Raw genomic sequence first — 115343 nt, 5'->3', positions numbered from 1 at the left:
ATATAGTTAAAAATACTCTTATGGGTAAGCTCTATGAGGACGGAAAAATAAAAACTATTAGTTTAGAAGATTATAAAAGAAAAGTTATACTCTTTTTAAGAAGTCTAAAAAGTGATATAATTGTAGAAAGAATTATCGGTAGAGCCCCGGAGGAAAATTCCTTGTTCTGCAATTGGAATACCTCATGGTGGAAAATCCGTGATGATATTGTAAAAGAAATGAAAGAAAAAAATTTAACCCAAGGGGATATGAGGAGGATTTAATTATATGATTAAGTATATTTTAGGAGCAAAAGGCTCAGGAAAAACAAGATGGCTGATAGAAAATGCAAATGAAGATATGAAAAAGGACGATTCAAACATAGCTTTTGTAGAAGTTGATGATGACCATATTTTTAGCCTTGATTACAATGTAAGACTTATAAACGCAACAGATTACAGACTTAATAATGTTGAATCCTTTTACGGTTTTATTTGTGGACTTCTAGCAATGGACTATGACCTTCACAAAATTTATATTGACGGAATATATAAAGTTCTTCACTTAAATATCGAAGATTTGGAATATATGCTTTCTAAATTATCAAAGATTCCAGATATAGAACAAAAGGAAATTTATATAAATGTTGATTATACAATGGAAGATATGTCAGAAGTTCTAGCAAAAAATGCTTACGAAGTTAAGGCGATGTAGGTGTAAAAGGTGAATCAAAAATTTATAACAAGAGTTTTAGTAGCTATAATTGTGTTATCCATGCTGATACCAATAGCATTTTCTTTTAGATAGGATTTATTGTGAGGTTATCAGAAAGAAATGGAGTATTTGAAGATTTTTTTGAGCATAGATCTTACTTGATTATGCAGTACTCGCAAGGTGATTTAAACAAAAAAGAATTTATAAAAAGAAATTTTGATTACCTTGTGCTAAGAAATATGACGCCCTATATAAAAGTGGATTCATATGAAAAGGGAATGTATAATTACCAGTATTTCAATGTTATGGCAAAATATTATAAAGCTTTGTCAAGAGATGTCTATAATACAAAAAAACACCAAAAATACTATAATTATTATTTAAACTTGGCAAATAAATTTTATCATGAAAAAGACAAATCGGTTCTATCTATTTTAAAAATAGAAGAATTTAAAGACATGGATGCATATTACATTAAGTGTCAATCAAAAGCCTTACAAAATCTGCTTTATGAAATAGTCTTAAACAATAAAAAAGAAGCAATTTTTCATTCAAAAGCTAAGTGGCTATTAAATGTTTTAATTGAAGAAAAAATTTTCAATAATGTAACAAAAAAGTCTATAATAGACCATTATATCAATGAAAAATATTATTAATCTCGCATTTATTGCGAGATTTTTTTTTCTAAATTTACGCTAACATTTGATTAAATTAATATAAAAATTTTGTACTTTTTTCAAAATAACTATTAAGTAATAGCTAAGTTTATTAAGTTTACAGAAAAAAATAAATCTATAGTCTATCCTTTATATTTTGAATTATTATAAAATTCTCTTATTCTCTATGAATAGGGGAATTTTTCATGTTATAATATTTTTGGTGATTTAATGAGCATTTTATATAAAAATATTAATTATTTAGATTTAGAAAATGAAAAAATTATTGAAGGTGCCGATATTTTTATTGAGGGAAATTTAATAAAAAAAATCGGAAATAACCTCCAAATAAAGGCAAGCGAGGTCATTGACGGAAACTTTTTACTTATGACTCCTGGTTTTGTAAATGGTCATACTCATCTTGGTATGTCATATTTTAGAAATTATGCTGATGATTTAAAACTTATGGATTGGCTGGAAAATGAAATTTGGCCTATTGAAAATAAGCTTACTGCTGATGATATTTATTGGTCATCTCTTTTATCTATTTGTGAAAATATAAAATCAGGTGTTACAAATTTTTGTGATATGTATTATGAAATGGATAGGGTTTGTGATGCAACAATAATATCAGGCATAAGAGGAACTCTGACAAGAGGTCTAACAGATAATGATGGAAAAGGAAAAGAAAAGCTAAAATCAGTTAGAGAATTGTATAATAATTATCACAATAAGGCTAATGGAAGGATTAAGGTTGTACCTGCACCTCATGCAATTTATACTTGCAGCGAAAATTTTTTAAGAGAAATTTCTGATTTGTCTAAAGATCTTGATGGAATAATAAATATACATCTTTCTGAAACAAAAGGTGAAGTGGAAAATTCTTTAAAAGAACATGGCATGACACCAATTTCCTATGTAAATTCTTTGGGACTTTTGGATAATCATGTGATTGCCGCTCATTGTGTTCATATTACAGATGAGGAAATTTCATTGATTAAGGATAAAAAATTTTATCCCATTTACAACCCAACATCAAATTTGAAGCTTGCTAGTGGTTTTACACCTGTTGAAAAGCTACTTAAAAATAATATTATTATGGGTATTGGAACTGATGGTGATTCTTCTAATAACAGTCAAAATTTACTACAAGATATGCACATTGGGGCTATTGTAAATAAGGCTCGTGAAATGGATGAACAAGCCGTTAAAGCTATTGAAATTTTAAAAATGGCTACAATTAATGGACAAAGGGCATTGGGAATTTCAAAAGCTGGTTTAATCAAAGAAGATTATTTAGCTGATTTGACAATTTTTAATTTAAAATCATCTAATTTTACTCCCAAAAATAATTTGATTAATGCTCTTGTTTATTCTGCAACTGCTGAGGATGTTAGGGATGTACTTTGTGATGGCAAGTTTGTTATGAGAAATAGAGAGCTTGTAAATCTTGATGAAGAAAGGATTAAATTCGAAGTTAATAGACACTTTGAAGAATTGGTTAAAAGATGAGAAAAATAAATAAAAAAGGAATTTTTAGCTTTATAGGTTCTTTTATCATTATATTTGTACTGATAATTTTATTGACAAGAGTTTTTTCTTTAGTTTTTTCCTCTGCTTTTAAGCTTTTTACAAATGAAAAGATATTATTAGAAAATAAAATGATTATTTTATTGTTATCAACTCTTGGTGAGCTTTTGGCAGGCTTAATTTTTCTTAAATTTATTTGGAAAAAATCATTAGCCTATGTTTGGATAAAAAAAGAAAAATCTTTTGCTTATTTTTCCAAAGGATTTTTATTGGGCTTTATTCAGATAAGTATTTTCCTAATAATTAACTTAGCCCTAGCTAATGTATCTTTTAAATCTGTAAATAAAGATATATTAAATATTTATTTTATTTTGTATTTAATTGGATTTATTATCCAATCAACAAGTGAAGAATTTTTAGTTAGAGGACTTTTAATGAAATATCTATCAGAAAAGTTTTCTACAAAAATTGCCTTGTTTGTCCCTGCAATCTTATTTGGTCTTCTTCATTTGGCAAACCCTGGCGTAACACTTGTTTCCACTACAAACACTATGCTTGTTGGTATTTTATATGGAATAATGCTATTAAAAACTGAAAATTTGCTTTTCACCTGTGGGGCTCACAGTGCATGGAATTTTACAATGGGTATAGTTTATGGACTGCCTGTTTCGGGCCTCGGGGATATGAAGCATCTTTTTACTTTTAATTTTATAAATAAAAAGGCTCTTGGAGGAATTTATGGACCTGAAGGGACTTTTCTTGTTTGTATTATTTTGTTTGTAAGTATTTTATATTTTTATTTTTATAAGAAAAGAGGAATAGAAAATGGATAAAAAAATTGTATATAGTGGTATTCAGCCATCTGGTCAACTTACTATAGGTAATTATATTGGAGCTTTGAGAAATTTTATGGGTCTGCAAGATGATTATTTATGTCTTTATTGCATAGCCGATCTTCATGCCATAACTGTCGCCCAAGTGCCAAAGGATTTGAGAAAAAATACCTTAGATTTAATTGCTTTATATCTAGCTTGTGGACTTGACCCTGAAAAATCAATAATATATATTCAATCTCATGTTCCGGCTCATACTGAACTTGCATGGGTTTTAAATACAATGACAGGTCTTGGTCAACTTCAAAGGATGACTCAATTTAAGTCAAAATCTCAAAAAGTAAAAGAAGTTCAAGCTGGTCTTTTAAATTATCCTGTTCTTATGGCTGCTGATATTTTATTATATCAAACTTCCTATGTACCAGTAGGTGAAGACCAAAGACAACATCTTGAAATTACAAGAGATATTGCACAAAGATTTAATCACAGATATTCTGAAACTTTTACAGTTCCTGAAATACTTCCTGCAAAAGTTGGAGGTAGAATAATGTCTTTGCAAGATCCAACTTCAAAAATGTCAAAGTCTGATGCAAATAAAGATGGTTTTATACTACTAATAGAAGATGAAAATCAAACAAGAAAGAAAATTAAAAAAGCTGTAACAGATTCTCTCGGCACTTTCAGATATTGTGATGAACAAAAGGGGCTTAAAAATTTAATAGATATTTACGCATCTTTTTCTAACTTAAAAGCTGATGAAATTGTGGAAAAGTATAAAGATCAAGGTTATGGGGTATTTAAAGATGAATTAGCTGAACTTGTTGTGGATTCTTTAAGACCTATCAGACAGAGATTTAAAGATATAAGAGAAGATAAGTCATATCTTGAAAAAGTCTACAGAGAAGGAGCTGAAAAAGCCTCATATCTTGCAAATAAAACTTTGAGAAAAGTTTACAAAAAAGTTGGTTTTATAGAAAGATAAAATTTTATAATTTAGGTTAATTTTTATAAAAATATCATCTGTATTTTTATTTTTGGTGGTATTTTCAAAAAATCCAACTAGGGTAAGTGTAACTTTTTCTATGGGAATAAAAGGGATTTTTTTCTTATAGTGTATGAAAAGTTTTTTTAAATCATTATTTATTTAATTAATGTTTGACAAAAACATATATTATAATATAATATTTTTAAGTTTTTAATTTAATAAGACTATAAAAAAGAGGGTTGGAATTTTTCTTTTTTAGAGAGACATGGATGGTGAAAATTGTCAAAGAAATTTTTTAATTGTAGCTTTTTTGTCTTGATAGGTGAAATTAAGTAGTCTATCACGCATTTAGCGTTATAAATTTTGAGAGTTTATTTATATAATAAATAAAAATTAAGGTGGTACCGCGTCTTTCGTCCTTAGGGCGAAGGACTTTTTTTATTGAAAGGAGAATTATGAAAGAATTAAGTAAAGTTTACAATCCTAAGGATTTTGAAGAAAATATTTATGATTATTGGATGAAAAATGATTACTTTGTGGCTGAAGTTGATAAGGATAAAAAACCTTATTCTATTGTTATGCCACCGCCAAATGTAACAGGAAATCTTCATATGGGGCATGCTTTAAATGGAACAATTCAAGATATATTGATTCGTGCAAAAAGAATGCAAGGTTATAGTGCCCTTTGGCTTCCAGGAACAGACCACGCATCAATTTCTACTGAGGCTAAAGTTGTTGCAAAAATTAGATCAGAAGGCAAGGAAAAAGAGGATTTAGGCAGAGAAAAATTTTTAGATGAAGCTTGGGCTTGGACTCATGAATATGGCGGAAACATAAAAAAACAATTCAGAAAATTGGGTGCATCTTGCGATTGGACTCGTGAAAGATTTACTCTTGATGAAACTTTGTCTAGGGCTGTAGGTCAAGTTTTTGTTGAACTATATAATAAAGGTTTAATATATCGTGGTTCAAGAATTATTAATTGGTGTCCGTCATGCAAGACTTCTATTTCTGATGCTGAAGTTGACCATATTGAACATGATGGAGAAATTTGGTATTTCACTTATCCTTTTGAAGATGGAAAAGGCGGAATAGAAATTGCCACTACAAGACCAGAAACAATTCCTGGGGACTTGGCAATAGCTGTAAATCCCAATGATGATAGATATAAGGATTTGATTGGTAAAAAAGTAAAAATTCCAGTAATGGATGACAGGTTGATTCCAATAATAGCAGATGAATATGTTGATATGGAATTTGGTTCAGGGGCTGTAAAAATTACTCCATCCCATGACCCCAACGATTTTGAAGTTGGTAAAAGACATGAACTTGGTCAGTTAAAAATTATGACAGATGATGGTCATTTAAATGAAAATGCTGGAAAATATAGCGGCATGGAAAGATTTGCTGCTAGGGAAAAAATAATTGAAGATTTTAAAGAAAAGGGATTTTATATAGGCAAGAAAAAGCACCACAATGCAGTTGGTCATTGCTCAAGATGTAATAGTGTTATTGAACCATTAATTTCTAAGCAATGGTTTGTAAAAATGGAACCACTAGCAAAACCTGCTCTTGAAGCTTATAGAAATGGTGAATTGAATATTGTTCCTCAAAGATTTGGAAAAATTTATGAAAATTGGCTTTTAAATATTCGTGATTGGAATATTTCAAGACAACTTTGGTGGGGACACAGACTTCCTGTGTGGTATGATCAAGATGGAAATTATATAGTTTCCTTAGAAGATCCAAACGGAAAAGAAGAGTATAATAAAAAAACTTTCACTCAAGATGAAGATACACTTGATACATGGTTTTCATCTGCTTTGTGGCCATTTTCAACCCTAGGCTGGCCCCAAAAAACTGAAGATTTAGATTATTTCTTCCCAACAGATGTTTTGGTAACTGGCTACGATATTATTTTCTTCTGGGTTATAAGAATGGTATTTTCTTCTCTTGAACAAATGGGACAACTACCCTTTAAAGATGTACTTTTAAATGGTCTTGTTAGAGATGAATTGGGAAGAAAAATGTCAAAATCTTTAGGTAACGGCATAGACCCACTTGATATTATTGACGAATATGGTGCAGATGCACTTAGATTTACTTTAGTTACAGGAAATACTCCAGGAAATGACATGAGATTTTATATAAAGCGTGTTGAATCATCAAGAAATTTTGCCAACAAGCTTTGGAATGCTACAAGATTTATAATGATGAATTTATCTGATGATATTTCTGATTCTAATTTTCTTATAGATGAACTTCAAGATCAAGATAAGTGGATAATTTCTAAATTAGAAAAGACCATAAAATCAATAACTGAAAAAATTGACAAGTATGAAATTGGACTTGCTGCTGCAGATATTTATGACTTTATTTGGTCAGATTTCTGCGACTGGTATATAGAAATGGTTAAGCCTGTTTTATATTCTGAAGGTCAAAAGACAAATACACAAAAAGTTTTATTATTTGTTTTGGAAAATATTTTAAAACTTCTTCATCCTTTCATGCCTTTTATAACAGAAGAAATTTGGCAAACCCTGCCTCAAAGAAAATCTGCTTTGATTGTTGCTGATTGGCCAAAATATAAGGAAGAATTTAATTTCCAAGCTGAAGAAGATGCGATTGAATATATTGAAAATGCAATCAAAAATATCAGAAACACAAGGTCTAATATGAATATTGAAAATTCAAGAAAGGCTAACACTATAATTTTCACTAAGGATGAAAAGATAAGAGATATTTTCCAAAGAAATCAAGGTCAACTTATAAACCTTGCCTATGCAAAATCTATTACTGTTACAAACGATGAAAGTTTAAAAAATAAGGATCAGGTTACTATAGTACTTGACAAGGCAGAAATTTTACTACCTTTAAAAGATTTGATAGATTTTGATAAGGAGCTTCAAAGACTAGAAAAAGAATTAAAGGATGCTCAATCTGAAATGAAAAGGGCACAAGGAAAGTTAAATAATAAGGGCTTTGTTGAAAAAGCACCTCAAAAATTAGTTGATGAAGAAAAAGCTAAGATTGAAAAATATTCACAAATAATTAAGAAAATTGAGGAAAATATAGGACAGATTAAAAATAGATGATATATAAAAAGCTCATTGATAACATAGAAAATAGGGTAGGTAAATTTAAGTCTAAGGGAAACATCAGAATGATAAAAATTCTTGAGCATTTTGATAATCCTTGTGATTCTATGAAATTTATTCATATTGCAGGAACAAACGGCAAGGGTTCCACATCCTATTTTTTATATGAAATTTTAAAATCTAAGTTCAAGGTGGGGTTATATACCTCACCTGGGCTTACTTCATATAGGGATAGAATTGTTGTAGGAGATTTACGAATTTCTCAGAGTGAATTTCTAAGCATTGGTGAAGAAATCTTAGAAAAAGAAAAGTTAATACTTGACCGATATGGAGAACTTAATAAGTTTGAATTTTTGACAACAATTGCTTTTATTTACTTCAAAAGAAAAAATTGCCAACTTGTAGTTTTAGAGGTTGGAATGGGTGGACGTTGTGATTCCACAAATATTATTAAAGCTGAAAATAAATTAATATCTATAATTACATCAATCTCTTATGACCATATGCAATACTTAGGAAATACTATTGAAGAAATCTCTTCAGAAAAGGCTGGAATAATTTGCCAAAATGCTATAGTTGTAACATCAAATAAGGACAAACAAATCCTAAAAGTCTTGCAAGATGAATGTAAGAAAAAAAATGCAAGTATATATTATTCAAAAGACTTATGTGTAAAAATTTTAAAATCTGATTTGCAAGGGTCAAAATTTATTTTAAATTTAGAAAAAAAAGACTACGAAATTTCTCTAGATCAAATTGGACTATATCAGATAGAAAATGCCATCCTATGCCTTTATAGTCTTTTTATTTTAATAAAAAAAGCTCTTATTGATTTTGATTTTACCAAGGCAACAAAATTAATAAAAGATGCTAAATGGAAGGGCAGAATGGACCTTGTAAGTAAAAATCCAAGAATTTTATTAGATGGAGCTCATAATATTGGTGGCATAAAAAAACTTAGAGATAATCTTAAATTATTTTATTTTGATAAATTATATCTCGTTTCCAGCATTTTAAAGGATAAAGACCATAAAAAAATGCTAGAAGAAATAGGAGAACTTGCAGACCTTTTAATTTTAGTTGATTTAGAAAATAAGTCAAATGAAGATATAGAGATTTTAGAAAAAGAAGCACAAGCTAGTGTAAAAAAAGTAATGTCTAAGTCATCTCTTAAAGAAGCTCTAAATTATATAGGTCCCATGGCAAGACCTGATGATTTAATATTAGTAAGTGGAAGCCTTCAGCTTATAAAAGAGTTTTATATTTTAAAAGAAATGGACGAGCTTAGTTATGATTGAAAAAGAAGAAATTATAAATTACTTAAAAAAAATAGAGAAGAAATTTTCCGCAAATGATTATAACGGTAAAGATTCTAGGGAATTTGAAATTATAGAAGGAAAAGTTCCAATTATGCTATCTGCACCTCATAGTGTAAATCATTTTAGAAATGGGAAAATCAAATATTGTGATTTATTTACAGGTTCAATTTGTCTATATTTGCAAAAAGTTACGGGATGTCATTTAATATATGCACTTAACCAGTCATCATCTGATGCAAATTTTGACAGTGAGGAAAATTCATCATATAAGAGAGCCTTAAAGAAATATATAAAAGAAAATAACATAAAAATTTTATTTGATATTCATGGATGCGATAAGGAAAAAGAATGTGCTGTAGAAATAGGAACAACAGATGATAAAGATTCATCTTTAAATGATTATAAATTTATTAAGGACTTGGTTATTTATACAGTAGAGGATTTTTTTTACAATCACGAAAAAAATAAAGTTTTTGTTAATCAAGTTTTTAAAGCCTCAAATATAAATACTTTAACAAATTATATTCATAGAGAATGCAATATAAGCACCATGCAACTGGAAATAAATAATTTGTTGAGAAATTTATATGATAAAAATAATGAGGACAATGTATTTAATTTAATTGTTTCTTTGGAATATATTATTGGCACATTGGCAAAAGTAGATTGGAATGCAAAAAGTCATAAAGTTTTAAAACTCAACAGGGCAAGAATACATAAGCCACAGGACATAGCTGGACTTGATTATAAGGAATTATTTAAGGAGGAAAATCCTGAGAATTTAAATAAAATTATACCTACATATAATTATGGTATTTCAACATATAAGGGACAAATTGAATTAGTTCATATATATGACAGTAAAGAAATAAATAGTCCCAACAATAATGAAAAAAATTCTAAAAATATTTATCTGACAAATAGGTTTATAGAATTGCTATCTTATAACGGAGTTTTGCAGAAAAATTTTTCAGACTGGAAACAAAGAATTATAGGTATGCCTATTGTTGTTCACTTATATAAAAAGTATGATTTACCTATTGGTGTACCAAAGATTGATAAGATAGCAAATATTTCTTTTTCCCAAGCCTTGTATGATAAATTTCTTGCTTATTCATCGACTTATGATTTTTATGTCTATAATAAATATGTTGGTCTTAAGATGTTAATTGATTATAACAAAGCCAACTATGGAGATAAGGGTAGAATAAGTAGGGAAGGAGTAGCCTTAGAAAGAATAATGATTCCAAGGTATTATAAATTATTGTTAGCTTGTATCAATTATCCTTTTGAATACTTAAGAAAAGAAGAATATCAATTGATGCTTGCCCAGTTAGATGATGAGGTAAAAGATTTATGCTTGAAATATTATAAAAAAATCCCTGGCGACAATTATTATATTGTAAATAACAACTCTTCATTGTCTGATGAGCAGATTTCTAAAATTAGTCAAAGTCAGGAAAATATAGTTAATAATAAGATAGAACTTCTTGTTTTACCCAAGAAAATACAAACAGAAGAAATAAAATTGTCTGTATTGGAAAGTATAAAAAATAAATTTTATAGTTTTTATGTAGGCTATAGTTTTGTTTTTTTAAGGTGTAGCTGGGCAGCAGAAACTGATGATAATTATGGTATAGTCAGAGTATCTTCAAATATTATGATGATTTTAGGGACAGAGGATAATGATAAAATAGATATTTCTTATAATGAAAAAACAATTACTGCAAGAATATTAACTGATGACAATTGTCTTGACTATATTATAGAAATGCCAGCAACAATCAGAAAAAAACTTGACATGAATGGGATAGGATGTATTGTAAAAGTTAAGAGAAATATGGAATATAATTTTAAAAGGCACTCCATTAGCCAAGGGATAACTTTTTTAGGAACAGTAATAACAGTAGCAGAGCTAAATTGCTCTTTATTTATTAAGTTTTTGCTAATTATATTGATATTTCCTTTAATTTTGTGGTGGATTTTTAATGAGGAAAGAATTAAGGTAAAATGATAAAAAAACTAAGAGGATATTTAATTGCTCGATATGATAATATGTGTAATTCCTACACCTGTAAAAGATTAGAACAAGAAGCAAAAAGCCTAAATATTGAAATGAATACAATTGGAGTTTGTGACACAATAATATGTGAAAATAAAATATTACACAAAGCTCATCAATTGAATAAAGTTGATTTTTTAATAAATAGACATAAACATGGACATATAAAAGATAGGTTAAATTCATTAGCAAAAAAATCTTACAATAACCTATCTTCTTTTAATACTTATCTGGATAAATTTTCCCAGTTGGAAAATATTTCTTCACTACATTTCTTAAAACCCAAATATTTTTTGGCAAGTGCAGATAAATCTTTTGAAGAAGTATCTAAAATTTTATCAGATCCTTTTGTGATTAAAGGTTTAGATGGTTCTGAAGGCGACCAAGTTTATCTTATAAAAAGTGAGGAAGATTTAAAAAAAATAAGGACTTTTTATGGCATAGACAAAGAGTTTTTATTTGAAGAATTTATAGAGTCATCTTTTGGTAGAGATATAAGGATGTATGCAATAAAAGGTAAGATTAAGGCTGCAATGTTAAGAAAATCAAACATGGATTTTAGGGCAAACTTTGCCCTAGGTGCTAAGCTAAGCCCCTATGATATAAGCCCTAAAATGGAAAAAATTTCTGAAGATATTTACAAAATTACAGGGCTTGATTTTGTTGGGATTGATTTGTTGTTTGGTAGAGATAATTTTTATTTTTGTGAAGTCAATGTCATGGCTGGTATAAAAGGCATAGAAAAGGCGACAGGAACAAATATTGCAAGGGAAATTTTACTGTCAATAAAGGAAGATTTTAATGAATAGGAAAGAAGCTGAAGATTATATTTTTGCATCATATATGAGATCAGAAAAATTTCAATCCTATAATGACAAGGATAAAAACAAAAGACACCCTGAGCTTACAAAAGAAATTTTAGAAAATTTATCAACTGGTATAAATATTGGGATTACTGGTTCAAAGGGCAAGGGCAGTCTTGCCAATATGCTTAGCCAAATACTTATGGCTAAATTTCGGGTGGGTCTTTTTACAAGCCCTCACATTTTAAAAATTAATGAGAGATTTAAAGTTGATGGCAAAGAGATTTCAGATGAAGATTTTATAAGAATTGTTGAGGACCTAAAAATAGATTTTGATAAAATTGAAAAAAATTTGCCAAAATCTATACCCATAAGCCCTATAGGAATTGAGGCAGCTATTGGTCTAAAATACTTTAAAGAAAAAGACACCCAAATAAATATTATGGAATTTGGTAAGGGCGCTAAGTATGATGATGTCAACAATGTTATTAATAAATACTGTCTTATCAATACAATTTTTTTGGAACACACAAGAGAATTAGGGTCAAGCCTTGAAGAGATTGCAAACGATAAATGTAATATTATAAAAAAGGGACAAATTTTTGCCTACAGTGCAAGTCAAGATAGGCAAGTTCTTAAAATTTTAAAAAATAAGGCAAAAAAAGAAGGCGTAAAAATTAAAGTTTATGGAGAAGATTTTTATGGAGAAAATATTTCCTACAGCTTTGATGGAATGACCTTTGATGGAGTATTTAAGGATAGAAGAATTAAAAATATAAAAATACCTTTGATAGGTCTGCATCAGGTTAAAAACGCTGTGCTTGCACTGGCTTGTGCCATAGATATTTATGAAGGTTTACCAATAGAAGATATTAAGAAAAATCTTTTAGATTTAAAATATCCGGCAAGGTTTGAAATTATTAGTAAAAATCCCTTGATAATTTTAGATGCTTGTATAAATAAAAAAAGTCTTGAACCCATAAAAGAATCTTTGAAAGCTTTGAAAATTGAAGATATCACAAGTATTGTAGGTATTCCTGACGATAAGGATTATTTTGGAGTTGTAAGTGGCGTAAAAGATATATCAAAAAATATTATTCTAACAAAAACATCAAACTCTCATTATGTCTTTACAGATGAGCAAAGGCAAAAACTTTTAGCTAATAAAATTTTTGTTGAAACAAGTCCAGATATTAAAGAAGCACTTAACATGGCAAGAAAATATAAAAGTCCTATTATTATTTTAGGAACAACTTCACTTATAAGTGAAAGTAAAGAATTTTTTAAAACTACAGGATTATCCTAGCACTTGTAGTATCTTTTGACTTTTTTATGACTAAGCTTGTTACTTAAGTTTTTGGATGAGCTTGGAACTTTTTCTTTAGCTAAAAATTTTAAGAAAAATTTGTCAGATTAAATGCTTTAGTAAGTATAAGATAAATAATATTTTTCAAATTTTTATTTTCTTATATAATAATATTAATAATAAAAAAAGAGGTAGAAAATGATTATAAAAAACGCTAGGGTCATTGATCCTTGGCAAAATATTGATAAAATTGCAGATATTCAAATAAAAGATGGTAAGATAAATAAAATTGCAAGTGATTTAACAGATGATAAAGAAATAATTGATGCAAAAAATTTGATTGCTTGTCCTGGACTTGTAGATGTCCATGTGCATTTTAGAGATCCCGGCTTTACTTATAAGGAAGATTTATATTCAGGAACACAGGCTGCAATAGCTGGAGGATATACTTCAGTAGTTTGTATGGCAAACACAAATCCTGTCATGGATTCTCCCGAAAAAGTGAAAGAATTTTACAAGAGGGCAAAGGAATTGCCAATAAATGTTTATACGGTTTCTGCCCTAACAGAAAATTTTGAAGATAATAAACTTGTAGATATGGAGAAACTTTTACAGGAAGGAGCAGTAGGTTTTACTGATGATGGAATTCCCAACAGAAATTCAAAATTAATTTTGCAAGCTATGAAAGAAGCTAAAAGGCTTAATACTTTAATTTCTTTTCACGAGGAGGACCCAAATTTAATTGAAAATAACGGCATAAATCACGGGGAAGTATCTGAAAAATTTAATATTTATGGCTCTCCTTCTCTTTCTGAATCATCATTTATAGCAAGGGATGTTGAATATGCAATAAATACAGGAGCAAAAATTGATATTCAACATATTTCAACAAAAAGAGGTGTGGATCTTATTCGTTATGGAAAATCAAGAGGTGCAAATGTATTTGCAGAAGTTACTCCACATCATTTCACCCTGACAGATAAAGCCCTTTTAAAATATAAACAAATGGCAAAGATGAATCCCCCTCTAAGAACTGAAGAAGATAGACAAGCTATATTAGAAGGAATAAAAGATGGAACTTTAGAACTAATTGCAACAGACCATGCCCCGCATTCACAAGAGGAAAAAAATAGAGAACTAACAAAAGCTCCCTCAGGAATAATTGGACTTGAAACAGCCTTAGGTTTAGGAGTAAGAGAACTGGTTGAAAAAAATATTATAAGTATAAATAAACTTATAGAACTTATGTCAACAAATCCATGCAAAAAATATAATTTACCTGGTGGAACATTAAAAGAAGGTTCACGAGCAGATATTTTAATATTTGATCCCAAAAGAGAGTATAGTATTGAAACTTTCAAGTCAAAATCCTCAAATACACCCTTTAAGGGAGAAAAATTGATAGGAAAAGTAATATATACCATCTCAAAAGGACATATAATTTATATGAATAAAAATTGACAAAAAAGTTACAAAATGGCTAATTTATCGAAAAAACTTGTATAATTGTAGATTATGGTTTATAATTTTTTTATTGTTATAAGGAGGTTCTATGAAACTATACAGATTTATCACAAGAACTTTTATGAACTATACAGCATCAATAAAAAGATTTCCTCTTGCTATGTTGTGCTCACTCTTAGCAGCCTATAATTTAGCAAGATCATTAAATTTTAGAGATGTAGATCTTGCAAATATCAACAACAATAGATTGGGAGCATTTTTTATAGGTGGAATATTTTTATACTCAGTAATATCCCTATATTTGGAATCTGCTAAGTCAAATGTTAAAAATGCAGAGGATAATAAACAGATAAAATTTATTACAGTCTTAGTTTATATATTGTCAATCCCAATAATGTATGGATTTTATGATATTATATATATAACCAAACAGGGATTTTTCCCCTATGAAAATAAATATATATATTTTGGAATGATAGCTCTATTTGTAGTTTTAGCGTCCTATATTGCTAAAATTTTCTACCATAAAGATTATGTATCTTATGTTGCAAATATTTTTGAGGCTTTTATCATTTCCAACATATATTCAATAGTTTCCTATATAGGTATAAGTGCAATAATTTTTGCAATAAATTCCCTATTTTCTGCAAACTTTCCATCAAATATTTATCTAAAAATATTTTATTTTATTTTCATTCCCTATAATGTCGGCATATTTTTATCAGAATTTCCTAAAGCAAGCGAATCATTTATAGACTACGATTATTCAAAATCTATTAAAGTTTTATTAGTTTATGTAATTTTGCCCTTAGTGTTAGCATACACAGCAATATTATTTTTATATTTCTTAAAAATAATAATAAATTGGCAATTACCAGATGGAATAATCGTTAATCTTGTATTATGGTTTGCGGTAGTAACGGTATTTTTCCAATTTTTCTTACAAAAAATTAATAAAAAATTTGTAAATACATTTAAAAAATATTATCCCTTTGCTATCATACCCTTGCTTTGTATGATGTTTTTGTCAATAGGCTTAAGAATAAACCAATATGGACTTACAGAAAATAGATATTTTATAGTGGCAACTGGTGTTTGGGTACTGATAAGTGAAATTTACTATATTATTTATAAGAAAAATTCAAATATTACAATTCCATTTATCCTTTCCATAATAATTTTAATTTCAAGCTTAGGACCAATATCCTGCTATAAAATGTCTGAAAAATCTCAAATTGCAAGATTAACAAAAATATTAGAAAAAAATAATATGTTAAAGAGTAATAGCATAGTTAAAAATAAAGATATATCAGAAGATGATAAAGCTCAAATAACAAGTATATTGCTTTATTTAACAAATAATCATATAAAACCTGATATTCCTTATTTAGATGAAGATTTTGAATTTTCAGACCAAAAAATGTTAAACACCTTTGGCTTTAAAAGTCAAGATGAAACAAATTATGAGGACTATTATTATAACTATGACAATCCCTCATCAATAGATGTGAGTGGCTACTCTAAATTAATTAGAAATGTAGTATACAATAAAGATACAAAAGTTGATAATTTTACTTTTGCCTACAATCCATCAACAATAGAAATTTATTTGACAAGAAAAGATAAAAAAGATTTGTTGAGAGAAATTGATTTAAAAAGCCTTAGAGATAAATTAAAAACCCTAAAGACTGCTAATGGTGTAATAAATCCAGAAGATTTAGCTATAAGCGGTGAAAATGGTGGCGTAAAATATAAGATTATTTTCACAAGCATCAGTTTTTACGGTGAAGACAGCAAATTTGATAGTTATGTAAGTTTTGATTTACTAACAAGTGGGAGTGATGAATAAATGTATTATTTGACATTTGAAAATGATGTATTTATAGATACTGATCTAGACCTTAAGTATTTAAAAAAGCTATTGAAAAAATACCTTGAAAAAACTGACTTCTTCCAAGTAATTGCCTTAGGAGAAGATAAGCTCATAAAAAAATTATTAAGAGATTATGCAGCCTATGATGAAGACGGTGAATATGAAGAAATATTTCAAGGTCCAACAGATGATGACTTTAAAAAAGTTATACTGGATAATTTTTTAAATGAAAAAAATATACCAAACTTCTATAAACTAAGCCTTTATCAAGGGGATAAGTTGAAATTTGAAGTATTAAATTACGGAGAAGAAGTTTCAATATACGGTTTTGACCAAAAACAAGTTGAAGAAGCCTATAAGAAATTAGAAGAAGACTATGGTATTAAAAATATTAACATAGTAGTAGAAAAATAAAACTTAACACAAGTAGTTTTTAGACTATCCCTTGGGGTAGTCTTTTTTAAATAAAAAATTTTCTTTTTGTTAATTTTTTGTTTGTGATATGAAAAAAAGATTTAAAAATTTTATAGTCACCAATATCTGATATAAGAAAAATACCCTTTTTATTCTTTGTTGTAAAAAGGGTATTTTCATAAATTTATTTATTATTAATATAAATTCTTATCGCCATAATCTTTTTTATAATATACCAGTATTTCTTTTGCTTTTTCATAATCTTTTTCTGATACATAAATTGTTTGTTCAAAAGTTGAAAATCCTGATATTAGTCGCAAAAAATCTCCATCATCATCAGTAAGGTAGGGGATTTGTTTTTCATCAAGCATGGAGCATATTTCTTTAAATATCATTTGATCTGTGACAGAAATTAGTTCTTTGTATTTAACATCATCCATAAAAATCTCCTTAAAATTTGTTAAATAACTAAGAAAAAAGACTCCAAAAGGAGCCTTCTTCTATTACATATTCTTTGAATAGTATTCCACTATTAATTGGTCTTCAATTTCTATTGGAATATCTTCTCTATTTGGTAGACTTACTAATTTACCTTTGAAATCTTCATTCTTAGAAAGATAAGGATAAGATACAGGGAAATTTGTATTGAAATTTTCCTTGAAAAGTTCTACCTTCTTGCCCTTACGAGAAAGGGAAATTTCATCAGAAACGTCACATCTGTATGATGGTATATCAACTTTTTTACCATTAACAAGTATATGTCCGTGAAGAACCATTTGTCTTGCTTGTCTTATTGAAGAAGCAAAGCCTAATCTATAACATAAGTTATCTAGTCTTCTTTCTAGGAAAGAAACAAGGTTAGGACCTGTTTGTCCTTTTGCTTTTTGAGCTTCAATAAAAAGATTTTTGAATTGTTTTTCTAAAAGTCCATAGTAAGCTCTAAGTCTTTGTTTTTCCAATAATTGTTTACCGTATTCAGTTAACTTCTTATCACTTCTGGCACTACCTCTTTGAGCTCTTTTCATAGCTTTTGGGTGGCCACATACATTTAGTCCCAATCTTCTAGATAATTTGAATCTGGGTCCCATCATTTTTGCCATTAAATTCAACTCCTATTATATTTTGCCGCGATAATTAAGAGCCATTAGTATTATATTATTAGTTGGAAAAAAAGTAAAGGGTTAATATTGATAAATCTTTGCATTTTCTGCAATTTCTTGAGATTAAATTACTTTTTTTCTTTTCATAATTTCTAAAAATTATTGTATAATAAATATGCATAAAAAATCAAGTATTATCTAACAATAGTTTTACAAAAATATTTGTAATAGTTATAATAGGTAGAGAAATAATTTAATAGAAAAGGTGATTATATGAGTGGACACTCAAAATGGAATAATATAAAAAATAAAAAAGGTAAGGAAGACGCTAGAAAAGGTAAAGTTTTTACAAAACTTGCCAGACTTATTACTGTTGCAACTAGACAAGGTGGAGCAAATCCAGATTTTAATCCTCAATTAAAAGTTGCAATTGATAAGGCTAAGGCTGAAAATTTACCAAATGATAATATAGAAAGAGCCATAAAAAAAGGTGCAGGTGAAGATGATTCTTCAAACTTTGAAACTATAACTTATGAAGGTTACGGTCCAAGCGGTATTGCTGTTATGGTTAAATGTTTGACTGACAACAGAAACAGAACAGCTCCTGATATTCGTCACATTTTTGATAAAAATGGCGGAAATTTGGGAACTCCCGGATGTGTATCCTTTATGTTCCAAGAAAAAGGAATTATTGGTATTTTAAAATCTGATGATATGGATCTTGATGAATTTATTTTATCTGCCCTTGATTATGGTGCTGAAGATGTTGTTGATAGAGGAGATGCGGTAGAAATTGTAACAGTCCCTGAAAGTTATCACGATGTCAGAAAAAAACTTGAAGAAGATGGATATGAATTTGTAGAAAGTGATATTACTTTTGTGGCTCAAAATTATTCTAAATTATCTGATGAAGATGATATAAAGAAGATGGATAAATTAATAGATGCCCTTGAAGACAACGATGATGTTCAAGATGTCTACACTAATTGGGATCAAGAAGATTAGAAAATGACAAAGAAACTTTTGGCTCTTATGGGAAGTGAGAGGAGACATAGGAGTACAGAAAATTTTCTCGATATCTTTATTGAAGAAAAATTTAAAGATTTTGATGTAAAAAAAATTATTTTAAAAGATTTAAGTTTTTCTAATTGCATTTCTTGTTACGGCTGTGCCAAAGTTCCCAGATGCGTTGTAAAAGATGATATGACTGATATTTATCCTTTGATTGATAATAGTGATGTTGTGATTTTTGCATCACCAATTTATTTTAATTCTGTATCAGCCCTTTCTAAATCTTTTATTGACAGGATGCAACTTTATTGGTCAAGGAAATTTTTGCGTAAGGAAGTTTTACCTAAAAATAAGTTGGGATTTGGTCTTTTTGTCGGGGGTGCTCCTTTAACTGATCAACAGTTTTTGGGTGCAGAATTAGTTTTAAAACATTTTTTTATGGCAATAGGTACAAAAAAATATACTTATCTTGAGCTAAGCGATACAGATAAGAGGGAAGTCCAAAAGACCGAAGAAATTTTAACTTATATAAATAAGCATTTTGAAGAAAATTCGCTTTATGAATCTATAAGCTAAATAAATTAAAAGGGGCATATAAATATAGAAAAGACAATAGAACAATTAGGGGGATTTTATGAAACTAAATAAATATATAGACCACACGCTCTTAAAGGCAGATGCTACACAAGAATCTATTAAAGAATTGTGCAGGCAAGCAAAAGAATATGATTTTATGTCTGTGTGCATAAACTCATCAAATATTGAACTTGCAAAAGAAGAACTTAAAGGAACAGATGTAAAAATTTGCACAGTTATAGGATTTCCACTAGGGGCAACTACTACAGAATCAAAGGTTTTTGAAACTACTGATGCCATAGAAAAAGGTGCTGATGAAGTGGATATGGTTCTTAATATTGGAGCTTTAAAATCTAAGAATTTCGATATAGTTTTAAGAGATATAAGTGAAGTTGCCAAGGTTGCTCACAACAAGGGAAAAATTTTGAAAGTTATACTTGAAACTTGTTTGCTCGAAAAAGATGAAATTATAAAGGCTTGCCAACTTTCAAAAGAAGCCGGTGCAGATTTTGTTAAAACTTCAACTGGATTTTCTACTGGAGGGGCAAAGGAAGAAGATGTTGCCTTGATGAGAAAAACTGTAGGAGATCTAATGGGAGTTAAGGCAAGCGGTGGAATAAGAACTTTAGAAAAAGCAAGGCTTATGATTGAAAACGGAGCAACAAGGCTTGGAGTTTCTGCTGGAGTTCAAATTATGGAGGAATTAGAAAGTGAAAATTAATCCAGTCGCCTTTAAGCTTTTTGGATTAGAGGTGAGATGGTATGGCATTTTAATTGCCATTGGTGCCTTTCTTGCCATAAATGTAGCAGAAAAAATGGGCAAAAGATATAATTACAAAGATGGACTTTATAACTTATTTTCATCAGATTTAGGAATTTTTGTAATTTTATTAGGAGTAATCGGTGCAAGATTATATTATGTAATTTTTCAGTGGGATTATTACAGGGAAAATCCTGGAGAGATTTTAGCTATAAGAAATGGTGGTTTGGCAATTTATGGTGGTATCCTTGCAGGTCTTCTTGCAACCTATATTTTTTCTAGAGTAAAAAAGATTAAATTTATAACCATTTTAGATTGCTTGGCACCAGCAGTTCCCTTGGCACAAGCTATAGGCAGATGGGGAAATTTTATCAATGGTGAAGCTCATGGTGGACCAACAGACTTACCCTGGGCAATAATGGTTGATGGTATTAAGGTTCATCCAACTTTTTTATACGAATCTTTGCTAGATTTTTTTATCTTCATAGTATTATATTTTTTTGTCAGTAAAAGGCAAAAATTTGAAGGTCAACTTTTTACCCTATATTTGATAATTTATGGTTGTGGAAGATTTTTTATTGAAGCAATGAGGACAGATTCATTATATTTTGGTCCTTTTAGAGTTTCTCAACTTCTAAGCCTTATACTTGTAGTTATTGGTTTGATAATATATTTTTATAATATTTTGAGCTTAAAAAATAAGTCAGTCTGATTAGAATGGCTGGTCTTTATAAAAATAAATTGATTTTTTAATGTATATGTGCTAAAATTTTATTCATTAACGGGATGTAGCGCAGCCCGGTAGCGCACATGTATGGGGTGCATGGGGTCGAAGGTTCAAATCCTTTCATCCCGACCAAAGGACTGGTTTTGACCGGTCCATTTTTTTATGTTAATCTTTATTTAGGGGGTAGCTATGAATAAGATCAATTACAATTTAGAAATGGAAAAAATAATAAATAAAATTGATTTACAAAATAAGCCGACTCTACTTTTGCATTCTTGTTGCGGACCATGTTCTTCAGCCGTAATTGAAAGGCTTTATCCTTATTTTAAGCTTCAAGTCTTATATTATAATCCAAATATTGACACCTATGAGGAATATATGAAAAGAGCTAAGGAGCAAATGAGATTTATAAAAGAATTTGGCATAGCTGACCAAGTAAAAGTTCAAGTCCTTGAATATGATAAGGATGCTTTTTTAAAAGCAGTTCAAGGCTATGAGCATAGTGGTGAAGGCTCTAGCAGATGCCTCAAATGTTTTAATTTAAGACTTTCTAAAACTGCACAGCTTGCCAAAGAAGGAGATTTTGATTATTTTACCACAACTCTTAGCATATCTCCGTGGAAAGATTCTCAAGTTTTAAATAAGTTAGGAAATTATTTGGGAAATATTTATGGAGTTACTTATCTTTATTCAGATTTTAAAAAGAAAAATGGTTTTAAACGCTCCGTTGAGCTTTCCAATAAATTTAATATGTATAGGCAATGCTATTGTGGCTGCCAATTTAGTCAAGAGGAAACTTTAAACTGTGAAGAGAAAATTAATTAGCATATTTTTAATATTTTTATTAGTATTTACTTCATGCCAAAATTCAACGAATTTAAGTAAAGAAAATAAAACTAAAAAAACTCAACAAGAAAATATAAAAGAAGATAAAAAGACATATGTAGAAATTCTAGCTATGGGTGATATGATTTTTCACAGACCCTTGGTTAATGATGCAAGAGTTGGTGATTCTTACGATTTTTCAAAATATTTTAAAAATATTGAAGATGACATAAAAAGTGCCGATATTTCCTTAGCAAATTTCGAAGGAACTATAAATAAAAATAAGGCTCTGAGTGGCTTTCCTCGCTTTAATTTTCCTATTCAAACAGTTACAGGTCTAAAAAGTGTAGGTTTTGATGTCTTAACTACTGCAAATAATCACTGCCTTGACACTGGAGTTGATGGGATTTTTCAAACTATTAATGCAATTAATGATGGGGAAATGATTAATGTAGGTACATATTTGGATGAAAATCATCCACCAAAAATAATAGAAAAAAATAATATAAAAATTGGTTTTTTAGCCTATACTGATCTATTAAATGGAATGGACTCTCTTGTTAGGGGTAAGGAATATTTGATAGATACCTTTGCGACAAATGATGTAAAAAAAGATATAGAAGCTTTAAAAAATCAGGTAGATTTTATTATTGTTATCCCTCATTGGGGTAACGAATATCAATACAGTCCTTCTTTAAGACAAGAGGAGCTTAAAGATTTACTTTTTTCATCAGGGGCAGATGCAATTTTAGGATCCCATCCTCATGTTGTTCAAAAATTCCAAGATTTCAGTATTGATGGAAAGAGAAAATTTTTAGCTTATTCAATGGGAAACGCCCTTTCAAATCAAAGGCAAAGATATTTGGGGAAAAAAGGTGTCGAGTCAGGTCTTATGATAAAGCTTAAATTAGAAAAAAATCTGACCCAAAACACCACAAGGCTAATTTCAAGTCAAGTTATTCCAACTTATGTAATGGATATAAATGTTGATGGCAAAAGGACTTGCCAAATTTTTAAATACGCAGATATTCTTCCAGGTGGAAAGTTTTCTGATAAGATTAATGGCAAAGAAATTGATAGTATTAATGAAAAGTATAATTTTGTAAAAAATATTTTAGAGGATAAGAGATAATAATGCAAAGAGATAAAGTTCCCGGAACAAATTATATAATAGTTCAAGACGAAAATAATTTTAAATATACAAGTGATTCCCTTATTCTCTCTTCCTTTGTCAAGATGGGACAAAGAGCATTAGATTTAGGATGTGGTAATGGTATTATATCCTTAAGAATAGTCGATAGATTTAAAGAGCTTTATGCTATTGATTACAATAATGAGTCTTTGGAACTTTTTAAAATTGCATTAAAAGAAAATTATTTGGAGGAAAAAATAAGACTTATACAGGATGATATTTTAAATTTAGGGAATTATTTTCCTAATAATTACTTTGATCAAATCTTATTTAACCCTCCTTATTTTAACTGTTTTGAACCTAAAAGTAATATGGAAAAAGCAAGGCATTCAACGGATATAAGAAATTTTATAGAGATAGTTTCAAAACTTTTAAAGGCAAGGGGAGATTTTACAATAATATTTCCTTCTAACAGGATAAGTGAACTTATTTATTATTTAAACCTTTACAAGTTAAAGGTTAAAGATATGATTGCAGTAAAACCTAATTTAGAAAAGCCGGCACTTCATTTTATTTTGAGATGCCGAAAAGATGCCAAGTTTGGCAATTTTTATAGGGAATTTATAGTTCACGAATCTGACAATTACAGCGAACAAATGCTTAAGGTTTATAATAACGAGGTGCTTTTATGATATATTTTTGCCCAACACCCATTGGCAATTTAGGAGATATCACTCTAAGAACTCTTGAGGTTTTAAGAAGTGTCGATATAATTTATGCTGAAGATACAAGAGTTACTATTAAACTTCTGAATCACTATGACATAAATAAAAAACTAAAGACCTACCATAAATTTAATGAAGCAAAAGCAAGTCTTGAAATTATAGAATCCTTAGAAAATGGACTTGATATTGGACTTGTGACAGATGCAGGAATGCCGGGAATTTCTGATCCAGGGTATGTCTTAATAAAAAAATTAATTGAAAAAAATTTGGACTTTAGAGTTTTACCTGGACCTAATGCAGCCCTGAGCGCTCTTGTTATTTCAGGACTTGCTAACGATAACTTTTATTTTTACGGTTTCACAAATCCTAAGTCCTCATCTAGAAAAAAAGAATTTGAGAATTTGAAAAATATAAGGGCTACCTTGATTTTTTATGAATCTCCCCACAGAATTATTGAGTTTTTGAAGGATATGAGAGAAATTTTAGGTAACAGAGAAATTTCTATTTCCAGGGAGCTTACAAAAATTTATGAAGAAACTCTTCGTGGTAAGGTTGAAGATATACTAAATTCAAATTTAACTTTAAAGGGTGAGTTTGTCATTGTCGTTGAGGGCAATACCCAAAAAGAAGAAATGCCTGATATTAAAGAACTATTAATTGAAAGAATTAATAATGGGCAAAAGAAGTCCCAAGCAGTAAAAGAGATAGCACAAGAGTATAATATATCAAAAAATGTGGTTTACAAGGAGAGTTTGAATATAGATGCTTGATTTTAACCAGTTTGAAGAAAAAATAAAAACAATAAATTCAAATCTTAGACATAAATACAAGAAATATTTTTCCATATCCAATGAAGAATTTCTTAAATCTTTAGAAGAAAATGTTGGAGAAATTGAAAATTTTGAAAAATTAAGTCAAAAAGAGCTGGAAAAAATTGATGATTTAGTGGGAGTTGACGGTTCTGTAAATAGGTGTGGAGGAGCCTATCCTCACTATATAGAAATGTTTCAAGGTCTAGCCAAATCTACAAAATATGAAGAGGTTTATGTTTCAGATATATATACTCCAACCCTAAACGATAGCTTTGAAATTGAAGAAAAAAGAGAAAAACTTCTTGCAACAATAGAAATTGAGTCTGCTCTTGAATACATAAAAAAAAGAAAACCACAAGTGCTTATGATGGATGGGGGATTTATCAGATATAAAATTAATTGCCCCGAGCATTTTAAAGACTTAAGAGAAATTTGCCAAAAACAAAATATAATTCTTTTTGGAGTAATAAAAGATATAAAAACTGGAATTTTAGCAAGAGCTTTGAGCCTTGATAGGTCTATTTATGATAGAGAACTTCTATTTAACAGGTTCAAAATTGGTCAGGCACTCCTAATTAAGAACGAAGTCAATAAAAAATATATAGAAAAGGGATTGGGCGAAGGATTTTCTTCTGCATTTATAAGAACTTCAAACTTTCCAGGAGTTGTTGGCATTGATATCTTAGATGTTCAGGAAAATTATTTAAGATTTGTTTCAAGACTTGTTTACAGTCTAACTCCAATAAATAGCAGGGGGATTCCATTGTGGCTTGATATTGTGGATAAAGACGTTAGAATAACTGATGAATTAATAAAGGCTAGTTTAGAATCTTATCTAGATAGAGATTTGTATGAAAGATTTTTTGTTTCAGAAAGAGATAAAAGGACACTTTAGGGGGATTTATGAAAGTATTAGGAATTACAACTACTCAAGAAGTATATATAGGTTCAAAGGAAAAAAATTTTAGAAATAATGAATTTTTAGTAGTGCAAGATCCAGTCCAAGGCTCTCTAATAGGAGAAATTGTTGAGGCAAAAACCTATAACAGATTTATTCCTCTTGACATGGGAGGAGATTTTGTCGATGCTGGAGTTTTATCTTCTCTTAAGTCAATGGGTTATGACATCAACAATGAAACAGTTTATGTAGGAAAGCTAAGATTTTTTGAAGAAGTTTTATACGCACCTATAACAGGCTCTGATGTAAGAATCCCAACTTTTGAAGAAATAAAAAATATACTTTTAAACATTCATACTAAAGATGCAATGGTTCTCGGAGTAATAAAAAATACTGATGACTTAACAAAAGATATGGATGAGGAATATAGGGATTTATTATTCACCTATGATAAGGATGAATTTGTAAAGCAAAAAGATATTCCATATTTATTTAATTATAGAGCCATGCACCAATATCCTCATATAGGAATTTTTGGTGGTTCAGGTTCTGGTAAATCTTTCGGACTAAGGGTAATTTTAGAGGAAATTATGGAAAAAAAGATTCCTACTATAGTTTTGGATCCTCACTTTGAAATGGATTTTTCTACAAACTCTGAAATTTCTACAAAAGATTTTAATGATAAATTTAAATGTCTGCAAATTGGCCTTGATGTAGGTATAAAATTTCAAGATTTAAATAAGGGTGATTTAAAAAATCTTTTAAATTCTGTTTCACCCCTTACAGACTCAATGAATAATGTAATTGATGTAATATTAAATAAAGGAGCAAGCTATTATTCCTTTAAAGATAAGCTGGAAATGCTAATAGAAGCTGAAGAGCTTGGAGGATTAAATAAAATTAATGGCAAAATAGGAGCCGCAACAGATCTAACAGAGATTCAAAGGCTTGAAATGCTTAGAGATAATTATGAAAAATATGGAAATTTAACAAATCCAGCCTCAACAAGAGGAGTTTTATGGAGATTAAATTCTCTCTATGGTCAAGGTATTTTTTCCTACAATATAGATATAATTTTTGAACTTATAAAAAATGGTAAGTTAGTTGTCCTACAAGGTTCAACAAAAATTATAAATGTATTTTCAACATATCTTTTAGCAAAATTATATTATATGAGAAAGGAATATAGGGATGAAATTTATAGGGAAAATACTGATGCAAAATTTTTCCCACCCTTTGTCATAGTAACAGACGAAGCTCATAACTTTGCTCCAAAAGGTTATGAAAGTGCGTCGAAATCTATATTAAGAGAAATTTCTCAAGAGGGTAGAAAATATGGGGTATTTTTAATCTTAGCCACTCAAAGACCGACCCTTCTTGATGAAACAATAACAGCTCAATTAAATACAAAAATGATTTTTAGAACTGTAAGGGCATCTGATATAGATACAATAAAAGAAGAAACTGACTTAAGAATTGAAGAATCAAAAAGATTACCTTATCTTCAAACGGGAGATGTTTTTATATCATCATCCGAAAGAGGACGCTCATCTTTTGTTCGTGTAAGGGCAGCTTACACAAAAAGTCCTCACACTTTAAATCCCTTTGATGAATTGAGCCAAAATAAAGTGGACAATTTGAATGAATTTTATAAAGTCATTGAAGACAAACTTCCTTTTTCTACAGTTTCAATTTTAAATATATTAGAAGAAGTAAATAAAGAGTCAGATACAACTTATTCTTATGATGATTTTTTAAATAATCTCAAAGACTTGTGTCAAAATAATATAATAACTAAAACAGATAATTTTATGAGTGAAAGATATGAAAAAATTGAGGAGGAATAATGTATTCTCGTGTTAAAACTTGTACTCTTTTTGGATTAAATGGTTATGAAGTTGATGTAGAAACAGACCTTTCAAGGTCATTACCAAAGGTAAGCCTTGTAGGTCTTCCAGATACTGCCATAAAAGAATCTATAGAAAGAGTTAAATCAGCCATAAATAATTCAGCTTATGATTTTCCCAATAAAAAAATTACCATAAATCTTGCACCAGCAAACCTTAGAAAAGATGGATCACAAATTGATTTAGCCATAGCTGTGGGAATTTTATTATCAGATGGACTTATAGAAAAATCACCTGATGATTTTGTTTTTTTGGGAGAACTAGCCCTTGATGGAAAAATATATCCAATATCAGGAGCCTTGCCCATGATAATATCCATGAGAGAAAAAGGCTTTAGAAAATTCATTGTGCCTTATGATAACAGAAGAGAAGCAGCCCTTGTAAGAGATGTTGAAATTTATCCAGTAAAAAATTTAAAAGATGTAGTTGAATTTTTAAGGGGAAATATAAGCCTTGAAAGAGCAGTCGGACAAATTTCAAATACCAAGGTAGAATATGACAATGATTTTTCAGATATAAAAGGGCAAGAAAATTTAAAAAGATTACTGACAATTGCTGCAGCATCAAAGGCAAACTGTCTATTCATCGGCTCACCAGGAAGTGGAAAAACCATGGCAGCAAAAAGATTTCCAACAATATTGCCACAGCTTGATTTTGAAGAAGCAATAGAAGTAACAAAAATATATTCAGTAGCTGGACTATTAAAAGAAAATGCTCTAATTTCCACACCACCCTTTAGAAGTCCACATCATACTGCATCAGCAGTAGCCTTAATAGGTGGAGGTACATATCCAAGACCTGGAGAAATTTCTTTAGCCCACAAGGGAGTATTATTTTTAGATGAATTACCGGAATTTTCAAAAAATGTCTTGGAAGTTTTAAGGCAACCCATGGAAGCAAAAATAATAAATATTGCAAGAGCCAATGGAACTGTAACATTTCCTTCAGATTTTCAATTAATAGTAGCTATGAACCCATGTCCCTGTGGTTATAGTCATTCTAAAAAGCATGAGTGTACTTGTAGTGCATATCAAATTCAAAGATACTTATCAAAAATTTCCCATCCTCTTTTAGATAGGATTGATATTCACATGGAGGTGTCAGAAGTTGATTATAAGGAAATATCTACAGAAAAAATTCCACTTTCTTCTGAACAGATGAGAGATCAAGTCCAAAATGCGAGAGATATACAAAAAGAAAGGTTCAAGGATAAGGCTTACAGTTTTAATTCACAAATTCCTGATAAAGATTTAAAAAAATATTGCAAGCTTGATGAGCAGTCCAAAAAATTAATGGAAATTGCCTTTAATAAATATAATATGTCTGCAAGAACTTATAATAAAATTTTAAAAATATCAAGAACCATAGCTGATATGGATAATTCAGCTCAAATAAAGGAAGACCATCTTTTAGAAAGTATCCAATATAGATCTATTGATTCAAAATTTTGGGGTAACTGATGGATAGAAATGCGATAATATTTTTAAGCTCCATAGGTCTTTCTTCATCAAATATAATTAAAATTTTAGATTTTTCAATTGAGAAGAATTTAGTTTTGAATGAATTTCTTAATTTAGAAGAAAACCAGTATAAGCCTCTTTTGAAAAAAGTAACTTTTGATAAAATTAAGAAATTTTATTGTAAATATGAGGAAATACTAGAAAATACATTAAATAAATCTCAGAAATTGCAGGTAAAAATATCAACAATTTTAGATGGAAATTATCCATCTTCTTTGAGAAGAATTGAAGACCCACCAGCTATTCTCTATATAAGGGGTAAAGATATAAAATTAGAAAATAATATAGCAATAGTGGGGGCGAGAAAGCACACTTCCTATGGGATTTATGCAGTAAATAAATTTGTAGACGAATTGTCCTCTTATAATTTTACCATTGTTTCAGGCATGGCATATGGAATAGATGCCCTATCCCACAAAAGAGCCTTAGAAAAAAATATGAAGGCAATAGCAGTCTTAGGTAATGGCATCGACATAATTTATCCAAAGGCAAACACAAATTTATATATGAATTTATTAGATAAGGCTACAATAGTTTCAGAATATCCCTTCGGAATGAAAGCAACGAAATTTACATTTCCACAGAGAAATAGAATAATATCAGGATTAAGTGAGGGTGTAATAGTAGTGGAAGCTAAAGAAAAAAGTGGCTCACTAATAACAGCAAGACTTGCCGCAGAACAAGGAAAAGAAGTTTTTGCCATACCAGGAAATATTAATTCAATTTATTCAAAGGGTACAAATCTTCTGATTAGAGATGGAGCAACACCTCTTTTACAAATCGAGGACATTTTACCATTTTATCCATCAATTATAAAAAAAGAAGAGGAAAAACATATAATAAAGAATTTATCAGAAGATGAAAATTTGATTTTAAATTTAATGGAAGATGGAAGTATTACCATAGAAGAAATTTGCAATAAATCAAATTTTGATGTAATTTATATAAATAGTTTGTTAACAAAATTAGAATTAAAATCAGCGATAGAAAAAATTTCTTTGACAGAATATAGAATTATTTAAAGGAGTTGAAATTTTGGCAAAAAACTTAGTTATTGTGGAATCTCCTACTAAGGCAAAGACAATCAAAAAAATGCTTGGCTCTAATTATAAGGTCATGGCATCCGTTGGTCATGTAAGAGATTTGCCAAAAAGTAAGATTGGTATTGATATAGATAAAGACTTTGAGCCCCAATATATAAATATTAGGGGTAAGGGAGAAATAATTAAAGAATTAAAAAGTGAAGCAAAAAAAGCAACAAATGTCCTTTTGGCAACTGACCCTGATAGGGAAGGAGAAGCTATCTCTTGGCATTTGGCGCATATTTTAGGAATGGATGAAGATGATGAAAATAGGGTAACTTTCAATGAAATTACAAAAGATACAGTAAAATCATCTATAAAAAAACCAAGAAAAATTGATATGGATCTTGTTGATGCTCAGCAAGCTAGACGAGAACTTGACAGGCTTGCCGGCTATAAAATTTCACCTTTACTTTGGAAGAAAGTTAAAGCTGGACTTTCAGCAGGTCGTGTTCAGTCAGCAGTTTTAAAAATTATCTGCGATAGGGAAGAAGAGATAAATAATTTCATAAGCGAAGAATATTGGACCTTAGATGCAGATTTAAGATTCAATAGAAAAAAAGTCTTGGCAAATTATCAAGGAACTTATAAAAATAATAAACTTGAAAAGGCTGACTTAAAAACTGAAGCTCATGTTGATAAGATTATAAAAAATATAGACAAAGAAAATTTCACAGTTAAAGATGTAAAAGAAGGCAAGAGATCAAGAAATCCAGCAGGCCCCTTTACAACATCAACCATGCAACAAGAAGCATCAAGAAAGATAAATTTTACAATTAGAAAAACTATGCAAGTTGCCCAATCACTTTATGAAGGTGTAAAACTGCCGGAAGAGGGTCTTGTAGGTTTGATAACTTATATGAGAACCGACTCCACAAGAATTTCTGACCAAGCCGTAAATATGACCCTAGATTTTATAGAAGAAAATTATGGCAAGGATTATGTTGGTAGGGCTAGAAAAGCTAAGAAAAAATCTGAAAATGTGCAAGATGCCCACGAATGTATAAGACCAACAGATGTGAGAAAGACTCCATATTTAATCAAGGATTCTCTAAATAAAGACCAGTTTAAATTATATGAACTTATTTGGAAGAGATTTGTAGCATCACTTATGAAACAAGCTAGCTTTGCAACAAACAACATAGAAATAATTTCAAATAATGAATCCTTCAAATTGACAGGTTCAATATTAAAATTCGACGGATTTTTAAAAGTCTATGCCTATGACAATAAAAAAGATGAAGTTATTCCACAGATGAAAGTAGGAGATAAGTTAAAGTTAAAAGAACTTAAAAAAGACCAACACTTTACCCAAGCTCCTCCAAGATATAACGAAGCATCATTAATAAAAACTTTAGAGGACTTAGGAATCGGCAGACCTTCAACATATTCACCGACAATTTCAACCCTTCAAACAAGATACTATGTTGTAAATGAAGATAAAAAATTAATTCCTACAGAACTTGGTCTGACAGTAAATAAAATTTTGTGCGAAAATTTCGAAGGTCTAGTTAATAAGGAATTTACAGCAAAAATGGAAGCAGACTTAGATAAGGTTGCAAATGGAAATCTTAAGTGGAAAGAATTAGTTAGAGTTTTTTATGATAAATTAAAAATAGCTTTAGATAAGGCATATGAAAATATAGAAAAAGTTCAAATTTCTGATCCCGTAACAGATGTAATATGTGAAAAATGTGGCAGACATATGGTGGTAAAGATGGGCAGATTTGGAAAATTTTTAGCTTGTCCAGGTTTTCCTGAATGTAGAAATGCAAAACCCTATGTAGAAAAAATTGGCGTCAAATGTCCTAAATGTAAGGATGGAGATATAGCCATAAAAATGTCTAAAAAGGGAAGAAAATTTTTCGGATGCACAAATTATCCAAAGTGTGATTTTGTGTCATGGAATAAACCAGTTGATGAATTTTGCCCCAAGTGTGGAAATATTTTAGTGGAAGTAGCAAATAGAAAAGGCAAAACTATAAGATGTTCAAATGCCACTTGCTCCTATGTTAAAAAGGAGTCCAAAGATGAATAAAGTTAGCCAAGCTTTATTAGAAATTTTAAATGAGAAATACTGCCGTAAAAATTTTATAGTACCAATCTATGAGGACAAAAAGAAAATTATTCTATATTCTGCAAATGATGACGAACTTCTAAATTACAATATAAAAGAGCTTACAGAAAAGGATATAGAATTTATAAAAAAGTCTAAAGATATAATTATTAAGGAAATAGAAAGCTTATTTGAAAAAAAGCTAGATGATAAAATTCTAGATCAGATAAAAAACTTATATAGTGAAGATATAGGTATTGATGACTTAGAAGATGAGTCTAAAGATTCACCAGTGGCTAAAGTTTTAAATTATATTTTAAATTTTTCAATAGAAAAAGATGCTTCTGATATTCATATAGAAAATCTTGAAGACTCAGTACTTGTCAGAGTTAGAATAGATGGAAGTCTGCATGAGCTTTCTAAATTTCCAAAAAATCTTTATCCATATTTAATAACTAGAATAAAAGTTATGGCAAAACTTGATATTGCAGAAAAAAGACTGCCACAAGATGGCAGATTTTCATTTAATTTTAGGGGCAGAAATATTGATATAAGAGTTGCAACAAGTCCCACAGCCTACGGCGAAAAAATTGTTTTTAGAATTCTTGATGTGGGAAGGGTGGATTACAGCCCAGAGGGGATAGGACTTAGTGGAGAAAATTTAAAAAATATTTTGAAAGTCATAAGTCAGCCACAAGGTCTAGTTCTTATAAGTGGTCCAACATCTTCAGGAAAAACTTCAACCTTATATACAATTTTAAAATATATTCAAAATTCACAAATAAATATAATGACTATAGAAGACCCCATTGAATATAAAATTGCTGGAATAAATCAGATAGAAGTAAATGAAAATACAGGGCTAAGCTTTGAGAGAGGTTTAAAATCAATTCTTAGAATGGATCCCGATAAAATTATGATAGGGGAGATAAGAAATAAAGAAACAGCCCATATTGCAATTTCTGCGTCAATTTCAGGTCATACAGTTTTTTCAACAATACATACAGAAAATTCACCAGCAGTTGTAGGTAGACTAATTGATATGGGTATAGAACCCTATCTAGTTTCAGCAGGTTTAATAGGAGTTATATCCCAAAGACTAATAAGAAAACTCTGCCCCCATTGTAAGGAAAAAGAAATATCTAATAATCCTTTTTTTAAAGACAAGGAAATTTATAAAAAAAGGGGCTGTCCCAAGTGTAATGGAGGCTACAAGGGTAGAATTGCAGTGTTTGAAATAATGATAGTAGATGAAACTTTAAAAGAAATGATAAGCGAGAAAAAATCCATAGGAAAAATAAAAAATTATGCAATAAGCCAAGGAATGAAAACTTTAGCTTCAGAAATTTTATCACTGGTAGAAAATGGTCAAACATCTATGGAAGAATATTATAGAAATATAAATACAATAGGTGAGATATGAATTTTACCTATAAAGTCCTTCATGGAAAAGAAATAAAAAAAGGTAAGATAAGTGCAAAAAATTACCAAGAAGCCTTAACAAACTTAAAAAGTCAAGGATATAGACCCATAAGCCTTGAAGAGGATATAGAAAAAAATAAAGGCATAAGCCTAAATATAAAATTTAAAAACAGAGATTATTATTTTTTATTTACTCAACTAGCTCTAATCTTAAAATCGGGTATAGTCTTAGAAGAAGCTTTAAAGATTGTAGCCGATAATTTTAATGAGAAAAAAAGAAATATTCTCTTAAAAATTTCACAAGACTTGCATAGTGGTATATCTTTAAGTCAGGCTATGGCTCAATCCAAAAAATTTACAGATTTTATAGTAAGTCTAGTGGATGTCGGAGAGAACTCATCAAACTTAGAACAAGTCTTTAGAAAATTGGCATCCTTCTACAAAAGAGAGGAAAAATTGAGAAAAAATATTTATTCCACTCTGACATATCCAATAATATTAATTATAGTTTCAGCCCTAGTTGTGAATTTTTTGATGTTAAATGTAATTCCAACATTTGCAGATATTTATGACCAAGCAGGAGAGAGTTTGCCCTTGATGACAAGACTCCTAATAGGATTTTCAAAAATATTGAGGGAAAATTTTATTATAATAAGTTTTATATTTTTAGCTATCTCTTTTTTCTTTATAATATATCTAAAGAAAAATCCCAAGATAAAAGATAAAATATTATTAAAATCAGCCTACTATAAAAGAATTTATACACTGAGATTTTCTTTTACAATTTATACAATCTTATCAGCAGGCCTCACAATAGATGAAGCAACACAAACCCTTTGTAAAATGGAGGCAAATATACTTATAAAAAAAGAATTAGGAAAAGTATCTGTAAATTTAAAAAAAGGTAGAGCCTACTGGCAAAGTCTTAGAGATATGAATATATTTCCCAAAATATTTATATCTATGGTAAGAGTCGGAGAGGAAACTTCAAGTTTTAAGGAAATATTTAAAAATTTTATCGACTATTACGAAGAAGAAACAGAAAATTATAACAAGAGATTTTTAGAACTTCTAGGTCCAATACTCATAATAATTTTATCAATAATAATAGGTTTTATAGTTTTATCAATTGCCCTACCAATATTTAATATGGTAAATGCAATTTAGATATCTGTATTTACATATAATAAAATATATGATTTAGTTTTATTATATGTAAAGAAAATCACAAGTATAAAAGACTGTTTGTAAAATCTTATATCTAGCCTGACAATTAAAAATAAATAAAAGACAGCATAAAAAAACCTGTAAGAGAATATCTTACAGGTTTAATATTGGTGCCCAAAGCCGGAATCGAACCAGCGACACGAGGATTTTCAGTCCTCTGCTCTACCGACTGAGCTATCTGGGCAAAACAGTTGTCAATATTAAATTGGCAACTTATAATGGTGGGCCTTCGGGGACTTGAACCCAGGACCTACCGGTTATGAGCCGGGCGCTCTAACCAACTGAGCTAAAGGCCCTCACCATTGGCGGAGAAAGAGGGATTTGAACCCTCGCGCCCCTATCGGGACCTACTCCCTTAGCAGGGGAGCCTCTTCAGCCTCTTGAGTATTTCTCCAAGAAAGTATATTCAAGTTGGCTACCTTTAATATTTTACAAGACCAATCTTAATATGTCAACAAATTTTTACAAAAAATTTATATAATTTTGTAAATGTTTCTTAAAGTATTATACTAAATTAAAAAATTTTTTTCAATAATTAAATTTACAAAATCTATACTTAATTAGTCCTTAAAGTCTTGACATTTATTTATACTTAGTGTTAATATCTATATATAAATTAATACATTAGTTTTTCGGGGCGAGGTGCAATTCCTCACCGGCGGTAAAGTCCGCGAGCTTTTTGGCTGAATTGGTGAAATTCCAATACCGACAGTATAGTCTGGATGAGAGAAAAATTATGCGTTTTGCGTGCGAATTTTTAAGCCCCTTGTGGGCTTATTTTTTTTTATATAAGGAGAAATTATGTTAGAATTTGTGGATTATAGGTCTTATATGTCCTTGGCTATGGAGCTTGCCGAAAAGGGCAAGGGCTTTACACTTACTAATCCTATGGTAGGGTGTGTAATTGTTAATGATGATAGAATTATCGGACGAGGCTACCATAAAAAGTTTGGTGATCTTCACGCCGAAACTATGGCAATAGAAGATTCCAAAAAAAATGGCGAGTCCCTTGAAGGTTCTACTTTATATGTAAATTTAGAACCATGTTGCCACTATGGCAAACAGCCACCTTGCACCAAGGCAATTATTGAAAATAAAATTAAAAAAGTTGTAATCGCTAATGTTGACCCCAATAAAAAAGTTTCAGGCAAGGGCATAAAAACTTTAGAAGATGCTGGAATAGAAGTTGTTGAAGGGATTATGGAAGAGGAAGGCTTAAAATTAAATGAAGAATTTTTCCACTTCATTAAAACCCAAAGACCTTTTGTTACTATGAAATCTGCCATGACTCTTGACGGCAAAATTGCATCAGTTACAGGTGATAGCAAATGGATTTCATCTCAGATTTCAAGAGATTATGTTCACAAGCTTAGGGCAGAAAATAATGCAATAATGGTAGGTATTGGAACTGTTCTTAAAGATGATCCTTCCCTTAATGTGAGAATTTATGGCAACTACAAAAACCCCACAAAAATTCTTGTGGATTCAAAACTTAGAATTCCTCTTGATGCTAAACTTTTATCATCATCTGATGCTCCAACAATAATTGCTTGTACAGAAGGCTATGACACAGAAAAGTATAATAAGTTAAAAGAAATGGCAAATGTTCATATTCTTGTTTGCAAGAAAAAAGATGAACGTGTAGATTTGTTAGATTTATTTTCTAAGTTAAAAGATTTTGACATATGCTCTGTTCTCTTAGAGGGAGGAGGAAATCTAAACTATTCTATGTTAAGGGAAAATTTAGTTGATAGAATAATATTTTTTATAGGTCCAAAAATTATTGGCGGAAGTGGTCTTAGTCCCGTTGCAGGAGAGGGCATTACTCTCATGAAGGATGCAATAAAAATAAAAGATTTTCAAGTCGAAAAGATGGGACAGGATATTTTAATTAATGCCTATGTAGATAAGGAGGAATAATATTTTTACAGGAATTATAGAAGAAGTTGGAAAAGTTAATTCAATTTCAAAGGAAAAAAATCTTTATAAAATAAATGTATCAGCTTCACTTGTCCTTAAGGGTACAAAATTAGGAGATTCCATAGCAACAAATGGAGTTTGCCTAACTGTTACTGATCTTTCTAATGATTATTTTGTAGCTGATATCATGAAAGAATCCTTAAATAAAACAACTTTTAAAGATATAAAAAAAGGAGATGCTGTAAATCTTGAAAGGGCATTATCCTTAGACAAAAGGCTTGACGGTCATATAGTTCAAGGCCACGTTGATAGCCTTGGAAAAATTATTGAAATAAAAAATATTGATAATTTTGTAGAATATAAAATCAGCATAAACGAGGATTCTTTGAAAGAAGTTGTCTATAAAGGATCAATTGCAATTGACGGCATAAGCCTAACAGTTTCTCAAGTTACTGATACTTATTTTAAAGTTTCAATAATACCCACAACCATTAATAACACAAATTTAAAATCAAAAAAAGTGGGCGACTTGGTAAATGTTGAAACTGATATTATTGGCAAATATATTTTTAAATATTTAAATAAAAGTGAAGATAAAGAAAAGATAGATATGAATTTTCTAAAAGAAAATGGATTTTATTAGGAGGTTAAAATGCAAATAAATTCTATTGAAGAAGTTACTGAAGCCCTAAAAAAAGGGGAAATAGTAATAGTTACTGATAATCCCAACAGGGAAAATGAAGGAGATATGATTTGTGCAGCCGAGTTTGCCAGCGGTGAAAATATAAATACCATGGCAAGTCTTGCCAAGGGTTTAATTTGTATGCCTATGTCAGATGAAATCGCAAGAAGGCTTGACTTAAAACAGATGGTAACAGAAAATACCGACAACCACTCAACAGCCTTCACAGTTTCTATAGACCATGTTGATACAACAACAGGTATTTCAGCTTATGAAAGATCTATAACTGCAAAAAAAGTTATTGATGAAAATTCTAGTGCCGAAGATTTTAGAAGACCAGGCCATATGTTTCCATTAGTAGCAAAAGAAGGTGGAGTATTTGTAAGAGGAGGGCACACTGAAGCCACTGTAGATTTACTTAAAATTGCAGGTTTAAAACAATGTGGTCTTTGCTGCGAAATTATGGCTGATGACGGCCACATGATGAGAGGTAAAGAAATTTTTGACCTTGCCCAAAAACTTGGCATGAAAATTACTACAGTTGACGAGCTGATTCATTACAGAAAAAGACATGAAAAAATAGTTAAAGATGTGGCAGTTGCAAAGCTACCCACAGAATTTGGAAACTTTACTGCTCATGCCTTTGTAAATACCATAAATGGTGAACACCATATAGCCCTTGTAAAAGGAGAAATTGGAGATGGAAAAAATCTTCTCACAAGAGTTCACTCAGAATGCTTGACAGGGGATGCTTTTCATTCTGCACGTTGCGACTGTGGCAGACAACTGCAAACTGCTATGATGCAAATTGAAAAAGAAGGACGTGGCATACTTTTATATATGCGTCAAGAAGGACGTGGCATAGGTCTTGTCAATAAGATTAAAGCATATGCCCTTCAAGATAAAGGTATGGATACAGTTGAAGCAAATCTAGCCCTGGGTTTTCCTGAAGATGCAAGAGATTACAGTGTAGGAGCGCAAATATTAAGAGAATTGGGAGCCAAGGAACTAAGGTTATTGACAAATAATCCAGACAAAATTTATAAGTTACAAGAATTTGGAATGGAAATAAAAAATAGAGTTCCCATAGAAATTAAGTCAACAGAATATGATGAGTTTTATTTGGAAACCAAAGCAAAGAAGATGCATCACCTATTAGAAGAATTTACAAAATAATTATATAAAATATTTGGAGGTAAAAATGAAAACATATAGTGCAAATTTATATTCACAAGGAAAAAAGTACGCAATAATTGTAGGAAGATTTAATGAATTTATCGGATCAAAACTCTTATCAGGAGCAATTGATGCCTTAAAAAGACATGGTGTTAAGGAAGAAGAAATTGAAATTGCATGGGTACCAGGAGCCTTTGAAATTCCACTAGCTGCAAAAAAGTTTGCCCTTTCTAAAAAATATGATGCAGTCATTTGTCTTGGAGCAGTAATAAGAGGAGCAACATCTCACTTTGAATATGTAGCAGGAGAAGTGGCTAAGGGAATAGCTCAAGCAAGTTTAGAAACAGGACTTCCAATAATCTTTGGAGTTCTAACAACAGAAAATCTTGAACAAGCTATCGAAAGAGCAGGAGTAAAATCAGGAAATAAGGGCTTTGATGCTGCAATAACAGCAATTGAAATGGCAAATTTATTTGATGAAATATGCTAGAAAATGTTAAATCTATAATTTTTGATTTTGACGGAACTCTTCACCAAACCACAAAAATTTATACTCCAGCCCTTGCAAAAGCAGTAAAAATTCTTCAAGATAAGGGATATATTGATAAATTTGAAGTTGATGATAATTTTTCAGGAAAATTATTAGGCTATAGTGCTGAAGATGCCTGGAAAATTATTTATCCCAATGCCACAAAAGAAATGGTCGCTCCCTTGATAAGCCTTGTAGGTCAGTCTATGGAAGAAAATATGTTGGCAAAAAAAGGCTCACTATATGAAGGCACAGTAGAAGTTTTAAAAACCTTAAAAGAAAAAGGATACGATCTGTATCTGCTTTCAAATTGCAGCAACAGATATTTAAACCTTGCTTGTGAAATATATGGTATAAAAAAATATTTTAAAAAACTAATTCCTGCCCAAACTTTTGATTATATTGATAAGGGACAAATAATAAAAATCTTAATGGATGATATGGCAAAAGAAATAATAGTAGTGGGAGATAGGTTTCATGATATTGAAGGAGCAAAGGCAAATAATTTGAAGGCAATTTTTGCAAGCTACGGATACGGGAAAAAAGAAGAGTCAGCAAAAGCCGATTACAAGATTAATAATATCATTGAACTGATAAAATAAAATTTATATTTTTATAAGCGTCACTTTTTGACGCTTATTTTTTTATTTGTCTTTAATTTAATTTTATAATTTATATTTTATAAAACTATTGACAAGAAATGAGCATATGCTATAATGAATATAGTAACATATGAACAAGTAATCAAATAATAAAAGGAGAAAAAAATGACTAAAAATATAATGAAAAATTCTTCTCAAAAAAATATATTTTATTTGAAAGGTCTAAATTGCCCAGTATGTGCAAAGAAGATAGAAGATAAAATAAATTCCCAAGCTTACATCAAATCATCAACCTTTAATTTTTCTAATCAAAAATTGGAGATTGAGAGTTTTATAAAAAATAATTTTGATTTAAAAGAGGAAATTCAAAATCTATGTGATTCTATTGAAGACGGGGTAAGGGTAGTGGAAAATATAACAGATGATGATGAAAAGAGAGATATCAAAAAAACAATTTTAATATTTTTACTTGAACTTGTGACTTTATTAGGGGTTCATTTCTTAGTTTCATCACAAATAAAAGTATTTTTGTATCTAGCCTTGTACCTATTTGTAGCAAAAGATGTTTTAAAAGAAGTTTTCACCCTAGACAAGAAAATCTCGTCATTTTTTGATGAAAATTTTTTGGTGGCTATTGCATCTATTGCAGCATTTTTTACAGGTGCCTACACAGAAGCCATTTCGGTAATGCTATTTTATAATTTTGGAGAATTTTTACAAGATATGGCAGTAGAAAGTTCAAGGTCAAATATAAGTGCAGCCTTGCAATTAAAACCAGCCTATGCAAACTTAAAAACTACCCATGGCACAAAAAAAGTAAACCCTGAAGAAGTTAAAATAGGTCAAGTTATAGTCATAAAACCTGGAGAAAAAATCCCCCTAGATGGGATTGTAGTTTCAGGCTCATCACAGTTAGATACATCAAATATAACAGGAGAATCAGTCCCAGTAAATGTTGAAGTCGATGATGAAATTCTTTCAGGAGTTTTAAATATTAACGGTCTATTAGAAATTAAAGTTACCAAAGAATACGCAAAGGGAACTATAGGCAAAATTCTTGATATGGTCGAAAATGCCTCCTCAAAAAAAGCAGGAGTAGAAAAATTTATTACAAGATTTGCCAAGTATTATACACCCATAGTAGTATTTATTGCTCTTTTCTTAGCCTTGCTTTTGCCCATAATAACAGACTATACCATAAAAGAAGCTATCTATCGCTCTTGTATATTTTTGGTAATTTCTTGCCCCTGTGCCTTAGTTATCTCAGTTCCTTTAGGAATTTTTGCTGGAATCGGTTCACTTTCAAGAAAAGCTATATTTGTTAAGGGAGGAAACTTTGTTGAAGCCCTAACAGATGTTAAAACTGTAGTCTTTGACAAGACGGGAACAATCACACAAGCAAAATTTGAAGTTTTTCAAGTTTTAGCCATAGAAGAAAGTAAAGAAGATGTAATAAAATTTGCAGCAATAGGCGAACAATATTCAACCCATCCCATAGCAAGAGCAATAGCAGGAATGGAAGAAAATTTACCCAAACCTGAAAATTTAAAAAATATTGATGGAAAGGGAATCTGCTACACCTACAATGGTAAAGAATTTTTAGTCGGAAATTTAAAACTTCTCAAAGAATTTGAAATCACCCTAGAAGAAAAATTTGATTTGCCCCTAGCAGTTCATGTATATGTCATAAGAGATAAGAAACTTTTGGGCATAATAAGTCTTCGTGATAAAGTAAAAGATGGAGTAGAAAAAGATATAAAAGACTTAAAAAACTTAGGCATAAAACCAGTTATTTTATCAGGAGATAAAAAAGAAATAGTAAGAGATGTTGCAAAAAGTGTCGGTATAGATACTTTCTACGGCGATCTGTTGCCCCTTGATAAGGTTTCAAAATTAGAAAATATTATGGAAAACTCCCAAGGAAAAGTTGCCTTTATAGGTGACGGAACAAATGATGCCCCAGTTTTAACAAGAGCAGATGTTGGAATTTCGATGGGTTCAGGTTCAGATATAGCCATAGAATCATCAGATGTAGTATTACTAAAAGACCAAATATCAAAAGTAGTAGAAACTATAAAAATATCCCTGATGACAAAAAGAATTGTTTACGAAAATATTGGACTAGCCTTGATTTTAAAAATAATTATCTTGATTTTAGGTGCATTAGGTGTTGCAACAATGTTTCTTGCAATCTTTGCAGACGTGGGAGTATCACTACTATGTATATTTAATTCACTAAGGTTAATGAAAGCATAAAAATAAGGAGAAGACCAAAACTTCTCCTTTTTTTGATATTTAATAAGGGACTGTATTTAATCAGGGACTGTCCCTATTGGGACTGTCCCTTATCCTTCCTCAATTATTATTCCTCCATCATCAAACACAAAAATCAGGGACTGTCCCTTTCTTTAAATTTTTTGAATTTCGACAGTCCAGTTATTTTAAATCGGGGGACAGTCCTAGTCGTAAAATTCAACAATCAGCCTTCGCTTCGCTTGGTTTCTTGTTACGGGGGACAGTCCTAAAGGACAGGCCCCCTCTGAAACAGGGACTGTCCATAATTAAAGTTTTTGGGCTAGGGCTTCAAAGAACAGGTCCCCTCAACGAAACACCAAAAATCAGGGACTGTCCCTCTTGGGGCTGTCCCTTATCTTTCCCAATCATTATTCCTCCATCATCAAACACAAAAATTAGGGACTGTCCCTATTGGGACTGTCCCTGTTCCCTTATCAATCATTAATTCTCCATCATCAAAATTCCAAGAATTTTTTTATAAATTATCTGTGGATTTTTCTTAAAATTTTCAGAAATAATATTTGCCATATCTTTATTTGCAACTTCAATTTTCAAATTCATAACACATATATCGCCATCATTAATGGCAAGTTTACAATAATAAGAATCATCTTCCTTAAAAATATTTATCTTTAAAGAATTTTTGTCCCTCAAATATTTAGTAAAATCATCTCTGTAAGCGTTAAGCTTATCCAAGAAATCTTGAGGAATTTCCTTTATAAAGGTATCAAGGGTATTTTTACCAATCTCTGAAAGATAATATTTTTTATTATCATCAAATAAAATAAGACCAAAAGTTTCCATATCACAAAGACATTCTTTAAAGTAAAAATAGTTGAACAGTTCCATATTGAGAACCAAAAAATTCAGTTCACTTTCTTCCAATTCATGATTAAAATTATTTATAATATACAAAATAATAAGCTTATTTTTTGCAATATCTTTGTCTAACACCCATCATCACCTTCCCTTAATTTCAATTATATATAAAATAACTACCCAAGGCAATTAGTTAATGGAAATTATCTATTCATTTGTTATAATATAAGAAATGGAGGATATATGAAAAATAACACGAGAATTCTTTTTACACAACAAGATATAAAAGAAAAAGTCCAAAGCCTTGCCAAAGATATAGCCAAGGATATAGAAGGAGAGGACTTGCTTGCAATTTCCCTTTTAAGAGGCTCATTTATTTTTGCAGCCGACCTTATAAGAGAGATTAGTAACTACACAGACAAAAAAATTGAGATAGACTTTATCACAACTTCATCCTATGGAGATGAAGAAAAATCAGCAGGTATTGTAGATATAATTTCAGATGTCCGTTCCCAAGTTCGTGGCAGAAATATATTAATCATTGATGATATTTTAGATTCGGGATACACAATGAATTATGTCCAAAACCATCTGAGAGAAAAGAATCCACTATCAATAAAAACAGTTACACTTTTAGACAAGCCATCAAGAAGAAAAGTTGATATAAAATCAGATTATGTCGGCTTTGTAATAGATGACTTATTTATAGTTGGATACGGATTAAATTACGGCAAATACTACAGAAACATACCATATATATATTGCTATGAGTGAAAAAATAAGAAAATATAAGAAAAAGTATTTGAATGTACTTTCAGTAAACACCCTAATTTTAATACTAGCCATAGTTTTTCTGACAATAGGTTTCGACATACAGAAAAAATATGACTTTTTTGGTCAGCTTATTACAGAACTATTGATTGTACTCCTACCAGCACTTTTAATTGCAAGGACAGGTTACACAAGATCAATCTTGAGATTAAATAAAATTTCTCTCAAAGATATTTTCTTTACAATAACAATAGTTATACTAGCCTATCCCATTATTTTACTTCTAAATGGACTTTTCATGTCATTATTTTCTAGTGTAATGGAATTTAAAAACAGCACCCATCAGCTTATAACCCTAGACACATCTATGTATAACTACCTTGTATTTTATTGTATAGTTCCAGCCATATGTGAAGAAGTCTTTTTCAGAGCAACAGTAATGAATGCCTATGAGATATTCGGCTCAAAATTTGCAATCCTTATGTCATCACTTGTTTTTGCCCTCTTCCACTTCGACATACAAAACTTTATGGCACCACTTTTGCTAGCCATACTTTTTGCAAATATTTTGAATTTGACAAACTCTATATATGCAGCAATTATTGCCCATTTTACAAATAATGTTATAGCAGTTTTATTTTCAAGATATGTGGGAGATGACTTTTTTAAACTTCTATGGCAGACAAAAATCGCAAGGGAAATCGGCTCACTGCAACTATTTATCATCATTCTTTTAATTCTGATATCAATAATATCATCAATATTACTTAAGTTCTTGTTTAAACATTTCAAAAAAGAAAGTTTGAAAAATAAAGAAGGCCGTTTAGTTTACAGGCAAGTTGAAGGCATAGATTTATTTAATTTTGTACCAATATTAGGTCTTGTAATTTTATATATAATATACTATTACATTGTTTTTTAAGGAGGACTAATGGATAAGATAAAACAAGCGTGCCAATTGATAAAAAATTCATCAAAAGTTATGGCACTAACAGGGGCAGGAATCTCAACCGATTCAGGCATACCCGATTTCAGAGGAAAAAACGGATATTATAAAGATATGGATCCCGTAAGGAGCTTGTCAAAAGATAGGCTATTAAATGAGCCTGAAAAATTTTATAAGGAAGGTTACAAAATTCTTCTCGACCTAAACAGTAAGAAACCAAACAAAGGTCACCTAGCCCTTGCCAAGATGGAAAAAATGGGACTGATAAAGGGAATAATAACACAAAATATAGATAACCTTCACTACAAGGCACAAAGCTCAAATATATATGAAGTTCATGGAGAAACTCGTGGCATCCACTGTATGGACTGTGGCAAAACATATCCCTTTGAATTATTAAAAGAAAAAGTAGACCAGGGTCAAATTCCTCCCAAATGCACCTGCGGAGGAACTTTAAGACCAAATGTTGTAATGTTTGGAGATATGATGCCCAAAGATTTTGAAGATGCAATAGATGAGATGGAAGACACAGATACCCTAATAGTAGTCGGCACATCCCTTACAGTATCACCAGTAAATATGCTCCCAAGATATGCAGACAATTTAATCATAATAAACCAAAGCCCAACACCCTATGATCACCATGCAGATATTGTATTTCATGAAAATTCATCAGAAGTTTTGAGCAAAATCTTAGAAGAACTTGAAAAAAATGATTTATAATGAATTTGCCCAAGTCTACGATAAATTAATGTATGATTTTCCCTACAAAGAAAATTCAGAATTTTTATTTAATATCTTAGGAGATAGGAAGATAAAAGTATTGGAGATGGCAGCAGGAACTGGTAATTTTACAAAAATCTTAGGGGAAAAATACCACCTTCACGCCTTTGACATATCTGAAAATATGTTAAGCATAGCTCAAAATAAGGTAAAAAATGTATTTTTCTTCAAGGCAGATATGGTAAATTTTGAAACCCTAAATAAATATGATGCAATTCTTTGTCTGTGCGACTCATATAATTATCTATTAAAAGAAGAAGACTTACTTTCATCATTTAAATGTGTTTACCAAGCCCTTGAAGATAATGGAATTTTCATATTCGATATGAACACCAAAGAAAAATTTTTAAACATGGATAGGGCATATGTAGATGAGATAGATGACATATTTTACTCATGGGAAAATTACTTCGATGAAAATAAGAGCATAAACCACTACTGTGTCAACTTTTTTGTAGAAGAAAAAGAAGATTTATACAGAAGATTTTATGAAGAACACTTAGAAAGAGCATATCCGAGTCCAAAAGTAAAATCATTACTAGAACAAGTCGGTTTTAAATCAATAGAAATATATAAAGACTATAAAAATTCAAAACAAATAGAAAAAGCAGACAGATTAGTCTATGTAGTAAAGAAAAGAGGTTAAATGGGATACATTTTAAAGGCAATAGATAAAGAAGAAAAAGTTAGATTTGCCCTGGCAATAACAACAGATCTAGTGGAAGAGGCAAGAAAAATTCACAACACCAGCCCCACAGCATCAGCAGCACTAGGACGAAGCCTAACAGCAACAGCAATTATGGCATCGTGGCTAAAAAATCCAAAAGACACCATAACTTTTAATATAAAATCAGATGGTCCAGCAAAAAATATCATAGTAACAGGAAAAAATGACGGATATATCAAAGCCTTCATAGCAAACCCCCAAGAAGATTTACCCCTAAATAAAAAAACAGGAAAACTTGACGTAGGGGGATTAGTGGGAAAGGGTCTATTGACAATAACAATAGATAATGGATTAAAAGAACCTTATCACGGCACAGTTCCCCTGATTTCAGGAGAAATAGGAGAAGACCTTGCCAATTATTTCTTAAAATCAGACCAAGTGCCATCAGCCGTTGGTCTTGGAGTTTTAGTCGATAAAGATATAACAATAAAAGCATCAGCAGGTTTTATAATTCAGATGATGCCAGGAGCAGGAGAGGAAGAGATAAGAAAACTAGAAGAAAACCTAAAAGCATTAAAATCAATCAGCCACCTGGTGGCACAAGGCTATGACGCTTACGATCTCTTAGAAAAAATAAGCCAAGGTTTTGATGTAAAAATATTGGAGAAAAAAGAAATATCCTACAAATGCAATTGCTCCCTAGAAAAGGTAAAAGATGCCCTTATATCAATAGGTCCAAAAGAAATAAAAGAAATAATAGAAGAAGACAAAAAAGCAAGCATAAATTGTTACTTCTGCAACAAAGACTATAAGCTTGACCTAAAAGACCTAGAAGAAATATATGATAAAGCACTACAAATAAATACTAAAGAAAAGTAAAAAACCTTAAAAATTTACAATGTCAAAGCTCATTTGAAGATGAGATTTTAACAGTGTAAATTTTTTATATTGAAAAACTAAAATAAAAAATAAAAAAGCTTATAAAAATTTGACAATAATAAAAAATTATCATATCATTTTAATGGAAAAAGGGTAGGAATGCTGGAATTGGCAGACAGGCATGTCTCAGAAGCATGTGCAATTTTGCGTGGGGGTTCAAGTCCCCTTTCCTGCACCAAAATAATCAAAATTATAAGAAAATATATCCATATAATCACAAGGGGGTCTGTCCTTTGAAGCCCTAGCCCAAAATCTTTGATTTTGTGGCAGGTCTCATGTCAGAAATTCACAAGAAGCCAAGCGAAGCGAAGGCTGATTGTTGAATTTTACGACTAGGACTGTCCCCCGAATTAAATTAAAGTAAAAATAAGGAAAAAGTCAAAAAAAGCAAAAAAAAAAGCTTAGTAAAAACTAAGCAAAAAGATGGAGGCGACAGCCGGATTTGAACCGGCGGTAAGGGTGTTGCAGACCCGTGCCTTACCACTTGGCTATGTCGCCATGACCTTATTTATTATATCATGAAAAATTATAATTTTCAAGTTCTTTACATAAAATTTATAAGAATTAAAAAATATCAAAATAAAAAATCCATATAATTTAAAAAATCCCTAAACTTTAAGAAAACTCCCATACATCATATAAAAAATAAATACAAAGGACCCCAACTTACTTTACTAATAAGTTCAATAGCTAATAAAAAATTGACATTTATAAATTCAATCTGCTATAATTCATATAACAAATACAAAAGCACTTATAAATATTAAAAATATTTCTTAAATGTTTCATACATCAAATTTTTGTAATATAAACGTAACTTTACTTTACAAAATTTAGTGTATAATAGTATTTGTAAAGAGGAAAATGACAATTAAATATTCGCAAGGACGTTTAATTGCACCTCTGTTCGGTTTATCCGAAACAAGACTTTTGTAGAGTCTACAAAAATTTTTTTAAGGAGGTCGCAAGACTATGAACAAAAAAGTAATTTCCTTAGTACTAGCACTAGTTATGGTACTTGGAACATTCACAAGTGTCTTCGCAGCCGAAAAAACAGAAGAACCAGCAAAAAAGGATGCTAAAGTTGAAGAAACTAAAAAAGAAGCTCCAAAAGCTGGCGAAAAAGTCGAAAAGATTGTTGGAAAAGATAACAAAATCCAATACATCGTTGACAAGAAATTTGTTAAAGGTTACGAAGATGGTTCTATGGGATATGACAAAAATATCACTAGAGCTGAAATCACAAGACTTTTAGTATTAGCTAACGGTAATGAAGAATTAGCTAATTCACTACAAGGTGCAATGAAACTTTACACAGATGTTGACACTAAACACTGGGCAAACGGAGTTATCTCTGTTGGTACTACTAGACCATCAGATGCTAACAAGATTGCTATGCTAGCAGGATATCCTGACAAATCTTTCAAACCAGATCAAAACGTAACATATGCAGAACTTGCAAAAATGTTAGTTGTTCTAGTTAAAAAAGATTTAACAGAAGATATGGTTAAAAATGCTAAATGGGCAACAAGTTGGTTACTATGGGCTAAAGAACTTGGAATCTTAGAAGATGTAAAAATCGAAGATTCTAACGCATTCGCAACAAGAGCTGACGCTTTCACAATGGTTTATAATGCATTATTTGCTATGAAAGAATTCAAACAAGTTCCAAATAACGAAGTTAGAGGAATCCTTTCTGATTTAAATAATAACAAATTACAACTAAACCAAGATACTTCTAAAGAATACAAAATTACTGAAAAAACAGTATTTGTAAACAGTCTTGAAAAGAGAAGCAATGTTGTACTTGTTAGATTAATGCAAAACCAAAACTATTATTTAGGTTCTCTAGTAAGAGTTTTAGTTAATGACAAGAACGAAGTAACTCACATTCTTGTACTTGGTGATCCAGAACAATTGGCAGTAAATTCTCTTGAAGGTACAAAAGCACCTAACGATGTTTGGAAGGGTGTTGCTGAAAACACTGCAGAAACTTATAATTATAAAGCTATTGGCACACTAAAGGATAAAGATACAAGGGATTTAAAATCTTATGTAACAATTGCTTTCAATTCTGACAAAACTTCTGCAAAGACTATTAAATTCCACTTCTCAAATAACACTGGTATTGATTTAGCTATTAAAGACAGCACTGAAGTTTATGTAGCTAACCCATACAACAATATTATGAAGAAGGTTTCTGGAATTAACGAAGCTCTTTCTTTAATCGGATTCCAAAATTACAATGGATACAGAATTCCAAACGTATATGCAGGTTATGACAATTCAAGCCTTAACCCAACATACGGAGAACTTAGAGTTGGAACTGAAAAACACACTGCTAAGGTTATAGTATTTAACGTTGTTTCTAAAGAACAAGGTGGAGATCTTTACAGAGTAATAAACACTACTAGATCAAATTACATTACTACAGTTGAAAATACTGATGGTAAGAGATTTGAAAGAGATAATGCTATGAATACATTCGGATTCCCATTCAATTATGATGGAGATCTTTATGATGTAATCGAAGTATTAGGTTGGAGATCAAATCAAGAAGCTACTATCAAGATTGACCACTCAGATGTTGTAAAATATCCAGTAGTTAAAGTTGTATATGCAAACGATGATGAATTAAGAATCGTTGACAGATATAATGACTATACAACTCTTGATATTAGAGATGCAGATATCTTCACTAAACTTAATAAGTTAGAAAATGGTTCTGTAATTCAATTTAGAGTTGAAAATCACAAAACAGATAAAGCTAATAACGTAGCTGAAATAATTTCTATCTTACCAAAAGATACAGCTCTTGAAGGATCTATCAAAGGCGTTCTTCCAATGGTTAACGCAAAACAAAGAGTTGGTAAAATTATTGAAGTTAGACCAGTTGACGGTTTGTATTCAAATGTTGTTATTGACGTTGAAAGAGATCTATTAGATGCTGATGCTATGAGCGGTCCAACATTATTCAGAGTAAATAAAGCTGTTGCTGAAAAATTAGCTACATTTGCTAGAAAAGCAGATATGTTTGCTTTCAAAGTAGATTATGTTTACACTGATAAGGGTGTTCAAACTGCTTATGACTTCAGATATAATGCTACTAATAAGCCAGTTGAAGTAGCTGAAGTTAATTCTGATATGACTCAAGCAGAAAAGAATGCTAGATATCAATTAAACAAATTTAAAGCTGATCCTACTGCAACTACTAAAAAATCAGTTGAAGATGAAATTGATAAAGTTGAAGATTTAGCTAAAAAAGATGCATTAACTCAAGAATTAGATGCTTATAATGCTCTTTATACTGATGCTTCTACAAAATTAGCAACATTAAATGCACTATCAGGTGCTGCTATTACTGAAAAAGCAATTAAGGATGCTGAAGAAGCTGTTGCTAAATTAGCTAATGGTAAATATAAGACAGATTCTCTAAAGGCTATTGCTGATAAGAAAGCAGAAAAAGCTGCTGCAGATAAGAATGCAGAAATTGCAACATTATTAACTCAAATTGGAGCTTTAAAACCTGAAGCTAAAAAAGATGTTAATTCAGGTAATCAAAATGATAATATTCTTAAAGCAGTAAACGATAAGCTTGCTACTTTAACACGTCCAGCTAATGTTACAATCAAAGCATTAACAACTGCTGATATTGGAGCAGTTGCAGGAACAACAGTACCAGTAACTGTTACTGTTGAAACTACAGTTTCTGGAGTAACTTCTCCACAAACTCAAGTAGTAAATGTAACTTTAAAATAATTAGTTCAAGCTAATTTAAAGATAAAACTCAAGGGAAACCTTGAGTTTTTCTTTTTACATATAAGTATTTTGCATATATAAGTTTTTTGGCATTATAGTATCAGGGACTGACCCTTGAAGCCCTAGCCCACATCAAACGAGGACTATTATCAGGGACTGTCCCTTTTGGGACTGTCCCTTTTCTTTGATTTCTTCTTGCAGTCAATTGAGGACTGTCCCATTTCTTTTGATTTTTTTGGACTGTCCCTTTTTTTAACTTTTTTTTCTTTACTTTTCTTTTTCCCTTTTTTCTTTCTCACAAAAACTTTATTTGCTATAATTAGCTTAAGGAGATGCTAACATGAGTCAAGATAATTTTAAAAACACTAAAAACAACCCAAACAAAGGGGACTGTCCCACTGAAAACACCAAAGACAACCCAAACAAAGGGGACTGTCCCTTTGGGACTGTCCCCGAAAAAGTCAATAATTGGATAAAAAATTCATTCAAAAATTGCATAATATATTCATTCATCCTATTCATTCTAAGACATTTTTTATGCTTTTTCGTTCTCCTTTTGCTTCTTATTTATCTTTTCCTTTCTTGCAAAGAAGACACAAGGACTTATTATTTTCTTTCTAACCTTAAGATAATATTACCTGCCCTTATAACAGCAGCAGGAGTTTTTGAAGGCTTTAACATCAACAGAAAAAAGTCCTTTAAAGAAATTGTCACCAAAGAGAGAATAAAGTGGCTACATAGGTTACAAAATAATTTATCAGAATACTTAAAGCTCACAAGAAATGGAAAAATAAATATAGAAGATAAGGATAAAGTTACAGAACTTTATTACAAGATTATTTTTAACATTAACCATGAATATGATAAAGATAATAAAGATGATAAAGATGATAAAGATGATAAAGATGATAAAGATGATAAAGATGATAAAGATGATAAAGATGATAAAGAAGCACTAGATGCAATAGAAAACTACAATGAATATATTTTTTCAAAAGAATTAAATAAAGATATTCTTATAAAAGATGGGATAATTGAAATAGAGTCAATAGAAACTCATGAGGTAAAGAAATATACATATTATGAATATATAAAAAATTACGTAAAATTAAGAAATGAAGTTGAAATAAGTTTCACTAAACTATTTAAAGGTGTTTGGGAAAAAATAAAGAAAGAAGCAGATTAATGTCTTTTTGACTTTTTCTTTTGACTGTACCTTTTTTTCTCTTGGGACTGTCCCTGTCGGGACTGTCCCAATAATTTCTTAATCTCTTAATTTTTTAATCAAAGACTTTCCCTTTTTTTCAATTTTTTTCTTTTTTAATTCATTCACATTCGGGGGACAGTCCTTGAAGCCCTAGCCCAAAATCTTTGATTTTGTGGCAGGTCTCATGTCAGAAATTCACAAGAAACCAAGCGAAGCGAAGGTTGATTGTTGAATTTTACGACTAAGGACAGGCCCCCTCAAATTACACAGTCAATCGGGGACTGTCCCTTTTCTTTTTTCTTTACTTTCCTTTTTTCTTTTCTCCTGCAACAAAAAAAGACTAGCAAAGAAACCCTCGCCAGTCCAAAATTATGTAAAAAAATTAATCCCTTTTAATGGAAAATTCTTCCACCGCTTTTGTGAGATTAATTATGGAGGTTTTAAGCTCCTCCATTCTGCTTTCAAGCCTTACCAAAAGATATGCCGACAAAGCTATTGGAAAACCGATGTTGGCAATATTTTGTAAAAGTTCATCCATCATTTTTTAGTCCTTAAACTAATTCAACTTCTGTACGAGTGACTATAAAAGCCTTATCAAACTTATTTAATTTGGCTTTTTTGCCCCTAACAATTGAATTGCTAACTAAAAAATCTCCAAATTCTTTGGCATCCGCTTTAGTTAAACCATCTTTAGGGTCAGTTATGGTTATAGTCGCCTTGTTTTCTTCTTGATCTTCAAATTCAAGTCTTAAAGATTTACTCATTTAATTCTCCTTTCTTATAGTTCACTTGTGATTTCTTCTTCACTAACTTTAGTTACAGACTTAACCTTTTTGTCGACAATTTTACCAATAAACTCGCCAACCTTTAAGGCATTTTCTGTTGAAACATTTTCTTCTAGTCTGTCAAGGGAAATAGTTTTATAGCTTTCTTTGCCATTCTTTCCCAAACCTGCGTTTAACTTAGTTTTTAATTTTCTTGAAACATTGACCTTTGCCATTGTTTTCACCTCCTGTATTATATATATGAAAAATAAGAAAAAGTTGTTACTCAATTTTTGAAAAAATTTAAGGGAATTAAGACTAAGGTAAGAAAAGGGACAGTCCCTGACTGTTTGTTGAATTTTACGACTCGGACTGTCCCCCGATTAAATAGAAGAAACAAAAAAATTAAGCATCTAGTGGTTTAGACGCTTAATTTTTTACTTATTATATTTATTTAAATAAATCTGAGTGTGAACCAGTTCTAACCAAGGTTAAAACTAAAATATCTTCATATTTTTCATAGATTAGTAATAAATCTGATTCAACATGACATTCTCTTGTTTTTTTATAGTTTCCGTTTAATAGATGGTCTTTGTATTTATCTTCAAGAGTTTCTCCCTTTGCAATTTTCTCAATTATATAAAATAGTTTATTTATATCTTTTCCTTGCTTTTTGAGAAGTTTTAAATCTTTTTTAAATCTATTAGTGTATTTTATTTTATATTTCAAGGGCTTTTCTCAATTCTTCTATACTGTCATAGGATTGAACATTTTTATCTTTTGCAATTTTTCTTGCTTCTTTTATTGCTTTTAAAGTTTCGTCATTTGGGACATTGAGTTTTAAATCAAAGGGGATTCCGTTTTTTCTGATACTTGCTCTTAAAAAAATATTAATTGCAGTTGTCATATTTAAACCGAGGCTTGAGTAAATTTTTTCAGCTTTTTCTTTTATTTCTTTATCTGTTCTTATGTTCAAATTTGTGCTTGTCATAGGCTCATCTCCTTTGTTTTGATTATAGGGTTTTATTCGTGTATTGTCAATATGTTGTCATTATATATTGGGAACAAAAGGGAATTATAAGAAAAGGGTCAGTCCCAATAGGGACAGTCCTTTAAAAAAATAAAATCAAGGAAGAAGGGACAGTCCCAACAGGGACAGTCCCTTATAACTTTTCAAAAAATAAATAAAGGGGGTCTGTCCTTTAGGACTGTCCCCCGAATAATTAAAAAAAAAATTATTAAATTAAGAAAAGTTTTATTATGTTATAATTTAAAAGAGGTGATGTGATGCCAACAAGTGCTATAGAGTATTCTGAAACAGACATTTATCATGTTTTTGCAAGGGCTAATAATCGTGAAAAAATTTTTTTGGATAAAAGCGATAAGGATTATTATATTAATCTTATTAAATTATCTAGGGATGAGTTAAATATTAGGGTGTTTGCTTTTGCTATTATGGATAATCATATACATATTTTATTGAAAGCAAAGAGGGAAGATCTCAGCAAAATTATGAAGTTTATTCAACAATCTTATACATTTTATTTCAATAAAAAATACAAGCATAGTGGCAGAGTATTTGGATCACGATTTAAATCTAAGGGATATAATGATGACATTTATCTTACTGAACTTGTTAAGTATATTCATCTGAATCCCAAAAAAGCTGGTCTTTCTGATTTATATATGAATATGTTTACTTCTCATAGGTTTTATATTAGTGATTGTGATTCTTTTGTTGATGTTAATTATATTTTAAATTTTTTTAGTGCTGATATTTCTAAGGCTAGAATTATGTATTTAGATTATTTGAACTTGCCCTTTAATTGTTCGGCTAAGGATATTTATTGTGATGGTGTAAAACACTAAGGGAATCTGTCCTTTTAAGCCAAGCCCGAAGAGGGGGACAGTCCCAACAGGGACAGTCCCCCGGAATAATTAAAGAAAAAAACAAAATCAAGAGAAGAAAAGGGGACAGTCCCAACAGGGACACTCCCCCGGAATAATTAAAGAAAAAAACAAAATCAGGAGAAGAAAAGGGACAGTCCCAACAGGGACACTCCCCCGAAATAATTAAAGAAAAAACAAAATCAAGAGAAGAAAAAGGGACAGTCCCAGCAGGGACAGTCCCCCGAAATAAAGAAAAACAAAATCAAGAGAAGAAAAGGGACAGTCCCAACAGGGACAGTCCCCCGAAAAAATTGAAGAAAAAAACAAAATCAAGGAAGAAAGGGACAGTCCTAACAGGGACACTCCCCTGGAATAATTAAAGAAAAACAAAATCAAGAGAAGAAAAGGGACAGTTCCAATAGGGACAGTCCCCCGAAATAAAGAAAAACAAAATCAAGAGAAGAAAAAGGGACAGTCCCTTAAAAAAATAAAATCCAAACAAAAAATAAGTCAAGGAAGAAAGGGACAGTCCCTTAAAAAATAAAAAAAATAAGGACTATTGTTTAGTCCCAGTTTTATATGTATTTAAGGTTTTATAGTTTTGCCTTAAATTCCCACCATTTTGCCCAATTATTTTCTGACATGGAGCGTGGGCAGATTTTTCTTGATGCGTCAAAGTGTCTGACTACATTTTTTATGGGGACCTTGTATGTTTTCATAAGTTCTCTTACCAGTGATAGGGTATTTTCTACGGCTTTTTTGTAATTTCCGTCTGAATTTACGCAGATTTCTACTCCTATTGAGTTATTGTTTGTTATTCCATATTTACCTCTTCCATCTCCACAGTGCCATGATGCGTAGGCGTCTTCTATTATTTCTACTATTCTTTTATCGTCTACAAAATAATGGGCTGATGCTTTTCTGTTGCCTCCTGCAAAGTATCTGTAATGGTTTATGGCATCGGCTGATATGTTTGTGTTTGCTGTGTCATGAACCACTATATATTTTATGAGATTTCCTTGTCTGTTTTGGTAGTTATATTTTATTAGTCTTTTATCTATTATCATTTATTTTACTCCTTAGTTTCTTTAATGCTTTTTTCTTGGCTGATACTACTGTCCATTTTGATATTGCCATTTTTAGACCTATTTCTTTTATACTCATATTTTCTAAATAGTATAGGACTATTATTTGTCTTTGCCTTGGTGGCAATTCTTTTATGGCTTTTGTAAGAGCAATGTTTTCTAATTTTCTTTCATATTCTTTTTCGATGTTTATATTATCTTCTATTTTTTCTAATATATCTTCTCCTTCTTTGTCTTTTGAGTCCATGTCGGGTTTTTGTGACAAATATCTGAAGGTATCTAGTAGGAAATATTTCAAATATGACTTGACATATTTGGGGAAGGACCTTTTTTGGTCGAAGTTTTCTAAACAGTTTAGGACTATTAAAACTGAATCTTGATAAAGGTCTTGGTATTCTTTATAGATGGGGCAGTACCTTTTTATTGAATATTCTATTAGGGGATTTAGCATTTCTACTACTTTTAATTTTGCTTTTCCATCTCCGAGTATTGCTAGTTTAACCTGTTCGTTTAATTTTTCGTAGTCCTCTTTTTCTTCTTGTATTTGTTTTTCTTTGTCTTTTTCTTTTGTTTTCCTTTCTAATTTCATATTTAAAAATTTATCGCGATAATTTCCTCCTTTTTATTGAGGCCTCATGTAGAATTATAGAACAAGTGTTTATTTATGTCAACAAAAATTTATTTTATTTAGAATATGAGTTTAATTTTACCCTAAATCATATATATGGAAAAAAATCCTCATTTATGGTATTATTTAAGTAATTTGGGAGGTATTTTTTGGGAAATATTATAAGGTCTATTGAAATTAATAATTCTAATTCTGAGGCTCTTCTTTTTGGCAAATTAGATGAAAATATTAAACTTATTGAGGAGTCTTTTGATGTTAAAGTTCGTGACAGACTTGGCAAGATTGAGATTAGCGGAAGTCAAGAGTGCGTTGAGAATGCTGAACTTTTAATTTATAATTTATTGGAAATTTTAAAAAAACAGGATAGTTTAACTCTTAGTGATGTTCGTTATTCTATTGAGCTTATTAAAAAAAATGAATCCAGATCTATTTCCGAGCTTTTAAATGATACTTTGGTTTATACGTCTATGGGTAAGCCCATCAAGGCTAAAACTTTGGGTCAAAAAAGATACATTGAAACTATTTTTTCTAATGATATTACTTTTGGCATAGGACCTGCCGGTACTGGCAAGACTTATCTTGCTATGGCTTTTGCCGTTCGTGCTTTTAAGGCTAAGGAAATTAATAGGATTATTTTGACAAGACCTGCTGTTGAAGCTGGCGAAAATTTGGGCTTTTTGCCTGGAGATTTACAAAATAAAGTTGATCCTTATTTAAGACCTCTTTATGACGCTCTTTTTGATATTTTGGGTGGCGATACTTACCAATCATATGTGGAAAAGGGTCTGATTGAAGTTGCTCCTCTTGCTTACATGAGAGGTAGGACTTTGGATAATGCTTTTGTTATTCTTGATGAGGCGCAAAACACTACTAACGAGCAGATGAAGATGTTTTTAACAAGACTTGGTTTTGGTTCTAGGGCTATTATTACTGGTGATATTACTCAAATTGACCTTCCTCGTGGCAAATCTTCAGGGCTTAAAACTGTTCTTAAGATTCTTGATGGTGTTAAGGGGATAGGCATCACTTATTTGACCAAGAATGATATTGTTCGTCATCCTCTTGTGGCTCGAATTATTGCAGCTTATGATAAATTTGATAAGGAAAGAAAAAAATAGATGATTGATTTTGAAAATAGACAGGATGTACTTCCTATTTCCGATGAGGATTTAGATATTATTAAGATGTCCGTTGAAGCTAGTCTTGAACTTTGTAATATTGATAAAGAATATTATGTTAGTGTTTCTTTTGTTGATGACAATGAGATTAAAAATCTAAATAAAGATTACAGAAATGTTGACAAGGTTACTGATGTACTTTCTTTTCCTATGGATGAGGAGTATGAGGATAAAATTATTCTTGGTGATATTGTAATTAATATGGCTAGGGTTTTGTCACAGGCAAAAGAGTTTGGTCATTCCAACAGACGTGAGCTTTCATATCTTTGCGTTCACTCAACCCTTCATCTTTTGGGTTATGATCATATTGAAGAGGAAGATAGGATTATCATGAGGGCTAAAGAGAAGGAAATTATGGATAAACTTAAAATCTATAGGTGATATTTTGAAAAATTTTAATTTTATTTCTTCATTTAACTATGCCATCCAAGGTATTGTTTCTGTTCTTAAAACTGAAAAAAATATGAAGTTCCACTATTTGACGGCTCTTTTAGTGGTGATTTTTTCCTTGTTTTTTAATATTTCTTCTATTGAATTTATGATTATTCTTTTTTCTATAATTCTTGTGGTTTTTGCAGAGATGGTCAACACTGCTATTGAAAGGACTGTCGATCTTGTGGTTCAAGACTACAATCCTATAGCAAAATATGTTAAGGATGTTTCTGCTGGTGCAGTTCTTATTACGGCTATTAATGCTATTGTTTGTGCATATCTTATTTTTTATGAAAAGTTTGCTTCTGTTGGCGATTTATTTCTTTTTAAAATAAAAAATTCTGACAATCATTTGGCTTTTGTCTGTTTATTTTTGGTTGTCGCTCTCACCATTGGTGGCAAATTTCTTTTAGCTAAAAAAAATGGCGGCACATATTTTCAAGGTGGGGCAGTGAGCGGTCATTGTGCAATTGCTTTTTGTGCTGCAACTATTATTTCTATGGTAGCTGAAAATTCTCTTGTTACTACTGCTTCTTTCGGTTTGGCTTTTCTTGTTGGTGAGTCTAGGGTTGAAGGAAAGATTCACACAATGGGTCAAGTAATTAGTGGGTCGATTTTGGGAATTTGTGTGGCTATTTTTATTTTTAAGGTGATTGGATAATGGATGATAAAAAATTAATTGAACTTGCTATTAAGGCAAGGGATACTATGACTTATACTCCCTATTCTCATTATAATGTGGGAGCTGCTGTTGAAATGGAAGATGGGAGCGTTTATTGTGGAGGAAATATTGAAAATGCGTCTTTAACTCCTACTAACTGTGCGGAAAGGACTGCTATTTTCAAGGCAGTAAGCGATGGAAAAAGAGAGATTAAAAAAATTGCTGTTGTTGGAGATTCACACTATACTTATCCTTGTGGGGTTTGCAGACAGGTTATAAAAGAATTTTCTAAAAATCCGAGGATTATTGTTGCAAATTCCCTAACAGATTATAGGGTTCACACAATGGATGAGATTTTACCTTTTGCTTTTGGACCAGAGGACTTGGAGGACAAATGAAAGAATTTAAATCAGGTTATGTTTCTATTGTTGGTAGGGCTAATGTAGGCAAGTCTACTATGTTAAATTCCCTTATAGGGCAAAAAATTTCTGCTATTTCCAATAAGGCTCAGACTACAAGGGAAAAGATTTCTTTTATATATACAGATAAGGATTGCCAGATAGTTTTTTTAGATACGCCGGGCATTCAAAAACCTAAAAATAAGCTTGGGAATTTCATGCTTAATGAATCTTTAAGTTCCTTGTCTGAAGCCGATATAATTACTTATATTGTAGATACTTCAAAAAAAATTGGTAAGCTTGATTCAAGTATTATTGATACTCTTAAAAAATTAAAGGATAAAAAAATTATTTTATTAATAAATAAGATTGATTTAATTGCAAAAGAGGAGCTTTTTCCTATAATTGAAGTTTATGATAAAATTGGTATTTTTTCTCATATTATTCCTATTTCTGCCATGAAAAATGATGGTGTGGATGAATACATTGAGGTTATTAAAGAAAATTTAAGTCCAGGACCTATGTTTTATCCAGAAGACTATGTTACAGATAAGAGCGAGAAATTTTTAGCAGAAGAGATTATAAGAGAAAAAGGTTTAAGATTTTTGCAGGAGGAAGTTCCTCACGGTCTTGCCGTTGGTATTGAAAAATTTAAAATGAGATCAGATAAAGAGATTTATGATATAGATGCAGTAATTTATGTGGAAAGAGATTCCCACAAGGCTATTGTAATTGGCAAGGGCGGGTCTATGCTTAAAAAAATAGGCACTTCTGCAAGACGTGAACTTGAAAATATGCTTGATTCTAAGGTTAATTTAAAGCTTTGGGTCAAGGTTTCTAAAAATTGGCGAGATAATGATAATAAGGTAAGGGGTTTTGGCTATAAATAGTGATTTTATTGAAGGTATTGTTATTTATGAAAGAAAACATGGTGAAAGCTCTAAGATTTTAAAAATTTTTACTAAAGAGCTTGGTAATATTTCTATAATGGCTAAGGGCTCATGCAGTCCTAAGTCTTCGATTTTGAGTTTAAGTCAGGTTTTTGTGGAGGGTCTATATTTGTTTAGACCTGGCAGAAATTTTTACTATATAAAAAGTGGTAGGCTTATAAATTCAAACTATGAACTGAGAAATAATTTTACCAATCTTTGCTATGCCTCTCTTATTTTAGAAATTGTAGAGAAATCAACTTTGCAATCTTCTAGCTTAAATAATATTTACCGCCTTTTGTCAAAGATTTTAAGAATTTTATGCTCTAGCAAAGATCCCTTAGCTAAAACCATGGCTTTTATTTTAAAGTTTATGTCTTTTATGGGATACAGACCGATTCTTAGTGTTTTTGAAAATAATTTTTTCTCCCTTGAAAGTGGTGTTGTTACGAAAAATTCCTACACTTCTTACAGTATTTTTAAGGAAGATATTTACTACTTACGCAATTTATTATATACTTCATTAGATAAGGACTTTATCTATGATGAAGGAAGAAAAAAGTATTTATTTTTTATTTTGACTAAATATTTAAAATATAATTTGGAAATTGGTGATTTTAACTCACTTAAATTCTTATAATAGGAGGAATATATGAATTTCCAGGAATTAATTATTAATTTACAAAAATATTGGAGTGACAAGGGTTGTATTATCATGCAGCCTTACGATATTGAAAAGGGAGCAGGTACTATGAATCCTCAAACTTTTCTTCGCGCTTTAGGCCCTGAAGAATGGAAGGTTTGTTATGTTGAGCCTTCAAGAAGACCTGCTGATGGACGTTATGGTGAAAATCCTAACAGATTATATCAACACCATCAAATGCAAGTTATTTTAAAGCCATCTCCTGCAAATGTTCAAGAGCTTTATCTTGATTCGCTTGTTACTATTGGTATTGATCCAAAAAAACATGATATAAGATTTGTGGAAGATAACTGGGAATCTCCAACTCTTGGAGCTTGGGGTCTTGGTTGGGAAGTTTGGCTTGACGGGATGGAAATAACTCAATTTACTTATTTTCAACAAGTGGGAGGAGTTAATCTCGATCTTGAAAGTGCAGAGCTTACTTATGGTCTTGAAAGAATTGCCATGTATTTACAAGATGTGGATTCTGTTTATGATATAAAGTATAACGATAAAATAACTTATGGAGATGTTTTTAAAGTTGCTGAATATGAACATTCCAAATATGCTTTTGAGGTAAGTGATGTCAAACTTCTAAGAAATTTATTTGATGTTTATGAAAAAGAAGCCATGAGAGTTATTGATGAGGGAATTGTGCTTGATGCCTATGACTATACTTTAAAATGCTCACATACTTTTAATTTATTAGATGCAAGAGGAGCAATTTCTGTTTCTGAAAGAACTACTTATATTGGAAGGGTGCGTAATTTAGCAAAACTTGTAGCTGAAGCATATTTAATACAAAGAAAAGAAATGGGTTATCCGCTTTTGAAAGGAGTTTCTAATGAATAGGTATCTTTTAGAAATAGGAGTAGAAGAATTACCATCAAGATTTGTAAATCTTGCCATGGAACAAATTAGAGAAAAAATTGAAAAATCACTTAGTGAAAATGACCTCAAGTATGATTCATTAGAAGTTTATGCTACTCCTAGAAGGCTTTCTCTATATATAAATGGAATTTTTGATAGGCAAGATGATATTAATAAGGAAGTTAAAGGTCCTTCTGTAAAAATTTCTTTTGATGAAGATGGTAATCCCACAAAACCACTAGAAGGCTTTATGAAATCTCAAAATATAAGCCTAAAGGATCTAGAACAAAGGGAAGTTAAGGGCAACAAATATGTTTTTGCCATCATTAAAAAGAGGGGTCTTGATGCTAAAGAAGTTTTAAAAAATATTATTCCTGATATGATTTATCATATTAATCTACCTCGTAACATGAAATGGGGTGGAAAAAATATTAAATTTCCAAGACCTATAAGATGGATTGTTTCTATTCTTAATGATGAAGTTGTAGAATTTCCTTTTGAAGGTATTCCGGTTTCAAATATTACTCGTGGACACAGATTTTTAGGGTCTGATAATATTGTTATTGATAATGTTGATAACTATGCAAAACTTTTAGAAGAAAATTTTGTAATTTTAGACCAAAATAGAAGAGAAGAAATTATAAGGTTTGAATCTAAAAAAATTGCCAGATCCCTTGGTGGAGAAATAAAAGAAAATAAAGATCTTTTAGAGGAACTTGTTTATATAGTTGAATATCCAACTCCTATAAAGGGAACTATAAAAAAAGAATTTTTAATTTTACCTAAGGAAGTTATCACAACTACTATGATTGACCATCTGCGTTACACTCCTATTTATGATGATAAGGGTGAACTTCTTCCATATTTTATTACTATAAGAAATGGAAATCATGATTATGAAGATATTGTAATAAAGGGAAATGAAAAGGTCTTAGGAGCTAGACTTTCTGATGCTAAGTTCTTCTATGAAGAAGATATTTCTAAACCTCTTGAAGATTATGTTGATGCCCTAAGTGGTGTAAATTTCTTAGATAAGCTTGGCAACATGAGAGAAAAAGAAGAACGTAATGAAGCTATTGCATTAGAAATAGGAAAGAATTTGGAAGTTGCTGATGAAACACTTGAGTCCTTAAAAAGAACTGCATATCTTTCTAAGGCTGATTTGACTACTCATATGGTTGTTGAATTTACAGAACTTCAAGGAATTATGGGATCTATTTATGCAAAACTTTCCGGTGAAAAAGATATTGTAAATTCTGCAATTTATGAGCAATATTTACCGAGGTTTAAGGGGGATGATCTTCCAAAAACTACTGTAGGTTCTATTTATTCTATTGCCGATAAGATAGATACAATTTCAGGACTTTTTGCTATTGACAAAGTTCCAACTGGATCTCTTGACCCCTTTGGATTAAGACGTAGTGCAATTGGTCTTATTAATATAATTAGAAATAACAACTGGGAACTTAATCTTGATTCTATTTTATCTCAAGCTCTTTATGAGTATGTTAATAAAATGGGACTTACCTTAAATTATGAAGCTGTTATGAAAAATCTTAAGGAATTTTTCAAGCAAAGAATTAAGGTTATGCTTGAAGATTTAGATTATAGATATGATGTTATTGATGCAATTTTAGAAAGTGAAGATAAAATTCATATTATCTTTAAAAAGGCACCTCAAGTTGATAAGTGGTTTAAGGAAAATGACAGGTCCAAGTTTGTTGATTCTTTTGAGAGAATTTACAACTTGACTTCTAAAGTTTCTGAATTTAAAGAAGTTGATGCTGAGCTTTTCAAGGAAGATGCTGAAAAGAAATTATTTAGTCAAATAGAAAATATCAAGGCTGAACTTGAAGCCTATAACAACGCTAATAAATTTTATGATTATTTGAACCTTTGTGATTCATTGACTCCATATATTGATGAATTTTTTGACAAGGTTATGGTAATGGATAAGGATACTTCTATTAGAGATAACAGACTTGCCCTTATCAATAGGGTAGAAAATGTTGTTTCAAGAATTTTTGCAATAGAAAAAATTGTCCTCGATTAGGGGTGTGATGATTTGGATTTAAGTAAGAGACAACTTAAAATAATTCAAATAGTTAAAGAGAAAGCTCCCATTACTGGAGATGAAATAGCCACAAGCCTCGGGGTTTCTAGGGCTACTATCAGACCTGATTTAGCAGTTTTAACTATGATAAATATTTTGGGAGCAAGACCAAATGTTGGCTATTTTTATACGGGTCGCTCTGAGTTATCTCTTGTGGTAGACCATATTAAGGAACTTAAAATAGAAGATTATATGTCTGTTCCCTTTGTTATGGAAGAAACGGCGAGTGTTTATGATGTTATTGTTGGACTTTTCTTGGAAGATGTTTCTTCAGTTTTTATCACAAACAATAGAAATTTAACAGGTGTTGTTTCAAGAAAAGATTTGATCAGAACTACTATAGGCGGCATGGATATTCACAATACTCCTATAAGTCTTGTTATGACGAGGATGCCTAATTTGGTTACTATAGGGCCTTTGGATACTGCATTTGAGGGAGCAAGACTTATTGATGAGAGAGGGGTAGATTCCCTTCCTGTTGTTGAAGAGGAAAATGGAATTTTAACAGTTGTTGGAAGATTCACAAAAACTAATGTTAACAGAATGTTTGTGGAAATGTGTAAGGGCGAAATAATTTAAGGAGATTTATGAAAGATTTAGAGAATACTTTAGTCATATATGTTATTTCAGATTCTATTGGTGAAACAGGTGAACTTATTGCCACATCAAGTGTACGTCAATTTGAATCTGAAAATTATCAAATTAGGAGATATCCATACCACAACTCCATCGAGCAAATAAAACCTCTTTTAGAGGAAGCTGCAAAAATAAAAAATTCACTGATTGTATATACCAACGTGGTTTTAGAAACTCGTAATTTTATTGAGGAAAAATCTAAGGAACTTGGTCTTTATACTGTTGATGTTATGGGTCAACCTATGAATCAGTTAGAAAATATTTTAGGATATCCTCCACTTCGTGAACCTGGTCTTATAAGAAGGCTTGACCAAAATTATTTTAAAAAAGTTGAAGCTATTGAGTTTGCTGTTAAATATGATGATGGCAAAGACCCAAGAGGAGTAAGAAAAGCTGATATTTGTCTTGTTGGAATTTCTAGAACTTCTAAGACACCACTTTCTATGTATCTTGCTAACAAATTATATAAGGTTGCAAATGTGCCTTTGGTGCCTGAAGTTCCTGTTCCTAAGGAAGTTTATGAAAAAGATGTAAATAGAGTTATAGGTCTTATTGCTAATCCAAACAAACTAATTTCTATAAGAGAAGAAAGATTAAAAAGTTTAGGTCTTGCTAGTGGTGCAAAGTATGCAAATATTGATAGAATTAAAGATGAAATTGATTATTCTAAACAGGTTATGGACGAATTGGGATGTTTTGTGATTGATGTTTCCCATAAGGCTATAGAAGAAACAGCAGAAATTATTATTGAAAGGCTTAAAAAACTTGAATTGAGGTAAAAATGAACACTAGAGAAGTATATGAAGAACTTGAAGAAAAAATTTTAAAACCTTACGCTACTTTGGCTAAGGACTCTAAGGGTAGGCAAGTTTTTGAAGAAAAATGTAATATAAGGACAGATTTTCAAAGGGATAGAGATAGAATTATTCATTCAAAATCTTTTAGAAGATTAAAACACAAAACTCAAGTATTCATAACTCCTGAAGGTGATCATTACAGAACAAGGTTAACCCATACTCTTGAAGTTGCTCAGATAGGTAGAACTATTGCAAGGGCTTTGGGATTAAATGAAGATTTAGTTGAAGCTATAGGTCTTGGTCATGACCTTGGACATACGCCTTTTGGACATTTCGGCGAAGAAATTTTAGATAAATTAAATCCAAAGGGTTTTAAACATTATAAGCAATCTCTAAGAGTTGTTGATTTTTTAGAATCTTCTGAAAAAAGGATAGGTCTTAATTTGACCTTTGAAGTTCGTGATGGTATTTTAAATCATCAAGGCGATAACAAGGCTTCGACTCTTGAAGGCACTATTATTAAATTTGCTGACAGAATTGCCTATATTAATCACGATATTGATGATGCTATTAGGGCTGGAATAATTAAAAAAGAAGATTTACCCAAGGATATACTTGATATTTTGGGATACAGCCACTCAAAGAGAATAAATACAATGATTTCTTCAATTATTAAAAAGTCTTTTGGCAAACCAATTGTAGAAATGGAAGAAGAAATTTATAGAGCTACCATGGATTTGAGAAAATTCATGTTTGATAAGGTATATTTTAACCCAACTGTAAAAAGTGAAGATAAGAAGATTACAAGACTTCTGACAGATTTATTTGATTATTATATGAATAATTTTGATATACTAGATAAAAAACATTTGGCATTATATGAGAGCATTGACCATAGTAAGGAAGATATTATTACAGATTATATTGCTGGAATGACTGATACTTTTGCAGTGAGGGAATGGAAAAATTTATTTTTACCTAAAAATTGGAGTAGAAATGAGTTTTATAATTGATGATAACTTATTGGAAGAAATTAGGGATAAGGTTGATATTTATGAACTTATATCTCAATATGTTAATTTGAAAAGAAGCGGAGCCAATTATATTGGACTTTGTCCTTTTCATAATGAGAAAACTCCATCTTTTAGCCTTTCACCATCAAAGGGAATTTTTAAGTGTTTCGGTTGTGGTGAAGGCGGAGATGTAATAAGTTTTGTTATGAAAAGGGAAGGGCTTGGCTTTCGTGAGGCTATTAAGTTTTTAGCAGACAAATATAATATTGAACTTAGGCAGGCGCATTATTCTAAAAAAGATAAGGAATTAAAGGACAAAGCTCAGAGATTTTACGAAATCAATAGACAAGCTGCCTTATTTTTTTATAATAATTTAAAAAATTCAAAATTGGGTATGAATTACCTGAGAAAGAGAGAAATTTCACCTGCTGTTATCAATAAATATGGTCTAGGCTTTGCAAATGATAGTTGGGATAATTTAAAAAATCATCTTTTATCTTTGGGATACAAGGAGGAAGAACTTGTAGAGATTAATTTACTTTCATCTTCCAAGGGTAAAACTTATGACAGATTTAGAAATAGAATAATGTTTCCAATTATAGATACCAAGGGTCGTGTTATTGCTTTTGGTGGAAGAGTTTTAGGAGATGAGAAACCAAAATACCTAAATTCTTCCGAGAATTTAATTTTTCATAAGGGGAGCAATTTATTTAATTTAAACCTTATTTCTAAGGAAGCTTCTCGAGATAAAATTATTTTAGTTGAAGGATACATGGATGTTATTTCATTATATAATAGTGGTATAAATTATAGCGTAGCAAGTCTTGGGACATCTCTAACTCAAGCTCAGGCAGGGCTTATAAAAAGGTATGCCAAGGATATTTATATCTGCTATGATGGTGACAGTGCAGGAATAAACGCAACAGTTCGTGCCATTGATATTATGCTTTCTGAGGGGATAAGCCCAAAGATTATTTCTCTTGCTGAGGGTCTTGATCCTGATGAATATATAAAAAAATATGGCAAAATTAGCTTTGAAGGTCAAGTGGCTAATGGTAAATCTTTTTTGGATTTTAAAATTGACAATTTAAAGGGAAAATTTAATCTGTCAAGCTCAGATGGTTTATCTAAATTTACTATGGAGGCAGGAAAAATTTTATCTTCAATCAAAAATCCAATTGAAAGAGATGTGTATATGAAGAATTTTTGTAAGACTTATGGTATTTCTACCATATCTTTAAATTCTTATATAAGCCTTATAAATAAAAACAGACCTAAAAAGAAATTTGATAAACCCAAAAAAATAATAAAGCCTAAAGGAAAGCTTCAATCGGGTAACATAAAGGCTCAAAAGGGTCTTATAGCCTATTGTTTAGCTGGTCATGATTTTTACGATTATATTAAATCAAAAGTTGAACTTACTTTATTTTCTTCAGTAGAAATTAGAATAATTTTTGAAGAATTGGAAAATTATTATGACAAAAAAATAGAAAAAGATGATTTTTTTAAAGATTTAATAAATAAGGGTCTTGTAAGTTCTGAAACATATAAGGAAATAATATCTTTGATTGTTGATGAACCGGAAGGGAATAAAATAATTTCTGATTATTTATTAACTTTAAAAAGGTCTTGGCTTTTGCAAGAAAAAGAAAATCTTTTGAATCAACTTGATTCAATAGCTAAGTCAAATTCAAAAGATAAGGAGATTTTTGAAAAAGTGATAAATGATTTGCGAACAATAAATTTAGAATTAAATGATATAAATGAGGGTGTAAAAGATGAGTGAGAAAAAACAAACAGGTAATAAAGATACCACTATTAATAACTTAAAAAAAGAAGGTAAGGAAAAGGGGCATCTCACTTATGACGAAATATCCTTTGCCTTAGAAGATATTCCTATGGATTCACAAGAAATTGACTCTATCTATAAGGATTTTGAAAATGATGGAATTGAATTACTAAATGATGAAAGAGATAAGGATTTTAAGGAAGAAATTGATGTAGAAAAAGAAGACTTATCTGTTCCCAAGGGAATAAGTGTTGATGATCCTGTCAGAATGTATCTGAAAGAAATTGGAAAAATTCCTCTTTTAACTGGAGATGAGGAAGTGGAAATTGCCAAGAGAATGGAAAATGGTGATAACTCTGCAAAGAAAGAACTTGCAGAAGCTAATCTTCGTTTAGTAGTTTCTATTGCCAAAAGATATGTGGGTAGGGGAATGAGTTTTCTTGATTTAATTCAAGAAGGAAATCTAGGCCTAATGAAAGCTGTCGATAAGTTTGACTACACTAAGGGATTTAAATTTTCAACTTATGCAACATGGTGGATAAGACAAGCTATAACAAGAGCTATAGCTGACCAAGCTAGAACAATAAGAATTCCTGTTCATATGGTTGAAACAATTAATAAACTTGTAAGAGTTCAGAGACAATTGGTTCAAGAATTAGGAAGAGATCCACTTCCTGAAGAAATTGCCAAAGAAATGAGTATTGATGTTGAAAAGGTTAGAGAAATTCAAAAAATTGCTCAGGAACCCGTTTCTTTAGAAACACCAATAGGAGAAGAAGAAGATTCTCACTTAGGCGATTTTATTCCTGATGAAGAAATTTTATCTCCACAAGATGCGGCAACTTTTACCCTACTAAGGGAACAACTTTCTACGGTTTTGGAAACATTAACTGATAGAGAAAAGAAAGTTTTAACTTTGAGATTCGGTTTAGATGACGGAAGAGCGAGAACTTTAGAGGAAGTTGGTAAAGAGTTTGCAGTTACTCGTGAAAGAATAAGACAAATTGAAGCTAAGGCTATTAGAAAGCTTCGTCATCCATCAAGAAGCAAGAAATTAAAGGACTTCTTAGAATGATTAAGTTATCAAAGCGATTAAGAGCAATTGTAAATTTTTGTGATAAAAATAAAATAATTGCAGATATAGGCACAGATCATGGATTTGTGCCAAATTTTCTATATGAGGAAGATTATAATAGAAAAATAATAGCAACTGACATTTCCTTAAATTCATTAAATAAAGCCATAGAATTTTCAGAGCTTAGGGGAAATAAGGGGAAAATCGAACATATTGTTTGCAACGGTCTTGAAAAAATTCCACCAGTTGATCAGATAATCATTGCAGGTATGGGAGGAATTTTAATCTCTAAAATTTTAGATAGGGATTTTGAAAAGGCAAGGCAAGCAGAAAAACTGATTTTACAACCTATGCAACAGGTGGATTATCTCAGAAAGTTTTTATATGATAAGGGTTTTAAAATACTTGATGAAAAAATTGTTTTTGAAGATAATAAATTTTTCCATATAATAGTGGCAAATTATAAGGCAATCAAAGAAGAATATAGAGATATTGATTTGAAGGTTTCAAAGCTTTTGAGGAATAGAAAAGATAAGGACCTTATTGAATTTTTAAAATATCTGATAAATTATAATATTTTTATTATTGAAAATATTGAAGGATCAAGCACAAGAAGCATTTATAAAAAGGATAAACTCAGAGAGGAAAATATTGAGTTAAAGGAGATATTAGATGAAGTACAAAAGTAAAGAGATTTTTGATTTTATGGATATGTGGGCAAAGAAAGAGTATATGATGGGTTGGGATAATTCAGGTATGCAAATATATTTTGATACATATATTTCTAATATACTTTTGTGCCTTGATGTTGATGATAAGAGTTTAGAAATGGCAAAAAATAATAATTGCCAAGCTATAATAAGTCACCACCCCTTATTTTTTGGTGGTGAAAAAAATATAATCGAAGGAAGCTACAGGGGAGATTTAATTTTATCTTTAATTAATAATAAAATTTCTGTTTACAGTGGTCATACAACCCTTGATGTGGTTAGTGATGGGGTAAACTTTTCTTTGGCTAGATTTTTAGATTTAAAGAACCAAGAAAGTCTAGCCCTTGATGATGGTTTACCTATTGGGATTGTGGGTGAACTAAAAGAGGAAAAAAGTCTTGAAGAAATCTTAAAAGACTTTAGGGATAAGTTAAATATTAAAAATATCAGGACTTATGGTAAAGATAAAAAGATAAAAAGAGTTTCTCTATGCGGCGGTGCTGGGTCTTCCTATATGGATGAGGCAATAAAAAACGGCAGTCAGCTTTTCATTTCAGGAGATATCAAATATCATGATGGTCAATATGCCTATGAAAATAATATTATAGCTATGGATATAGGGCATTTTCACAGTGAAAAATTAATTCTTCCAAGAATAAAAGAGAAGCTTTTAGAAAAATTTTCTGAACTTAATATTTATATAAAAGAAGATTCTTCCTATGAGATGTTTTGATGTTGAATTTATAAAAAAATTTTGTTAAAATGGATGTAAGTAAGTTGGTCAACTGCACAAAATGTGAGGAAAGTCTGCGCTCCACAGAGCAAAGATGCTTGTTAACGACAAGTGGGGGCGACCCCAAGGCTAGTGCAACAGAAATATACCGCCATTATTGGTAAGGGTGGAAAGGCGAGGTAAGAGCTCACCGGATTATTAGTGATAATAATGCCATGTAAACCCCATCTGGAGCAAGACCAAATAGGAATAACAGATGCTGCTCGTATCTGCCGTAAGGTAGGTCGCTAAAGTCCTCTGGCAACAGTGGAATAAGATAGATAGTTGACAAAACAGAACGCAGCTTATAGACTTGCTTGTAATAAAGTTACAAAAATGTTAAAAATTTCTTAACAATTTTGTAACTTTTTGTTGCTTTTTTGTAACTTGTTTGCTATACTCTAATTATATTAATCTTAGGTATAGGAGTTGTTTAATTTTGTGGTCTATTAAGAATAAGTTGCCAATGGGCTTAGTTGCTCTTTGTGCAGTATCTATAGTAGGTTTAAAAGATACAGGAGTTTTCATAAATGAACATGTTCAAAGAACATACAGTGGAAATGAAATTTCTTTTGCTATAGGTGAACAAGTTAATATAGTAGAAAAGACAGGGAATTCTTATATTGTTAAGAAGGGAAAGGCTAAAGTTACTATCCCTGAAGATAAGATTTTAGTAAAGGAAGTTAATATTCCTACATATAAAGTTGTTAAGAGCTCACCGATCAAAAAAGATGGTAAAGTTGTAAGAAACTTATTTATTGGGGAATATGCTATAGAAGTTAAAAACAATAAAGATACAGTTACAATAAAATTAAATGATGGTACTGTAGGCGATGTTTCTAAATCTGTTGTTGAAAAAGTAGCAAATAAGAGAGAAAATAAAACTGAAGTTAAGGTCAAAAGTAACGCTGTTGCAAAGAGTAATAATGGTAAGTTAAAACTTAAAGCTGGCGAAAGTGTTAGTGTTGTTGACTATAACGATGGAGATTTCATTATTAAAGATGATAATGGAAAGAAATATACTTTAGAAGCTGAAAAACTTTCACTTGAAAGTGGCAAGAAGAGTAACAGTGTCCAAGCAAAAGATGAAGCAAAAAATATTATGCTTGCTATGGACAATGATTCTAAAGAAATTGAAAAGATTGCAAAACAAGCCTATAAAGACAACAGTCAAGATTTTAATGACTTTAAATACAAGAGTTCAGAAAATATTTCACCTACTGCAAGTAAGGTCATAGCTTCTGCATATGATAAGATGGGTTCAACTTATGTTTACGGTTCTACTGGAGATGGTGGATTTGATTGTTCAGGTTTAGTATATGCTATTTATAAGGATGAGTTAGGAATAAAACTTCCAAGATCATCAAGTGAGCAGTCTGGCTTTGGTAAGCAAGTTGATAGAAGCGATTTGATTGAAGGAGATTTGATTTTCTTTAACACTACCGGTTCAGGTGTAAGCCATGTTGGTATATACATAGGCGGTGGAAAATTTATTCACGCATCTTCAGGTGCTGGAAAAGTTATTGAAAGTTCACTGTCTGAAGATTATTATTCTAGCAGATATGTAAATGCAACAAGGGTATTTTAATTGAATATTATTATTAATCGTTGGGATTTTTTCCTGACGATTTTTTTTATGTTTTTTAATAAAAGAGTTTTTATTATAATTTAGTAATTTTTGCTTTAAAGTTTTACTATTTAATTTTTTTTGATATAATTTAGGTATTATAGTAAAGGAGAATTTATTTTGGATAATAAAGGGCAAAATCTTGTTGTTGAGATGCGTAATATCACAAAAAAATTTGGTGATTTTACTGCTAATGATGGGATTAATTTAGATATAAGAAAAGGAGAAGTCCACGCACTTTTAGGCGAAAATGGTGCCGGAAAGTCGACCCTTATGAATATGCTCTACGGTCTTTTTCAGCCTACAGATGGACAAATTTTTATTAACGGTGAAGAGGTAAAATTTAAAGACCCTAATGATGCAATAAAAAAAGGACTTGGAATGGTTCACCAACATTTTATGCTGATTCAGCCTTTCAATATTGTGGAAAATATTGTTTTGGGAATGGAGCCTTCTAAAGGTATATGCTTGGATATGAAAAAGGCTCGCAAAGATGTTGTTAATCTTTCAGAAAAATATGGGTTTTCAATTGATCCTGATGCAAAAATTCAGGATGTAACTGTTGGTACTCAACAGAGAGTGGAAATTTTGAAGGTTCTTTACAGGGGAGCAGACATATTAATTTTTGACGAACCTACTGCAGTTTTGACTCCACAGGAAATTGAAGAACTTGTTGGAATTATTAATAATCTTAAAAATTCTGGAAAATCTATTATACTTATAACTCACAAACTTAAGGAAATTAAGGAGATGGCTGACAGATGTACAATCATTAGACGTGGCAAAAAAATTAAAACCGTTGATGTTTGTGATGTCAGTGAAGAAGAACTTGCCGATATGATGGTCGGTAGGGCTGTGGTCTTAGATGTTGAAAAATCACCCCAATTGCCCGGTTCAGAAGTTTTAAAAATTGAAGACTTGCACGTTAAAGATGCTCGTGGTGTTTATAAGGTTAATGGTCTTAATTTATCCCTTCACTATGGAGAGATTCTTGGAATTGCTGGTGTTGATGGAAATGGACAGAGCGAATTTTTGGAAGCTTTAACTGGTCTTAGAAAAGTAGAAAAAGGAAAAATTATTTTAGATAAGAAGGATATAACTAATAAAAAGCCAAGAGAAATTCAAGAACATGGTTTAAATAATATTCCTGAAGATAGGCATAGAAGGGGGCTTGTCCTTGATTTTTCCGTAGCAGAAAATTATGTTTTGGAAAATTATTACAAGGATGAATTTTCAAATAAAGGTATTTTGAATTTTAAAAAAATCAAAGAATATGCAAATAATTTGTCGGAAAAGTTTGATGTAAGACCTAGAGATATTAATTATGCAGTTGGAGATCTATCAGGGGGTAATCAACAAAAAGTTATTCTTGCCCGTGAAATATCAAATGATCCGAGTGTACTTATCGCAGCACAACCAACCAGAGGTCTTGATGTTGGGGCTATAGAGTTTATTAGAAAGTTTTTGGTGGAACAAAGAGATAAGGGTAAGGCTGTTTTACTTGTTTCTTTTGAACTTGATGAAATTTTGGCATTATCTGATAAGATTTCTGTTATTTATGGTGGAAAAATTGTTGGAACTTTCAATAGAGAAGATACTGATGAGAAAGAATTAGGACTTTATATGGCTGGGGGTAAAAATGAAAATCAATAAAAGATTTACTTATACTATTATTGCAATAATTTTTGGTGTCCTTATAGGTTCTTTAATTCTTCTTATTAATAATATTAATCCTATAAAAGCTTATAAGGTAATTTTTTTGGGAGCTTTTGGCAAACCTAAATATGTTTCTTGGGTTATTGTAAGGTCTGTACCTTATATTTTAACAGGTCTTTCAGTTGCCTTTGCTTTTCAAACGGGTCTATTTAATATTGGGGCTGAAGGTCAATTTATTGTTGGTTCGATAGGAGCCTTAGTTAGCGGGCTTTTGTTAAATCTTCCACCTGTTCTTCATGCAATAGTTGCCCTTATTGTGGGAACACTTTGCGGAAGCTTGTGGGGAGCAATTGTTGGATATTTAAAATCTAACCACAATGTAAATGAAGTTATTTCATCTATTATGCTTAACTGGATTGGATTTTATCTTTTGAATTATTCTTTAACTTTTCCGTCTTTAAGAAGTATAGAATCTGATAATTCATATACTATTAAAGCTAGTGCTAGTATTAGGTTTTTGGGCGAATGGAAAAAATCTCAAGCTGGACGTGCATTTTTATCACATAATAAAATTTTAAGGGATGTATTAAATCCTCCTGTTAACTGGGGAATTATTATAGCTATAATTTGTGCCTTAATTATTTGGTATATTTTAAAGAAAACTACTCTGGGCTATGAGCTTAAAAGTGTTGGTTTCAATGCTGATGCTGCTGAGTATGCAGGTATAAATATTAAATCATCTATTATAAAATCAATGGCAATTTCAGGAGCTTTAGCTGGTCTTGCGGGTGCTATTATGGTATTAGGTGTTAATCATCACATTGGAAAGCTTGCTTCTATGGAAAATTATGGTTTTGACGGAATGGCTGTTGCACTTATTGCCGGTAATGCTCCCTTGGGGGTAATTCCAGCAGCCCTACTTTTTTCTGGACTTAATTATGGTGGAGCAAAGCTTACAACTATTGGAACTTATTCAGAAGTAGTAAAGATTGTCATAGGAATTATTATTATATTTATTTCAATGCCTAAACTTTTTGATATTTTAAAACAAAAATTTAAAAATAATTCCAAAGTTATGAATAAACCTCAAAAGGAGGTAGAAAAAAATGAATGATTTTTTACTTAATTTAGCAAATATTTTATCTATTACACTTTTATATTCTGCACCTTTAATCTATACAGCCTTAGGTGGAGTTATCAGTGAAAATGGAGGGGTAGTAAACATTGGCCTTGAAGGTATGATGTCTATTGGGGCTATTGTTGGGGCTACAGTTGGTTTTTATAGTGGAAATCCCTGGCTTGCATTTTTGTGTGCAGGACTTGGAGGCATGGCACTAAGTTTAATTCATGCAGTTGCTACTGTAAATTTAGCAGCCGACCATGTGGTTTCAGGTATAGCTATAAATCTTTTGGGACCAGGACTTGCTTTATATCTATGCAGATTATTTTTTGATGGAGCTGCCATGAGTAAGGCTATACCCTATCAAAATAAATTACCTATGGTTTTTAAAGGCATTTTTACTTCAGAAAGGATAGGGCGCTATCCAATATTAAAATATTTAGATATTATTTTTTCTCAATACGTTATAGTTTATATTGCATTTGCCTTAGTTTTTATAAGTTGGTTCGTTTTATATAAAACAAAACTAGGGCTTAGGATAAGAGCTGTTGGAGAACATCCAAGAGCAGCAGAAACTTTGGGTGTTAATGCTTATCTTATTAAATATATAGCTGTTTTAACTTCAGGATTTTTGGCTGGACTTGGAGGTGGAGCAATGTCTTTGGCTGTTGTATCAAACTTCAGAGAAACCTTAATTTCAGGTCAAGGTTTTATTGCTCTTGCAGCCGTAATTTTTGGAGGTTGGAGACCACAAGGGGCTCTACTTGCTTGTCTATTATTTGGAGCTGCACAAGGACTTTCAATTTTCTTAGGATCTATAGGAATTCAGATAGATACTAATTTACTTTCAATGATTCCCTACATCTTAACTCTTGTGGTTCTTGTATTATTTGTTAAAGGTTCAAAAGCACCATCTGCTGATGGCAAGCCCTATGAAAGAAATTAAAAGGAGGTTATTATGAATAATAGAATTGAAAGATTAATTAATAAGCTTAAAGAAAATAATATCAATAATATCCTTATAACGGATACTTATGCAATTTATTATTTTTGTAAAAAATGGTACCATCCAGAAGAAAGACTTGTTATGCTTAACGTATCTTCTGATGGTAGGGTGATTTTATATGTAAATAAATTATTCCCAACTGAAGAATTTGGACCAATATTGAAATGGTATCAAGATACAGATGATCCACTTTCTCTTGTTTTAGAAGATATAAAGGGAAATGTTGGAGTGGATAAAAATTTATGTGCTAAATTCTTGTTACCTCTAATGGAAAGAAGTGATTGCAAATTTATTCTAGCATCTGATCTTATAGATGATTTAAGGGCAATTAAAGATGAAGAAGAAATCAACAAGATGATTAAGTCATCTCAAGTAAATGATATGGCAATGAAAATGATGAAGGATAAGCTAAAAGAAGGAATAAGCGAAAAAGATATGGCTTTATTTTTAAAGGAATCTTATAAAGCTTTAGGTTCATCTGAATTTTCTTTTGACCCAATAGTTGCTTACGGAGCGAATGGAGCTGATCCTCACCACACTACTGATGAATCTTTACCTAAAGATGGTGATTCTATAGTTGTTGATATGGGATGTATTTTAGATGATTATTGTTCAGATATGACAAGAACATTTTTTTATAAGTCAGTAAGCCCTAAGGCAAAAGAAGTATATAATACAGTCTTAGCTGCAAATTTAGCAGGAATTGCTGCAGTTAAAGCTGGAAGACCTGTTTCTGATGTAGACAAGGCTGCAAGAGATGTAATAGAAAAAGCTGGATATGGAAAATATTTTACTCATAGAACAGGACACTTTATAGGACTTGAAACTCATGAAAAAGGTGATGTTTCTTTTACTAATGATAGGCTAATGGAAGTGGGAAATATTTTTTCTGTAGAACCTGGCATATATCTTCCTGGAGAAATTGGAGTTAGAATTGAAGATTTAGTTCTTGTAACTGAAGATGGTTGTAAGGTTTTAAATTCTTATGATAAGGATCTTACTGTAATTAAGTAAGATTAAAATACTTTTTTTAAAATAAGACAATAAAAGTGGGAGCTATATTATATAGCTCCCTAATTATTATATAGGAGTGCTGGAATCAGCATCTAATACTTTATTTATTTGTTCCATCAATAGTTTTTCATTATCATTAGCAGTTATTGGTCCTAATATTGGATTTCCCATTATTTTTCCATAAGGATCAAGAACGATTGTTGTAGGAAAGCCTGTAACTGTAAGTGCATATTTACCAGCTTCTGATGAGGAGTCAAAGTAAATATTTTTATATTTTCCACCTTTAGTTTCTAATATTTTTTTTGCTTCCTCAATAGCAGTTTTATTGCCATCAAGGGCTTCAGTGTTTACACCTATAACTTGACCGCCCTTTTCTTTTAGCTTATCATTTAATTTGTTTAAATCGCCGATTTCTCCAACGCATGGAGCACATCCATTGAACCAGAAGTTCATTACTGTAAATTTAGAATTTTCTATAAGTGTAGAATCTACATCATTTCCGTCAAAATCTTTTCCAGTAAAGCTTGGGAAAGTTTCAGCATTTCTATCAGGCATTTTCTTTGATTGAAGGCTTTGATATTCATTATTTAATCTTTGAATATCTTTTGCTAATACTTTGATTTTACTTATTCCTTCTTCTAATGTTTTTACTTCTTGATCTGTAAAATCACTCTTATTTTCTTCTAACAATTGAGTTAAAAAGTCCTCATAAGGCATATCTTTATTTTCGCCAACTTTAGACTTATCAGCTTTGAGGAATAACTTGTCCCAAAGTTCTTTATCTTTTTCAAAAATTTTATTTTGTTCTTCCATTTTAGCGTCAAGCTCTTTTTTCTTTTCTTGCATATTTTTTTCTTGATCTTTATCAAGTCTTGTTTCTTCTTTAGTTTGCACATTTGCTTCATTATTATTTGAATTATCTTTGTTACAAGCTACCATGAAAAAAACCATCATGGATAAAAGTGCAAAACTAACTATTTTTTTAATTTTCATAATTTACTCCTTTGTTATTATTTTTGTCTTTTAAATATTCTTTTCCATTGCCAAAACCATATCTAAATTCAATAGCTTCTACGGGACAGACATTTATACATAGACCACATCTGATACATTCGTTATGGTTTGGATCTTTACATACATCTACATCCATTTTACACGCTTTGTAGCATTTTTTACATCCTATACATTTATCAAAGTTTACTTTCATTTGCAAGAAAGAAAGCTTATTAAATAGACCATAAAAAGCACCAAGTGGGCATATAAATTTACAAAAAGGTCTATAAACAAATATACTTGAAAGTGTAAAGGTTATTAGTAAAAATAATTTCCATGTAAATAATTTACCAAGAGCTGCTCTTATACTTGGATTTACAATAGAAAGTGGAATCGCACCTTCTAAAACTCCTTGAGGGCAGAGATATTTGCAAAAAAATGGATTACCCATACCTATCTCATTTGTTATTAAAAGAGGTAGGAGAAATACCATAAATAAAAAGATAAGATATTTTAAGTATTTTAGGGGCTTTAATTTTTTAGTGGAAAATTTTTTGCTTGGAATTTTATATAGCAGGTCTTGGAAAAAACCAAAAGGACACATAAAACCACAAATAAATCTACCAAACAAAACTCCCATTAAAATTAGAAATCCACTTATATAATAAGTAAATTTAAATTTTGAAGAGCCTATGACAGCTTGAAAAGAACCTATTGGACATGATCCACTAGCTCCTGGGCATGAATAGCAGTTAAGTCCTGGAACGCATGCCATTTTTCCCTTACCTTTATAAATATCTCCCTTAATAAAATTAGGTAAATGTATATTTGTTAGGATGCTGGCAAGAAATTGCCAATATGTTCTAAATTTTGAGAAAATTTTTGAAACTTTCATTAACCTATACCCACACATTCCAAACATATTCTTATTGCTTTTGAAAGAACAGTTTGTACTTCATTTCTATATACACCAGTCGTAATCATAAGTACAGAAATTATTAGAAATATAAACTGTAGCTTACTTTTTAATTTGTTCTTTATTTTTATCACCCTTTCTGTAAATCATATGTATATGTTACAATATCCTATATAAAATTTGTGTTAAGAAATTAATTTTTTTTTAATTATTTATATATTGGAGGCGAATATGCGCATATTAATAGTTGAAGATGAAAAAGATTTATGTCAAATGATAGCAAAGAGCTTGAAAGAATCTGGATATGAAGTGGATATTGCTTACAATGGAAATGAAGCCATGGAGCTTTTAGATGTAGAAAATTATGATTTAATTGTCCTTGATCTTAATTTACCAGAAATTGATGGTATGGAAATTCTTGAGGAATTTAGAACTTTTAACCAAGATACAAAAATTATTATTTTGTCGGCAAGAAGTCAGATTAAAGATAAGGTTGAAGGGCTTGACAAGGGAGCTAACGACTATCTTTCTAAACCTTTTCATTTAGATGAGCTAGAGGCAAGAATTAGGAGTCTTACAAGGAGAAATTTTATCACCAATAATCAGATGCTAAGCTATAAAAATCTAAGTTTTGATAGCAAAAAAAGGATTGTTAAAATTGATGATAGGGAAATTTCATTAACAAGAAAAGAGTTGGGAATTTTGGAATATCTTTTATTAAACAGGGGACGCCCTATCAGTCAAGAGGAATTAATAGATCATGTTTGGGATTCTAGTGTTGATCTATTTTCTAATTCCATAAGGGTTCATATTTCAGCTCTTAGAAAAAAATTAAAAAAAGCACTTAAATATGACCCCATAATAAATAGAGTTGGTTTGGGTTATCAGTTGGAGGAAGAATAATAAATGAAAAAATTATCTTTACAATGGAGAATTACCATTATGACTTCTATATTAATAGCATTTTCATGTATATGTATAAATTTAATGTCTTATTTTCAAGGTATTTTATATATGGATTCTATAGGAGGTTTTGTGAGTGATTTTTCTAAATATAATGAAGAAAAATTATATATTTCGATTCCATCTGATAAGCTTGATGATTTTTCCGATGAAATTAATCATGAAATAGACAAAAGAAAAGTATCTTTTTCTTATAGGGGATGGATTGCAACCTTTATTGTGACCTGTATATCAGGATTTGTTGCCTACTATGTTTCAGGAAAATCCCTAAAGCCTTTGAAGGAATTTTCTAAAAAAATTGAGGAAATAGAAATGTCAAATATAACAGATTCCTTAGTTAGCGAGGATGAGGTTTTAGAGTTTAGAAATCTAAGCCATTCTTTTAATAATATGTTAAAAAGGTTAGAAGATTCTTTTGAAGAGCAAGGGCAGTTTACAGCTAATGCGGCTCATGAACTAAGGACCCCTTTGGCATTAATGCAAACACAACTAGACCTAATTAAAAAAAATAAAGATATGACTTTTATGGAATTTGAAAAAAATTCCAAAACTTTTGAAAATCAGTTAGATAGACTTAGCAAGCTGACTAAAATTTTATTACAAATGAGTGAAATTTCTACAATAAAAAGAAATGAAAAAATTGATTTATATCCTTTAATTGAAGAAGTAATGGAAGATTTATCTTATCTAGCAGATGAAAAAAATATTTCAATGGAAATTGAAGGTGATGGGGGAATAATTTTAGGAAGCGATATATTAATTTATAGGGTATTTTTTAATCTTATAGAAAATGCAATAAAATATAATAGAGAGAATGGTTATATAAAAATTAAACTTAAGAGGGATAAAGATAAAATTAATATTGAAATAAGTGATAACGGCATAGAAATTCCTAAAGAATTTAGAGATAAAATTTTCAAAGCATTTTTTAGAGTCAATAAATCTTCATCTGTGTCAGGTTCTGGGCTGGGATTATGTTTAGTTGATAAAGTTATTAACCTTCACAATGGTAAAGTTTTTGTAAAAGATTCTAACAAAGATAAAACTACCATAGGTCTTGAACTTAAGTTAATAAAATAAAGATTGACATTTTAAAAACACAAGAGTAAAATTAATAAAAATGTCTTGATGTATTTTATTAATTTTAAGGAGGAATTATGGATAAAGTGATTGTTAAAGACGATAGAAAAGTTTTACAAGCAATGAAAAAAATTGTTTTAGGTCTTCAACATTTAATAGCCATGTTTGGGGCAACAGTTTTAGTTCCTATTCTTACCGGTTTTGATGTTTCAACTGCAATATTTGCTGCAGGAGCAGGTACTCTTATTTTTCACTTTTGTACAAAAAATAAGGTACCTGTTTTTTTAGGCTCATCTTTTGCTTTCATACCGGTAATTCAGTTGATAGGAAAAACAGAGGGTTTAGAGTATGCTCAAGGTGGCATAATTTGTGCAGGTCTTATATATGTTTTCATTTCATTTATAATTAATAGAATTGGTGTAGGAAAGATTTTAAAATTTTTCCCTCCACAAATTGTCGGTCCAATGATTATAGTTATAGGATTAAATCTCTTGCCGACAGCCTTAAATATGGCAAAAACAAATATTATTTTATCAGCAGTAACTTTTTCAACCTGCTTGATTCTTTCAAACTTTGCCAAAGGATTTATTAAACAACTTTCCATTATAATTTCAGTAATAATTGGTTATATATTATCCTTGTGTTTAAATGTTGTTGATACTAGCCTTATAAGTCAAGCTTCAATAGTAGCAGTTCCTAAATTTCAACTACCAGCATTTTCTATTTCTGCTATAATAACAATTTGTCCTGTTGTCATGGCAGTATTTATGGAACACTTAGGAGATATAACAACAAATTCTCAAGTTGTAGGAAAGAATTTTATTAAAGACCCTGGTCTTAACAGAACACTTTTAGGAGATGGACTTGCAACAATGTTTGCAGGATTTATCGGAGGTCCAGCTAACACCACTTATGGAGAAAATACAGGAGTTTTAGCAATTACAAAAAATTATGATCCATCAATTTTGAGGCTTGCAGCTATATTTGCAATGATACTTTCCTTTGTAGGAAAAATTGGAGGATTTTTATCTTCTATTCCTCAAGCGGTTATGGGTGGAATTTCTGTTGTATTATTTTCAATGATAGCCCTTGTTGGATTTAAGACATTAAAAAATTCTCACACACAAATGAATTTAAAAAATATTATAATTATTGCAAGTATCTTGATTATAGGTTTAGGCTCTCATCTTGGCTTAAATTTACAGATAAAAATTACAAACCAAGTTTCTTTAAGTGGATTATCCCTTGCTGCCTTAGTTGGTATTTTATTAAATATTATACTTGTAAAATATGAAGAACATGTAAGTAAATAACTTGACAGATTAAAAAGTATATATTATAATAGAAAAGAATTTAAGAAGAAGTCCGCTTCTCACCTTACGCCAAAGGTTTAAGGTTATTTGTAAATTAGTAATTTATTTGCGGACCTTTTGCGTGTCCGCATTTTTTTATGGAGGTGCTTAGAAATTAAAGAACTTCAAATTAATGAAGAAATCAGAGATAAAGAAGTGCGATTAGTTGATGAAAAAGGAAATCAAGTTGGAGTGGTTAATGTTGATCGTGCTTTAGACATGGCAGAGGCAAGTAAACTTGACCTTGTAAATGTTGCTCCTAATGCCAAGCCACCAGTTTGTAAAATTATGGACTATGGCAAATATAGGTATGAGCTAATTAAAAAAGAAAAAGAGGCAAAGAAGAAACAAAAAGTCATAAATATTAAGGAGTTAAGACTTACTCCAAATATTGAAACTCATGATTTAAACACAAAAGCCAACAGAGCTATTGACTTCTTGAAATCTGGCGACAGAGTTAAGGTTGCCGTAAGGTTTAGAGGTAGAGAAATGGGTCATACTGATATCGGTAGAGAAGTTCTTGATAAATTCGTGGAATTGGTTTCTGAGTATGGAGTTGTGGACAAAAAACCTAAAATGGAAGGCAAAAATATGATTATGTTTTTGTCTGCCAAGGATGAATAAAAGGAGGATTTTATGGGAAAGATGAAGACTCACAGAGCTTCTGCTAAAAGGTTTAAAAGAACTGGCAGTGGCAAAATTAAGAGATTTTTTGCTTATAAAGGACATTTAACTGGAAAGAAAACTGCAAAGAGATTAAGAAAACTTAGAAAATCTTCTCTTGTTAGCAAGGGTGATCAAAAGAGAATTGATCACATGATTCCATAAGGGGGTTAAAAGATGGCTAGAGTAAAAAGAGCAGTAAATGCTAAAAAAAGACATAAAAATATATTAAAACAAGCTAAGGGTTATTTCGGAGCTAAATCTAAATTATTTAGACCAGCTAACCAAGCTGTAATGAAATCTTTAAGCTATGCTTATATTGGTAGAAAACAAAGAAAAAGAGATTTCAGAAAACTATGGATTACAAGAATCAATGCAGCTACAAGACTTCATGGAATGAGCTATTCTAAATTTATTTCAGGTCTTAAGAAAGCTGGAGTGAATATCAATAGAAAAATGCTTTCTGAAATGGCAATAAACGATCCACAAGGTTTTAAAGAACTTGTAGATATAGCTAAGGCTGAATAATGAGCGGATTTTTCCGCTTATTTTTTTTAATTAAACTTTAACAATTCCTTTAGATTTTAATAATATTTATTGGGTAAAATAATAACAGAGGTGATAAGATGATTAATCTTGAAAAAATTGACTATGTAATTAATACTACTGGAGCAGGTTATGAGTTAGTTAGAGAGGCTCTTTTAAATTCTGATGGAGATGTTGATAGGGCTATTGGATATATTGAAGCAAAAAAATTTAAGGTAAGTCAAAATAAAAAAGACGAAAGAATTGAAGCTGAAGCTGAAGTTATTGAAGAAAATGAATCTAAAAAAGATATTTTTGGAGGAGTAACAGACACCCTTGATGAAATTATCCAAGGAATTAAGGAAATTTGGAGAAAGGGTAACGCTTCAAGACTTATTGTAGAAAAGGATAATGAAACAGTATTATCTTTGTCATTAACAGCTTCTACTTTTGGAGCTATTATTGCACCTATCGCTTCAATTTTAGGTCTAACAGTTGCTTACATTACTGACTATGATTTTAAAATTATCATGGCAGACGGCAAGATAATTGATGTTCGTGAATATATCAAAAATAAGAGTAAATAATTTATAAGGGTGGATTTTCCTCCCTTATTACATATGGAAAAAATGTTCATACAATCAAAAGATAACAAATATTATAAATACTTAAAAAAATTTTTACAAAAAAAATATCGCTATGAGGAAAATTTATTTTTAGTGGAAGGTCCTATAGTATTTAAAGAAGCCATAAAATATATGGCTCCTTCTTATATTGCTATAAGAGATGATAAAGAAGAGCAATATAAAGACCTTTTAGGAGATAGGGATTATTTTATTTTTCCAAGTCACCTATTTAATAAAATTTCCGACTCACAAAGTCCACAGGGTATAATTTCTTATTTTCCCATGGTTCATAAAAAATTCCAAGAAAAAAGTGGTAAATTCTTATATTTAGATAAAATATCTGATGCTGGGAATATGGGTACTATAATAAGAACAGCAGATGCCTTTAATCTTTCGGGGGTTATTATTTCTGAAGATTCTTGTGATATATATAATCCCAAAACAATAAGAGCTACAATGGCATCTATTTTTAGAGTTCCTATATATTTTTTAAAGGAAGATGAACTGATTAAAAATAATTTTAAAATAATAGTATCAGCCTTAGAGGATTCAAAGCCTATCAAAGAGTGCGATTTAAGTGGAGATTTGATTTTAGTAATTGGAAACGAGGCCCATGGAGTTAGTCAAAAAATTCTAGAAAGGGCAAATTTAAAAGTTAAAATTCCCATTAGAGATAGTGTAGATTCTTTAAATGCTGGTGTAGCAGCAGGGATTTTTGCCTACGAGATGAGCAAATGAAATATATAATTGTAGATAAAAATATGCCTGATTACATGGTAGATAAACTTAAAGTTTTCCCCTATGAGATTGTAAAAACAATTGAAAATAAAAATATGCCCAAGGGAATTAATACTCATCCAGATATGCTTATTTATGGTCTTGAAAATGGGGATATTATTGTAGATAGGGATAATTATAAGTATTATAAGGATATATTTACCGATAGAAAAGTTATAAAAACTGATAAAAGTTTAGGATATTTATATAAAGACCATGTTGGCTTAAACGGTTTTTATTACAAGGGTTACTTTATTGGGAATTTGAAATTTATAGATAAAAATATTTTAAATTTTTATCAAGAAAATAAAGTAAGCCTTATTGATGTTAGACAAGCTTACACCAAGTGCAATACCCTAGTAACTGATAATTTTCTTGTAAGTTCTGATATGTCTATTTATAAGGCTTGCAAGGATATTTTTGAGTTTATAAAAATTAACCACAAAGAGATAAAACTTAATGGTTTTAACTATGGATTTATTGGGGGTTGCAGTGGTTATATTGATAATAAATTAATATTAACAGGTGATATTAGCCTTCATTCAAGTGGGCAAGAAATAATTGATGCTTGCAGGAGATATAATATTGAAATCATAAACTTATCCGAAAATATGCTTGAAGATTTTGGCTCCATATTATTTGTTTAGAAATAGACTTTTTATCTGACTTGTCTTTTTTTATTATTTGTGATAGAATTTTTTTAACGATGAAGAGAAAATTAGAATAAATAAGGTCTTTAGAGAGAGCTTGTTGGTGGGAAGGCTTGATTTTTATTTATTTGAAAACTAACTTGGAGTTCTGTAGCAAACTACAGCGTAAGATGCGTTAAATCTTTTGAGTTTAATTAAGGTGGAACCACGGTCTATCGTCCTTTGGATGATAGGCCTTTTTTATATTAAAAGGAGGAAGTATGTTTATAACATTACCCGATGGGGAAAAGAAAGAATTTGAAAAAGGTATAAGTGTAGGAGAAGTTACAAAATCTATTTCTGAAGGTCTTTACAGGGATAGCGTTGGTGCAAAAGTTAATGATAAAGTTTTGGGAAATGCTGATAAGATTAATGAAGATTCAACATTTAAAGTTTTGAAACTTGATGATTTGGAAGGTCAAAAAATTCTTTGGCATTCAGCTAGTCATTTAATGGCATATGCTATTGAAACTTTATATCCCAATACAAAATTTGCAATTGGACCAGCCATTGACAGTGGTTTTTATTATGATATGGACTTAGACCACAGATTTGTTGAAGAAGATTTTCAAGCAATTGAAAAGAAAATGATTGAACTTGCAAGAGAAGATTTGAAAATTGTAAGAGTTGATATTACAAGAGATGCCGCCATAAAATATTTCAAAGAAAAAGGTCAAGACTATAAGGTAGAACTCATAGAAGATTTAGCTGAAGATGAACCTATTACCCTATATCAAATGGGAGAATTTACGGATCTTTGCAGGGGACCTCATCTTGAATCCACTAAAAAGATAAAAGCAGTAAAACTTTTATCTATAGCCGGTGCATATTGGAGAGGAGATTCCAATAACAAGATGCTTCAAAGAATTTATGGGATTGCTTTTGATAAAAAGAAAAAATTAGACGAATATATAGAAAAACGTGAAGAAGCGGAAAAAAGAGATCACAGAAAGCTTGGACGTGAACTTGATTTATTCTCTATGCACGAAGAAGGACCAGGATTTCCTTTCTTCCATCCAAATGGCATGATTATAAGAAATAATTTATTGAGCTGGTGGAAGAATGTTTTACAAGAAAGAGGATACGGAGAAATATTAACTCCCGTAATCTTGAATGAAGATTTGTGGCACAGATCTGGACACTGGGATCACTATAAAGAAAATATGTATTTTACAGAAATTGATGAAGAAGGTTACGCAGTTAAACCCATGAACTGCCCAGGCTCAACATTAATTTATTCAACAACTCCACATTCTTATAGAGATTTACCTTTAAGATATGCAGAATTTGGTCTAGTTCACAGACACGAATTATCAGGAGCTTTACACGGTCTATTTAGAGTAAGATCCTTCACACAAGATGATGCTCACATATATTGCTTGCCAAATCAAATAAAATCAGAAGTATTTGAAATAATTGATTTAGCTAATCTTTTATATGATACTTTCGGTTTTAAATACTCTGTAGAACTTTCTACAAGACCTGATGATTATATGGGAGATTTAGAATCTTGGAATGAAGCAGAAAAAGCTTTAAAAGAAGCTCTTGAAGAAAAAGGTATGCCTTATACAATAAATGAAGGCGATGGAGCATTTTATGGACCAAAGATTGACTACCATTTAGAAGATGCAATAGGAAGAACATGGCAATGCGGAACAATTCAACTTGACTTCCAATTACCACAAAATTTCGAATTAACATATGTAGCTGAAGACGGATCAAAGAAAAGACCTGTAATGCTTCACAGAGCTTTATTTGGCTCCGTTGAAAGATTTATGGGAATTTTAATCGAACACTTTGCAGGTAAATTCCCACTATGGTTAAGCCCAGTTCAAGTAGAAATTATTCCTGTATCTGAAAAATTTAAGCCTTATGCTGGAGAAGTTTTTGATCAACTTAAAAAAGCCGGCATAAGAGTTAAGATTGATGAAAGAGCTGAAAAAGTCGGTTACAAGATAAGAGAAGCTCAACTTAAAAAAGTAAATTATATGCTTGTAATTGGAGAAAAGGAAACAGCAAGCCACAAACTTTCAGTAAGAAAGAGAAGTGGAGAAGAAGTTAAAGACGTTGATGTTTCTAAATTTATAGAAGATCTTAAAGAAGAAATTAAAACAAAAGCTATTGTGCTTTAATATGAATTTTAAGCTGGACTTTTATAAAAGTTCAGCTTTTTTTTTAAAAAAGGTCAAGCATGAAAAATAAAATATTTATATTTATAGGAATTCTAATAATAATCTTCTCCATATTATTTATTAAGACAGATTTTTTTAAGAACAAATCTATTCCTGAAGCTTATAACATTGATAAAAAAGTCTATTTGGAAAAGAAGGATAGTAAATATTTTTACAAGGACCTTGTCTTAAATAAAGATCAGTCAATTCTTTTGACATCAGAGGGAGAAAAATTTTCCTTTGGCAAGGACAAAGAAATAATTTTAAAAATTCATGGTTATCCTTTAAGAAAAAGAGAATCTTATGAAAATAAAAAAGAAAAAGATTTATTAATAAATTTTTCAAAAAAAGAAAATTTTCGCGAGGAGAAAAAACCGGAGGGAGAATTTTATATTGATTCACAAACAATAAAGTCTGCCCCGCAAGGAGAATTCTTTATAGTCCTTACAAATCTTCATGAAAATTATTATTTAGAAAATCTTTTTCTTGAAATTGTAAATAAGGGAGAATATCCGAATGCATCCAAAATTTCATTTAAAGATGGAAAAACTTTTGAATTTATAGACCTTGATGTTTTTAAATATGATGGTAATTTAAAGTCTTATCCTATAGAAATGGAAAGTAAAGATTTACAAAAAATCTCAGAAGCTTTAGAAGGTGGAGAGCTTTTGGGAGAAGATCAAATATACGCCCTAGCTCCTGAAGATGGATCTTATGATTTAATTTTTTATGGGAAAAAAGGCAATTCATATCTTCATGTTTTTGACCCAAAACCTAATTCGGACGGTTTTTACTATTATGAATTTATAAACGAGGAAGACGGAAGGGCTTATTCTTTAAAACTCAAAAAAAATTTATTTAATATAATTAAAGATTTGGTTTTTGAAAAATATAAAATTATTAATAATTTAGACTTGCAAAAATAAAAATGATACTGTATAATAACAAAATATTAAAAAAGTTTTACATCTGATGAAAAATATTTAAAAAAGTTGTTGACAAATTATTTTTTGTAGTGTAGAATAAATTTATATTGATAAACTTGATAAAGAGAAGAGTAGTTAAGTGTTTGGGATTAAAGAGAGCTTCGTTTTGGTGAAAGAAGATAAACAAAACTTAATGAACATGGCCTCTTTGAAGGAAGGTTCGATAATTAGAGCCTGACGGGAACTCCCGTTATAGAGTCAGGGTATGATTGTACCTAGTGAGTTTATATGCGTGAGCATATATTAAATAAAGGTGGTAACACGAGCTTTCGTCCTTTTAGGATGGAAGCTCTTTTTTTATTCATGGAGGAAAAAAATGATAGAGGTAAAAAATTTAGTAAAGGCCTTCCAGGTAGATGGAAAAGAATTTAAAGCTCTTGATGATGTTTCTTTCAAAGTGAATGATGGGGAGATTTTTGGAGTGATTGGACTTTCTGGTGCTGGAAAGTCAACTCTTGTAAGATGTATCAATAGACTTGAAGAACCAGACTCTGGACAAATTATTATTGATGGTATAAAAATCTTATCACTTTCACCTGAAGAGCTTCGTAAAGAAAGAAAAGATATAGGAATGATTTTTCAATCTTTTAATCTTTTTATGCAAAAGACTGTTTATGATAATATTGCTTATCCTTTGGAGATATCTGATGTTAATAAAGATGAAATTGAAAAAAGAGTTAATGAATTGCTAAAGTTTATTGATTTGGAGGATAAGAAAAATGCTTATCCCTCTGAACTTTCAGGAGGGCAAAAGCAAAGAGTTGCAATAGCAAGAGCCATAGCAACAAATCCAAGGATATTATTATCTGATGAAGGGACTTCTGCTCTTGATCCGGCAAATACTCAAGCTATTTTAAATCTTTTGAAAAAAATTGTTAAAGAATATAAGACAACAATTATTATGATTACTCATCAAATGGAAGTTGCAAAAGATATTTGCGATAGAATCGCTGTTATGGAAAGTGGAAAGATAATTGAAGAAAATGCTACTAAGGAACTTTTCAGAAATCCAAAAACTAAGATAACAAAATCTTTCATCAAAAACTTAAAAGATGAGGTGGAAGAAGAAGTTATTAATGCTGAAGATTTCAAGGGTGATGTTTATAGAATAACTTATGCAAACAATAATTATGACAAACCCATACTTTCAATTTGTATGAAGAAGTTTGATGTTTTTATAAATATTCTTTCAGGAAATATTAACAAATTGAATGTAGATAGCGTAGGATATTTGACAGTTGAGATTCAAGGTTCAAAAGAAGAAAGAAAAAAAGCTCTTGATTTTCTCGTTGAAAACCAAGTCAATGTGGAGGTGCTATAGATGGATAGATTAATTTCAATAATTGGCCCAGCAATTCCTCAAACTTTAATAATGGTTTTTGCTTCAACTTTTATAGCTATAGTTTTGGGTTTACCTCTTGGAGTTATATTAACAATTACGAGAAAAGATGGACTTTGCCAAAATTTAAAGATTTATTCTGTACTAGATAAAATAATAAATATATTGAGGTCATTTCCTTTTATTATCCTTGTTATTGTGGTATTTCCACTATCTAGGATTTTAGTTGGAAAGGCTTATGGTACAGCAGCAATGATTATACCACTTTCAATCTCAGCAGCACCTTTTGTTGCAAGACTTATGGAAGGATATTTCAATCAAATTGATAAAGGGATAATTGAAGCGGCAAAATCTGTTGGCTCAACAAATATGCAAATAATAACAAGGGTTTTAATTCCTGAAGCAATGCCAATGATTGTAAATGGAATAACAATGACATTAATTAATGTTGTTGGTTATTCTGCAATGGCTGGAGCAATTGGAGGCGGAGGCCTTGGAGATATAGCTATTAGATATGGCTATCAAATGAGAGATGAAGTAATTTTATGGTCAACAGTAGTTTTAATAATTTTAATTGTACAAATTGTGCAAGTAATAGGTAATAGAATAGAAAAGAAAATTGATAGAAGATTTTAATTTAAAATTAAAATAAATAAAAAATTTTAGGAGGAAAGAAAATGAAGAATTTAAAAATTTTAGGAGTAGCAGCATTGTCACTAACACTTTTATTATCAGCTTGTGGCAAAAATGATGCAAAAACAGAAGAAAAAGCAAATGGGGCAAATGCAACAAACCAAGCTGAACAAACAGCTGATGGTCAAAAGAAAGATTTAGTGCCAATTTCTGAAGACAACAAGATTGTTATTGGAGTTTCAGCAACACCACATGGAGAAATAGTTGATGCTTTACAAGATAAGTTCAAAGAAGCTGGACTAGATGTAAAAACTGTAGTATTTGATGATTATATTCAACCAAACTTACAATTATCATCAGGAGATATTAACGCAAATTATTTCCAACACGAACCTTATTTAGATGAATTTGTAAAGGATAGAAAAATTGATAATATAACAACATTAGGATTTGTTCACTTAGAACCAATGGCTTTATATTCAGCAAAATATAAGTCAATAAGTGAAATACCAGATGGTTCTGATATAATACTTCCTAACGACCCAACAAATGGAGCAAGAGCATTAATATTACTTGAAGATGCAGGACTAATTAAAATTAAAGACAGGACAAATTTAAACACAACTGAAAAAGATATTACAGAAAATCCACATAATTTTAAGTTTACAGCCGTTGAAGCTCCAAGTGTTGCTCAAGTTTATAAGGATGCAGGAGCAGGAGTTATTAATTCTAATTTTGCCCTAACAGCAGGATTAAAACCAACAAGTGATTCACTTTTCCTTGAATCAAAAGATTCACCTTATGCTAACTTAGTAGCTATCAGAAAAGAAGATACAAATAAAGAAAAATTCCAAAAATTTATAGAAATCTTACAATCAGAAGATGCTAAGAAATTTATTGATGAAAAGTATCAAGGTGCTATTATCCAAGTTAAAAACAAGTAAAATAATTTTTGCTAATCAGAAAATACTAAAATATTATGGGACAGTCCTTAAGGACAGTCCCAATTTTTTTTTTTTTATTTTAAAAAAATTATTGACAAAGTTAATTTATTTTAGTACTATCTAATAAATCAAATTTAACTTTTATGATAAAAATTAAGAAAAAAAGAGTAGTTTTATGAAAGATTTTAGAGAGTAGGCGTTTGGTGAAAGCCTATATCGGAAGTAAGATGAAAATCATTTTTCTATATTGCAAGTCTGAAATTATAGTAAGATTTGTCGCTTTGGTAGGCGTTACAAAAACCCGGCATTGATAGATGCTTGAGAGCTTATTTTTATATAAGAATAAAAGGTGGTAACGCGGAATTTTCGTCCTTTGTCTAATTAAAGACAAAGGACTTTTTTTATTTTGGAAAAGTAGTTTCCTAAAACCCACTTGAATCAAGCTAAGTGATAGAGTGGGTTCATATTTATCAAAATTAAATTTGAAAAATAAAAAAAGAGGAGATAATTTCATTATGAAAAAATTAACAAGAAGTCAATTTGTACAAGTAAGTATAATGTTATTTGGACTATTTTTTGGGGCTGGAAACTTAATATTTCCGCCACTTTTGGGAAATCAGGCAGGTAGTGCTACTTTTCTTGCACTTTTATCTTTTTCAATAACAGCAGTAGTATTTCCTGTTATAGGAGCAATAGTTGTTGGTAAGACTGATGGTCTTTCTAATTTAGCACAAAGAGTTGGTCCAAAATTTTCTTTAGTTTTTACAACTGCAATATATCTTTCAATAGGACCTGGACTTGGAATACCAAGAGCAGGAAGTGTACCTTTTGAAATGGCAATAGCTCCTTTATTGCCACAAAGTTTTAATATGAATTTAGCAAGATTAGTATATACTTTTGTTTTCTTTGCTGTAGCTTTATGGGTATGCTTAAAACCCAATAAACTTGTAAAAAGAGTTGGAAAATATTTAACTCCAGCATTACTTTTAATGATACTTTTTATGTTTGTCAGATTAATGTTTTTAGATAAAAATGTTGCAGCTCCAGTTGGAGATTATGGAAAATCACCTGTTCTTAAAGGATTTTTATCAGGTTATGACACAATGGATGCCGTTGCTGCACTAAATTTTGGTTTTGTTATAGCTTTAGCAATAAGAAGATTTGGTGTTACTGATAAAAAAGAAGTTACAAAATATACAATAAAAGCGGGAGTTTTTGCTGGTTTGGTATTATTTGTAGTTTATGCAATGCTTTCATCCATAGGAATGAATTCATCAGTATTATTAGCAGGTGCAGAAAATGGTGCTGAAATCTTAACGAAAACTTGCCAATATGCCTTTGGTAATTTTGGATTTTTCCTTCTTGCAGCAATATTTACCCTAGCTTGTTTAACAACTTGTGTCGGCTTAATATCAAGTGGTGGAGAATATTTTGCTACATTATTTAAAGAAAAATTATCATACAGAACTTGGGTCTATATATGGACTTTCTTTTCTTTCGTGGTAGCAAACTTTGGTTTAAATAATCTTCTGGCTTTTTCTGTACCAGTTTTAACTTTGATATATCCAGTAGCTTTAGTATTAATAGTTATGGGAGCTAGTCATGATTTTGTAAGATATGGAAAATTCTCCTATCTAACTGCTGCATTCTTTTCAGTAGGTCTACCTTTTGTACAAATGTTGAGAACTACTTTTTCAGTTTCTCTACCAGTCTTAACTGAATTAGAAAATAATCTACCCTTTGCAGAATCAGGGCTTTCTTGGTTAGTACCAACTTTTGTAGGAGTATTGGTAGTATCATTATTAGAAAAAGTTTTTCTTGCTAATAAAACATACGGACAAGTTAAAGAAAGAGCATAAAATATTATGGTGGTATTTAGAATTTATTCTCAGATACCACTTTTTTATATTTTATTTTTATTATTAATTCATTCAATCATTCTTATAATGCTATATGAAATTTTTTATTAACATATTGGTTTTAAAACTTGAGTGTGATATAATTATTGTAAATTTGGGAGGTTACATAAAATGTATAAGAAATCCTTAGTTTCTATTTTTATTATATTCTTATTAGTAGCAGGTTTTTATTTTAATAATTATCATGATAAGAAAGTTACAAAAACCCAATATGAAAAGATGACAGGTAGAGAAATTTCAAAAGAAGAATGGGAAGAAATTACAAAAGATGGTCAAGTTGAGATCATTGGTGGAGCCGATGGACCTACGAGTATATATGTTAAAAATTCTAAATAATAGATATAAAAAAATAATTAATGCTGGTATTTTACTGGCATTTTTTTAATTATTTAAAACTTTAAAAATTTTTATATATGAATTACAATATTAATGGTGATAATTTGATTATATTGAGAAATATCAAGCTTCCTTTTGATGCTTCAAAAGAAGATTTATTTAAGAAAGTAAAAAATTTAATAAAAAAAGATGATTTTTCTTATTCTATCTATAAGAGGTCTTTGGATGCAAGAGATGGAATTTTTTATGTTTATCAAGTTCTTGTGGATACAGATGTGAGTCCGCAAATTTTTAATAAACTTAAAAATAATATTAGCTATTATAATGAAGAAAAATTAATTTTAAATAATAAAAATAAGGTCAAATCTGCTCTTGTTGTGGGAGCTGGTCCTGCAGGTTTATTTTGTGCCTATACTCTTTTAAAGGCAGGTGTAGAGGTAAAAATTATTGAGCGTGGGGATGATATTGATACAAGAATGGAAAAAATAAAAAATTTAATGGAAAACTCCATTCTTGATGAAAATTCAAATATTTCTTTTGGAGAGGGTGGAGCTGGAACTTTTTCTGATGGGAAGTTGACTTCTCGTTCTAAGGACAAGAGGTCAAGAAAAATATTTGAAATTTTAGTTGACCATGGTGCTCCATCAGATATTTTATATGACGCTATGCCCCATATTGGTACTGATGTTTTAAGAAATGTCATAAAAAATATTAGGAAATCTATACTTAAAATGGGTGGAGAATTTTATTTCAGAACTAAATTTATTGACTTGAAATTTGAGGATGGAAAAGTTAAGTCTTTAATTACAGATAAGGGAGAATTTGAAGCTTGCCAATATATTTTAGCCTTGGGGAACTCTTCTCGTGATACTTTTAGCTTTTTAAATAAGTATATATCTCTTGAGGCTAAGCCTTTTGCCCTTGGTTTTAGGATAGAGCATTTGCAAAGTGATATTAATTTTTCCCAATATAAAATTAAAAATGAAAGTTTACCTCAAGCCTCTTATGCTTTAACTTATTCAAAAAAAGAAAATCCGCACAGTGCATATACTTTTTGCATGTGCCCTGGCGGTTATGTTGTGCCATCGTCAACGGAAAAAAATAGGCTATGTGTTAATGGAATGAGTGAGCATAAAAGAAATGGTATAAATGCAAATTCTGCCTTAGTTTGCACTGTTTCGCCTGATTTTTATGGCAATTCACCCCTTGGGGGTATTGATTTTCAAAGAAAGATCGAAGAAAGGGCTTTTATTTTGGGTGGAGGCAAATATTTTGCACCAGTTCAAAAAGTTTGTGATTTTTTAGCCGACAAAGAAAGCACAAGTCTAGGTAAAATAATACCTACCTATAAACCTGGATATAAATTAACAAGTTTAAATGATATTTATTCGCCATCTATTAATAAGGTTCTAAAAGAGGCAATTTTATCTATGGATAAAAAATTACATGGTTTTGCAAATAATGATGCAATTTTAACAGGAGTTGAAACAAGAACTTCATCACCTGTAAGGATTTTAAGAAAAGATTACCACACATTAGAATATAATAATTTAAGACCTATTGGTGAAGGTGCAGGCTTTGCTGGTGGCATAGTTTCATCTGCTCTTGATGGTCTTAAATGTGCAATAGAAATTTTGGAGGGTTAATATGTTAAATATTTGTTTTTATGAACCGGAAATTCCTTTTAATACAGGAGCAATAGCAAGAACATGTGGATTAACAAATACAAGGCTTCATCTGATAAAGCCGCTTGGTTTTGAAATTGATGATAAGCATGTAAAAAGAGCAGGGCTTGATTATTGGCATCTAGTTGATATTAGTATTTATGACTCCTATGATGATTTATTGAAGAGATTTCCAAATTCAAGATTTTACCTTGCCACTACAAAAGCTGGTAAGCTTTATACTGATGTTAAATATAAAGATGAAGATGTTATTGTTTTCGGACCGGAAACTAGGGGTTTACCTGAAGATTTAATTTTTTCTAATTACGATGATGCTATTAAGATTCCTATGTTGAAAAATTATGGTAGGAGTTTAAATCTTTCAAATTCTGCTAACATAATTTTATTTGAAGCTTTAAGGCAAAATAATTTTTTTGATTTAATTTAATCAAATTTTTATGAAAGAACTTAGAATTTCTGTCAGAAATTTAATAGAGTTTGTCAAAAGATCAGGAGATATTGATAGGGGATTTTATTCAAACTCTAGAGCAATGGCAGGTATTTATGCTCATCAAAAACTTCAAGCATTATACTCTTCTTCATACAAAAAAGAAGTTTTTCTTTCTACAAGCATTAGTATTTCTGATTTTAATTTGACTGTGGAAGGAAGGGCTGATGGAATTGGTTATGAAGAGAAAACTTGCCTATATGTAATTGATGAAATAAAATCTACGAGTCGTGATTTAGATGAGCTTGATTATGATTCTAATATTTTGCATTGGGCACAGGCAAAAACTTATGCTTATATATATGCTAAAAATAAGAATTTAGATAGGATAAATGTAAGGTTGAGCTATTTTCATCTTCCAACTTCTCAAATAAAAAAAATTGACCATGAATTTTCTTTTGAAGAATTATCAGATTTTTTTAATGAGCTTATAGTTAGCTATTTAGAATTTTCAAAAAGACTGACAGAATGGAAAGAAATCAGAAATGAATCTATAAAAACTTGCAGATTTCCCTTTAAAAATTATAGGGCAGGTCAAAGAGAGATGGCTGTTGCTGTTTATAATACTATTAGTAATAAAAATAAACTATTTGTTCAAGCACCCACTGGTATTGGCAAATCTATGTCAGTTATTTTTCCATCAATCAAGGCAATAGGAGAGGATAAGTTAGATAAAATTTTTTATCTTGTTTCACGCTCTACAGGAAAGATTACTGCTCAAGATTCTTTGTTCAAATTGATGGATAGGGGTTTAAGAATCAAATACCTAACATTAACTGCCAAAGAAAAAATTTGCATTAATGATGAAGTCAAGTGCAATCCAAAAGACTGCCCCTTTGCTAAGGGACATTTTGACAGGGTCAATGATGCCATTATAGATATTTTTGATTCTGTAGATGAATTTAAAAGATCTAATATAGAAAAATATTCAAGACTGCATCTTGTTTGTCCCTTTGAATTTCAACTTGATTTAGCTAATTTTTCCGATTTTATTATTGGTGATTACAATTATGCCTTTGATCCAATAGTCTATTTGAAAAGATTTTTTGAAGGCTCCTTGGAGTCATATGTATTTTTAGTTGATGAGGCTCATAACCTTGTTGATAGGGCTAGGGAAATGTATTCGGCTGAATTTAAATTAAATGATTTAATGCTTTTAGATGAATATTTGCCAAAGTCTTTAAAGATTAATAGGGCTAATAATTTGAAGGCGATAAGTGAATTTAATCTTTTGGCAAAGACTAGATTTTTTTCTTATCAAGCCTTTGCAAATTTAAATGAAGCCTTGGAAAAACTTATGTATTCCTTAAATGATTACCTTATAAAATATAAGGAAGATGAGCATTATGATGAAATTTTAAATATTTATTTTAATCTTTTCTCTTATAATAAAATTTATCAGTATTATAACAAAGACTTTGTTTCACTTAAGGAAGAAAACACAATAAAAATTTTGTGCCTTGATAGCGGAGATATTTTTAAAGATATTTTAAAAAATGCAAGGGCGAGTGTATTTTTTTCTGCAACCTTGGAGCCTTTAAAATATTATGGAAATCTTTTAGGTGCAGATGAAAACACCTATTATTATAAAATTAAATCACCCTTCGATACCAATAAACTATTGGTTTTGAGAGATAAAAAAATTTTAACCACATATAAGTATAGAAAAAATTTTGTTGCTGATATAGTGAGGCTATTAAAATTATTCACAGAAAAAAAGGGAAATTACATTTTCTTCTTCCCATCTTATGCCTATATGGAGATGGTTTATGAAGAGTATAAAAAAATTGACGAGAAAGTAATAATTCAAAGTAGACGAATGACCGAAACAGATAGGTCAGAATTTCTTTTAAAATTTAAATTTCAAGAGGATTTGCGAGCTTTTGCAGTAATGGGAGGAGCCTTTAGTGAGGGCATAGATTTACTTGGTAAAAGACTTATAGGAGTTGCTATAATTAGTGTAGGCATACCTCAAATATCTTTTGAAAGAAATATATTAAAAAATCATTTCCAAAAAAAGCTGAAAAAGGGTTACGATTATGCCTATATCTATCCCGGTATGGTAAAGGTGAATCAGTCTGGTGGAAGAGTTATCAGAAGTGAAGATGATAAGGGAGTAGTTCTACTGATAGATAAGAGATTTTCCATAGAGCCATACTCAAAATTGCTTCCCAGCCATTGGATAGTTGAAGATTTTTATAGTGATAAAGATATTAAAAAAAGATTAGGTGAATTTTGGGAAGAATAATACATCAAATTCATTCGTTTTAAATTTTCTATATAATTTTTACCAGTAATATTTAATATAGTTCATTATTAAATTATATATAAGGGATATAAAAACATTCTTATTATTCAGAAATAAGATAAAAAAGGATAAGTTAAGCTTTTTATCTTATTTCTGTAATTTATTAAAAAATTTGCCTGCAAAAATAGTATAATAAATTTGGAGGCAATATGTTTTTCTTTACTTATAAAAATGAAATCTTAAAGGCAAGCTCTATTATAGAAATAAAACCTCTAGAGTTTTTACTTTATGTTGATGATAAAAATTTAATATTAAATTCAAACCAATTATCAATTGCTGACTACAAAAGTCTGCTAAGTTTTTGTAGTGATTTTGATGAAGATCAAATCACTATGGAAGACTACTCTTATTTAGATTTTTGTAATTGTAAAATTGATAAATTAAGTTTTATAGAAATTTTAAATATTTATAGGGCAATTTATAAAAATTCTTCCACAAAAGCTGAAAGCTTTAGACAAAAGTTGGTGGAATCTCTTAAAAATCTAGTTTATAATTACACAAATAAGGGCTTAAAAACTGATTTAAAAAGCTTTAAAGAAATAGTAAGAAGAGCTTTAGAAACAGATATTTTATGTGAGGATTATGGGATTGAACCCATACTTAAGGAATATATACTATTTTTAAAAATAAAAGCCTATGAGTCAATGAATCTTTATGAACTTTTATCTGAAAGAGATAGATTTTATGATGTAATGTTTGGTAAGACTGATATTAAAGATTTGGGATTTCCTGAAGTTGATTACGATACTTTAATTGACAGAGTCATGCCAGCTTTAAAAATTTTGATCCATTTAAAAGAAGATATTTATTTATTGGAACTTTTTAATATTTATAGAGATTATGAATTACAAAATCCTTTCATAATAAATAAAGAACAGTACAACAAAAGAAGAAGGGGAGATTTTAGCTTTTCAGAAAACGCATTGTTATTTTTTAATTATGAATATTTTGAAAATTTAGGCATAAGTACAAATTTTTTTGTTGATGATATTAATGAGCTTTATCCATGGCAATTTTCATATATAAGTGACTACTTGTATTCTTTGGTTGAAAAGGTGATAAATAAAGTCAAGGAAGAAGATGCTTTTACCTATAAATTAAAGACAGTAGAAAGAAATCATGGAAATTCTCCTTTTATTAAATTTTTTCTTGATTATGTGAAAGGGATTATAAAAATTTAAAAAAATCTTTACAAATAGCCGATTTTATGGTAGATTATATTAGTAAAAATTTAAGGAGCCTGAAGGCGGCTCTTTTTTTTGACATCAGGAGGTGTTTTAATGGCCGATAGAGTAGTTCTTGAATGTCCAGATTGTAAAAATAGAAATTATGTGACATACAAAAACAAAAAAAATACTACACAAAGATTGGAATTGAAAAAATATTGCAAGTTTTGTAAGAAGCATACTCTTCACAAGGAAACTAAGTAAGGAGGATTTATGGCAACTAATAAAGTAGCAAAGACTGACGAAAAAAAAGGCGGTCTTGGTAAATATTTTAGAGGTGTGAAATCTGAATTCAAAAAAGTTGTATGGCCTTCCAAGAAACAAATAGTACAATATTCTTTAATAGTTATAGGAGTTTCAATCGCATGTGCACTTTTACTTTCACTATATGACAGGTTTATAGTATTTTTACTAAAACCAATATATTGATAGAGGGTAATACAGTGGATGAAAAAGATATAACAAAGGACGCAGCTAAGTGGTATGTAATCCATACTTATTCAGGTTATGAAAATAAAGTGAAGGATACTATGGAAGCCATGGTTGCTAATAGGAAAATGGAAGATTTAATTCTTGATATTAGAGTTCCTATGGAAAACTACGTTGAAACAAAAGACGGACTTTCTAAGGCTAAAGAGAGAAAAATGTTTCCTTCCTATGTACTGGTTAAGATGATCATGAATGATGAAACTTGGTATCTCGTTAGAAATACAAGGGGAGTTACTGGATTTGTAGGTCCGGCATCTAAACCTGTTCCTTTATCTGAAGAAGAAGTATTATTACTTGGTGTTACTGATAACAAAGAATTGTTTGGTAACTATGAAATAGGTGAAACTGTAAGAGTAATCAGTGGTCCTTTCAATGAACTTGTAGGAATTATTGATTCCTTCAATTATGAAAAGGGCAAGGTCAAGGTAAGTATTTCTATGTTTGGTAGAGATACTTTGGTAGAATTGGATTTCAATCAAATTATAAAAGCTTAATTTAGTGGGAGGGTAAACCCGAAAGACCACAAGGAGGATATAATGGCAAAAAAAGTCATAGCATTAGTAAAATTACAAATTCCTGCAGGAAAAGCAACACCTGCACCACCAGTAGGTACAGCACTTGGACCTCACGGTGTTAATATTATGCAATTTACAAAAGAGTTTAACGCAAAAACAGCTGATCAAGCTGGGATGATTATTCCTGTTGTACTAACTGTATATCAAGATAGATCATTTACATTTATTACAAAAACTCCACCAGCACCTGTTCTAATTAAAAAAGCTTTAGGACTTAAGAGTGCAAGTGGAGAACCAAACAAGAAAAAGGTTGGTAAACTTAAAAAAGCTCAAGTTGAAGAAATTGCAAAAACAAAAATGCCAGATCTTAATGCAGCATCATTAGAAGCAGCAATGTCAATGATTAAAGGTACTGCAAGAAGTATGGGTATTGAAGTAGAAGATTAGTGGGAGACTTTGGTCGTAAGTACCACAAGGAGGTTAATAATGCCAAAAAGAGGAAAAAAATATTTAGAAGCTTTAAAGTTAATTGATAAAGAAAAGCTTTATGATGTAGATGAAGCACTAAGCCTAGTATTAAAAACAGCTTCAGCTAAATTTGATGAAACTGTTGAATTAGCTATGAGACTTGGTGTAGACCCAAGACACGCTGACCAACAAGTTAGAGGTACTGTTGTACTTCCAAACGGAACTGGAAAGTCCGTAAAAGTTTTAGTTCTCGCTAAGGGTGATAAAGTTAAAGAAGCTCTAGAAGCCGGTGCTGATTACGCTGGTGGCGATGAATATGTTGAAAAAATTAAAAATGAAAATTGGTTTGATTTTGATGTAGTTATTGCAACTCCAGATATGATGGGGGTTGTTGGTAAAATTGGTAGAATCCTAGGACCTAAGGGATTAATGCCAAATCCAAAATCAGGTACAGTAACTTTTGAATTAGCAAATGCTATAAAAGATACAAAAGCTGGTAAAGTTGAATATAGAGTAGACAAAGCAGCAATAATTAATGTACCAATCGGTAAGGTTTCTTTTGGTCAAGAAAAGTTAGCTGAAAACTTTAAAACAATTTCTGAAGCAGTAATAAAAGCTAAACCAGCTTCTGCAAAAGGTAAATATTTAAAATCAGTTACAGTTTCTACAACAATGGGACCTGGCATCAGATTAAACGGTGAAAAATTAATGGCTAGATAAAACACCTATAAACCACAGATTTATATCTGTGGTTTTTTTACATATAATTAGGGAAATGAAATTGTAAGTAAAGTTTTCTTAAAAATACCAATAATTTTAAAGATGAATTAATATTAATAATTAATAAAAATCAGCTAGTAAAAACTAGCTGATAATTTTCTGTCATTTTTCAAACCATTCTTTCATGGTTTTAAGTATTTTTTTAAGTTCATCGTCTTTAATGATCATGGGTGGCATTGAGTATAAGCAGTTTAAAAATGGTCTTGCAAAAACTCCTTTTTTGTATGCGAAGTCTTGGTAACCATCAAGAGTTTTTGCATCTTTAACTTCAATGCAAACCACATCTCCCATAATTCTTACTTCCTTTATCCTATCATCACAAAAGCCTTTCATCTCTTCTTTTGCAACTTCTTCTAAGTGTTTTACCTTTTCCATGTACTTATCTCTTTCAAATATTTCTATTGCTTTTAAGGCTACACAACAGGCTAGAGGATTAGCCATAAAAGTTGGTCCATGCATTAGGGCATGGCTAGGGTCATCATCATAAAATCCATAATAAATTTTTTTATTTGCTACAGTTACAGCGTGACCCATGTATCCAGCGGTTAATGCCTTACCAAGAACTAAAATATCTGGAAGGACAAGATCTGATACAAACCTATTGCCAGTTTTACCAAATCCTGTGGCAACTTCATCAAATATCAAAACTACATCATATTGGTCGCATAGTTCTCTTGCTCTTTTTAAGAATGATATATCATACATTTTCATTCCTCCGGCACCTTGTAATAGAGGTTCAACAATAAAAGAGTTTAACTTTTCACCATATTTTTTAAAGGCTTCTTCAAGTGCTGGTATTTGTGTATCAACATGGACTACATAAGGGCTTTTACCATAAGCCTTTAAGATAAAGTGATAATCTTCATCGTCACCTACTTCCATGGTTTTAAATGTATCTCCATGGTATGAGTTAGTTAGGGACATAACCATTCTTTTTTCTGTGCGTCCTTGATTTATATAATATTGCAAAGCCATTTTTAAAGCTACTTCCACTGCAACAGAACCTGAGTCTGAGAAGAATGGATAATCCAAGTCGCCTGGAAGATATTCTTTTAATTTATTTGAAAGTTTTTCTACTGGTTCATGAGTTAGACCACCAAGCATGATATGGGAAAATTTATCTACTTGATCTTTAATAGCTTGATTAAGCTCTTTGTTCTTATAACCAAACATAACTGACCACCAAGATGAAACAGAGTCAATTAATTTTGTATCTTGTGTATATAAGTAGACTCCTTTAGCATCAATGACTTTGATCGGTTTTTTCATTGTTTTCATTTGTTCATAGGGATACCAAATCATAGCGACCTCCTATTCGTAAATTTTTTCAAAATCTTCTTTTTTAATATCTATATCTTTATCATCTTTTTTTACACAGGCAAGAACATTAAGACCTGTTAAATATTTACACATTTTAATATTATCTTCTTGCATTATATCTTCAGGAATATAGTTATTAAAAATTATTCCCTTTAATTTTAACCCATTATTTTTCATATAATAATGAGTAAGAACTACATTATTAATAGTTCCAAGTCCGGCATCTGCAACTAAAATACAAGATAAATTGCATTTTTTTATAAAATCTTCTAATGAAAATTTATATTCATGGTCAAAACGAAGGGGGCATAAAATTCCACCTGATCCTTCAACGGTTACAAAGTCACTTTTTTCTTTAACTTCATTAAATCTTTCAACGGCTACATCTAAGTCTACAGGATTACCTTCAATTTTTGCAGCAAGATGGGGTGAAACTGCATTTTCATACACATAATTACACATTTCATTTAATGGTTGGTCAATTCCAGAAATATCTTTTACGAATTTAGCATCACCCGGTATCAAATTAGACTTTTCATCTCTAAGGTTACCACTCATAGCTGCCTTGTAATAAGAAGATTTAAAACCATAGTCCTTTAATTTTTTCACAATTAATCCACTAACATAAGTTTTGCCAATATCTGTTCCAGTTCCGGTTATAAATATACTATTACTCATATTGCCTCCTGTAGTTAAAATTTTTACTCAAAATTGGAATAAGCCTCTTTGCCAATAAGCCACCAATAAGGCAAAGGAAAATATCTCCAGGCACAGCCAATATAAAACAGTATAAAATTAAAGTCCAAACACCAATGGGATTATTCAAATAATAATTACTTATAAAGTAATAATAAATCATTCCAAATGAATAAACTACAATTAAACCTGAAAAATTTGCAAATAAAAGTCTTTTTATACTAGGGTTATTATCTTTATGGGCTAAATATCCTGTCAAATATGCACCAAAAGCAAATCCTAATATGTAACCGAAGCTAGGTTTAAAAATATAAAAAATTCCTCCACCTTCAGTAAATATTGGAAGTCCAATCAGCCCTAAGATTATATATACAAGGACTGATAAAAAACCTAGACTAGGTCCTAATAGTAAACCTGCAAGCATGGTGAACAATAATTGCAATGTAAAGGGTACAACAGGAATAGGTATTTTTATAAATGCACCTATAGCAATCAGCGCCACAAATAGCGAGCATAAAACTAAATCTCTAACATTCTTATTTTTCATAAATTCCTCCTAACAAAAATTAAGATAACATTTTAAAAAAATAATGTCAACATAAAAATTTTATAGGATAACAAATAAATATGAATTAAAATTTATTTTTGTGTTGACAAATAAAAATAAAAAGTATATAATACTACAAGTTAACGACCGCAGACAGTAGGTGAGTATTCTTAATTTCCTACCGAGGTTTGAAATTTCAAGGATAATATTTTGATTTTCAAGTCTCACAAGCGGTGTGAGATTTTTTATTTATGGAGGTGAGAAGGTGAAAGAAGAAAAATTACAAGCTAAACAAGCCGTAGTTTCTGAAATCAAAGAAAAAATTGATAAGGCACAATCTATAGTTCTTCTAAATTACAGGGGACTTAATGTTGAAGAAGTAACTGAACTTAGAAATAAATATAGAGAAGCTCAAGTTGAATATAAAGTATATAAGAATACTATGATGAAACGTGCTTTTAAGGAACTTGGTTATGAAGACCTTGATGAATTTCTTAAAGGACCTTCAGCCATAGCATTGGGTATGGCAGATCCTGCAAGTGCAGCTAAAATTTCATCTGATTTTGCAAAAGATCATGAAGCACTTGAGATTAAAACAGGTATCGTTGATGGAAAAGTTTTATCATTAGCTGAAGTAGATGCATTAGCTAAATTACCATCTAAGGAAGTGTTGATTGCCCAAGTTTTAGGTGGATTAAATGCACCAATACAAGGATTGGCAAATGTTTTAAACGGAACAATCAGATCACTTGCAATAGTATTAAACGCTATAGCAGAAAAACAAGGAGATGCAGCTTAAGGCTTGCATAAAAATTAGGAGGAAAATTAAAATGTCAGAAAAAACTCAAAAACTTATTGAAGAAATTAAAGAACTTACAGTATTAGAATTATCAGAAGTAGTTAAAGCATTAGAAGAAGAATTTGGCGTTTCTGCAGCAGCACCAGTTGCAGCAGCAGCACCAGTTGCAGGTGGAGCAGCTCCAGCAGCAGCTGAAGAAAAAACTGAGTTTGATGTAGTAATTACAGAAGCTGGACAAGAAAAAGTTAAAGTAATTAAAGTTGTTAAAGATATTACTGGACTTGGACTTAAAGATGCAAAAGCTCTAGTAGACGGAGCACCAAAGCCAGTTAAAGAAGGCGTTTCTCAAGACGAAGCTAACGACATCAAAGCAAAACTTGAAGAAGCCGGAGCAACTGTAGAAGTTAAGTAATTTAATTTTTTGCATACAAAAAGGACCATTTGAGGTCCTTTTTTTCTTGCTTTAAATTAATCATAAGTCAAGCAATTTTTCTTTATTTATTTTTTCAGTTAATTTTGGAAGAATATCAAATAAATCTGCAACTATTCCATAGTGAGCGATTTGAAATATTGGTGCATTGGGGTCACTATTTATTGCTATAATAAGTTTTGACTTTTTAATACCATTTATATGTTGAATAGCTCCAGAAATACCTACTGCAATATAAATATCAGGACTTACTTTTTTTCCTGTTACTCCCACTTGAAAATCGCTTGAGCAAATTCCAAGATCACAAATAGGTTTTGATGCTCCAACACTAGCACCTAATGCATCGGCAAATTCTTCTATTAAGTGCCAATTTTTAGATTCTACAAGACCCATTCCACCAGAAACTATTATTTTAGCATTTTCAAAAATCAATTCAGATTCTTTAACTTGACTTGGTATTTTTGATAGAATTTCTGTTAAGATGTCTGCATCTGTCATTTCAACTTTTTCTTCTATAATTTCGCCCTTATTCTCATTGTCATATTTTGCAGGAGAAAAGGCACCATGTCCAATTGTTGCAAACATAGGCTTTGTTGTAACTCTTATATCAGAAAATAATTTTCCATCAAAAGTGGGCCTTATAAATTTAATATCTTCTCCATCTAACTTTAGGTCGCTGCATTCAGCTACAAGACCTAAATTTTTCTTAGCACATAATCTTCCTGCAAGATCACGTCCATTTACAGAAGCTGGGAATATTACCAAGTATGGATTATATTTATCAATTATTTCGTTGAAAACTTTTGTGTATGGAAGGGTTGTGTAATCCTTTAAAAGTTTATGATTACAGTTTAAGACTAAATCAGCTCCGTAAGCTATTGATTTTTTACAAATTTCTTCTTCATTGTAACCACTGATAACTGCTACTAATTTTTTGTTTAGAGTTTTGGCAATTGCTTTAGCCTTATTCATCATTTCCTTACTAAGTTCAGTAAGGTCATTTTCAGCATTTTCAATAACAACCCAAATATTATTACTCATCAGTTTAAAACCCCCTTATCTTTAAGAATAGAAATAAGTTCATCTACTTGTTGATTGATATCTCCTTCTATCTTTCTTCCAACTTCTTCTTTTTTGGGAGGGAAAACTTCTTTTACAATTGTGTGTGAACCAGCTTGACCGATTCTTTCATTATCAAGTTCAATATTTTGAGCATTTAATACTTTTATCTCAGAATTTTTTGCAATATCTTCTCTGCCTCTTGAAAATTTAGAAGGTCTTGAAACGGAGTCTTTTAACGCTGTCACCAGTAGTGGTGCTTTTGATTTAACAATTTCTTCACCATTTTTTGTTAGACGTGTTGCTTTAAAATAACCATCTTCATAAGAAAGTTCTTTAACAAAAGAGAACAGATTAAAAGATAAATGTTCAGAAAGTTCAGGACCTATTTGACCAGTATCACCATCAAGAGTTTTATCACCTGTTAGGACTAAATCAAAGTTTCCTAAAGATTTGATTGCTTGGGATAAAGTGTAAGAAGTAGCCAATGTGTCAGAACCTCTAAATTCCAGACCCATTATAAGAAAACCTCTGTCTGCTCCCATTTGTATTGTTTCTCTGATAGCATCTTCTGCTTGTGGGGGACCCATACTAATAACTGTTATGTTAACATCTTCTTGTGCCTTATCTTTAATATTAAGTGCAAATTTTAAAGCACATAAGTCAGAAGGATTTATTATCATCTTTAAGCCCTCTCTTATTAAGTTATTAGTAATAGGGTCTATTTTAGCTTTCCCGATATCAGGAACAACTTTTATACATACTAATAAATTCATATTAACACCTCATTACAATTATACCTTAGATTAAAAGAAAATATCATAGAATTTTACTTTATTTAAATTTTTAAAAAAATTTTTGTGATTACTTGTATACACTATGAATGGAAGTGGAATCAAAATTTATAAGTTCACAAAAGAAGATTTATAAACAAAATACGAAAGATCTTACTATAGATATTAGTTTATTTAAGAGTTTTCAAAAGGAACACTAAATCATTGCAATATTTTATTATTTATTTTCATATATTAAAAAATATTATAATTTATTAAAAAATATTATAATTTTTTTATAGAGCATTTTAAATTTAAATAGACATGATATAAAAAATATTTTTTAATCTATCACTAGAAAAATATCATTAGAAAAATTTTCAAAAAAACTTTTAAAAAAATTAAAAAAATTGCAAAAAAGTCTTTACAATAAGGGATTTATCCTATATAATAATTAGGCGTTAAAAATGCTGCGATGAAATCATAAGTTGCTTGCTTTTTAATGAAAAGATGAGCGAGGTAATTATGATGGAGAAGTCGGACATTGATTCCGGCGGGGATATTTTCAAATTGCAGCCGTTTAAACACTAGGCTGCGTGTATCAATCCCCTCGCATTTTGCAAGGAGGTAAATATGTCAAATAAAGGCAAACAAAAAATTAGAATTAAGCTTAAAGCTTATGATCATGAATTACTTGACAATTCAGCAACAAGAATTGCAGAGGCTGCTAAGCAAACAGGTGCTAGCGTTTCTGGACCAATTCCTCTTCCAACAGAAAGAGAAGTTGTTACAATTCTAAGAGCTGTTCATAAGTACAAGGATTCTAGAGAACAATTTGAGCAAAGAACTCACAAACGTCTAATTGATATCGTTAATCCTACACAAAAAACTGTAGACTCATTAATGAAACTCAACTTGCCTGCAGGCGTTGATATAGAAATTAAACTATAAAACTTTGCTTTATATGACTAGTTTTAGTCCGCTATAAAAAATAGGAGGTAATCATGAAATATTTAATTGGTCGTAAAATTGGTATGACACAAATTTTTGACGAAAAAGGAATAGTTACCCCTGTCAGTGTTATTGAAGTTGAACCTAATATAGTTACTCAAAAGAAAACTCCTGAAAATGATGGATACAGTGCTATTCAAATTTCAGCAGGAGCTGTTAAGGAAAATAAGGTTAATAAACCTACTAAAGGACACTTTGATAAGGCAGGAGTTAGCTACAAAAAATATCTATCTGAATTTTTAACAGACGATGTTGATTCCTATAATCTTGGAGATGAAATTAAGGTAGATATCTTTGAAGTTGGAGAACATGTTGATGTAATTGGAACTTCAAAAGGTAAGGGAACTGCTGGTATTATTAAGCGTCACGGATTTGGACGTGGTAGAGAAACTCACGGTTCTAAATTCCACAGAATGCCTGGTGGTATGGGTGCAGCTTCATATCCTGGCAAGGTATTTAAGAATCACAGAATGGCAGGAAAGATGGGTAACGAAAGAGTTACTGTACAAAATCTTGAAATTGTAAGAATAGATGCTTCTAAAAACTTGATTTTGGTTAAGGGTGCAATTCCTGGAAACAAAAAATCTAAAGTTTTTGTTAAAGAAACAGTTAAGAAGGCGTAAGGGGGATTAACATGGCTAAGATTCAAATGATTAATATAGAAGGAAATCCCGTTTCAGAAATTGAAGTTAATGATAACATCTTTAATTGTGATGTTAATGAACATGTTGTTTATTTAGTAGTTAAAAATATTTTAGCTAATAGAAGACAAGGAACTCACTCAGCAAAGACTCGTTCAGAAGTTCGTGGAGGCGGAAGAAAGCCTTGGAGACAAAAAGGAACTGGTCGTGCTAGACAAGGTTCTATAAGGTCACCACAATTTAGAGGTGGTGGTGTTGTATTTGCTAAGAAGCCAAGAGATTACTCTTACACCACTCCTAAGAAAGTTAGAAGACTTGCTCTTAAGTCTGTTTTAACTTCTAAATTACAAGATTCTGAAATTATTGTTTTAGATAAACTTGAATTAAATGAAATTAAAACTAAAACTGTTGTTAATATTTTAAAAGATATAAAGGCAGATAAAAAAGCCCTTATTGTTATAAATGATAAGAATGAAAATATTATTAGATCATCTAGAAACATTGAAGGTGTAAAGACTGAATTTGTTAAGAATATTAATGTTTATGATTTATTAAAATATAATTCACTTGTTATCACTAAGGATGCTTTAGACACCCTTGAGGAGGTGTTTATCTAATGAATAAATATGATATTATTAGAAAACCCATAGTTACAGAAAAATCTATGGAAGATATGGAAAATAAGAAATATACATTTGAAGTTGATAAAAACGCAACTAAGATTGAAATAAAAGCTGCTGTTGAAGAAATTTTTAATGTAAAAGTTAAAAAAATCAACACAATGAATATGCAAGGAAAACTTAAAAGACAAGGAGCTCATATGGGAAGACGTCCTTCTTGGAAGAAGGCAATTGTTAAATTAACTGATGATTCCGAACCAATTGAGTTTTTTGAATCAATTTAAGGGAGGTAAATAATGGCAATTAAAGGATATAAACCAACGACTCCTTCACGTAGAAAAATGACAGTTTCAACTTTTGAAGAGTTAACAAATAAGAAGCCTGAAAAGTCATTAACTATTTCTTTGAAAAAATCCACTGGTCGTAATTCATACGGAAGAATTACTTCTAGACATAGAGGTGGAGGAGTAAAAAGAAAATATAGAATAATAGATTTTAAAAGAGATAAGGATAATATACCTGCAAGAGTTGCAGCTATTGAATATGACCCATATAGGTCAGCTTATATAGCTCTTCTACATTATGCAGATGGTGCTAAGAGATATATCATCCAACCAAACGGACTTAAGGTTGGAGATGTTGTTGAAAGTGGTCCTAATGCCGATATTAAAGTAGGTAATGCATTAAGACTTCAAGACATTCCAGTTGGTACTACTGTTCATAATATTGAACTTACTCCTGGAAAAGGTGGACAAATGGCAAGATCTGCTGGAACTGAAGCTCAATTAATGGCTAAGGAAGGCAAATATGCTCAATTAAGATTACCATCTAGTGAATTTAGATTAGTAAGTTTAAATTGCAAGGCTACTATCGGTCAAGTAGGAAATATTTCTCACGAATTAGTTACTCTTGGGAAGGCGGGTCGTAAGAGATATTTAGGAAAAAGACCTCATGTTAGAGGTTCTGCTATGAACCCTGTAGACCATCCACATGGTGGTGGTGAAGGTAGAGCACCAGTAGGTAGACCATCACCAATGACTCCTTGGGGTAAGAAAGCACTTGGTCTTAAGACTAGAAAGAAAAAGAATAAGACCGATATGTATATTGTAAGAAGAAGAACTAAGTAAGGAGGGTTTAAATGAGTAGATCATTAAAAAAAGGACCATTTGCAGATGAACATTTATTAAAGAAAATAGATGAATTAAATAAGAATAACGATAAGAAAGTAATTAAAACTTGGTCACGTCGCTCAACAATCTTTCCTGAATTTGTTTCTCATACAATAGCAGTTCATGATGGAAGAAAGCATGTACCAGTATATATAACAGAAGATATGGTTGGTCATAAATTAGGTGAATTTGTTCCTACAAGAACATTTAAAGGTCACACAGCTAAAAGCGAAAAGACCACAACTATGAAATAAGAGGGGGTAAATAATGGAAGCAAAAGCAATTGCTAAATACGTTAGAATTTCACCTCTTAAGGTGAATTATATATGCGACGAAATTCGTGGCAAACAAGTTGATGAAGCCCTTTCTATTTTAAAGTTCACTAATAAAAAAGGTGCTTATGAGCTATACAAGGTACTACATTCTGCTGTAGCAAACGCTGAAAACAACTTGAATTTAGATAGAAGCTTACTTTATGTAAAGAAGGCTTATGCCAATGATGGTCCAACAATGAAGAGATTTCATCCAAAGGCTAAAGGAATGGCTTATCCAATATTAAAAAGATCAAGTCATATTGGCGTTGTAGTAGCTGAAAAAGAGTAAGGAGGTAGTCAATGGGACAAAAAGTTAATCCACACGGTCTTCGTGTAGGCGTAATTAAGAATTGGGATTCCAAATGGTATGCCAATAAGAAAAACTTTTCTGAACTTTTAGTAGAAGATAACGAAATTCGTAAATATATAAAGAAAAAATTATATGCAGCAGGAATTTCTAAGATTGAAATAGAAAGAGCTGCAAATAGAGTAAAAGTTTCTATTTATACTGCAAAACCTGGCGTTGTTATTGGCCGTGGTGGAGCTGGTGTTGAAGAATTAAGAAAAGAAGTTGAAAAATTAACAGGAAAATCTATTGTATTAAATGTTGAAGAAGTTAAAAATCCTGATGTTGATGCTCAATTAGTTAGTGAATCAATAGCTGAAGCGCTTGAAAGACGTGTATCTTTTAGACGTGCTATGAAACAAGCTATTCAAAGAACTATGAGAGCTGGCGCTTTAGGTATTAAAACTGCTGTAGCTGGACGTTTAGGTGGTGCAGATATGGCTAGAACTGAAGGATATTCTGAAGGTACTATTCCTCTTCAAACTCTAAGAGCTGATATTGATTACGGATTTAGCGAAGCTGATACAACTTACGGAAAACTTGGTGTTAAAGTTTGGTTATACAAAGGTGAAATTCTTCCTGAATTTAAAGAAGAAAGAAGAAGACCAAGAGATAACAGAGATAAAGACAAAGACAACAAAAAGCGTAAAAGACGTAACAATAACAAAGACGGAAAAAGAAATTTCAAAAGAAATAACAATAGAGATAAAAATAAAGAATCAAATAAGAAATCCTAGATTAGAGAGGAGGAAAATTTATGTTAATGCCTAAAAGAGTGAAATATCGTAGAGTTCATAGAGGCAGAATGAAAGGTAAGGCTCAAAGAGGTAACACCCTAGCCTATGGAGAATACGGTATTAAAGCATTAGAACCAGCATGGATAACTTCAAATCAAATAGAAGCAGCACGTCGTGCTATGACAAGATATATTCGTAGAGGTGGAAATATTTGGATTAAAATTTTCCCCGATAAGCCAGTATCTGAAAAACCTGCTGAAACACGTATGGGTTCAGGTAAAGGTGCTCCTGAATACTGGGTAGCAGTTGTTAAACCTGGTAGAGTACTATTTGAAATGAGTGGCGTAAGTGAAGAAGTTGCTAGAGAAGCTATGAGACTTGCATCTATGAAGCTGCCAATCAAAACTAAGTTTGTTAAGAAAGAGGATGGTGACTCAAATGAAGGTTAAGGAAATTCGCAATATGTCAAGTGAAGAGCTTATAAAGAAGGCTGACGATTTAAAGGGCGAACTTTTCAACTTAAGATTTAGACTTGCAACTGGTCAACTTGACAATCCACAAAGTATTAAAATGGTAAAAAAAGACATTGCAAGAATTAAAACTATCATTAGAGAAAGACAACTCCAAGAAGGAAAGGAGATAATCTAAGATGGAAAGAAACATGAGAAAAACTATAGTTGGTTCTGTAGTTTCCGATAAAATGGATAAAACCATTGTAGTGGCTGTTGAGTCATTTAAAACTCACCCCATTTACAAGAAAAGATATAAAAACACGAAAAAATACAAGGCTCATGATGAAAACAATGAATGCGGAATTGGTGACAAAGTAAGAATTATGGAAACAAGACCGTTAAGTAAAGATAAAAGATTCAGACTTGTAAAAATTATAGAAAAAGCAAAGTAATAACTGAAAGGAGATAGGCATGATTCAACAAGAAACAAGACTTCGTGTTGCAGATAATTCAGGTGCAAGAGAACTTTCCGTTATTAAGGTACTTGGCGGAACTAATAGAAGAATTGCAAATATTGGTGATATAGTTGTTTGTTCCGTAAAGACTGCTACACCAGGAGGAGTCGTAAAGAAAGGCTCTGTAGTAAAAGCTGTAGTTGTTAGAACTTCTAAGGGAATTAGCCGTAAAGATGGAAGTTACATCAGTTTTGATGATAATGCTGCAGTAGTTATAAAAGATGACAGAAGCCCAGTTGGAACTCGTATTTTTGGACCTGTAACTAGAGAATTAAGAAGAGGTAACTTCATGAAGATTATCTCTTTGGCACCAGAAGTGCTTTAATAGGAGGTACATTTATGAGAATTAAAACCAATGATATGGTAAAAGTTATTGCTGGTAAGGATAAGGGCAAGGTTGGAAAAGTTCTTAAGACTTTCCCTAAAAAAGATAGAGTTTTAGTTGAAAATGTAAATATGGTAACTAAACACACTAAACCACAAGGCCCTACAAAACCAGGTGGAATTGAAAAGAAAGCAAATCCTATTCACGTTTCTAACGTTATGTATTATGATCAAAAAAGTGGTAAGGGAACTAAATTAGGATATAGATTTGAAAATGGTAAGAAAGTCAGATTTAAAAAATCAGACAACGAAACTATTAAGTAGGAGGTAGAAACATGACTTCAAGATTAAAAGAAAAATATGATAACGAAGTTGCCGGCTACCTAATGGACAAATTCGGCTACAAAAACAAAATGCAAGTGCCACGTCTAGAAAAAGTTATTTTAAATATTGGACTTGGAGAAGCAAAGGATAATCCTAAGGTTCTTGAGTCAGCTATAAATGATCTAACTGTAATAGCGGGACAAAAACCAGTTGTAACACTTGCCAGAAAATCAATAGCTAATTTTAAGCTTCGTGAAGGTCATAAAATTGGCGTTAAAGTTACATTAAGAGGTCAAAGAATGTATGATTTCCTTGATAAATTAATGAACGTTGCACTTCCTAGAGTAAGAGACTTTAGAGGAGTTAAGGCAAATGCTTTTGATGGTAGAGGAAATTATTCTCTAGGACTTAAAGAACAATTAATATTCCCTGAAATTGAATATGATAAAGTAGATGCAATTAGAGGAATGAACATTGCTATAGTTACGACTGCACAAACTGATGAAGAAGCTAAAGCGTTCCTTGAAAAAATGGGAATGCCATTTGCCAAGAATTAGGAATGGAGGAATTTTGTGGCTAAAAAATCATTAATTGCAAAGCAAAAGAGGAAACAAAAATTTTCAACTCGTGAATATAGCAGATGTAAAATTTGTGGAAGACCTCATTCTGTTTTAAAAAAATATGGAATTTGTAGAATTTGTTTTAGAGAACTGGCTTACAAAGGACAAATTCCTGGTGTTAAAAAAGCTAGTTGGTAAACCCAAGGTGAAAGGAGGCAAACTGATATGATGACAGACCCAATCGCGGATATGCTTACAAGGATAAGAAATGGTAACCATGCAAGACATAAATCTGTTGACATTCCAGCTTCAAATATTAAAAAGGAAATAGCAAAAATCCTATTAGATGAAGGATATATAAAAAATTATGACCTTGTAGAAGATAACAAACAAGGAATTATTAAGATAGATTTAAAATATGCACAATCTGGCGAAAGAGTTATCTCTGGAATTAAGAGAATCTCAAAACCGGGCCTTAGAGTTTATGTTAAGTGCGAAGACGTTCCTAAAGTTCTAGGTGGACTTGGAATAGCAATAATCTCAACATCTAAGGGTATCATTACAGATAAAGTTGCAAGAGAAAAGGGAGTTGGCGGAGAAGTAATCTGCTACATTTGGTAATTGGAGGTGAAACAATGTCCAGAATCGGAAAAAAACCTATAGTTATCCCTAAGGGCGTAGAAGTTAAAATTGATAAAAACACTATTGAAGTTAAGGGACCTAAAGGAAGTCTGGTTGAGTCTTTTGACAAATCCATGACTTATGAATTAGAAGATGGAGTTCTCACAGTTTTAAGACCAAATGATAGCAAGAAAATTAAAGCACTTCACGGTCTTACTAGAACTCTTATATATAATATGATTATCGGAGTTACAGAAGGATATAAGAAAGAATTAGAAATAGTTGGTACTGGTTATAGAGCTAGTAAAAATGGTAAGAAATTAGCTTTAACACTTGGTTTCTCACATCCTCTTGAATTAGAAGATCCTAAGGGAATTGAAGTCGAAGTTCCATCTGCAAACTCAATTATAATAAAAGGAAATAATAAGCAACAAGTTGGAGCTTATGCAGCATATATTA

General features: G+C 30.8%; 125 protein-coding genes, 6 tRNA genes, 1 other RNA gene, 1 riboswitch and 2 other annotated features (2 of these 135 cut by a window edge). Of the genes, 110 read left to right on the top strand and 22 right to left on the bottom strand.

The window, feature by feature from the left end; all coding sequences use genetic code 11:
- The 14 genes from F594_RS0102665 to F594_RS0102600 form a co-directional block, all read left to right on the top strand.
- Window positions 1-263, top strand: the 3' portion of a protein-coding gene (locus F594_RS0102665; RefSeq protein WP_019034446.1) for a TIGR01212 family radical SAM protein. Its footprint begins 637 nt before the window's first position; only the last 263 of its 900 coding nucleotides appear in the window; its start codon lies beyond the left edge, outside the window; it ends in the stop codon at window positions 261-263.
- Between the two features lie 4 nt (window positions 264-267).
- Window positions 268-693, top strand: coding sequence for a hypothetical protein (locus F594_RS0102660; protein ID WP_019034445.1), 426 nt, complete (start codon window positions 268-270; stop codon window positions 691-693).
- Between the two features lie 101 nt (window positions 694-794).
- A complete protein-coding gene (locus tag F594_RS0102655; protein ID WP_019034444.1) occupies window positions 795-1349 on the top strand; it encodes a DUF6648 family protein in 555 nt (184 codons plus the stop codon).
- A gap of 231 nt (window positions 1350-1580) precedes the next feature.
- Complete coding sequence (locus F594_RS0102650) at window positions 1581-2861, top strand: amidohydrolase (protein ID WP_019034443.1); 1281 nt, start codon at window positions 1581-1583, stop codon at window positions 2859-2861.
- The gene (locus F594_RS0102645; protein ID WP_019034442.1) at window positions 2858-3712 is read left to right on the top strand and encodes a CPBP family intramembrane glutamic endopeptidase; all 855 of its coding nucleotides are present in this window, start codon (window positions 2858-2860) and stop codon (window positions 3710-3712) included. Before F594_RS0102650 ends, F594_RS0102645 begins: the two co-directional genes overlap by 4 nt.
- On the top strand, window positions 3705-4694 hold the full coding sequence (gene trpS, locus F594_RS0102640; protein ID WP_019034441.1) for a tryptophan--tRNA ligase: 990 nt from the start codon (window positions 3705-3707) through the stop codon (window positions 4692-4694). The genes F594_RS0102645 and trpS overlap by 8 nt, the downstream gene beginning before the upstream one ends.
- A gap of 458 nt (window positions 4695-5152) precedes the next feature.
- A complete protein-coding gene (locus F594_RS0102635; RefSeq protein WP_019034440.1) occupies window positions 5153-7792 on the top strand; it encodes a valine--tRNA ligase in 2640 nt (879 codons plus the stop codon).
- A complete protein-coding gene (locus tag F594_RS0102630; RefSeq protein ID WP_019034439.1) occupies window positions 7789-9093 on the top strand; it encodes a bifunctional folylpolyglutamate synthase/dihydrofolate synthase in 1305 nt (434 codons plus the stop codon). Before F594_RS0102635 ends, F594_RS0102630 begins: the two co-directional genes overlap by 4 nt.
- A complete protein-coding gene (locus F594_RS0102625) occupies window positions 9086-11128 on the top strand; it encodes a hypothetical protein (protein ID WP_019034438.1) in 2043 nt (680 codons plus the stop codon). Before F594_RS0102630 ends, F594_RS0102625 begins: the two co-directional genes overlap by 8 nt.
- Window positions 11125-11985 (top strand): ATP-grasp domain-containing protein, encoded by an 861-nt coding sequence (locus F594_RS0102620; protein WP_019034437.1) that lies wholly within the window; start codon window positions 11125-11127, stop codon window positions 11983-11985. The genes F594_RS0102625 and F594_RS0102620 overlap by 4 nt, the downstream gene beginning before the upstream one ends.
- On the top strand, window positions 11978-13285 hold the full coding sequence (locus F594_RS0102615) for a bifunctional folylpolyglutamate synthase/dihydrofolate synthase (RefSeq protein WP_019034436.1): 1308 nt from the start codon (window positions 11978-11980) through the stop codon (window positions 13283-13285). Before F594_RS0102620 ends, F594_RS0102615 begins: the two co-directional genes overlap by 8 nt.
- Before the next feature lie 198 nt (window positions 13286-13483).
- Window positions 13484-14746 (top strand): dihydroorotase, encoded by a 1263-nt coding sequence (locus tag F594_RS0102610; protein ID WP_019034435.1) that lies wholly within the window; start codon window positions 13484-13486, stop codon window positions 14744-14746.
- Between the two features lie 91 nt (window positions 14747-14837).
- Window positions 14838-16598, top strand: coding sequence for a DUF4153 domain-containing protein (locus F594_RS0102605; protein WP_019034434.1), 1761 nt, complete (start codon window positions 14838-14840; stop codon window positions 16596-16598).
- Entirely contained in the window at window positions 16599-17036 is a 438-nt protein-coding gene (locus F594_RS0102600; protein ID WP_009345259.1) for a hypothetical protein, read from the top strand.
- 194 nt (window positions 17037-17230) lie between these two features.
- Here the strand turns inward: F594_RS0102600 and F594_RS0102595 are convergent, their stop codons facing one another.
- Together F594_RS0102595 and rpsD are read right to left on the bottom strand one after the other, a co-directional pair.
- Window positions 17231-17476, bottom strand: coding sequence for a putative signal transducing protein (locus tag F594_RS0102595; RefSeq protein WP_004826273.1), 246 nt, complete (start codon window positions 17474-17476; stop codon window positions 17231-17233).
- Window positions 17477-17539: 63 nt separating this feature from the next.
- On the bottom strand, window positions 17540-18136 hold the full coding sequence (gene rpsD, locus F594_RS0102590; protein ID WP_004826321.1) for a 30S ribosomal protein S4: 597 nt from the start codon (window positions 18134-18136) through the stop codon (window positions 17540-17542).
- A 273-nt stretch (window positions 18137-18409) separates the two neighbouring features.
- Between rpsD and F594_RS0102585 the strand changes: the two genes are divergently transcribed.
- The 16 genes from F594_RS0102585 (at window position 18410) to F594_RS0102510 (ending at window position 34756) form a co-directional block, all read left to right on the top strand.
- The gene (locus F594_RS0102585) at window positions 18410-19141 is read left to right on the top strand and encodes a YebC/PmpR family DNA-binding transcriptional regulator (protein ID WP_004826276.1); all 732 of its coding nucleotides are present in this window, start codon (window positions 18410-18412) and stop codon (window positions 19139-19141) included.
- Window positions 19142-19144: 3 nt separating this feature from the next.
- A complete protein-coding gene (locus tag F594_RS0102580) occupies window positions 19145-19723 on the top strand; it encodes a flavodoxin family protein (RefSeq protein WP_004826280.1) in 579 nt (192 codons plus the stop codon).
- 58 nt (window positions 19724-19781) lie between these two features.
- Window positions 19782-20444 (top strand): deoxyribose-phosphate aldolase, encoded by a 663-nt coding sequence (gene deoC, locus F594_RS0102575; RefSeq protein WP_019034433.1) that lies wholly within the window; start codon window positions 19782-19784, stop codon window positions 20442-20444.
- Complete coding sequence (gene lgt / locus F594_RS0102570; RefSeq protein ID WP_019034432.1) at window positions 20434-21195, top strand: prolipoprotein diacylglyceryl transferase; 762 nt, start codon at window positions 20434-20436, stop codon at window positions 21193-21195. The genes deoC and lgt overlap by 11 nt, the downstream gene beginning before the upstream one ends.
- Window positions 21196-21265: 70 nt before the next feature.
- A tRNA-Pro gene (locus F594_RS0102565) sits at window positions 21266-21342 on the top strand.
- A 57-nt stretch (window positions 21343-21399) separates the two neighbouring features.
- Entirely contained in the window at window positions 21400-22035 is a 636-nt protein-coding gene (locus F594_RS0102560) for an epoxyqueuosine reductase QueH (RefSeq protein ID WP_019034431.1), read from the top strand.
- Window positions 22016-23167, top strand: a complete 1152-nt coding sequence (locus F594_RS0102555; protein ID WP_019034430.1) for a CapA family protein — start codon at window positions 22016-22018, stop codon at window positions 23165-23167. Before F594_RS0102560 ends, F594_RS0102555 begins: the two co-directional genes overlap by 20 nt.
- Before the next feature lie 2 nt (window positions 23168-23169).
- On the top strand, window positions 23170-23859 hold the full coding sequence (locus F594_RS0102550; RefSeq protein WP_019034429.1) for a tRNA1(Val) (adenine(37)-N6)-methyltransferase: 690 nt from the start codon (window positions 23170-23172) through the stop codon (window positions 23857-23859).
- Window positions 23856-24662 carry a 16S rRNA (cytidine(1402)-2'-O)-methyltransferase gene (gene rsmI / locus F594_RS0102545; protein ID WP_019034428.1) on the top strand — a complete coding sequence of 269 codons (807 nt, stop codon included), beginning with the start codon at window positions 23856-23858 and terminating at the stop codon, window positions 24660-24662. Before F594_RS0102550 ends, rsmI begins: the two co-directional genes overlap by 4 nt.
- Window positions 24655-25599, top strand: coding sequence for a DNA double-strand break repair nuclease NurA (locus F594_RS0102540; RefSeq protein WP_019034427.1), 945 nt, complete (start codon window positions 24655-24657; stop codon window positions 25597-25599). Before rsmI ends, F594_RS0102540 begins: the two co-directional genes overlap by 8 nt.
- Before the next feature lie 8 nt (window positions 25600-25607).
- Complete coding sequence (locus tag F594_RS0102535; protein ID WP_009345256.1) at window positions 25608-27449, top strand: ATP-binding protein; 1842 nt, start codon at window positions 25608-25610, stop codon at window positions 27447-27449.
- Window positions 27449-28969 (top strand): YifB family Mg chelatase-like AAA ATPase, encoded by a 1521-nt coding sequence (locus F594_RS0102530; protein ID WP_019034426.1) that lies wholly within the window; start codon window positions 27449-27451, stop codon window positions 28967-28969. The genes F594_RS0102535 and F594_RS0102530 overlap by 1 nt, the downstream gene beginning before the upstream one ends.
- On the top strand, window positions 28969-30051 hold the full coding sequence (dprA, locus tag F594_RS0102525; protein ID WP_019034425.1) for a DNA-processing protein DprA: 1083 nt from the start codon (window positions 28969-28971) through the stop codon (window positions 30049-30051). The genes F594_RS0102530 and dprA overlap by 1 nt, the downstream gene beginning before the upstream one ends.
- 13 nt (window positions 30052-30064) lie before the next feature.
- Window positions 30065-32149 (top strand): type I DNA topoisomerase, encoded by a 2085-nt coding sequence (topA, locus tag F594_RS0102520; RefSeq protein WP_019034424.1) that lies wholly within the window; start codon window positions 30065-30067, stop codon window positions 32147-32149.
- Window positions 32142-33590 (top strand): GspE/PulE family protein, encoded by a 1449-nt coding sequence (locus tag F594_RS0102515; protein ID WP_019034423.1) that lies wholly within the window; start codon window positions 32142-32144, stop codon window positions 33588-33590. The genes topA and F594_RS0102515 overlap by 8 nt, the downstream gene beginning before the upstream one ends.
- Complete coding sequence (locus F594_RS0102510; RefSeq protein WP_009345284.1) at window positions 33587-34756, top strand: type II secretion system F family protein; 1170 nt, start codon at window positions 33587-33589, stop codon at window positions 34754-34756. The genes F594_RS0102515 and F594_RS0102510 overlap by 4 nt, the downstream gene beginning before the upstream one ends.
- 168 nt (window positions 34757-34924) lie before the next feature.
- Here the strand turns inward: F594_RS0102510 and F594_RS0102505 are convergent.
- From F594_RS0102505 to F594_RS0102495, 3 genes are all read right to left on the bottom strand, one after another.
- Window positions 34925-35000 (bottom strand) — tRNA-Phe (locus tag F594_RS0102505).
- Between the two features lie 35 nt (window positions 35001-35035).
- Window positions 35036-35112: transfer RNA gene (locus F594_RS0102500), tRNA-Ile, on the bottom strand.
- A 7-nt stretch (window positions 35113-35119) separates the two neighbouring features.
- Window positions 35120-35210, bottom strand: a tRNA-Ser gene (locus F594_RS0102495).
- A 230-nt stretch (window positions 35211-35440) separates the two neighbouring features.
- Window positions 35441-35554, top strand: a riboswitch (FMN riboswitch).
- A gap of 63 nt (window positions 35555-35617) precedes the next feature.
- Here F594_RS0102495 and ribD point away from each other — a divergent pair.
- From ribD to F594_RS0102465, 6 genes are all read left to right on the top strand, one after another.
- Window positions 35618-36736: a bifunctional diaminohydroxyphosphoribosylaminopyrimidine deaminase/5-amino-6-(5-phosphoribosylamino)uracil reductase RibD gene (ribD, locus tag F594_RS0102490; RefSeq protein ID WP_019034422.1), complete on the top strand. Its 1119-nt coding sequence runs from the start codon at window positions 35618-35620 to the stop codon at window positions 36734-36736.
- Window positions 36723-37379: a riboflavin synthase gene (locus F594_RS0102485; protein ID WP_308532310.1), complete on the top strand. Its 657-nt coding sequence runs from the start codon at window positions 36723-36725 to the stop codon at window positions 37377-37379. Before ribD ends, F594_RS0102485 begins: the two co-directional genes overlap by 14 nt.
- Window positions 37380-37388: 9 nt before the next feature.
- Window positions 37389-38594 (top strand): bifunctional 3,4-dihydroxy-2-butanone-4-phosphate synthase/GTP cyclohydrolase II, encoded by a 1206-nt coding sequence (locus F594_RS0102480; protein WP_019034421.1) that lies wholly within the window; start codon window positions 37389-37391, stop codon window positions 38592-38594.
- 25 nt (window positions 38595-38619) lie between these two features.
- Window positions 38620-39084 (top strand): 6,7-dimethyl-8-ribityllumazine synthase, encoded by a 465-nt coding sequence (gene ribH, locus F594_RS0102475; protein ID WP_004826355.1) that lies wholly within the window; start codon window positions 38620-38622, stop codon window positions 39082-39084.
- Window positions 39078-39725: an HAD family hydrolase gene (locus F594_RS0102470; RefSeq protein ID WP_019034420.1), complete on the top strand. Its 648-nt coding sequence runs from the start codon at window positions 39078-39080 to the stop codon at window positions 39723-39725. Before ribH ends, F594_RS0102470 begins: the two co-directional genes overlap by 7 nt.
- A gap of 165 nt (window positions 39726-39890) precedes the next feature.
- Complete coding sequence (locus F594_RS0102465) at window positions 39891-41981, top strand: heavy metal translocating P-type ATPase (RefSeq protein WP_009345265.1); 2091 nt, start codon at window positions 39891-39893, stop codon at window positions 41979-41981.
- A 480-nt stretch (window positions 41982-42461) separates the two neighbouring features.
- Here F594_RS0102465 and F594_RS0102455 read toward each other — a convergent pair whose 3' ends face one another.
- Window positions 42462-42974: a DUF4364 family protein gene (locus F594_RS0102455; RefSeq protein WP_019034419.1), complete on the bottom strand. Its 513-nt coding sequence runs from the start codon at window positions 42972-42974 to the stop codon at window positions 42462-42464.
- A 108-nt stretch (window positions 42975-43082) separates the two neighbouring features.
- On the opposite strand from F594_RS0102455, the gene hpt reads away from it, so the two are divergent.
- The 6 genes from hpt (at window position 43083) to F594_RS0102425 (ending at window position 47123) form a co-directional block, all read left to right on the top strand.
- Window positions 43083-43613: a hypoxanthine phosphoribosyltransferase gene (hpt, locus tag F594_RS0102450; protein ID WP_019034418.1), complete on the top strand. Its 531-nt coding sequence runs from the start codon at window positions 43083-43085 to the stop codon at window positions 43611-43613.
- Window positions 43606-44532 (top strand): CPBP family intramembrane glutamic endopeptidase, encoded by a 927-nt coding sequence (locus F594_RS0102445; RefSeq protein WP_004826345.1) that lies wholly within the window; start codon window positions 43606-43608, stop codon window positions 44530-44532. Before hpt ends, F594_RS0102445 begins: the two co-directional genes overlap by 8 nt.
- 9 nt (window positions 44533-44541) lie before the next feature.
- The gene (locus F594_RS0102440; protein ID WP_019034416.1) at window positions 44542-45279 is read left to right on the top strand and encodes an SIR2 family NAD-dependent protein deacylase; all 738 of its coding nucleotides are present in this window, start codon (window positions 44542-44544) and stop codon (window positions 45277-45279) included.
- Window positions 45269-45985 (top strand): class I SAM-dependent DNA methyltransferase, encoded by a 717-nt coding sequence (locus tag F594_RS0102435; RefSeq protein ID WP_026302287.1) that lies wholly within the window; start codon window positions 45269-45271, stop codon window positions 45983-45985. Before F594_RS0102440 ends, F594_RS0102435 begins: the two co-directional genes overlap by 11 nt.
- Window positions 45986-46885 carry an Hsp33 family molecular chaperone HslO gene (hslO, locus tag F594_RS0102430; protein ID WP_019034414.1) on the top strand — a complete coding sequence of 300 codons (900 nt, stop codon included), beginning with the start codon at window positions 45986-45988 and terminating at the stop codon, window positions 46883-46885.
- 153 nt (window positions 46886-47038) lie between these two features.
- A tRNA-Leu gene (locus tag F594_RS0102425) sits at window positions 47039-47123 on the top strand.
- 246 nt (window positions 47124-47369) lie between these two features.
- Here the strand turns inward: F594_RS0102425 and F594_RS0102420 are convergent.
- Window positions 47370-47443: transfer RNA gene (locus F594_RS0102420), tRNA-Cys, on the bottom strand.
- Window positions 47444-47917: 474 nt separating this feature from the next.
- Between F594_RS0102420 and F594_RS0102415 the strand changes: the two genes are divergently transcribed.
- Both F594_RS0102415 and F594_RS0102405 read left to right on the top strand, forming a co-directional pair.
- Window positions 47918-50704, top strand: coding sequence for an S-layer homology domain-containing protein (locus tag F594_RS0102415; protein WP_019034413.1), 2787 nt, complete (start codon window positions 47918-47920; stop codon window positions 50702-50704).
- A gap of 556 nt (window positions 50705-51260) precedes the next feature.
- On the top strand, window positions 51261-51890 hold the full coding sequence (locus F594_RS0102405) for a hypothetical protein (RefSeq protein ID WP_248612680.1): 630 nt from the start codon (window positions 51261-51263) through the stop codon (window positions 51888-51890).
- A gap of 403 nt (window positions 51891-52293) precedes the next feature.
- Here the strand turns inward: F594_RS0102405 and F594_RS09495 are convergent, their stop codons facing one another.
- The 5 genes from F594_RS09495 to F594_RS0102380 form a co-directional block, all read right to left on the bottom strand.
- On the bottom strand, window positions 52294-52449 hold the full coding sequence (locus F594_RS09495; RefSeq protein ID WP_004824710.1) for a YvrJ family protein: 156 nt from the start codon (window positions 52447-52449) through the stop codon (window positions 52294-52296).
- 13 nt (window positions 52450-52462) lie between these two features.
- Window positions 52463-52675: a DUF2922 domain-containing protein gene (locus F594_RS0102395; protein ID WP_019034409.1), complete on the bottom strand. Its 213-nt coding sequence runs from the start codon at window positions 52673-52675 to the stop codon at window positions 52463-52465.
- A 14-nt stretch (window positions 52676-52689) separates the two neighbouring features.
- Window positions 52690-52911, bottom strand: a complete 222-nt coding sequence (locus tag F594_RS0102390) for a DUF1659 domain-containing protein (protein ID WP_019034408.1) — start codon at window positions 52909-52911, stop codon at window positions 52690-52692.
- Between the two features lie 214 nt (window positions 52912-53125).
- On the bottom strand, window positions 53126-53404 hold the full coding sequence (locus tag F594_RS0102385) for a type II toxin-antitoxin system YafQ family toxin (RefSeq protein ID WP_019034407.1): 279 nt from the start codon (window positions 53402-53404) through the stop codon (window positions 53126-53128).
- Entirely contained in the window at window positions 53394-53666 is a 273-nt protein-coding gene (locus tag F594_RS0102380; protein WP_019034406.1) for a type II toxin-antitoxin system RelB/DinJ family antitoxin, read from the bottom strand. The genes F594_RS0102385 and F594_RS0102380 overlap by 11 nt, the downstream gene beginning before the upstream one ends.
- Before the next feature lie 296 nt (window positions 53667-53962).
- On the opposite strand from F594_RS0102380, the gene F594_RS0102375 reads away from it, so the two are divergent.
- Complete coding sequence (locus tag F594_RS0102375; protein WP_019034405.1) at window positions 53963-54544, top strand: transposase; 582 nt, start codon at window positions 53963-53965, stop codon at window positions 54542-54544.
- Window positions 54545-55158: 614 nt separating this feature from the next.
- On the opposite strand, the gene F594_RS0102370 is transcribed toward F594_RS0102375, so the two are convergent.
- Together F594_RS0102370 and F594_RS0102365 are read right to left on the bottom strand one after the other, a co-directional pair.
- Complete coding sequence (locus tag F594_RS0102370) at window positions 55159-55632, bottom strand: peptidoglycan recognition protein family protein (RefSeq protein WP_019034404.1); 474 nt, start codon at window positions 55630-55632, stop codon at window positions 55159-55161.
- Window positions 55619-56239 carry a sigma-70 family RNA polymerase sigma factor gene (locus F594_RS0102365; protein ID WP_019034403.1) on the bottom strand — a complete coding sequence of 207 codons (621 nt, stop codon included), beginning with the start codon at window positions 56237-56239 and terminating at the stop codon, window positions 55619-55621. Before F594_RS0102365 ends, F594_RS0102370 begins: the two co-directional genes overlap by 14 nt.
- A 188-nt stretch (window positions 56240-56427) precedes the next feature.
- On the opposite strand from F594_RS0102365, the gene F594_RS0102360 reads away from it, so the two are divergent.
- The 21 genes from F594_RS0102360 (at window position 56428) to F594_RS0102265 (ending at window position 76756) form a co-directional block, all read left to right on the top strand.
- Entirely contained in the window at window positions 56428-57396 is a 969-nt protein-coding gene (locus F594_RS0102360) for a PhoH family protein (protein WP_004824818.1), read from the top strand.
- Window positions 57397-57837, top strand: a complete 441-nt coding sequence (gene ybeY, locus F594_RS0102355) for an rRNA maturation RNase YbeY (RefSeq protein ID WP_019034402.1) — start codon at window positions 57397-57399, stop codon at window positions 57835-57837.
- A 4-nt stretch (window positions 57838-57841) separates the two neighbouring features.
- Window positions 57842-58549 (top strand): diacylglycerol kinase, encoded by a 708-nt coding sequence (locus F594_RS0102350; protein ID WP_019034401.1) that lies wholly within the window; start codon window positions 57842-57844, stop codon window positions 58547-58549.
- Window positions 58549-58947: a cytidine deaminase gene (locus tag F594_RS0102345; protein ID WP_004824865.1), complete on the top strand. Its 399-nt coding sequence runs from the start codon at window positions 58549-58551 to the stop codon at window positions 58945-58947. Before F594_RS0102350 ends, F594_RS0102345 begins: the two co-directional genes overlap by 1 nt.
- The gene (gene era / locus F594_RS0102340) at window positions 58944-59837 is read left to right on the top strand and encodes a GTPase Era (protein WP_019034400.1); all 894 of its coding nucleotides are present in this window, start codon (window positions 58944-58946) and stop codon (window positions 59835-59837) included. The genes F594_RS0102345 and era overlap by 4 nt, the downstream gene beginning before the upstream one ends.
- A complete protein-coding gene (gene recO / locus F594_RS0102335) occupies window positions 59824-60516 on the top strand; it encodes a DNA repair protein RecO (RefSeq protein WP_009345278.1) in 693 nt (230 codons plus the stop codon). The genes era and recO overlap by 14 nt, the downstream gene beginning before the upstream one ends.
- 12 nt (window positions 60517-60528) lie before the next feature.
- Window positions 60529-61410, top strand: a complete 882-nt coding sequence (gene glyQ / locus F594_RS0102330) for a glycine--tRNA ligase subunit alpha (RefSeq protein WP_004824858.1) — start codon at window positions 60529-60531, stop codon at window positions 61408-61410.
- On the top strand, window positions 61403-63481 hold the full coding sequence (gene glyS / locus F594_RS0102325; protein WP_019034399.1) for a glycine--tRNA ligase subunit beta: 2079 nt from the start codon (window positions 61403-61405) through the stop codon (window positions 63479-63481). Before glyQ ends, glyS begins: the two co-directional genes overlap by 8 nt.
- A 12-nt stretch (window positions 63482-63493) precedes the next feature.
- Complete coding sequence (locus F594_RS0102320) at window positions 63494-64120, top strand: helix-turn-helix transcriptional regulator (RefSeq protein ID WP_004824796.1); 627 nt, start codon at window positions 63494-63496, stop codon at window positions 64118-64120.
- Between the two features lie 8 nt (window positions 64121-64128).
- Window positions 64129-64956, top strand: coding sequence for a pyruvate, water dikinase regulatory protein (locus F594_RS0102315; RefSeq protein WP_004824816.1), 828 nt, complete (start codon window positions 64129-64131; stop codon window positions 64954-64956).
- 2 nt (window positions 64957-64958) lie between these two features.
- Window positions 64959-65987, top strand: a complete 1029-nt coding sequence (locus F594_RS0102310; protein ID WP_019034398.1) for a deoxyguanosinetriphosphate triphosphohydrolase — start codon at window positions 64959-64961, stop codon at window positions 65985-65987.
- A complete protein-coding gene (dnaG, locus tag F594_RS0102305) occupies window positions 65971-67773 on the top strand; it encodes a DNA primase (RefSeq protein ID WP_019034397.1) in 1803 nt (600 codons plus the stop codon). Before F594_RS0102310 ends, dnaG begins: the two co-directional genes overlap by 17 nt.
- On the top strand, window positions 67766-68851 hold the full coding sequence (gene rpoD, locus F594_RS0102300) for an RNA polymerase sigma factor RpoD (RefSeq protein ID WP_009345272.1): 1086 nt from the start codon (window positions 67766-67768) through the stop codon (window positions 68849-68851). Before dnaG ends, rpoD begins: the two co-directional genes overlap by 8 nt.
- Window positions 68848-69540, top strand: coding sequence for a tRNA (adenine(22)-N(1))-methyltransferase (locus tag F594_RS0102295; RefSeq protein ID WP_019034396.1), 693 nt, complete (start codon window positions 68848-68850; stop codon window positions 69538-69540). Before rpoD ends, F594_RS0102295 begins: the two co-directional genes overlap by 4 nt.
- A complete protein-coding gene (locus F594_RS0102290) occupies window positions 69524-70294 on the top strand; it encodes a Nif3-like dinuclear metal center hexameric protein (RefSeq protein WP_019034395.1) in 771 nt (256 codons plus the stop codon). Before F594_RS0102295 ends, F594_RS0102290 begins: the two co-directional genes overlap by 17 nt.
- Before the next feature lie 36 nt (window positions 70295-70330).
- Window positions 70331-70657: RNase P RNA component class A (rnpB, locus tag F594_RS09375), an RNA gene on the top strand.
- Window positions 70658-70772: 115 nt separating this feature from the next.
- A complete protein-coding gene (locus F594_RS0102285; RefSeq protein WP_019034394.1) occupies window positions 70773-71921 on the top strand; it encodes a C40 family peptidase in 1149 nt (382 codons plus the stop codon).
- Window positions 71922-72080: 159 nt separating this feature from the next.
- Complete coding sequence (locus F594_RS0102280) at window positions 72081-73613, top strand: ABC transporter ATP-binding protein (RefSeq protein WP_019034393.1); 1533 nt, start codon at window positions 72081-72083, stop codon at window positions 73611-73613.
- Window positions 73600-74730 carry an ABC transporter permease gene (locus tag F594_RS0102275; RefSeq protein ID WP_019034392.1) on the top strand — a complete coding sequence of 377 codons (1131 nt, stop codon included), beginning with the start codon at window positions 73600-73602 and terminating at the stop codon, window positions 74728-74730. Before F594_RS0102280 ends, F594_RS0102275 begins: the two co-directional genes overlap by 14 nt.
- Entirely contained in the window at window positions 74723-75682 is a 960-nt protein-coding gene (locus tag F594_RS0102270; protein ID WP_004824868.1) for an ABC transporter permease, read from the top strand. The genes F594_RS0102275 and F594_RS0102270 overlap by 8 nt, the downstream gene beginning before the upstream one ends.
- A 12-nt stretch (window positions 75683-75694) precedes the next feature.
- Entirely contained in the window at window positions 75695-76756 is a 1062-nt protein-coding gene (locus tag F594_RS0102265; protein ID WP_019034391.1) for a M24 family metallopeptidase, read from the top strand.
- A gap of 66 nt (window positions 76757-76822) precedes the next feature.
- Here the strand turns inward: F594_RS0102265 and F594_RS0102260 are convergent, their stop codons facing one another.
- The 3 genes from F594_RS0102260 to F594_RS09720 are packed head-to-tail and all read right to left on the bottom strand — an operon-like array spanning window position 76823 to window position 78799.
- Window positions 76823-77749 carry a TlpA disulfide reductase family protein gene (locus tag F594_RS0102260; RefSeq protein WP_019034390.1) on the bottom strand — a complete coding sequence of 309 codons (927 nt, stop codon included), beginning with the start codon at window positions 77747-77749 and terminating at the stop codon, window positions 76823-76825.
- The gene (locus tag F594_RS10070; RefSeq protein WP_019034389.1) at window positions 77739-78644 is read right to left on the bottom strand and encodes a 4Fe-4S binding protein; all 906 of its coding nucleotides are present in this window, start codon (window positions 78642-78644) and stop codon (window positions 77739-77741) included. Before F594_RS10070 ends, F594_RS0102260 begins: the two co-directional genes overlap by 11 nt.
- The gene (locus tag F594_RS09720) at window positions 78644-78799 is read right to left on the bottom strand and encodes a CD1871A family CXXC motif-containing protein (protein ID WP_100067836.1); all 156 of its coding nucleotides are present in this window, start codon (window positions 78797-78799) and stop codon (window positions 78644-78646) included. The genes F594_RS10070 and F594_RS09720 overlap by 1 nt, the downstream gene beginning before the upstream one ends.
- Before the next feature lie 97 nt (window positions 78800-78896).
- On the opposite strand from F594_RS09720, the gene F594_RS0102250 reads away from it, so the two are divergent.
- The 25 genes from F594_RS0102250 (at window position 78897) to rplA (ending at window position 101566) form a co-directional block, all read left to right on the top strand.
- A complete protein-coding gene (locus tag F594_RS0102250; RefSeq protein WP_019034388.1) occupies window positions 78897-79568 on the top strand; it encodes a response regulator transcription factor in 672 nt (223 codons plus the stop codon).
- 3 nt (window positions 79569-79571) lie between these two features.
- Window positions 79572-80708, top strand: a complete 1137-nt coding sequence (locus tag F594_RS0102245; protein WP_019034387.1) for a sensor histidine kinase — start codon at window positions 79572-79574, stop codon at window positions 80706-80708.
- 77 nt (window positions 80709-80785) lie between these two features.
- Window positions 80786-82021 carry a uracil-xanthine permease family protein gene (locus F594_RS0102240; RefSeq protein WP_019034386.1) on the top strand — a complete coding sequence of 412 codons (1236 nt, stop codon included), beginning with the start codon at window positions 80786-80788 and terminating at the stop codon, window positions 82019-82021.
- Window positions 82022-82138: 117 nt separating this feature from the next.
- On the top strand, window positions 82139-82684 hold the full coding sequence (gene infC, locus F594_RS0102235) for a translation initiation factor IF-3 (protein ID WP_004824859.1): 546 nt from the start codon (window positions 82139-82141) through the stop codon (window positions 82682-82684).
- Window positions 82685-82696: 12 nt separating this feature from the next.
- Entirely contained in the window at window positions 82697-82888 is a 192-nt protein-coding gene (rpmI, locus tag F594_RS0102230; protein ID WP_004824787.1) for a 50S ribosomal protein L35, read from the top strand.
- Window positions 82889-82900: 12 nt separating this feature from the next.
- Entirely contained in the window at window positions 82901-83251 is a 351-nt protein-coding gene (gene rplT / locus F594_RS0102225) for a 50S ribosomal protein L20 (protein WP_009345268.1), read from the top strand.
- Window positions 83252-83349: 98 nt separating this feature from the next.
- Window positions 83350-83835, top strand: a complete 486-nt coding sequence (locus tag F594_RS0102220; RefSeq protein WP_009344873.1) for a DUF4342 domain-containing protein — start codon at window positions 83350-83352, stop codon at window positions 83833-83835.
- 33 nt (window positions 83836-83868) lie between these two features.
- Window positions 83869-84612: a TrmH family RNA methyltransferase gene (locus F594_RS0102215; protein WP_019034385.1), complete on the top strand. Its 744-nt coding sequence runs from the start codon at window positions 83869-83871 to the stop codon at window positions 84610-84612.
- Window positions 84609-85298 (top strand): DUF6873 family GME fold protein, encoded by a 690-nt coding sequence (locus F594_RS0102210; protein ID WP_019034384.1) that lies wholly within the window; start codon window positions 84609-84611, stop codon window positions 85296-85298. Before F594_RS0102215 ends, F594_RS0102210 begins: the two co-directional genes overlap by 4 nt.
- Window positions 85299-85561: 263 nt before the next feature.
- Window positions 85562-87472, top strand: a complete 1911-nt coding sequence (gene thrS, locus F594_RS0102205; protein WP_019034383.1) for a threonine--tRNA ligase — start codon at window positions 85562-85564, stop codon at window positions 87470-87472.
- Window positions 87473-87531: 59 nt separating this feature from the next.
- Window positions 87532-88437, top strand: coding sequence for a hypothetical protein (locus tag F594_RS0102200; RefSeq protein WP_019034382.1), 906 nt, complete (start codon window positions 87532-87534; stop codon window positions 88435-88437).
- Window positions 88438-88813: 376 nt separating this feature from the next.
- Window positions 88814-89818 (top strand): methionine ABC transporter ATP-binding protein, encoded by a 1005-nt coding sequence (locus F594_RS0102195; RefSeq protein WP_019034381.1) that lies wholly within the window; start codon window positions 88814-88816, stop codon window positions 89816-89818.
- Window positions 89819-90472 carry a methionine ABC transporter permease gene (locus F594_RS0102190; RefSeq protein ID WP_004824769.1) on the top strand — a complete coding sequence of 218 codons (654 nt, stop codon included), beginning with the start codon at window positions 89819-89821 and terminating at the stop codon, window positions 90470-90472.
- A 41-nt stretch (window positions 90473-90513) separates the two neighbouring features.
- Complete coding sequence (locus F594_RS0102185; protein WP_019034380.1) at window positions 90514-91413, top strand: MetQ/NlpA family ABC transporter substrate-binding protein; 900 nt, start codon at window positions 90514-90516, stop codon at window positions 91411-91413.
- 146 nt (window positions 91414-91559) lie between these two features.
- Window positions 91560-91790 (top strand) — a binding site (T-box leader).
- 138 nt (window positions 91791-91928) lie between these two features.
- A complete protein-coding gene (gene brnQ / locus F594_RS0102180) occupies window positions 91929-93272 on the top strand; it encodes a branched-chain amino acid transport system II carrier protein (RefSeq protein WP_026302285.1) in 1344 nt (447 codons plus the stop codon).
- A gap of 171 nt (window positions 93273-93443) precedes the next feature.
- Window positions 93444-93668 carry a hypothetical protein gene (locus F594_RS0102175; protein ID WP_019034378.1) on the top strand — a complete coding sequence of 75 codons (225 nt, stop codon included), beginning with the start codon at window positions 93444-93446 and terminating at the stop codon, window positions 93666-93668.
- A gap of 104 nt (window positions 93669-93772) precedes the next feature.
- Window positions 93773-95314 (top strand): NAD(P)/FAD-dependent oxidoreductase, encoded by a 1542-nt coding sequence (locus F594_RS0102170; protein ID WP_019034377.1) that lies wholly within the window; start codon window positions 93773-93775, stop codon window positions 95312-95314.
- A 1-nt stretch (window position 95315) separates the two neighbouring features.
- Window positions 95316-95780, top strand: a complete 465-nt coding sequence (locus tag F594_RS0102165) for a tRNA (cytidine(34)-2'-O)-methyltransferase (protein ID WP_019034376.1) — start codon at window positions 95316-95318, stop codon at window positions 95778-95780.
- A gap of 10 nt (window positions 95781-95790) precedes the next feature.
- The gene (locus F594_RS0102160; protein WP_019034375.1) at window positions 95791-98088 is read left to right on the top strand and encodes an ATP-dependent DNA helicase; all 2298 of its coding nucleotides are present in this window, start codon (window positions 95791-95793) and stop codon (window positions 98086-98088) included.
- 209 nt (window positions 98089-98297) lie between these two features.
- Window positions 98298-99329 (top strand): hypothetical protein, encoded by a 1032-nt coding sequence (locus F594_RS0102155; RefSeq protein ID WP_019034374.1) that lies wholly within the window; start codon window positions 98298-98300, stop codon window positions 99327-99329.
- Window positions 99330-99428: 99 nt separating this feature from the next.
- Window positions 99429-99578, top strand: coding sequence for a 50S ribosomal protein L33 (gene rpmG / locus F594_RS0102150; protein ID WP_004824822.1), 150 nt, complete (start codon window positions 99429-99431; stop codon window positions 99576-99578).
- A 9-nt stretch (window positions 99579-99587) separates the two neighbouring features.
- Window positions 99588-99803, top strand: coding sequence for a preprotein translocase subunit SecE (secE, locus tag F594_RS0102145; RefSeq protein ID WP_004824828.1), 216 nt, complete (start codon window positions 99588-99590; stop codon window positions 99801-99803).
- A gap of 14 nt (window positions 99804-99817) precedes the next feature.
- Window positions 99818-100357, top strand: coding sequence for a transcription termination/antitermination protein NusG (gene nusG / locus F594_RS0102140; RefSeq protein ID WP_004824778.1), 540 nt, complete (start codon window positions 99818-99820; stop codon window positions 100355-100357).
- 42 nt (window positions 100358-100399) lie between these two features.
- On the top strand, window positions 100400-100825 hold the full coding sequence (gene rplK, locus F594_RS0102135) for a 50S ribosomal protein L11 (RefSeq protein WP_004824869.1): 426 nt from the start codon (window positions 100400-100402) through the stop codon (window positions 100823-100825).
- 39 nt (window positions 100826-100864) lie between these two features.
- The gene (gene rplA / locus F594_RS0102130; protein WP_009346053.1) at window positions 100865-101566 is read left to right on the top strand and encodes a 50S ribosomal protein L1; all 702 of its coding nucleotides are present in this window, start codon (window positions 100865-100867) and stop codon (window positions 101564-101566) included.
- Window positions 101567-101728: 162 nt separating this feature from the next.
- Here rplA and bioA read toward each other — a convergent pair whose 3' ends face one another.
- The 3 genes from bioA to F594_RS0102115 are packed head-to-tail and all read right to left on the bottom strand — an operon-like array spanning window position 101729 to window position 104189.
- Entirely contained in the window at window positions 101729-102928 is a 1200-nt protein-coding gene (gene bioA / locus F594_RS0102125) for an adenosylmethionine--8-amino-7-oxononanoate transaminase (protein ID WP_019034373.1), read from the bottom strand.
- A gap of 9 nt (window positions 102929-102937) precedes the next feature.
- Window positions 102938-103624 carry a dethiobiotin synthase gene (gene bioD, locus F594_RS0102120; RefSeq protein WP_019034372.1) on the bottom strand — a complete coding sequence of 229 codons (687 nt, stop codon included), beginning with the start codon at window positions 103622-103624 and terminating at the stop codon, window positions 102938-102940.
- Window positions 103617-104189 (bottom strand): biotin transporter BioY, encoded by a 573-nt coding sequence (locus F594_RS0102115; protein ID WP_019034371.1) that lies wholly within the window; start codon window positions 104187-104189, stop codon window positions 103617-103619. Before F594_RS0102115 ends, bioD begins: the two co-directional genes overlap by 8 nt.
- Before the next feature lie 129 nt (window positions 104190-104318).
- Window positions 104319-104446: a sequence feature (ribosomal protein L10 leader region), on the top strand.
- Window positions 104447-104454: 8 nt separating this feature from the next.
- On the opposite strand from F594_RS0102115, the gene rplJ reads away from it, so the two are divergent.
- Both rplJ and rplL read left to right on the top strand, forming a co-directional pair.
- A complete protein-coding gene (gene rplJ / locus F594_RS0102110) occupies window positions 104455-104988 on the top strand; it encodes a 50S ribosomal protein L10 (protein ID WP_019034370.1) in 534 nt (177 codons plus the stop codon).
- Window positions 104989-105019: 31 nt separating this feature from the next.
- Window positions 105020-105400: a 50S ribosomal protein L7/L12 gene (rplL, locus tag F594_RS0102105; RefSeq protein WP_004824804.1), complete on the top strand. Its 381-nt coding sequence runs from the start codon at window positions 105020-105022 to the stop codon at window positions 105398-105400.
- Between the two features lie 60 nt (window positions 105401-105460).
- Here rplL and F594_RS0102100 read toward each other — a convergent pair whose 3' ends face one another.
- The gene (locus F594_RS0102100; protein WP_019034369.1) at window positions 105461-106459 is read right to left on the bottom strand and encodes an electron transfer flavoprotein subunit alpha/FixB family protein; all 999 of its coding nucleotides are present in this window, start codon (window positions 106457-106459) and stop codon (window positions 105461-105463) included.
- Entirely contained in the window at window positions 106459-107253 is a 795-nt protein-coding gene (locus tag F594_RS0102095; RefSeq protein WP_019034368.1) for an electron transfer flavoprotein subunit beta/FixA family protein, read from the bottom strand. Before F594_RS0102095 ends, F594_RS0102100 begins: the two co-directional genes overlap by 1 nt.
- A gap of 630 nt (window positions 107254-107883) precedes the next feature.
- Here F594_RS0102095 and rpsJ point away from each other — a divergent pair.
- The 17 genes in view from rpsJ to rplF are tightly spaced (at most 53 nt apart) and all read left to right on the top strand, a layout consistent with a single transcriptional unit that may run on beyond the window.
- Window positions 107884-108201: a 30S ribosomal protein S10 gene (rpsJ, locus tag F594_RS0102090; protein ID WP_004824852.1), complete on the top strand. Its 318-nt coding sequence runs from the start codon at window positions 107884-107886 to the stop codon at window positions 108199-108201.
- A gap of 53 nt (window positions 108202-108254) precedes the next feature.
- The gene (gene rplC, locus F594_RS0102085; RefSeq protein ID WP_004824783.1) at window positions 108255-108884 is read left to right on the top strand and encodes a 50S ribosomal protein L3; all 630 of its coding nucleotides are present in this window, start codon (window positions 108255-108257) and stop codon (window positions 108882-108884) included.
- A gap of 11 nt (window positions 108885-108895) precedes the next feature.
- Complete coding sequence (rplD, locus tag F594_RS0102080) at window positions 108896-109519, top strand: 50S ribosomal protein L4 (protein WP_009346061.1); 624 nt, start codon at window positions 108896-108898, stop codon at window positions 109517-109519.
- Complete coding sequence (gene rplW / locus F594_RS0102075) at window positions 109519-109806, top strand: 50S ribosomal protein L23 (RefSeq protein ID WP_004824834.1); 288 nt, start codon at window positions 109519-109521, stop codon at window positions 109804-109806. Before rplD ends, rplW begins: the two co-directional genes overlap by 1 nt.
- 12 nt (window positions 109807-109818) lie before the next feature.
- On the top strand, window positions 109819-110649 hold the full coding sequence (gene rplB, locus F594_RS0102070; protein WP_004824799.1) for a 50S ribosomal protein L2: 831 nt from the start codon (window positions 109819-109821) through the stop codon (window positions 110647-110649).
- Between the two features lie 11 nt (window positions 110650-110660).
- Window positions 110661-110945 carry a 30S ribosomal protein S19 gene (gene rpsS, locus F594_RS0102065; protein WP_004824833.1) on the top strand — a complete coding sequence of 95 codons (285 nt, stop codon included), beginning with the start codon at window positions 110661-110663 and terminating at the stop codon, window positions 110943-110945.
- 13 nt (window positions 110946-110958) lie between these two features.
- Window positions 110959-111294 (top strand): 50S ribosomal protein L22, encoded by a 336-nt coding sequence (rplV, locus tag F594_RS0102060; RefSeq protein WP_004824866.1) that lies wholly within the window; start codon window positions 110959-110961, stop codon window positions 111292-111294.
- Window positions 111295-111305: 11 nt separating this feature from the next.
- Complete coding sequence (gene rpsC / locus F594_RS0102055; protein ID WP_009346079.1) at window positions 111306-112088, top strand: 30S ribosomal protein S3; 783 nt, start codon at window positions 111306-111308, stop codon at window positions 112086-112088.
- Between the two features lie 20 nt (window positions 112089-112108).
- The gene (rplP, locus tag F594_RS0102050; RefSeq protein ID WP_004824823.1) at window positions 112109-112537 is read left to right on the top strand and encodes a 50S ribosomal protein L16; all 429 of its coding nucleotides are present in this window, start codon (window positions 112109-112111) and stop codon (window positions 112535-112537) included.
- A complete protein-coding gene (gene rpmC / locus F594_RS0102045; RefSeq protein ID WP_019034367.1) occupies window positions 112527-112736 on the top strand; it encodes a 50S ribosomal protein L29 in 210 nt (69 codons plus the stop codon). The genes rplP and rpmC overlap by 11 nt, the downstream gene beginning before the upstream one ends.
- Before the next feature lies 1 nt (window position 112737).
- A complete protein-coding gene (gene rpsQ, locus F594_RS0102040) occupies window positions 112738-112992 on the top strand; it encodes a 30S ribosomal protein S17 (protein WP_004824763.1) in 255 nt (84 codons plus the stop codon).
- A gap of 19 nt (window positions 112993-113011) precedes the next feature.
- On the top strand, window positions 113012-113380 hold the full coding sequence (rplN, locus tag F594_RS0102035; protein WP_004824813.1) for a 50S ribosomal protein L14: 369 nt from the start codon (window positions 113012-113014) through the stop codon (window positions 113378-113380).
- A 14-nt stretch (window positions 113381-113394) separates the two neighbouring features.
- Window positions 113395-113703, top strand: coding sequence for a 50S ribosomal protein L24 (rplX, locus tag F594_RS0102030; protein WP_004824811.1), 309 nt, complete (start codon window positions 113395-113397; stop codon window positions 113701-113703).
- 11 nt (window positions 113704-113714) lie between these two features.
- A complete protein-coding gene (gene rplE, locus F594_RS0102025) occupies window positions 113715-114260 on the top strand; it encodes a 50S ribosomal protein L5 (protein ID WP_004824842.1) in 546 nt (181 codons plus the stop codon).
- A 15-nt stretch (window positions 114261-114275) separates the two neighbouring features.
- Complete coding sequence (locus F594_RS0102020) at window positions 114276-114461, top strand: type Z 30S ribosomal protein S14 (protein ID WP_004824746.1); 186 nt, start codon at window positions 114276-114278, stop codon at window positions 114459-114461.
- A 27-nt stretch (window positions 114462-114488) separates the two neighbouring features.
- The gene (rpsH, locus tag F594_RS0102015; RefSeq protein ID WP_004824857.1) at window positions 114489-114884 is read left to right on the top strand and encodes a 30S ribosomal protein S8; all 396 of its coding nucleotides are present in this window, start codon (window positions 114489-114491) and stop codon (window positions 114882-114884) included.
- 14 nt (window positions 114885-114898) lie between these two features.
- Window positions 114899-115343: the 5' portion of a 50S ribosomal protein L6 gene (rplF, locus tag F594_RS0102010; RefSeq protein WP_004824788.1), read on the top strand. It continues 92 nt past the right edge of the window; 445 of the gene's 537 nt are visible here — the first part of the coding sequence; it begins with the start codon at window positions 114899-114901; its stop codon lies beyond the right edge, outside the window.

This window comes from Peptoniphilus lacrimalis DSM 7455, assembly GCF_000378725.1.
In the GTDB taxonomy this organism is placed as follows: domain Bacteria; phylum Bacillota; class Clostridia; order Tissierellales; family Peptoniphilaceae; genus Peptoniphilus_A; species Peptoniphilus_A lacrimalis.
Note: the sequence above shows the minus strand (reverse complement) of the source record. Positions and strands in the feature narration are given on the sequence as shown.

Coding starts and splice junctions, on each gene's coding strand:
- F594_RS0102660 (WP_019034445.1), top strand. CDS start 268: ATGATTAAGTATATTTTAGGAGCAAAAGGCTCAGGAAAAACAAGATGG.
- F594_RS0102650 (WP_019034443.1), top strand. CDS start 1,581: ATGAGCATTTTATATAAAAATATTAATTATTTAGATTTAGAAAATGAA.
- F594_RS0102645 (WP_019034442.1), top strand. CDS start 2,858: ATGAGAAAAATAAATAAAAAAGGAATTTTTAGCTTTATAGGTTCTTTT.
- trpS (WP_019034441.1), top strand. CDS start 3,705: ATGGATAAAAAAATTGTATATAGTGGTATTCAGCCATCTGGTCAACTT.
- F594_RS0102635 (WP_019034440.1), top strand. CDS start 5,153: ATGAAAGAATTAAGTAAAGTTTACAATCCTAAGGATTTTGAAGAAAAT.
- F594_RS0102630 (WP_019034439.1), top strand. CDS start 7,789: ATGATATATAAAAAGCTCATTGATAACATAGAAAATAGGGTAGGTAAA.
- F594_RS0102625 (WP_019034438.1), top strand. CDS start 9,086: ATGATTGAAAAAGAAGAAATTATAAATTACTTAAAAAAAATAGAGAAG.
- F594_RS0102620 (WP_019034437.1), top strand. CDS start 11,125: ATGATAAAAAAACTAAGAGGATATTTAATTGCTCGATATGATAATATG.
- F594_RS0102615 (WP_019034436.1), top strand. CDS start 11,978: ATGAATAGGAAAGAAGCTGAAGATTATATTTTTGCATCATATATGAGA.
- F594_RS0102610 (WP_019034435.1), top strand. CDS start 13,484: ATGATTATAAAAAACGCTAGGGTCATTGATCCTTGGCAAAATATTGAT.
- F594_RS0102605 (WP_019034434.1), top strand. CDS start 14,838: ATGAAACTATACAGATTTATCACAAGAACTTTTATGAACTATACAGCA.
- F594_RS0102600 (WP_009345259.1), top strand. CDS start 16,599: ATGTATTATTTGACATTTGAAAATGATGTATTTATAGATACTGATCTA.
- F594_RS0102595 (WP_004826273.1), bottom strand. CDS start 17,476: ATGGATGATGTTAAATACAAAGAACTAATTTCTGTCACAGATCAAATG.
- rpsD (WP_004826321.1), bottom strand. CDS start 18,136: ATGGCAAAAATGATGGGACCCAGATTCAAATTATCTAGAAGATTGGGA.
- F594_RS0102585 (WP_004826276.1), top strand. CDS start 18,410: ATGAGTGGACACTCAAAATGGAATAATATAAAAAATAAAAAAGGTAAG.
- F594_RS0102580 (WP_004826280.1), top strand. CDS start 19,145: ATGACAAAGAAACTTTTGGCTCTTATGGGAAGTGAGAGGAGACATAGG.
- deoC (WP_019034433.1), top strand. CDS start 19,782: ATGAAACTAAATAAATATATAGACCACACGCTCTTAAAGGCAGATGCT.
- F594_RS0102560 (WP_019034431.1), top strand. CDS start 21,400: ATGAATAAGATCAATTACAATTTAGAAATGGAAAAAATAATAAATAAA.
- F594_RS0102550 (WP_019034429.1), top strand. CDS start 23,170: ATGCAAAGAGATAAAGTTCCCGGAACAAATTATATAATAGTTCAAGAC.
- rsmI (WP_019034428.1), top strand. CDS start 23,856: ATGATATATTTTTGCCCAACACCCATTGGCAATTTAGGAGATATCACT.
- F594_RS0102540 (WP_019034427.1), top strand. CDS start 24,655: ATGCTTGATTTTAACCAGTTTGAAGAAAAAATAAAAACAATAAATTCA.
- F594_RS0102535 (WP_009345256.1), top strand. CDS start 25,608: ATGAAAGTATTAGGAATTACAACTACTCAAGAAGTATATATAGGTTCA.
- F594_RS0102530 (WP_019034426.1), top strand. CDS start 27,449: ATGTATTCTCGTGTTAAAACTTGTACTCTTTTTGGATTAAATGGTTAT.
- dprA (WP_019034425.1), top strand. CDS start 28,969: ATGGATAGAAATGCGATAATATTTTTAAGCTCCATAGGTCTTTCTTCA.
- F594_RS0102515 (WP_019034423.1), top strand. CDS start 32,142: ATGAATAAAGTTAGCCAAGCTTTATTAGAAATTTTAAATGAGAAATAC.
- F594_RS0102510 (WP_009345284.1), top strand. CDS start 33,587: ATGAATTTTACCTATAAAGTCCTTCATGGAAAAGAAATAAAAAAAGGT.
- ribD (WP_019034422.1), top strand. CDS start 35,618: ATGTTAGAATTTGTGGATTATAGGTCTTATATGTCCTTGGCTATGGAG.
- F594_RS0102480 (WP_019034421.1), top strand. CDS start 37,389: ATGCAAATAAATTCTATTGAAGAAGTTACTGAAGCCCTAAAAAAAGGG.
- ribH (WP_004826355.1), top strand. CDS start 38,620: ATGAAAACATATAGTGCAAATTTATATTCACAAGGAAAAAAGTACGCA.
- F594_RS0102470 (WP_019034420.1), top strand. CDS start 39,078: ATGCTAGAAAATGTTAAATCTATAATTTTTGATTTTGACGGAACTCTT.
- F594_RS0102465 (WP_009345265.1), top strand. CDS start 39,891: ATGACTAAAAATATAATGAAAAATTCTTCTCAAAAAAATATATTTTAT.
- hpt (WP_019034418.1), top strand. CDS start 43,083: ATGAAAAATAACACGAGAATTCTTTTTACACAACAAGATATAAAAGAA.
- F594_RS0102445 (WP_004826345.1), top strand. CDS start 43,606: ATGAGTGAAAAAATAAGAAAATATAAGAAAAAGTATTTGAATGTACTT.
- F594_RS0102440 (WP_019034416.1), top strand. CDS start 44,542: ATGGATAAGATAAAACAAGCGTGCCAATTGATAAAAAATTCATCAAAA.
- F594_RS0102435 (WP_026302287.1), top strand. CDS start 45,269: ATGATTTATAATGAATTTGCCCAAGTCTACGATAAATTAATGTATGAT.
- hslO (WP_019034414.1), top strand. CDS start 45,986: ATGGGATACATTTTAAAGGCAATAGATAAAGAAGAAAAAGTTAGATTT.
- F594_RS0102415 (WP_019034413.1), top strand. CDS start 47,918: ATGAACAAAAAAGTAATTTCCTTAGTACTAGCACTAGTTATGGTACTT.
- F594_RS09495 (WP_004824710.1), bottom strand. CDS start 52,449: ATGGATGAACTTTTACAAAATATTGCCAACATCGGTTTTCCAATAGCT.
- F594_RS0102395 (WP_019034409.1), bottom strand. CDS start 52,675: ATGAGTAAATCTTTAAGACTTGAATTTGAAGATCAAGAAGAAAACAAG.
- F594_RS0102390 (WP_019034408.1), bottom strand. CDS start 52,911: ATGGCAAAGGTCAATGTTTCAAGAAAATTAAAAACTAAGTTAAACGCA.
- F594_RS0102380 (WP_019034406.1), bottom strand. CDS start 53,666: ATGACAAGCACAAATTTGAACATAAGAACAGATAAAGAAATAAAAGAA.
- F594_RS0102375 (WP_019034405.1), top strand. CDS start 53,963: ATGCCAACAAGTGCTATAGAGTATTCTGAAACAGACATTTATCATGTT.
- F594_RS0102370 (WP_019034404.1), bottom strand. CDS start 55,632: ATGATAATAGATAAAAGACTAATAAAATATAACTACCAAAACAGACAA.
- F594_RS0102365 (WP_019034403.1), bottom strand. CDS start 56,239: ATGAAATTAGAAAGGAAAACAAAAGAAAAAGACAAAGAAAAACAAATA.
- ybeY (WP_019034402.1), top strand. CDS start 57,397: ATGATTGATTTTGAAAATAGACAGGATGTACTTCCTATTTCCGATGAG.
- F594_RS0102345 (WP_004824865.1), top strand. CDS start 58,549: ATGGATGATAAAAAATTAATTGAACTTGCTATTAAGGCAAGGGATACT.
- era (WP_019034400.1), top strand. CDS start 58,944: ATGAAAGAATTTAAATCAGGTTATGTTTCTATTGTTGGTAGGGCTAAT.
- glyQ (WP_004824858.1), top strand. CDS start 60,529: ATGAATTTCCAGGAATTAATTATTAATTTACAAAAATATTGGAGTGAC.
- glyS (WP_019034399.1), top strand. CDS start 61,403: ATGAATAGGTATCTTTTAGAAATAGGAGTAGAAGAATTACCATCAAGA.
- F594_RS0102315 (WP_004824816.1), top strand. CDS start 64,129: ATGAAAGATTTAGAGAATACTTTAGTCATATATGTTATTTCAGATTCT.
- F594_RS0102310 (WP_019034398.1), top strand. CDS start 64,959: ATGAACACTAGAGAAGTATATGAAGAACTTGAAGAAAAAATTTTAAAA.
- dnaG (WP_019034397.1), top strand. CDS start 65,971: ATGAGTTTTATAATTGATGATAACTTATTGGAAGAAATTAGGGATAAG.
- rpoD (WP_009345272.1), top strand. CDS start 67,766: ATGAGTGAGAAAAAACAAACAGGTAATAAAGATACCACTATTAATAAC.
- F594_RS0102295 (WP_019034396.1), top strand. CDS start 68,848: ATGATTAAGTTATCAAAGCGATTAAGAGCAATTGTAAATTTTTGTGAT.
- F594_RS0102290 (WP_019034395.1), top strand. CDS start 69,524: ATGAAGTACAAAAGTAAAGAGATTTTTGATTTTATGGATATGTGGGCA.
- F594_RS0102275 (WP_019034392.1), top strand. CDS start 73,600: ATGAAAATCAATAAAAGATTTACTTATACTATTATTGCAATAATTTTT.
- F594_RS0102270 (WP_004824868.1), top strand. CDS start 74,723: ATGAATGATTTTTTACTTAATTTAGCAAATATTTTATCTATTACACTT.
- F594_RS0102265 (WP_019034391.1), top strand. CDS start 75,695: ATGAATAATAGAATTGAAAGATTAATTAATAAGCTTAAAGAAAATAAT.
- F594_RS0102260 (WP_019034390.1), bottom strand. CDS start 77,749: ATGAAAATTAAAAAAATAGTTAGTTTTGCACTTTTATCCATGATGGTT.
- F594_RS10070 (WP_019034389.1), bottom strand. CDS start 78,644: ATGAAAGTTTCAAAAATTTTCTCAAAATTTAGAACATATTGGCAATTT.
- F594_RS0102250 (WP_019034388.1), top strand. CDS start 78,897: ATGCGCATATTAATAGTTGAAGATGAAAAAGATTTATGTCAAATGATA.
- F594_RS0102245 (WP_019034387.1), top strand. CDS start 79,572: ATGAAAAAATTATCTTTACAATGGAGAATTACCATTATGACTTCTATA.
- F594_RS0102240 (WP_019034386.1), top strand. CDS start 80,786: ATGGATAAAGTGATTGTTAAAGACGATAGAAAAGTTTTACAAGCAATG.
- rpmI (WP_004824787.1), top strand. CDS start 82,697: ATGGGAAAGATGAAGACTCACAGAGCTTCTGCTAAAAGGTTTAAAAGA.
- rplT (WP_009345268.1), top strand. CDS start 82,901: ATGGCTAGAGTAAAAAGAGCAGTAAATGCTAAAAAAAGACATAAAAAT.
- F594_RS0102220 (WP_009344873.1), top strand. CDS start 83,350: ATGATTAATCTTGAAAAAATTGACTATGTAATTAATACTACTGGAGCA.
- F594_RS0102215 (WP_019034385.1), top strand. CDS start 83,869: ATGGAAAAAATGTTCATACAATCAAAAGATAACAAATATTATAAATAC.
- F594_RS0102210 (WP_019034384.1), top strand. CDS start 84,609: ATGAAATATATAATTGTAGATAAAAATATGCCTGATTACATGGTAGAT.
- thrS (WP_019034383.1), top strand. CDS start 85,562: ATGTTTATAACATTACCCGATGGGGAAAAGAAAGAATTTGAAAAAGGT.
- F594_RS0102200 (WP_019034382.1), top strand. CDS start 87,532: ATGAAAAATAAAATATTTATATTTATAGGAATTCTAATAATAATCTTC.
- F594_RS0102195 (WP_019034381.1), top strand. CDS start 88,814: ATGATAGAGGTAAAAAATTTAGTAAAGGCCTTCCAGGTAGATGGAAAA.
- F594_RS0102190 (WP_004824769.1), top strand. CDS start 89,819: ATGGATAGATTAATTTCAATAATTGGCCCAGCAATTCCTCAAACTTTA.
- F594_RS0102185 (WP_019034380.1), top strand. CDS start 90,514: ATGAAGAATTTAAAAATTTTAGGAGTAGCAGCATTGTCACTAACACTT.
- brnQ (WP_026302285.1), top strand. CDS start 91,929: ATGAAAAAATTAACAAGAAGTCAATTTGTACAAGTAAGTATAATGTTA.
- F594_RS0102175 (WP_019034378.1), top strand. CDS start 93,444: ATGTATAAGAAATCCTTAGTTTCTATTTTTATTATATTCTTATTAGTA.
- F594_RS0102165 (WP_019034376.1), top strand. CDS start 95,316: ATGTTAAATATTTGTTTTTATGAACCGGAAATTCCTTTTAATACAGGA.
- F594_RS0102160 (WP_019034375.1), top strand. CDS start 95,791: ATGAAAGAACTTAGAATTTCTGTCAGAAATTTAATAGAGTTTGTCAAA.
- F594_RS0102155 (WP_019034374.1), top strand. CDS start 98,298: ATGTTTTTCTTTACTTATAAAAATGAAATCTTAAAGGCAAGCTCTATT.
- rpmG (WP_004824822.1), top strand. CDS start 99,429: ATGGCCGATAGAGTAGTTCTTGAATGTCCAGATTGTAAAAATAGAAAT.
- secE (WP_004824828.1), top strand. CDS start 99,588: ATGGCAACTAATAAAGTAGCAAAGACTGACGAAAAAAAAGGCGGTCTT.
- rplK (WP_004824869.1), top strand. CDS start 100,400: ATGGCAAAAAAAGTCATAGCATTAGTAAAATTACAAATTCCTGCAGGA.
- rplA (WP_009346053.1), top strand. CDS start 100,865: ATGCCAAAAAGAGGAAAAAAATATTTAGAAGCTTTAAAGTTAATTGAT.
- bioA (WP_019034373.1), bottom strand. CDS start 102,928: ATGATTTGGTATCCCTATGAACAAATGAAAACAATGAAAAAACCGATC.
- bioD (WP_019034372.1), bottom strand. CDS start 103,624: ATGAGTAATAGTATATTTATAACCGGAACTGGAACAGATATTGGCAAA.
- F594_RS0102115 (WP_019034371.1), bottom strand. CDS start 104,189: ATGAAAAATAAGAATGTTAGAGATTTAGTTTTATGCTCGCTATTTGTG.
- rplL (WP_004824804.1), top strand. CDS start 105,020: ATGTCAGAAAAAACTCAAAAACTTATTGAAGAAATTAAAGAACTTACA.
- F594_RS0102100 (WP_019034369.1), bottom strand. CDS start 106,459: ATGAGTAATAATATTTGGGTTGTTATTGAAAATGCTGAAAATGACCTT.
- F594_RS0102095 (WP_019034368.1), bottom strand. CDS start 107,253: ATGAATTTATTAGTATGTATAAAAGTTGTTCCTGATATCGGGAAAGCT.
- rpsJ (WP_004824852.1), top strand. CDS start 107,884: ATGTCAAATAAAGGCAAACAAAAAATTAGAATTAAGCTTAAAGCTTAT.
- rplC (WP_004824783.1), top strand. CDS start 108,255: ATGAAATATTTAATTGGTCGTAAAATTGGTATGACACAAATTTTTGAC.
- rplD (WP_009346061.1), top strand. CDS start 108,896: ATGGCTAAGATTCAAATGATTAATATAGAAGGAAATCCCGTTTCAGAA.
- rplW (WP_004824834.1), top strand. CDS start 109,519: ATGAATAAATATGATATTATTAGAAAACCCATAGTTACAGAAAAATCT.
- rplB (WP_004824799.1), top strand. CDS start 109,819: ATGGCAATTAAAGGATATAAACCAACGACTCCTTCACGTAGAAAAATG.
- rpsS (WP_004824833.1), top strand. CDS start 110,661: ATGAGTAGATCATTAAAAAAAGGACCATTTGCAGATGAACATTTATTA.
- rplV (WP_004824866.1), top strand. CDS start 110,959: ATGGAAGCAAAAGCAATTGCTAAATACGTTAGAATTTCACCTCTTAAG.
- rpsC (WP_009346079.1), top strand. CDS start 111,306: ATGGGACAAAAAGTTAATCCACACGGTCTTCGTGTAGGCGTAATTAAG.
- rplP (WP_004824823.1), top strand. CDS start 112,109: ATGTTAATGCCTAAAAGAGTGAAATATCGTAGAGTTCATAGAGGCAGA.
- rpmC (WP_019034367.1), top strand. CDS start 112,527: ATGAAGGTTAAGGAAATTCGCAATATGTCAAGTGAAGAGCTTATAAAG.
- rpsQ (WP_004824763.1), top strand. CDS start 112,738: ATGGAAAGAAACATGAGAAAAACTATAGTTGGTTCTGTAGTTTCCGAT.
- rplN (WP_004824813.1), top strand. CDS start 113,012: ATGATTCAACAAGAAACAAGACTTCGTGTTGCAGATAATTCAGGTGCA.
- rplX (WP_004824811.1), top strand. CDS start 113,395: ATGAGAATTAAAACCAATGATATGGTAAAAGTTATTGCTGGTAAGGAT.
- rplE (WP_004824842.1), top strand. CDS start 113,715: ATGACTTCAAGATTAAAAGAAAAATATGATAACGAAGTTGCCGGCTAC.
- rpsH (WP_004824857.1), top strand. CDS start 114,489: ATGATGACAGACCCAATCGCGGATATGCTTACAAGGATAAGAAATGGT.